This window comes from Belliella pelovolcani, assembly GCF_900156785.1.
GTDB classification, from domain to species: domain Bacteria; phylum Bacteroidota; class Bacteroidia; order Cytophagales; family Cyclobacteriaceae; genus Belliella; species Belliella pelovolcani.
In genome coordinates this window covers 115,344-217,157 of the sequence record NZ_FTOP01000008.1, presented here as the reverse complement: position 1 = coordinate 217,157, position 101,814 = coordinate 115,344, and the positions used below count along the sequence as shown (strand labels likewise).

88 protein-coding genes (1 of these 88 cut by a window edge) are annotated in these 101,814 nt (G+C 38.4%); 37 read left to right on the top strand and 51 right to left on the bottom strand.

Going from position 1 to position 101,814, the window contains the following annotated elements:
* Nucleotides 1–335: 335 nt before the first annotated feature.
* The gene (locus BW935_RS11005; RefSeq protein WP_076501425.1) at nt 336–1,610 is read right to left on the bottom strand and encodes a peptidoglycan DD-metalloendopeptidase family protein; all 1,275 of its coding nucleotides are present in this window, start codon (nt 1,608–1,610) and stop codon (nt 336–338) included.
* Between the two features lie 411 nt (nt 1,611–2,021).
* Here BW935_RS11005 and aspS point away from each other — a divergent pair, with 411 nt between their 5' ends.
* Nucleotides 2,022–3,779 carry an aspartate--tRNA ligase gene (aspS, locus tag BW935_RS11000; protein ID WP_076501424.1) on the top strand — a complete coding sequence of 586 codons (1,758 nt, stop codon included), beginning with the start codon at nt 2,022–2,024 and terminating at the stop codon, nt 3,777–3,779.
* 214 nt (nt 3,780–3,993) lie between these two features.
* On the opposite strand, the gene BW935_RS10995 is transcribed toward aspS, so the two are convergent.
* Nucleotides 3,994–4,680, bottom strand: coding sequence for a lysoplasmalogenase (locus tag BW935_RS10995; protein WP_076501422.1), 687 nt, complete (start codon nt 4,678–4,680; stop codon nt 3,994–3,996).
* A gap of 366 nt (nt 4,681–5,046) precedes the next feature.
* Here BW935_RS10995 and BW935_RS10990 point away from each other — a divergent pair, with 366 nt between their 5' ends.
* Nucleotides 5,047–8,295: a TonB-dependent receptor gene (locus BW935_RS10990; protein ID WP_076501421.1), complete on the top strand. Its 3,249-nt coding sequence runs from the start codon at nt 5,047–5,049 to the stop codon at nt 8,293–8,295.
* Nucleotides 8,296–8,375: 80 nt separating this feature from the next.
* The gene (locus BW935_RS10985) at nt 8,376–9,437 is read left to right on the top strand and encodes an aminotransferase class I/II-fold pyridoxal phosphate-dependent enzyme (protein WP_076501419.1); all 1,062 of its coding nucleotides are present in this window, start codon (nt 8,376–8,378) and stop codon (nt 9,435–9,437) included.
* A gap of 391 nt (nt 9,438–9,828) precedes the next feature.
* Here the strand turns inward: BW935_RS10985 and BW935_RS10980 are convergent, their stop codons facing one another.
* Both BW935_RS10980 and BW935_RS10975 read right to left on the bottom strand, forming a co-directional pair.
* Nucleotides 9,829–10,704 carry an NAD kinase gene (locus BW935_RS10980; protein ID WP_076501418.1) on the bottom strand — a complete coding sequence of 292 codons (876 nt, stop codon included), beginning with the start codon at nt 10,702–10,704 and terminating at the stop codon, nt 9,829–9,831.
* Nucleotides 10,705–10,716: 12 nt separating this feature from the next.
* Nucleotides 10,717–11,382 carry a CBS domain-containing protein gene (locus BW935_RS10975; protein WP_076501416.1) on the bottom strand — a complete coding sequence of 222 codons (666 nt, stop codon included), beginning with the start codon at nt 11,380–11,382 and terminating at the stop codon, nt 10,717–10,719.
* Nucleotides 11,383–11,523: 141 nt separating this feature from the next.
* Between BW935_RS10975 and BW935_RS10970 the strand changes: the two genes are divergently transcribed.
* The 3 genes from BW935_RS10970 (at nt 11,524) to BW935_RS10960 (ending at nt 14,227) form a co-directional block, all read left to right on the top strand.
* Nucleotides 11,524–12,357, top strand: coding sequence for a universal stress protein (locus BW935_RS10970; RefSeq protein ID WP_076501414.1), 834 nt, complete (start codon nt 11,524–11,526; stop codon nt 12,355–12,357).
* Between the two features lie 9 nt (nt 12,358–12,366).
* Nucleotides 12,367–13,602 (top strand): cation:proton antiporter, encoded by a 1,236-nt coding sequence (locus tag BW935_RS10965; protein WP_076501413.1) that lies wholly within the window; start codon nt 12,367–12,369, stop codon nt 13,600–13,602.
* Between the two features lie 133 nt (nt 13,603–13,735).
* Nucleotides 13,736–14,227, top strand: coding sequence for a DUF4168 domain-containing protein (locus tag BW935_RS10960; protein ID WP_076501411.1), 492 nt, complete (start codon nt 13,736–13,738; stop codon nt 14,225–14,227).
* Between the two features lie 120 nt (nt 14,228–14,347).
* Here BW935_RS10960 and BW935_RS10955 read toward each other — a convergent pair whose 3' ends face one another.
* Nucleotides 14,348–16,015: a hypothetical protein gene (locus BW935_RS10955; RefSeq protein WP_139325538.1), complete on the bottom strand. Its 1,668-nt coding sequence runs from the start codon at nt 16,013–16,015 to the stop codon at nt 14,348–14,350.
* Nucleotides 16,016–16,445: 430 nt separating this feature from the next.
* Between BW935_RS10955 and BW935_RS10950 the strand changes: the two genes are divergently transcribed.
* Nucleotides 16,446–17,567, top strand: a complete 1,122-nt coding sequence (locus tag BW935_RS10950) for a fibronectin type III domain-containing protein (RefSeq protein ID WP_139325537.1) — start codon at nt 16,446–16,448, stop codon at nt 17,565–17,567.
* A gap of 11 nt (nt 17,568–17,578) precedes the next feature.
* Here BW935_RS10950 and BW935_RS10945 read toward each other — a convergent pair whose 3' ends face one another.
* The 7 genes from BW935_RS10945 to BW935_RS10915 form a co-directional block, all read right to left on the bottom strand.
* Nucleotides 17,579–18,883, bottom strand: coding sequence for a T9SS type A sorting domain-containing protein (locus BW935_RS10945; RefSeq protein ID WP_076501406.1), 1,305 nt, complete (start codon nt 18,881–18,883; stop codon nt 17,579–17,581).
* 152 nt (nt 18,884–19,035) lie between these two features.
* On the bottom strand, nt 19,036–21,909 hold the full coding sequence (locus tag BW935_RS10940) for a T9SS type A sorting domain-containing protein (RefSeq protein ID WP_084565937.1): 2,874 nt from the start codon (nt 21,907–21,909) through the stop codon (nt 19,036–19,038).
* A 275-nt stretch (nt 21,910–22,184) separates the two neighbouring features.
* Complete coding sequence (gene rho / locus BW935_RS10935; RefSeq protein WP_076501402.1) at nt 22,185–23,975, bottom strand: transcription termination factor Rho; 1,791 nt, start codon at nt 23,973–23,975, stop codon at nt 22,185–22,187.
* 189 nt (nt 23,976–24,164) lie between these two features.
* Complete coding sequence (recO, locus tag BW935_RS10930) at nt 24,165–24,854, bottom strand: DNA repair protein RecO (RefSeq protein ID WP_076501400.1); 690 nt, start codon at nt 24,852–24,854, stop codon at nt 24,165–24,167.
* Nucleotides 24,854–27,079, bottom strand: coding sequence for a type IX secretion system anionic LPS delivery protein PorZ (gene porZ / locus BW935_RS10925; RefSeq protein WP_076501398.1), 2,226 nt, complete (start codon nt 27,077–27,079; stop codon nt 24,854–24,856). The genes recO and porZ overlap by 1 nt, the downstream gene beginning before the upstream one ends.
* A 171-nt stretch (nt 27,080–27,250) precedes the next feature.
* Nucleotides 27,251–27,835, bottom strand: a complete 585-nt coding sequence (locus tag BW935_RS10920; protein ID WP_076501397.1) for a thymidine kinase — start codon at nt 27,833–27,835, stop codon at nt 27,251–27,253.
* Between the two features lie 323 nt (nt 27,836–28,158).
* Nucleotides 28,159–28,485 (bottom strand): 2Fe-2S iron-sulfur cluster-binding protein, encoded by a 327-nt coding sequence (locus tag BW935_RS10915; protein ID WP_076501395.1) that lies wholly within the window; start codon nt 28,483–28,485, stop codon nt 28,159–28,161.
* A 34-nt stretch (nt 28,486–28,519) separates the two neighbouring features.
* Here BW935_RS10915 and BW935_RS10910 point away from each other — a divergent pair, with 34 nt between their 5' ends.
* Both BW935_RS10910 and BW935_RS10905 read left to right on the top strand, forming a co-directional pair.
* The gene (locus tag BW935_RS10910) at nt 28,520–29,680 is read left to right on the top strand and encodes a hypothetical protein (RefSeq protein WP_076501394.1); all 1,161 of its coding nucleotides are present in this window, start codon (nt 28,520–28,522) and stop codon (nt 29,678–29,680) included.
* 275 nt (nt 29,681–29,955) lie between these two features.
* On the top strand, nt 29,956–32,688 hold the full coding sequence (locus BW935_RS10905; RefSeq protein ID WP_076501456.1) for a M14 family metallopeptidase: 2,733 nt from the start codon (nt 29,956–29,958) through the stop codon (nt 32,686–32,688).
* Nucleotides 32,689–32,933: 245 nt separating this feature from the next.
* Here the strand turns inward: BW935_RS10905 and BW935_RS10900 are convergent, their stop codons facing one another.
* On the bottom strand, nt 32,934–33,650 hold the full coding sequence (locus tag BW935_RS10900) for an RDD family protein (protein ID WP_076501392.1): 717 nt from the start codon (nt 33,648–33,650) through the stop codon (nt 32,934–32,936).
* A gap of 33 nt (nt 33,651–33,683) precedes the next feature.
* On the opposite strand from BW935_RS10900, the gene BW935_RS10895 reads away from it, so the two are divergent.
* Genes BW935_RS10895 through BW935_RS10870 form a run of 6 tightly spaced genes read left to right on the top strand, consistent with a single transcriptional unit; the run spans nt 33,684 to nt 39,742 of the window.
* Complete coding sequence (locus tag BW935_RS10895) at nt 33,684–34,643, top strand: stage II sporulation protein M (protein ID WP_076501390.1); 960 nt, start codon at nt 33,684–33,686, stop codon at nt 34,641–34,643.
* The gene (locus tag BW935_RS10890; RefSeq protein ID WP_076501388.1) at nt 34,640–35,482 is read left to right on the top strand and encodes a hypothetical protein; all 843 of its coding nucleotides are present in this window, start codon (nt 34,640–34,642) and stop codon (nt 35,480–35,482) included. Before BW935_RS10895 ends, BW935_RS10890 begins: the two co-directional genes overlap by 4 nt.
* Nucleotide 35,483: 1 nt before the next feature.
* Entirely contained in the window at nt 35,484–36,209 is a 726-nt protein-coding gene (locus tag BW935_RS10885) for a DUF4129 domain-containing protein (RefSeq protein WP_076501386.1), read from the top strand.
* Nucleotides 36,206–37,417: a DUF4350 domain-containing protein gene (locus BW935_RS10880; protein ID WP_076501384.1), complete on the top strand. Its 1,212-nt coding sequence runs from the start codon at nt 36,206–36,208 to the stop codon at nt 37,415–37,417. Before BW935_RS10885 ends, BW935_RS10880 begins: the two co-directional genes overlap by 4 nt.
* Nucleotides 37,404–38,405 (top strand): AAA family ATPase, encoded by a 1,002-nt coding sequence (locus BW935_RS10875; RefSeq protein ID WP_076501382.1) that lies wholly within the window; start codon nt 37,404–37,406, stop codon nt 38,403–38,405. Before BW935_RS10880 ends, BW935_RS10875 begins: the two co-directional genes overlap by 14 nt.
* Nucleotides 38,406–38,407: 2 nt before the next feature.
* The gene (locus tag BW935_RS10870; RefSeq protein ID WP_076501455.1) at nt 38,408–39,742 is read left to right on the top strand and encodes a DUF58 domain-containing protein; all 1,335 of its coding nucleotides are present in this window, start codon (nt 38,408–38,410) and stop codon (nt 39,740–39,742) included.
* Between the two features lie 2 nt (nt 39,743–39,744).
* On the opposite strand, the gene rodA is transcribed toward BW935_RS10870, so the two are convergent.
* From rodA to BW935_RS10845, 5 genes are read right to left on the bottom strand one after another with little or no spacing between them, the layout of a single operon-like run.
* Nucleotides 39,745–41,019, bottom strand: a complete 1,275-nt coding sequence (gene rodA / locus BW935_RS10865; RefSeq protein ID WP_076501380.1) for a rod shape-determining protein RodA — start codon at nt 41,017–41,019, stop codon at nt 39,745–39,747.
* Between the two features lies 1 nt (nt 41,020).
* Nucleotides 41,021–42,820, bottom strand: coding sequence for a penicillin-binding protein 2 (gene mrdA / locus BW935_RS10860; RefSeq protein WP_076501378.1), 1,800 nt, complete (start codon nt 42,818–42,820; stop codon nt 41,021–41,023).
* Nucleotides 42,820–43,341, bottom strand: coding sequence for a rod shape-determining protein MreD (locus tag BW935_RS10855; RefSeq protein ID WP_076501376.1), 522 nt, complete (start codon nt 43,339–43,341; stop codon nt 42,820–42,822). Before BW935_RS10855 ends, mrdA begins: the two co-directional genes overlap by 1 nt.
* The gene (gene mreC / locus BW935_RS10850; RefSeq protein ID WP_076501374.1) at nt 43,334–44,167 is read right to left on the bottom strand and encodes a rod shape-determining protein MreC; all 834 of its coding nucleotides are present in this window, start codon (nt 44,165–44,167) and stop codon (nt 43,334–43,336) included. The genes BW935_RS10855 and mreC overlap by 8 nt, the downstream gene beginning before the upstream one ends.
* A 7-nt stretch (nt 44,168–44,174) precedes the next feature.
* Nucleotides 44,175–45,203: a rod shape-determining protein gene (locus tag BW935_RS10845; protein WP_076501372.1), complete on the bottom strand. Its 1,029-nt coding sequence runs from the start codon at nt 45,201–45,203 to the stop codon at nt 44,175–44,177.
* Nucleotides 45,204–45,619: 416 nt separating this feature from the next.
* Between BW935_RS10845 and BW935_RS10840 the strand changes: the two genes are divergently transcribed.
* The 5 genes from BW935_RS10840 to BW935_RS10815 all read left to right on the top strand — a co-directional run bounded on the left by BW935_RS10840 (nt 45,620) and on the right by BW935_RS10815 (nt 52,585).
* Nucleotides 45,620–46,090 carry a ribosome maturation factor RimP gene (locus tag BW935_RS10840; protein WP_076501370.1) on the top strand — a complete coding sequence of 157 codons (471 nt, stop codon included), beginning with the start codon at nt 45,620–45,622 and terminating at the stop codon, nt 46,088–46,090.
* A gap of 5 nt (nt 46,091–46,095) precedes the next feature.
* On the top strand, nt 46,096–47,343 hold the full coding sequence (nusA, locus tag BW935_RS10835) for a transcription termination factor NusA (RefSeq protein WP_076501368.1): 1,248 nt from the start codon (nt 46,096–46,098) through the stop codon (nt 47,341–47,343).
* A 68-nt stretch (nt 47,344–47,411) separates the two neighbouring features.
* Nucleotides 47,412–50,363 carry a translation initiation factor IF-2 gene (infB, locus tag BW935_RS10830; RefSeq protein WP_076501366.1) on the top strand — a complete coding sequence of 984 codons (2,952 nt, stop codon included), beginning with the start codon at nt 47,412–47,414 and terminating at the stop codon, nt 50,361–50,363.
* A 294-nt stretch (nt 50,364–50,657) separates the two neighbouring features.
* Nucleotides 50,658–51,197, top strand: a complete 540-nt coding sequence (locus BW935_RS10820; protein ID WP_076501453.1) for a hypothetical protein — start codon at nt 50,658–50,660, stop codon at nt 51,195–51,197.
* A gap of 278 nt (nt 51,198–51,475) precedes the next feature.
* Nucleotides 51,476–52,585 (top strand): protein involved in meta-pathway of phenol degradation, encoded by a 1,110-nt coding sequence (locus BW935_RS10815; protein WP_076501362.1) that lies wholly within the window; start codon nt 51,476–51,478, stop codon nt 52,583–52,585.
* A 101-nt stretch (nt 52,586–52,686) separates the two neighbouring features.
* Here BW935_RS10815 and BW935_RS10810 read toward each other — a convergent pair whose 3' ends face one another.
* Together BW935_RS10810 and BW935_RS10805 are read right to left on the bottom strand one after the other, a co-directional pair.
* Nucleotides 52,687–52,881 (bottom strand): hypothetical protein, encoded by a 195-nt coding sequence (locus BW935_RS10810; protein WP_076501360.1) that lies wholly within the window; start codon nt 52,879–52,881, stop codon nt 52,687–52,689.
* 11 nt (nt 52,882–52,892) lie between these two features.
* On the bottom strand, nt 52,893–54,509 hold the full coding sequence (locus tag BW935_RS10805; RefSeq protein WP_076501358.1) for a carbon starvation CstA family protein: 1,617 nt from the start codon (nt 54,507–54,509) through the stop codon (nt 52,893–52,895).
* 254 nt (nt 54,510–54,763) lie between these two features.
* On the opposite strand from BW935_RS10805, the gene accD reads away from it, so the two are divergent.
* From accD to BW935_RS10770, 7 genes are all read left to right on the top strand, one after another.
* Nucleotides 54,764–55,606, top strand: coding sequence for an acetyl-CoA carboxylase, carboxyltransferase subunit beta (gene accD, locus BW935_RS10800; RefSeq protein WP_076501452.1), 843 nt, complete (start codon nt 54,764–54,766; stop codon nt 55,604–55,606).
* Nucleotides 55,607–55,747: 141 nt separating this feature from the next.
* Nucleotides 55,748–57,052: an NADH:ubiquinone reductase (Na(+)-transporting) subunit F gene (gene nqrF / locus BW935_RS10795; protein WP_076501356.1), complete on the top strand. Its 1,305-nt coding sequence runs from the start codon at nt 55,748–55,750 to the stop codon at nt 57,050–57,052.
* Between the two features lie 84 nt (nt 57,053–57,136).
* Nucleotides 57,137–58,288 carry a formimidoylglutamase gene (locus BW935_RS10790; RefSeq protein WP_076501336.1) on the top strand — a complete coding sequence of 384 codons (1,152 nt, stop codon included), beginning with the start codon at nt 57,137–57,139 and terminating at the stop codon, nt 58,286–58,288.
* 2 nt (nt 58,289–58,290) lie between these two features.
* Complete coding sequence (locus BW935_RS10785) at nt 58,291–58,521, top strand: cytochrome b5 domain-containing protein (RefSeq protein ID WP_076501334.1); 231 nt, start codon at nt 58,291–58,293, stop codon at nt 58,519–58,521.
* Between the two features lies 1 nt (nt 58,522).
* Nucleotides 58,523–59,359 (top strand): N-acetylglucosamine kinase, encoded by an 837-nt coding sequence (locus BW935_RS10780; protein ID WP_076501333.1) that lies wholly within the window; start codon nt 58,523–58,525, stop codon nt 59,357–59,359.
* Nucleotide 59,360: 1 nt separating this feature from the next.
* Nucleotides 59,361–60,167, top strand: a complete 807-nt coding sequence (gene murQ, locus BW935_RS10775) for an N-acetylmuramic acid 6-phosphate etherase (protein WP_076501331.1) — start codon at nt 59,361–59,363, stop codon at nt 60,165–60,167.
* Nucleotides 60,168–60,257: 90 nt separating this feature from the next.
* Nucleotides 60,258–61,526: a pseudouridine synthase gene (locus BW935_RS10770; protein ID WP_076501450.1), complete on the top strand. Its 1,269-nt coding sequence runs from the start codon at nt 60,258–60,260 to the stop codon at nt 61,524–61,526.
* Between the two features lie 39 nt (nt 61,527–61,565).
* Here BW935_RS10770 and BW935_RS10765 read toward each other — a convergent pair whose 3' ends face one another.
* The 3 genes from BW935_RS10765 to BW935_RS10750 form a co-directional block, all read right to left on the bottom strand.
* Nucleotides 61,566–62,150: a hypothetical protein gene (locus BW935_RS10765; protein WP_076501329.1), complete on the bottom strand. Its 585-nt coding sequence runs from the start codon at nt 62,148–62,150 to the stop codon at nt 61,566–61,568.
* 462 nt (nt 62,151–62,612) lie between these two features.
* Nucleotides 62,613–63,884, bottom strand: coding sequence for a serine--tRNA ligase (gene serS, locus BW935_RS10755; RefSeq protein WP_076501326.1), 1,272 nt, complete (start codon nt 63,882–63,884; stop codon nt 62,613–62,615).
* A gap of 93 nt (nt 63,885–63,977) precedes the next feature.
* Nucleotides 63,978–64,745: a hypothetical protein gene (locus tag BW935_RS10750; RefSeq protein WP_076501325.1), complete on the bottom strand. Its 768-nt coding sequence runs from the start codon at nt 64,743–64,745 to the stop codon at nt 63,978–63,980.
* Nucleotides 64,746–64,820: 75 nt separating this feature from the next.
* On the opposite strand from BW935_RS10750, the gene BW935_RS10745 reads away from it, so the two are divergent.
* Nucleotides 64,821–65,801 (top strand): isopenicillin N synthase family dioxygenase, encoded by a 981-nt coding sequence (locus tag BW935_RS10745; RefSeq protein ID WP_076501323.1) that lies wholly within the window; start codon nt 64,821–64,823, stop codon nt 65,799–65,801.
* Nucleotide 65,802: 1 nt separating this feature from the next.
* On the top strand, nt 65,803–66,999 hold the full coding sequence (chrA, locus tag BW935_RS10740) for a chromate efflux transporter (RefSeq protein ID WP_076501321.1): 1,197 nt from the start codon (nt 65,803–65,805) through the stop codon (nt 66,997–66,999).
* A gap of 168 nt (nt 67,000–67,167) precedes the next feature.
* Here chrA and BW935_RS10735 read toward each other — a convergent pair whose 3' ends face one another.
* The 3 genes from BW935_RS10735 to BW935_RS10725 all read right to left on the bottom strand — a co-directional run bounded on the left by BW935_RS10735 (nt 67,168) and on the right by BW935_RS10725 (nt 70,282).
* The gene (locus BW935_RS10735) at nt 67,168–68,358 is read right to left on the bottom strand and encodes an ATP-binding protein (RefSeq protein WP_245802686.1); all 1,191 of its coding nucleotides are present in this window, start codon (nt 68,356–68,358) and stop codon (nt 67,168–67,170) included.
* Between the two features lie 105 nt (nt 68,359–68,463).
* Nucleotides 68,464–69,348 (bottom strand): lysylphosphatidylglycerol synthase transmembrane domain-containing protein, encoded by an 885-nt coding sequence (locus BW935_RS10730; RefSeq protein WP_076501448.1) that lies wholly within the window; start codon nt 69,346–69,348, stop codon nt 68,464–68,466.
* Nucleotides 69,341–70,282 carry a glycosyltransferase family 2 protein gene (locus BW935_RS10725; protein ID WP_076501313.1) on the bottom strand — a complete coding sequence of 314 codons (942 nt, stop codon included), beginning with the start codon at nt 70,280–70,282 and terminating at the stop codon, nt 69,341–69,343. Before BW935_RS10725 ends, BW935_RS10730 begins: the two co-directional genes overlap by 8 nt.
* A gap of 159 nt (nt 70,283–70,441) precedes the next feature.
* Between BW935_RS10725 and BW935_RS10720 the strand changes: the two genes are divergently transcribed.
* Nucleotides 70,442–72,091, top strand: a complete 1,650-nt coding sequence (locus BW935_RS10720; RefSeq protein WP_076501312.1) for an ArnT family glycosyltransferase — start codon at nt 70,442–70,444, stop codon at nt 72,089–72,091.
* Here the strand turns inward: BW935_RS10720 and BW935_RS10715 are convergent, their stop codons facing one another.
* The 8 genes from BW935_RS10715 to BW935_RS10680 form a co-directional block, all read right to left on the bottom strand.
* Nucleotides 72,092–73,603, bottom strand: coding sequence for an ArnT family glycosyltransferase (locus BW935_RS10715; protein ID WP_076501310.1), 1,512 nt, complete (start codon nt 73,601–73,603; stop codon nt 72,092–72,094). It lies immediately after the preceding gene.
* 79 nt (nt 73,604–73,682) lie between these two features.
* Entirely contained in the window at nt 73,683–73,988 is a 306-nt protein-coding gene (gene hpf, locus BW935_RS10710) for a ribosome hibernation-promoting factor, HPF/YfiA family (RefSeq protein WP_076501309.1), read from the bottom strand.
* Between the two features lie 29 nt (nt 73,989–74,017).
* Nucleotides 74,018–74,902 (bottom strand): tyrosine-type recombinase/integrase, encoded by an 885-nt coding sequence (locus BW935_RS10705; RefSeq protein WP_076501307.1) that lies wholly within the window; start codon nt 74,900–74,902, stop codon nt 74,018–74,020.
* A gap of 505 nt (nt 74,903–75,407) precedes the next feature.
* A complete protein-coding gene (gene rpsU / locus BW935_RS10700; RefSeq protein ID WP_076501306.1) occupies nt 75,408–75,602 on the bottom strand; it encodes a 30S ribosomal protein S21 in 195 nt (64 codons plus the stop codon).
* A 75-nt stretch (nt 75,603–75,677) separates the two neighbouring features.
* On the bottom strand, nt 75,678–76,520 hold the full coding sequence (locus tag BW935_RS10695) for a glycosyltransferase family 2 protein (RefSeq protein ID WP_076501447.1): 843 nt from the start codon (nt 76,518–76,520) through the stop codon (nt 75,678–75,680).
* 275 nt (nt 76,521–76,795) lie between these two features.
* Entirely contained in the window at nt 76,796–77,041 is a 246-nt protein-coding gene (gene atpC, locus BW935_RS10690) for an ATP synthase F1 subunit epsilon (protein ID WP_076501304.1), read from the bottom strand.
* Between the two features lie 81 nt (nt 77,042–77,122).
* Entirely contained in the window at nt 77,123–78,625 is a 1,503-nt protein-coding gene (gene atpD / locus BW935_RS10685; protein WP_076501303.1) for a F0F1 ATP synthase subunit beta, read from the bottom strand.
* 191 nt (nt 78,626–78,816) lie between these two features.
* The gene (locus BW935_RS10680; RefSeq protein ID WP_076501301.1) at nt 78,817–79,311 is read right to left on the bottom strand and encodes a C40 family peptidase; all 495 of its coding nucleotides are present in this window, start codon (nt 79,309–79,311) and stop codon (nt 78,817–78,819) included.
* 83 nt (nt 79,312–79,394) lie between these two features.
* On the opposite strand from BW935_RS10680, the gene BW935_RS10675 reads away from it, so the two are divergent.
* Together BW935_RS10675 and BW935_RS10670 are read left to right on the top strand one after the other, a co-directional pair.
* Complete coding sequence (locus tag BW935_RS10675) at nt 79,395–80,369, top strand: tetratricopeptide repeat protein (protein ID WP_076501299.1); 975 nt, start codon at nt 79,395–79,397, stop codon at nt 80,367–80,369.
* Nucleotides 80,362–80,604: a hypothetical protein gene (locus BW935_RS10670; RefSeq protein ID WP_076501298.1), complete on the top strand. Its 243-nt coding sequence runs from the start codon at nt 80,362–80,364 to the stop codon at nt 80,602–80,604. Before BW935_RS10675 ends, BW935_RS10670 begins: the two co-directional genes overlap by 8 nt.
* An 11-nt stretch (nt 80,605–80,615) precedes the next feature.
* On the opposite strand, the gene coaE is transcribed toward BW935_RS10670, so the two are convergent.
* From coaE to BW935_RS10635, 7 genes are all read right to left on the bottom strand, one after another.
* Nucleotides 80,616–81,227, bottom strand: a complete 612-nt coding sequence (coaE, locus tag BW935_RS10665; protein ID WP_076501296.1) for a dephospho-CoA kinase — start codon at nt 81,225–81,227, stop codon at nt 80,616–80,618.
* A complete protein-coding gene (locus BW935_RS10660; protein ID WP_076501294.1) occupies nt 81,220–82,185 on the bottom strand; it encodes a YbbR-like domain-containing protein in 966 nt (321 codons plus the stop codon). Before BW935_RS10660 ends, coaE begins: the two co-directional genes overlap by 8 nt.
* Before the next feature lie 8 nt (nt 82,186–82,193).
* Nucleotides 82,194–82,511, bottom strand: coding sequence for a preprotein translocase subunit YajC (gene yajC / locus BW935_RS10655; RefSeq protein WP_076501293.1), 318 nt, complete (start codon nt 82,509–82,511; stop codon nt 82,194–82,196).
* A gap of 2 nt (nt 82,512–82,513) precedes the next feature.
* Nucleotides 82,514–83,047 (bottom strand): DUF1573 domain-containing protein, encoded by a 534-nt coding sequence (locus tag BW935_RS10650; RefSeq protein ID WP_076501291.1) that lies wholly within the window; start codon nt 83,045–83,047, stop codon nt 82,514–82,516.
* Between the two features lie 12 nt (nt 83,048–83,059).
* Complete coding sequence (locus BW935_RS10645; RefSeq protein WP_076501289.1) at nt 83,060–83,362, bottom strand: YtxH domain-containing protein; 303 nt, start codon at nt 83,360–83,362, stop codon at nt 83,060–83,062.
* Nucleotides 83,363–83,373: 11 nt separating this feature from the next.
* On the bottom strand, nt 83,374–84,558 hold the full coding sequence (gene nusB, locus BW935_RS10640) for a transcription antitermination factor NusB (RefSeq protein ID WP_076501288.1): 1,185 nt from the start codon (nt 84,556–84,558) through the stop codon (nt 83,374–83,376).
* 141 nt (nt 84,559–84,699) lie between these two features.
* Complete coding sequence (locus BW935_RS10635) at nt 84,700–85,800, bottom strand: Glu/Leu/Phe/Val family dehydrogenase (protein ID WP_076501286.1); 1,101 nt, start codon at nt 85,798–85,800, stop codon at nt 84,700–84,702.
* Between the two features lie 147 nt (nt 85,801–85,947).
* Between BW935_RS10635 and BW935_RS10630 the strand changes: the two genes are divergently transcribed.
* Nucleotides 85,948–87,738: an ABC transporter ATP-binding protein gene (locus BW935_RS10630; protein ID WP_076501284.1), complete on the top strand. Its 1,791-nt coding sequence runs from the start codon at nt 85,948–85,950 to the stop codon at nt 87,736–87,738.
* On the opposite strand, the gene BW935_RS10625 is transcribed toward BW935_RS10630, so the two are convergent.
* Nucleotides 87,725–88,399 (bottom strand): hypothetical protein, encoded by a 675-nt coding sequence (locus BW935_RS10625; protein WP_076501282.1) that lies wholly within the window; start codon nt 88,397–88,399, stop codon nt 87,725–87,727. The two genes, BW935_RS10630 and BW935_RS10625, sit on opposite strands and share 14 nt — an antisense overlap.
* A 34-nt stretch (nt 88,400–88,433) precedes the next feature.
* Between BW935_RS10625 and BW935_RS10620 the strand changes: the two genes are divergently transcribed.
* Entirely contained in the window at nt 88,434–88,754 is a 321-nt protein-coding gene (locus BW935_RS10620; protein WP_076501280.1) for a sll1863 family stress response protein, read from the top strand.
* Between the two features lie 6 nt (nt 88,755–88,760).
* On the opposite strand, the gene BW935_RS18400 is transcribed toward BW935_RS10620, so the two are convergent.
* Nucleotides 88,761–88,913, bottom strand: coding sequence for a hypothetical protein (locus tag BW935_RS18400; protein WP_175606665.1), 153 nt, complete (start codon nt 88,911–88,913; stop codon nt 88,761–88,763).
* 104 nt (nt 88,914–89,017) lie between these two features.
* On the opposite strand from BW935_RS18400, the gene BW935_RS10615 reads away from it, so the two are divergent.
* Complete coding sequence (locus BW935_RS10615) at nt 89,018–90,910, top strand: ABC-F family ATP-binding cassette domain-containing protein (RefSeq protein WP_076501445.1); 1,893 nt, start codon at nt 89,018–89,020, stop codon at nt 90,908–90,910.
* A 71-nt stretch (nt 90,911–90,981) separates the two neighbouring features.
* Here BW935_RS10615 and nqrE read toward each other — a convergent pair whose 3' ends face one another.
* The 7 genes from nqrE to cmk all read right to left on the bottom strand — a co-directional run bounded on the left by nqrE (nt 90,982) and on the right by cmk (nt 97,409).
* Nucleotides 90,982–91,593 carry an NADH:ubiquinone reductase (Na(+)-transporting) subunit E gene (nqrE, locus tag BW935_RS10610; RefSeq protein ID WP_076501279.1) on the bottom strand — a complete coding sequence of 204 codons (612 nt, stop codon included), beginning with the start codon at nt 91,591–91,593 and terminating at the stop codon, nt 90,982–90,984.
* A gap of 14 nt (nt 91,594–91,607) precedes the next feature.
* Nucleotides 91,608–92,288, bottom strand: coding sequence for an NADH:ubiquinone reductase (Na(+)-transporting) subunit D (locus tag BW935_RS10605; RefSeq protein WP_076501277.1), 681 nt, complete (start codon nt 92,286–92,288; stop codon nt 91,608–91,610).
* A gap of 24 nt (nt 92,289–92,312) precedes the next feature.
* Nucleotides 92,313–93,089: an NADH:ubiquinone reductase (Na(+)-transporting) subunit C gene (gene nqrC, locus BW935_RS10600; protein ID WP_076501276.1), complete on the bottom strand. Its 777-nt coding sequence runs from the start codon at nt 93,087–93,089 to the stop codon at nt 92,313–92,315.
* On the bottom strand, nt 93,076–94,290 hold the full coding sequence (locus BW935_RS10595) for an NADH:ubiquinone reductase (Na(+)-transporting) subunit B (protein WP_076501274.1): 1,215 nt from the start codon (nt 94,288–94,290) through the stop codon (nt 93,076–93,078). The genes nqrC and BW935_RS10595 overlap by 14 nt, the downstream gene beginning before the upstream one ends.
* Nucleotides 94,291–94,295: 5 nt before the next feature.
* On the bottom strand, nt 94,296–95,681 hold the full coding sequence (locus BW935_RS10590) for a Na(+)-translocating NADH-quinone reductase subunit A (RefSeq protein WP_076501273.1): 1,386 nt from the start codon (nt 95,679–95,681) through the stop codon (nt 94,296–94,298).
* A 134-nt stretch (nt 95,682–95,815) separates the two neighbouring features.
* Nucleotides 95,816–96,718 carry a 4-hydroxy-3-methylbut-2-enyl diphosphate reductase gene (locus tag BW935_RS10585; RefSeq protein ID WP_076501271.1) on the bottom strand — a complete coding sequence of 301 codons (903 nt, stop codon included), beginning with the start codon at nt 96,716–96,718 and terminating at the stop codon, nt 95,816–95,818.
* Between the two features lie 4 nt (nt 96,719–96,722).
* Entirely contained in the window at nt 96,723–97,409 is a 687-nt protein-coding gene (gene cmk, locus BW935_RS10580; protein ID WP_076501270.1) for a (d)CMP kinase, read from the bottom strand.
* A 153-nt stretch (nt 97,410–97,562) separates the two neighbouring features.
* Between cmk and ade the strand changes: the two genes are divergently transcribed.
* Nucleotides 97,563–99,197 carry an adenine deaminase gene (gene ade, locus BW935_RS10575; RefSeq protein WP_076501268.1) on the top strand — a complete coding sequence of 545 codons (1,635 nt, stop codon included), beginning with the start codon at nt 97,563–97,565 and terminating at the stop codon, nt 99,195–99,197.
* Nucleotides 99,198–99,424: 227 nt separating this feature from the next.
* Nucleotides 99,425–100,564, top strand: coding sequence for an acyl-CoA dehydrogenase family protein (locus tag BW935_RS10570; RefSeq protein ID WP_076501267.1), 1,140 nt, complete (start codon nt 99,425–99,427; stop codon nt 100,562–100,564).
* Between the two features lie 154 nt (nt 100,565–100,718).
* Here BW935_RS10570 and BW935_RS10565 read toward each other — a convergent pair whose 3' ends face one another.
* On the bottom strand, nt 100,719–101,814 hold the 3' portion of the coding sequence (locus tag BW935_RS10565; RefSeq protein WP_175606664.1) for an ATP-binding protein. 56 nt of this gene lie beyond the right edge of the window; 1,096 of the gene's 1,152 nt are visible here — the last part of the coding sequence; its start codon lies off the right edge, out of view; its stop codon occupies nt 100,719–100,721.

The window sequence follows — 101,814 nt, the reverse complement described above, 5'->3', positions numbered from 1 at the left end:
CTCAGAGTGGTTTGGCAAGACAAGACCGATTCACGACTGCGGAGACTGCACAGAAGCACAACACCAAGAAAACAGAAGAACAGAATTGAAGTTGAGAAAGTAATTGAGAGATTAAAAACTAAATAAGATGTATAAAGTACCTAGTACCAAGCATGATGTATCAAGTACGATGTACAAAGAAATATAGAACCCAAAGTGCTCTGTAAGAAATACATGACGCGGAAGTTTGAAGAAATAGAAGTCTTATACAGGTGAATAATCACCCATAAGCTTAAGATCCCTAACCTGTAGAAAAATAAAGAGCCACCTGTTTCGGGTGGCTTTTTTTTATGATCTTAATTTTCAGCGACTAGTTTATCAGCCGGGTAGCTGATTGGGATATTGGCTAGCAGTTGAAGTTTATCGAATTTTACTTGATCGAAGGCCATTCTATTGGCTGGGAGAATTGGGTCGGAAGGTGGGATTTTTTCCTGAAGCCAATCTACTTGCTTCCCATTTTTCCAAAATCTAAAACAAAGGTGTGGTCCAGTAGCAAGTCCAGTAGCACCTACATAGCCGATGACTTGTCCTTGCTTGACTCTTGCGCCTGGCTTCATTCCCGAAGCGATTTTGGACATGTGCAAGTATTGCGTAGTATAAGTGCCGTTGTGTTTGATTTTAACATAATTGCCATTGGCACTGGTATATCTTGCCTCGACTACTGTTCCGTCACCTACAGTTCTGATTTCGGTTCCCGTCGGTGCGGCATAGTCTGTGCCTAAGTGTGGTTTGTAGCGCTTTTGTACAGGGTGGTATCTGTTGAGATTGTATCTAGAGCTGATTCTGGTGTATTTGAGTGGGTCTCTTAGGAAAGCTTTTTTGAAGCTATTGCCTTCTTGATCGAAGAAGCTCGTTTCTCCATTTTGCTCAAAAGGAATTGCATGATAGCTTTCTCCCTTGTGTTCAAAATATGCAGCTTCTATATCTGTGATGCCTACTACATTTCCTTCTACGACTTTTTCGTGATAGACCACTTTGAACTTGTCACCTTTCTGCAATTTTTGGAAATCTACATACCAGCCGTAAAGATCCGCAAATTGATCAACGAGGTCATTGGTGATTCCAAGCTGATTCATATTGACAGATAAGCTATGGTCTATTTCACCTCCCAGTTCAACTTTTCTAAGTTCTACTGGTTTTTCTTCCTTGTAGATTTCTACTTCATCGAGCTTGAATACTACATATTCAGATGGATTTGGCTCATAAATGAAAAATTGAGCTTGTGAGGAATCTCTTCCAGTTAAAACAGTGAATTTTTTGTTGAAGGCTATTTTTCTTACGTCAAAAATATCTTTGGACTTCCTAGCAATTTCGTCTATGATCTGATAGGGAACATTGAAAGGAGCTAGTAGCGTGGAAAGGGTTTGGTTTTTTCCAACGATTCCTTCTATTACGTCCAGTTCATTGATATTGATACCATAAAGCAGGAGGTCTTCCTGCATTTCTTCTTCAAAGTTTTCTACGATGACTTCTTCTTTTTGATGCCTGAAGTCTATTCGATCCCATGTAAAATAAAATCCTCCTCCCAGAGCCAGCGTCAATAGCGCGGCACCAATCCATTTTTTTCGCATGTTTATTTTGTATTTGTCGGGTTCTTGATCTCCAAAGGAATTTAAATTTCAGTCAATTTCCAAATCTTTTGATGGCTGTTTTGAGCAGGAAATGCACAAAGCAATAATGCTATCAAAACTTACATTAATCTAATGATGAAACGGAGCTGATTGTAATTCATTTTCTGATGTGTCGATTTTTATTGAAAATTTATTGGAAACGGCTGTTTGTTAGTGAATTTCTAATTTTAGAGCCTTATTTTTTTTAAATTATTCATATCATTGCAACAGCAATATTGAGTAGCGTATTTCTTGCCATTGGGTTTAGAATTGTATGATTTTAACCGAGTGGAGCTATCGAAAATCAACGTTTGATTTAGCTTGCTGTATATTTTACTTATCTTTGTCGCTTTAAAAAAAGATTCCAAAAACATGCTTAGAACTCATACTTGTGGGGAATTGCGCCTCGCAGATGTCAATAAAGAAGTAACCCTAGCTGGCTGGGTACAACGTGTCCGAAATAAGGGAGGTTTGATCTGGCTAGACCTGAGAGACCGATATGGTGTGACGCAGTTGATTTTTGAAGAAGGATCTACAGACAAAGCTCTTCTAGAAAAAGCAGCGAGCTTGGGTCGTGAATTTGTGGTGCAAGCGACAGGAGTAGTCATAGAACGTACTTCTAAGAATGATAAGCTACCTACAGGAGACATTGAAATCAAAGCTAGTGCTTTGGAGGTATTGAATGCTGCTAAAGTTCCGCCATTTATCATAGAAGATGAGACGGACGGTGGCGATGAATTGAGAATGAAATATAGGTACTTGGATCTCAGAAGAAATGTAGTCCGCGAAAAACTACAATTGAGACATCGCATGATGCAGGAGACTAGGAAATACATGGATGCTCAGAGCTTCATAGAAGTAGAAACGCCAGTATTGATCAAGTCTACCCCTGAAGGAGCTAGAGATTTTGTAGTGCCTTCGAGGGTAAATCCGGGTGAGTTCTATGCTCTTCCACAATCTCCACAGACCTTCAAGCAGCTATTAATGGTCAGTGGTTTTGATCGTTATTTTCAGATTGTGAAGTGTTTCAGAGATGAAGACTTGAGAGCCGACAGGCAGCCTGAGTTTACACAGATAGATTGTGAGATGTCTTTTGTAGATCAAGAAGATATCTTAAATACTTTCGAAGGCTTGGTTCGTCACCTTTTCACCCATGTAAAAGGAATTGAATTGGGTGGTGTGGAGCGAATGACATTTGCCGATGCCATGAAGTATTATGGTAATGACAAGCCTGACTTGAGGTTTGATATGAAGTTTGTAGAACTTAATGAACTCGCACAAGGTAAAGGTTTTACCATATTTGATCAGGCAGAATTGATCGTTGGGATATGTGCTACAGGGGCGGGTGAGTATACTAGAAAGCAAATAGATGCCTTGACGGATTGGGTGAAAAGACCTCAGATTGGTGCAAAAGGCCTAGTATATGTGAAGTGTAATGAAGACGGAACGTTCAAGTCTTCTGTAGATAAGTTTTACACACAAGAAGATTTGAAAGCATGGGCAGAAAAAGCCAATGCAAAAGCTGGAGATTTGATTTTAGTGCTTTCTGGAGATGCTAAAACTACTCGCAAGCAAATGTCTGAGCTTCGTCTGAAGATGGGAGAAGAATTGGGATTGAGAGATAGAAATGTATTCAAGCCGCTTTGGGTTGTTGATTTCCCGCTTTTGGAATGGGACGAAGAAACACAGCGCTACCATGCGATGCACCATCCATTTACTTCACCGAAGAAAGAAGATATTCCTTTGCTTGAAACCGATCCAGGAGCTGTAAGGGCCAATGCCTATGATCTGGTGATTAATGGCGTAGAGATCGGTGGCGGTTCTATTAGGATTCATGATCGACCTACTCAGCAGTTGATGTTCAAGCATCTCGGTTTTTCTGATGAAGAAGCACAGAAGCAGTTTGGCTTCTTGATGGAAGCCTTTGAATACGGTGCGCCGCCACATGGAGGTATCGCCTTTGGTTTTGATAGATTCTGTGCGATTTTTGGTGGCTCAGATTCGATCAGAGATTACATCGCTTTCCCGAAAAATAATTCAGGTAGAGATGTGATGATCGATTCTCCGAGTACCATTGCTGAGGAGCAATTGAAGGAATTGTCAATTGCTTTGGCTTTGAAGAAGGAGTAGCATTAGTTTGCAAGAAATTGACAGAAGCCTTCTAGATTTTTGAAATCTGGCAGGCTTCTGTGTATACGCTTATTCGATTTTCACATAATGGAGTACATATTCTTTTCCTTCAACTTCTTCGGTGAATATCAAGATGGTATCTTGATTAAATCCTACCACTTCATAATAGTCACCTGAGCTTAGTTTTCCAGATTTAAAGTCTTTTGACCTAATTTCAACCTTTTAGGTAATGCGCCCTGATACCCATTATAATCAATAGTTGAGCGAGTATATAAGTGCCCATCACGAGCACGGGAGCCTCAGGGAAGGGCTTGTAAAACATATTGATTGCTAGTATACCATCTGAAATCATGAAGGTAAATGCACCAATAAAAACTTGCCAGAAGCTGGAGGCATTTGTTTTCCCAAATCGCTCTCTGGCTGTCGTGACCATGGTGACGATAATTAAGATATAGATCACTACTGGGATTTTGAATTCTCCCAATCCTGGATTGATCAGGAAGTAGGCTATCCCAGCGGGGATATAAATAGGAAGGTTGTATAGAAATAGTTTGATGAAATTGACCTGACCAATTTCAAAAGGTTTTTCTTGGCTTATCTTGAAACTGATGATAAAACATACATGCGCCATCAAGAATGCTCCCAAGCCGTAGAGAAAAAGATATGGAAAAAGTAAGAGTACATCACCCAACCAAGAAAATATCAATGCACCTAACATGGCTTTCCGGATCAGGGTGCCTGCGACATTTTTACTGATTTGCCAAAAGTAAAATCCTAATGACAAGATAATCAATGGTTTGCTGTATATTCTAAATTCTGAATTCCCTTCTGCTGTAAAAAAGAGATCAATCACGGCAACGAGAAGAAATATATACAACCAAAGGATATTTTTATTTCGCATGAATTGGCTCGTTTTAATTGAGGTTTAAAGTGGAAATATAGCCAAATATTTTTGGGTTTTTTGAGTCCAATTTTGTGTTAACATTGAGTTAAAGAAAACTTAACACTGAAATAGATCAAAGAAGTTAATTTCAGTATAAGTGGGTAATTCGTGGGTTTAAACCGTTTGAAATGTAAAATTTCAGGCAAAAAGAAAATTTCCTTCTTTTTTCAATGTTAAGAAATTGTTAAGTATTATTGTGAATAAATGTTAAAACTTAACAATTACAAAAAAGAAAACTTGTCTAAGTGGTATACATTTGTACTTGGAAAAACTAAGTAAATCCTAAAACTGTAATTCTAAAATTTTCCACAAAAAACAAAAATTATGAGGCAATCATTACTTAAGAGTTTATTTGCGATAGCAATGCTCGTATTCAGTACGGGTCTTGTGTTTTCGCAAGGTGTTACAACCGCCACTATCTCGGGTATAGTGACGGATAACACAGGTGAGACATTACCTGGAGCGAATGTCGTTGCGATTCACACCCCATCTGGTACAAGATATGGGGCAGTTTCTAATTTAGAGGGCAGATTTGTGCTTCCTAACTTGAGAGTTGGTGGGCCATACACTGTTTCTGTATCTTTCGTTGGATTTGATACAAGAAGTTATGAAGGTATTACCCTTGGTCTTGGGCAAAATTATTCATTAAATGCTGTTTTGGCTGATGGTGTTGAATTGGAAGCCATAGAAGTTAGTGCTAGTAAGGATGGCATCATGAACGCCGATAGAACAGGTGCTGGAATCAACCTAACAGCAGAGAGAATAAATAGCTTACCAACAATCAGTAGAGGTATTAATGACTTTACTAGAATGACCCCTCAATCTAACGGTACTTCTTTTGCTGGTAGAGACAATAGGTTTAATAACTACACAATTGATGGTAACATTTACAATAATAACTTTGGATTAGGGAGTGATCAATTTGCTGGTGGTAACCCTTTATCATTGGATGCTATTGAAGAAGTTCAAGTAAACCTTGCTCCTTATGATGTTAGACAAGGAGGTTTTACTGGAGCTAATGTAAATGCAATTACTAGGTCGGGTACTAACGAGTTCAAAGGATCTGCGTATTTTTTAACTAGAAACCAAGATTATCAAGGTAGTAGAATTGGAGATAATGAATTGAGTGGTCAAGAATTTGATTCTAGAATTTTTGGTTTTAGAGTGGGAGGTCCAATCATTAAGAATAAATTATTCTTCTTTGCAAATGTTGAAAGTGACGTTTCTACAAGACCAGGACAACAGAATTTAGCTGCTCGTCCAGGATTAACTGGTGATAGAATTACAAGAGTCCCTGCGACGGAATTGGATTTTGTTAGACAAAGTTTGATTGATAATTATGGCTATGATCCAGGGGAGTATGAGAATTACGGTTTTGGACAAGAAATACTTAGATTAAACTTTAGATTAGATTATAATCTAAGTGAAAAAACGAAAATTGCACTTAGATTCAATCAATATACATCCTCAGACGATTCTTTCTTGAATGGTTCAAGCACTTCCAACGCTTTACCTGGAGGATTTGGAAACAGGAATTCTCTTCAAGCTATGGGTTTTAGAAATTCTAATTATACAACGGATGATAAGACTCAATCAATTGTTGCAGAAATATCAACTAGAATTAGTAATAATGCAACAAATAGTTTGAATATCGGTTATACGAATTTTGTAAGTGAAAGAGGGATTCCTGGAGGGCAAACATTTCCAATGATTGAGGTAATAGAAGGTAGTCAATATTATATGACTATGGGTAATGAGCTTTTTTCAATCGCAAATCAGGTTAAAAACAGAACATTAAATATTACTAATAATTTCACTTTCTTTAAAGGAAACCATACGTACACTGCGGGTTTGAATTTAGAGTACATGCAATTCGAGAATGCCTTTAATAGATTCTTTAATGGAGTTTATAGATATGGTAGTTATAACGATTTTGTGTCTGCTGTAATTGATAGAGACCCTACTGTTCAGCCTATTGGTTTTATTCAAGGGTTTGCTTTTGGCGACGATCCTACAAGGCCTGCAGTTGACGAAACAGCTTTTGGTCAGTTTGGTTTATATATACAAGATGAATGGCAAGCTACTAGACAATTAAAATTGACATTTGGTATCAGAGGAGATATCCAATTTTATCCAATACAATTGGCTGCTAACCCTGCAATTGAGAATTTTACATTCAGAGATCCAAGAGATTTTTCTCCTGTATCTATTGATGTATCAAAGCTTCCTTCAGCTAGACCTTTGTGGTCTCCAAGAATAGGATTTAACTGGGATGTTAATGGTGACAGAACTTTACAAGTACGTGGTGGAACAGGTGTCTTTACAGGTAGAATACCTTTTGTTTGGATTTCTAATCAAGTAAATAACAATGGAATATTAAGAGGTTTTGAAGTTATACAAGGAAATGGTTTTGACTCAAACCCTAGACCTTTTAATCCTGATGTTAATGTTTATAAGCCTGAAAACCCAACTCCAAGTGCACCATCAGGAGACGTGGCAGGAACCGATCCAAATTTTAGATTTCCTCAAGTCTGGAGAACTAACATTGCTGCTGATAAAGTGTTGGGAAATGGCTGGGTTGCAACATTGGAAGGTATTTATACTAAAGATATTAATAATGTTTTGCCTGTAAATGTGAATTTACCTCAACCAACTGGGTTTTTCAATGGTCCTGACCAAAGGCCTTACTGGACAAACCAAAGAATCAATGCACCGTTTACTCAAGCAATTTATTTGACCAATACAAATCAAGGTTATTATGCTTCTTTGATGGGTCAGATACAAAAAACTTGGGAGAATGGTATGTATTTCATGGCAGCTTACACGAGATCTGTTGCTAAAGACCCTGGATTGACAGGTGGTTCTACAGCTGGTTCTTTGTGGACATCTAATGTTCAGTTTAATAGAAATGCTCCTGAAATGAGCTGGACAAGATTTGATCAGCCTAACAGAATTATTTCGACTATCTCCAAGTCATTTGAATATGGTGGGATTTTTAAGACGCATCTTTCTTTATTCTATGAAGGTGGAGAGCAAGGAAGATTCAACTATGTCACAGGTGGTAACATGGCTGGTGATAATGATGCAAGATTGATTTATGTTCCAGCAGACCCATCAGAAATAAATTTCTTAGATATTGTTTCTCAAGGACAAGTCAGGTTTACTGCTCAACAGCAGTCTGATGCCTTCTTTGCTTTCATTGATCAAGATAAATATTTAAGCTCAAGAAGAGGTATGTATGCTGAAAGAAATGGTGTTAAACAACCTTGGTTACATAGATTTGATTTCAGAGTACTTCAAGATTTCAAATTAGATGTTAATGGTAAATCAAATATTCTTCAGGTAAGTTTGGATATTTTGAATGCTGGTAACATGATCAACTCTGAGTGGGGCGTTGGTAAACTTACTAATGCTGCTACATTGCTTCAGTATGCTGGTAGAAATGCAAATGGTGAGCCTCAATACAGAATGAATCTTGATAGAAACGAATTGCCTACTGAAACATATAGACAAAACTTGAATCTTTCTCAAGTTTGGAGAATGCAATTTGGTGTAAGGTATATCTTCAATTAATCTTGATAAAACTCTTTCAAAAAAACCCTCAAGCAATTGAGGGTTTTTTTATGCCTATTATTTTTTAACTTCATCCCGATATGGATCCATTATACCTCAATCAACCCATTGGCCGTGTTATTCGAAATGAAGGTACAAAATACCTTTATTTTAGTGGTACATCCTATTTAGGGATGCAGGCTGTAGATGAGTTTCGAAGTCTGCTTAAGGAAGAAATGGATCATCTTGGTTTGAATCATGGACTGAGTAGGGTCAACAATGTCAGATTGGGTATTTATGATGCGTTTGAAAGCTACTTTGCTCATAAAGCAGGGGCAGAGCGAGCATTGGTATTTAGCAGTGGTTTTTTGGCAGGTTATGCAGTGATTTCTTATTTGGAAAAGGATGCTGACGCTGTCTTTATTGCACCTGATACCCATCCAGCTGTTTTGCCGAATGGCCTGACAGGAAAAATTTATGGCAAAGCAAAAGACTGGATAAACGCTATTCAAGAATATGCTAATCAGTATCAGAACAAAAGCATTTTAATCCTTGCGAATGCTGTGGATGCATTGAAACCAGAAATCCATGATTTTTCTTGGATGAGTCAATTACCAAAAGGGAATCAATATACGCTTTTGATTGATGATAGCCATGCTTTTGGGTTGGTTGGAGACGGAATTTTTGGGACTTACGCTCTTTGGAAAGATTTGCCTGTTCGGCTATTTGTGTCAGGCTCTCTTGGTAAGGGTTTGGGTTTGCCAGCTGGAATTGTATTGGGCAATCAGGAGTCCATGCAGGAATTGTCATCACAAGTGATTTTCAGAGGTGCTTCTCCTCCACCTCCAGCTTATTTATCGGTATTTCGAAGGGCTCTAGCTTTGTATTCAGCACAATTCTATAAGCTTCGATCCCATGTTAAATTATTCAAGGATTTGACTCGTGACATGTCTCTTTTTACATCAGCAAAGGATTTTCCTGTTTTTAGTTTTAAAGAGGCTGATTTGGTGAGTTATTTGTTCGCCCATCAATTTATAGTTTCATCCTTTCCATACCCTAGACCTTCCGATCAGCCTATTCATAGGATTGTTTTATCAGCTTGGCATGAAGAGGCTGATTTGATTCTTTTGGCAGAGGCAATTGAGAAATTTAGGGTTAAATAATTATTTGCTTTTGAGAATCCTGTGGACCACCTACCGAAAAGTGAAGTCACTCTTATAAATTTTCTAAATATCCCATTGTCATCTGAATGATTGAATCGATTGAATCAATTCCGAAAAATCGGAACAAGTCATCTATTAGGATCAAGTATCAACCAATAGCTGATTTTATCAATATGGATATACGGAACTTTGCCAGTAACATTACAAAATTCCGATTTACCTAATTTCCGATATTAATTGATATTGGATATTTATGGATATTGACCATTAGCAACCTATAGAGCCAATGGATTGAAGTTACTGGCAAAGAAGCGTATAATCAGATTTATCCATAAGCACATTTAAATTATTGCGTGGATTAGATTATAATTCTTCTATTTTCATAAGATCCCTAATTCCTCATATCAAAGCCCCAGTTTAGCTTTTGCCTGAGTGTATCGAAAAAGTGATAGCCTGGGAATTTAACCAAGCAAGCTGAAAATATAGCTTTTTTTACTTTGAGTTCGTCGCTAGCGTCTATGGTTGTCGATCTTGAGTCCAAAGAAACTAAGAATTTTTCTCCTCTACCTTCTACTTTGAAGCTGATTTCACACTCATCTGAGATGATCATCGGTCTTACGTTCAAGTTGTGTGGGCTCACGGGCGTTAGCACGAAGTTTCTTGCTCCTGGGCTGATCAATGGACCACCGCAGCTCAGGGAGTATCCTGTGGAGCCAGTAGGCGTGGCTACAATCAAGCCATCTGCCCAATAGGAGTTGAGGTATTGTCCATCGATGTAAGTGTGTATGGTGATCATGGAAGATGTGTCTCTCTTATGTATGGTAAATTCATTGAGACCAAAATTGACTCCATTGAAAAGTTGTTTTTCGGTATGTACGGAAACTAGGGTTCTTTTTTCGATGGCATACTCGCGGTTTATCAAGCTTTTCACAGCTTTTTGGATTGCCTCTTTTGCTACCGTAGCTAAGAAGCCTAATCTTCCAGAGTTGATTCCTACTATGGGTACCTCGTGACTTCCTACTAGACAGACAGTGTCCAATAATGTGCCATCCCCACCGACAGAAAGGATAAAATCCATCTCTGAAACAATTGATTTAGGAAGGAGTGGTTCGTAGGAATCGATTTTGACTTGATGTTTTTTTAGCGATTTTGAGAAAGCTTCTGTAAAAAATATCTTTACATCATGCTCTTGTAGGCTTGCAATAAGCTCTTTGACATGGGGTACAAATTCCTTTGGGAAGCCTATCCCATGGATAGCAATATTCATGTAGGTGCTGGTTTAAAGGTCCAAAAATCTCAGTAGATTACCGATTCTATCTTGCTCGTTGCTTTGTTCTTGTTCTTCTTGATAATGATCTAAAATTCTGTAGCCAAATCTTTCTAGTGTCGCTTTGATATGTCTTAGCTCAGTTTTATCTAATTTAAGGGTGACTTTGATCTTGCTATCGTCAAGTGGGTCTACAGATATGAAACTGGATAGGATTTTGGCATTTTCAGATTCTATCACTCTGGCGATTTCATACATGCTGTAGTCAGTCATAAACATTGACAATACGACCACAGCTCCCTGAGATTGGATGGATAGACTCTCAGCAAAAGCAGAAATGGCATCTTCCATGGTGATGACACCTTGATAATGCTGCTCTCTGTCCAATACCGCAACCATGTTGGACTGATGTTCCGCTGCAACCCGAAGGACATCATAAATATGCTTGTCTTGGTACACAAAACAAGTCACTGATTCAGGACTGATATCAGCGATCTTTAGCTCTGGGTTGTTGAGAGTATAAATCAAGTCATCAGTTACTAAGCCTTTGAAAATCCCTTCGTCTACCACAGGCAATACATCCTGTCTAATTTCCTCCATCCAAGCCAATGCCTTCTGTGCATTGTCTGTCATTTTTAATGGGGGGATTAGATTGTTGATAAATTCGTAAGCCTGCATGAGTTAAAGATATTAAATTGAAATCAATTATTAAAACTAAAAAAATGGAATAGAGGTTCGTTTAATTATTTGCTTGGATAATTGGGACTTTAGGAGAGTGAGAGATTTTTTAGTATTTTCCCCAATCTATAAGCGCAAGTTATGTTTAAGAAAATAGCACTAGCATTGGCATTTTCTCCACGAATGGAGGCATTGATCTGTGAATCAAAGCGATTGAAGGATTTATTTGGAGCGGAATTGATATTGATCCATGTGGGGGAGAAAACCGCGACCTTAGAGCAAAATCTGAATTTTATGCTGGACAAGCATCAGGTTGACATTAAAAAAGTAAAGGTGGTTTGGGAATCAGGAAATCCAGCCAAAAAGATTATTCAAACCTGTAACCAAGAAGGTGTTGACCTATTAGTTGCTGGTGCTTTGAAGACAGAAGGCTTTTTTAAATATTATATAGGATCTATCGCGAGGAAAATCATTCGTAAATCTAAATGCTCAGTTTTGACATTAGTAGACCCTCTGATGGAGCCTACTCCTTTTGAAAAAGTCGTGATCAACGGTACGCAACAAGAACAAACGCCTTATGTCATCCAAAAGGGTATAGAGTGGTGTCAGCAAGATCAAGCCAAGCAGGTCTATGTCGTCAATGAAATCAAAATGTATGGTCTTCAAATGGCAACTGCGGGTGAGGGAGGAGAGTCTGAAGTGGCAAATACCAGAAGAAAGTTGGTGGGAGAGGAAGTAGCATATGTAGAGAATATCCTAAAAAATATTGATAAAGGGGATTTGCGTGTGAATGTCAAGATCACCTGTGGCAAATGGGCAGTGGAGCTAGCTAGATTTGCTACAGATTTTGGTGCAGATCTGTTGATCGTAGGAGATGAGGGAAATCTAGGGTTTTTTGATCGGATTTTTCCACATGACCTGGAGGATATCCTCAGTGACCTACCCTGCAACCTATTGATCATCAAAAAAAAATAGAGACTACATATGGAAAGTTTATCACATCAAGATGTAGTCAATCTATTTCTGCAGCTAGCAGCTATGCTATTGCTGGCAAGAGTATTTGCTGAGATTGCCCAAAAATTCAATCAACCCGCAGTCGTGGGGGAGTTGCTAGCTGGAATTATTTTAGGTCCTACAATACTGGGAACGTTTTTTCCAGGAGCATTTGATTTTCTATTTGCGAGTAATCCAAGTGCAAACTTGGCCTTAGATGGCTTTGTGCAGATTGCTGTTGTATTGTTGTTGTTTATTGCTGGCTTGGAAGTAGAGTTGCATTTGGTTTGGTCTCAAGGAAAGTCAGCCTTGAGTATCAGTTTGCTGGGCTTGGTAGTGCCATTTGTGCTGGGTTTTATATTTCCTTATTACTTTTCTAGCTTCTTTGGTTTAGCAGATGGGGACAGGTTGCTATTCTCCTTGTTTATGGGGACAGCCATGTCTATTACAGCCTTACCAGTAGTCGTCAGAATCTTAATGGATATGAATCTCTTCAAGACCAAGATGGGGATGCTGATTGTAGCTTCTGCCATGGTCAATGATATCATCGGTTGGTTGATCTTCTCTGTGATTTTATCCTTTATGGGAAAGGGGAGTTCTCTTTCTTTGATGCAAACGATAGGCGTTACCCTGCTCTTTACATTCTTTATGTTGACGCTTGGCAAGATCATCATCAATAGGGTGCTTCCTTGGGTCAATAAGAAATTGGCTTGGCCTGGAGGAGTGCTGTCTCTGTCTATGGCATTTTGTTTCTTAGCTGCTGCTTTTACAGAGTGGCTGGGTATTCATTCTATTTTTGGAGCGTTTTTGTTGGGTGTGGCATTAGGAGATTCAGAGCACATGTCAGAGCGTGCTAAGGAAATTGTCCATCAGTTTATCAATAATATATTTGCGCCTTTATTCTTTGTATCGATAGGTTTGAAGATTAATTTCTTCACCAATTTTGAACTGATGTTGACCTTGGCGGTGTTGGCGATCTCCTTTGCTGGTAAGATTGTCGGGAGTGGTTTCGGGGCGTATAAGGGAGGTTTCAATGTCAAGGAGTCATTGGCTGTTGGATTTGGGATGAATGCAAGAGGGGCAATGGAAATCATACTAGGATTGATTGCTTTGGAGAATGGCCTGATTGATGAAAAATTGTTTGTTGCTTTGGTCATCATGGCTATTGTGACAAGCATGAGTAGTGGGCCATTGATGAAATGGGCTTTGAAAGAAAAGTCCAAGTGATTTGTTATATTTGAATATAAATTGAATTTATAAAAGAAAATACTGTTAATAAACTTTAAAAAACTTCCTAAAAATGTGAATTCGGTAAGGATTTTGTAATTTTATCATTATCGATAAACAAAAACTTACCAAGATGAAGTATTTAACAAACCAATTTTCTAAAATTCTCACCCTTTCTATTGTTTTTGCCCTATTAGGATTTGCAGCTTTAGCGCAGCAAATGCCTACTCAAATGGAAATCAAAGAAGACTTCAAGGATTCTGAATTAAAGGAATTTGTAAAAGTTAATCTAGAGCTGATGCCCATCCAAGAGAAGTCCCAAGAAGGCATGCTAGCAGCCATTGAAGCTTCGGGATTGACTGTAGAGCGTTTTCAAGAATTGGCTCAAGCACAGCAGGGAGGTAATTTGACAGATGTAGCGGAAAGTGCAGAAGAGATGGCAATGTTCAATGAAGCGGGTCAAAAAGTAATGGGGATGCAGCAGGATATGCAAACGGAGATCCAACAAGTGATAGAAGATAGTAAATTATCTCAGCAAGAATTTCAGCAATTATACATGGCTTATACTCAAAGTGCTAAAGTAAAAGCCAAGGTCGATGAAATGATGGCTAAGGAGTTGAATTAAGCGATTATTTTATAAATAAAGACCTAACAGGATTTAAAACCTGACAGGTCTTTATTTAAAATGTAAAAAAAGGCTGTCTCGATATCGAGGCAGCCTTTTTGTTTATTTATGAACGAGTATTTATTTTTTGAGTACTTTGATATGTTCTACTTTTTGTCCCCATTGGATTTCGACTACAAGGACGCCTTTTGGTGCTCTTGGAATTATAGTTGCCAATTGATCATTCATTTCATTTTCAGAATTCACCGTGATCGCTTGAGTGACCAAAGTAGGGTGAACGATCCTGAAAGTAATTGGCTCTTCACCGTATTGGGTTCTGTCCAAAAGAGAAATCCTCAACTGATCTCCAAGTGTGGGATTAGGGAAAGCCCTCCAGGCACCAGTAGTTGCTTGTACGCCCTCAGCTCTTACTGAAAGCACCTTGCTGTAAGTGTATTTTCCATCGAAGTCTACTTGCTTGATTCTGTAGAATAAGTTGCCACCACTGAGTGGGAGTTTTTCATCTATGAATTGGTATTCTGTGACGGTGTCCTTCCAGCCCATTCCATCTACCTCACCAATTTTTCTGAAATCATTGATGCCTATGTCAGAGCGTTCGATTTCGAAATGGGAGTTGGCGTTTTCTTTGGCGGTAGCCCAAGAGAGGAAGGAGGTTTTGTTAGAAGATTCGAATCTGGCATTTGGATTTAGAAGTTCTACTGGGAGAATTCTTGAATTTATGGGAAATTGATACTCTCTACATAAACCCGTTTCATTATCAATGATCGTAAGCCTATATATCCCATCATCTAGTTTATCAAGATAAGTAGGGTCCTCAGGATCAAAGAAATTACCAAAATCATCTCTCCAAATAAAAGTATAATTTTCTGGATTATCTATTTCAACAGTAGCAAAACCATTAGGTTGAACCTCTTGACTTGTATCATTGTCCTTAGAGTTCGGTGTTGCAATAAAAATATATGGTACAGTAATATCTTCGTCACTTAATCCTGTGTCAGAAGGCCTTCCATTTATTACTAAATTAGGGTTTATTGTTTCTCCACCATCTAGTCCTCTGACAGTAAAAGAAAACTCACCATTTGGGTATTCTGTATAATTTGTACCGTCTATTTGGATATTCCAATTAATTGTAAGTGGTCTAGTCCCTCCAGCTAATGCTGAAATAAAGAAAGTAACATCAACAGTTTCAGACGAACTATTTAAACATTCAATAACAAAATCAAAATCATAAACAAAACCATCTACTCCAACATCTATGACTGGCTGATTTGAAAAATTGCATAGTCCTGGAGGGTAGTCACAAATATCTGTAATTGGACGACTATTAGCTGACCAAAAGCCTCTTGAATTGAGAAGTTCAAGTCTTTGAGCTTTGCAATCAAATGTAAAATTATTAGGAAAAGTGATCGGAATAGTGATTTTGCCAGGATTAGAACCGTTAGCAGAAGGTGCCAATGCTACATAATAATCAAAATCAAATTCAAGAAGTTCCTCATTTCCTACATTGGTAAGAACAAGAAGACTTGATAATATTTTTAGATTATCTAAAGCTTGTCTTGATGTATAATTAATAGTAATGAAAATTGTTTCTCCAGAGATACAATTATTTACATCGAGTCTATCTCCATTGATATTACTTAAAAAAGCTTCAAGAATCACAAAATTCTGTCTATTATTACCTGTTGGTTTACATTCTTCGCAATCTCTGGGAGTCGATTGCCCAAATAAATTCACACCACTAAGTATAGTGCTGATGGTAAAAGTGGTGATTAGTAAAAGTTTTTTCATAGCAAAAGCGTTGTTACTATTAATTTGCATTTCAAAGGTAGTATTTTGCATTTCATAAAACAAGCAAATATTTACATTTCTTTGTAAATAAACTGTTTAGCTTTTTTGAATAAGCAAATACGATTCGAACTGACCTTTTGGATTTCTAGCAATAAATAATAATCGAAACCTCCCCTAACACCCAAAAGCTCAATGGAAAAGGACTTTAATATTATGACTAATTACATTCGTATCAAAATTTAGTTCAAACTTTGTCACCAAATGCATTTTTGGATATTTGTCAGACATTTTTATAAGCATAAAACAGAATAAAAATAAAGTATATATTTGATAAACAAAATATAATTCTTTTCACTATCTTTGAATCAATAAATACTTAGGAATGCTTCTCTTTCTTATGTGATTCCATTTCACTAAATCTCAGAGAGCTATGAAGAAGGTGATAAAATATATATTGGTTTTATTGGTGATGTTTTCATCAGCAATGCTTTCTCGTGGTCAGGACGTTGATTTAAGGAATTGTTCGTTTAGTTGCACATCTAATGATATTACAATAATAGGATTTACACTCGTAGATGCCACAACGGGTTTGCCAATATCAAATTCTGTATCACAGTGTCAAGACGGTGAAACTTTTCAAGTGAAACTAGAAATGACATATAAATTCAATGCTGCTGCTACGAGATATAATTCTAGATTCCAAGGCTTGCTGAAAATAGGAAATACAGAGGTGTTTATAAATCAATATGTTGGGACATTTAATAGTACCTCTACTGAAACCAAACTGATAGTATATGATACTTTTACATGGGAATGTGGGACTAATCTTTCTATAATAAATCCTCAATTTTTTTGGAGACCAAATGAAGGTGGAGCGGCTCTAGAGTCTACATATGTATGTAATGATTATTCAAATTCAAAATGTAGCGGGTCTGCTGGAACAGTTTTAGTAAATGTCCCTATTGAATTACCAGTTGTTTGGCATGATTTCTCAATTTCAACTTCTCCAGATCAAAAAAACACTTCCTTAATTTGGTCTACTCTGAAAGAATGGCAGTCAAGTCACTTTGAAATCGAGAGATCCGTAAATCAAGCCGACAGGTTTGAAATCATTGATTCCATTCCAGCCGCTGGATATAGTTTTGAAGTTAAAAATTATAGATTTATTGATAATCAAATACCAAATAACTCTACTAGAGTTTATTATAGGGTAAAGCAGGTTGATTTGGATGGATCTTTCGATTTTAGTAAAGTTGTAATGGCTAATGTTAATACAATTGTTGAAGGTACAAGTTCTTGGAGGCTTTTTCCTAATCCTTTGTTAGATGATAATTTAAAGGTTTCTTTACAAAATCCATCAGCATATCAAGGAGAGGAGATTTACGTGAGGTTAATTACAAGTCAGACCTCTTACCTGCATTCCATACCTATATGTCCTGATCCTTACAATATTGATCTTAGTCCGATTACTAAAAATATCCCCACTGGACTGTTTTTGGTAGAGATCTCTTGGGGAGATAGAGTCGAGACATTTAAAATCATCAAGCGATAAGCTTGATGATTTTATTTTTTTATCAGTTTGATATGTTCCACTTGATCGCCCCAGATTATTTCTAGAATGGCTACTCCTTTATTCAGTGATTGTGAAATTCCTCTCAGTGCCTCTGTAAGATTAGAAATATCATCTACAGTCACTTGTTGCTGACTGACCTGCGGATTAGCTGATAGCAGTCTCAAAGCAATAGATTCCCCTTTATATTTCTCTTGATTGGTTAGTTCCAAATGGATATCAATCCCCGTACTGGGGTTTGGATAGACTCTCCAGGTGGCTGATGAATTGATTCCAGTTACTCTTGTTGCGATCACTTCTCCGTAAATATATTTACCTTCAAGATCTACTTGTTTGAGTCTGTAATAGATCATTCCTCCCGCCAATGGGAGTTGCTCATCTGTATAGCTGTATGCCTGAGGTGTTTCGGAATTGATGGCACCAGCAACTTCTCCAATAGCGACCCATGATTTGATGTCATTGACAGACCTTTCTAATACAAAATGGGAGTTATTTTTCTCAGATGCAGTTACCCATTTGATCTCGTTGCTGCGGGTATTTGCTATGTGGTTGACTATGAAGGAGAGGTATTCAACTGGAAGGACTCCAAAATTTAGAATTGCACAGATATTTACTGTATCTGAATTCCACGAAATATTGCCTGATTGCCCAGTTGAAGAAGGGTTTGGTGAATTACCTGAAGGGCATACCAAGTCACCTGTCCAGCCTACAATATCTAAACCACTCACAATATTGATATTTGCATCTCCAAATTCTAACTTAGCATCAGGTCCTTGAAGATTGATTGTGACACCATCAAAGGTATAAGTATTTCGAGCATTGTTATCTCTGTCGTCATCAGAGTCAAAAATAATTTTACCTCCATCTTCGACACATACATCAACATATTTTAATGTTGAGATCCACGCTAAATCTAATGTTGCTCCACTTTTGACAATAATACAGCCCCTATCTGTTGCACTTACACCGATAATGCTAAAGGCTTCTGTATTTCCTTGATTCCTACTCCCAAGAGTCATATAAACTCCAGGTTCTAATATTATTCCTCTTAAGGATATAGTGTTATTTGTAGTCCATGAATAGAATCCTGTACCACTAAATTTAAAGATATTTCCTGATGCATTATTAAATGTTACATTAGTCGGACTTGCTAAAGTTCCTGTATTTGGTAGGGTTTCACTTCTATTTGGAGTACAGGTAGGACATGTTTGTCCAAAGCTATTGTTCACAAATAAAACACATAACATAACCACGGTTAGGGATAAACCAAGGCTTAATTTCCTGAAAATTTTGATCATACAGTGATGGAATAACTATTGAAACTAGGGTGATTGTTTTTCAATAATTACTAAGGCTCACGAAGATATATCAAGTATTTGAAAAGAGAAATTTTTTATGCTTTTTATTTACTAAAAAATGTACTTTATATGCATTAAAAAGTATATTGATTTTAGTTTTTCTTCAACTTGTAAATGTATGATTGTGAGTTGTTTTCAAGTTTGATAAAGTAAAGTCCAGACTGTAGCTTTGCAGTCTCAATTTTTATTTCGTTCCTTGATTGGTTAATTGATCCTTCGTGGAGTATTCTACCAGTATAATCTCTTAACGACCAATTGAATTTACCCAAGTCTTTTCCCCGCATGTATAAATGCTCTACAAAAGGATTTGGGTACACTTTGATTTCCCAATTAGGGTTGAAGTCAGCTCTGATAACTTTGGAATAGCTATTGCTACCATCCATGTCAAATTGGATCAGCCGGTAGAAATTAGACCCAATCAAAGGGTTTTCATCAGTCCAAGCATAGTCTGTGATTTGTTCTGTAAAACCTTGCGCTAAAACTGTCCCAAGATTCTCCCAATTTTTCACATCACGCGATCGTTGTATCATAAAATGATCACTATACCTCTCTTTGGCTGTAGCCCAAGAGAGTTGAATAGTTTCATGAATGAGCTTTCCTTGAAATCTCAGCCATTCTACTGGGAGTTCAGAAATTGGTTCAGTTGTAGCACTGGCATAGTTGTTATCATCTCTGGTTTCAGGGATGCCGTTGTTGCTAAATGTTTCCACAAAATTGAAATAATCAACGGCATCCAAAACTTCCACAACAATAGTAAGTGTTGCCATTTCCCAACTTCCAAGTGTTCCTATATCCCAGATTGCAGGACTAGCAAGTGGGTCATAAGTTCCTTGAGAGGCTGTATGACTAATATATGAATATCCTACAGGCATATTTTCTTCTAAGAATACTTCAGTAGCAATGCTATAACCACTGTTTTCCACAGTGATTGTAAAAGTAATCTGATCCCCAACCTCAGGTTTGAGTGCTGATACTGACTTTCCTGCGATCAAGTCATATTCAATAGGACGAATTCCGAAATTGGCATTCGACAAAGAAGCATTGTCTACCAATATATTGGGTAAAATGCTATTTGGAGTGCCATCATGTCCTTCTCCTGACCCTAGAAATTCCCCGGTACTTTCATAGTAAAGTGGGAGAATAATGGAAGGAGCAATCTCATTGAGTGTAGGTAACTCAGTCGTAATAATAATACTGAACGTTCCATTAGGAACATCATTGATCACGTATGTACCGTCTGATTGAACTGTTGCAAAACTGACCACATTATTTAAATCATTGATCAAGACAGCATATAGGTTAGCAATATTTACTCCAGCACCATTGACTGTATTGTCTTGCAAAGCATTCAAGTCTTCAAAAACATTTCCAGAGATTGATAAGAAGGTAAACCCACTTGTGCGCTGCACCACTCTATAAAAAGAGGCAGTCCAAGTATTAATAGTTTTATTGTTACTAAAGCCATTATCTCCAGTAGCCCACCAAATATGTTCTGGACTTTCCAAGCCTGTGACATTCACTTCTATGGACTGAGGGCTATCAGCAGGCGTCAGTCCAGTTCGGGGAATCAAGGAATCATCCCAAAAGATAAAATCCTTCCCCGGGTCACCTGGGCGAACATTGTCCACATGAATTCCCAAACATTGCTCCAAGTCGTAAATGGGAAAATGTACCGGAAAAAAAGCCACGGAAGCAACAAAATTGACCTCTCCGCCACTAGGTAACTCTACACCATGGGCATCTTCTCCATTCCAGTAAATGGTGTAATTACCTGGGCTTTCATAAATTTCTGAAAGTATCACATCCGAATCTGCATCATATTCCCCATTTCCATTGATATCGATAAGGATATCTACAATGGCTGGGAGACTGATATTGATGTTGACATTAGCTTCACCGCCAGTGGCAGGAGGTGCTTTTTCACTGTACACGATATCTAGGGTAGCTGAAGGGGGCGTTGTGGTCTTCCAGATACTAGGGTCAGGGTCATTGATGAAAAGGGGATACTGATAGTTATTCGTGGAAGTTGTGGTGATGGATTTTCTGTTTTCTTCGTAGCTTAATGTATTTCTAGGTCCATCTTGGTTGGCAAAGAAGTTTGTCCAGCCTCCAGAGGATCCAGGAAACCGAATGTGTTTGACAAAGTAATCGTCTGAAGCTGTAGTGTAGGTATTGTCAATGGGAACAAAGAACCCAAAATCTTCATGAAAGGAATAAGCATCTGCTTGGCCTTTGTTGAGAATGGTAAGTGCCGTAGATGTAGAACTACTTCTAGAATTGGCAATACTCCAAAACCTTGAATATACTCTTCCCTTATGCTCTGTGTAAGATCCCGATGTACCTGAAGCTACGGTGATATCCCAAAAATCAATATTGAATCCAAAAGTAGAAAGTTCTACCCAAAATGCTCGGTCACTTCCTGTGTTATTAACAAAAGAGAATGCAGTATATCCGCTACCTGTTACTTGGCTTGGACCTATATGCGCGCTACTTGCTGTAGCTGGTTTCCCCGTTGCTTCTGCGCCACTAAAGTTGTATGTATTTGAATTAATTTGTACTCTGTTTGACCCTGTTGCCATTGGGAAAAAGCTGGTGTCAGAGGAGTCATAAAACCAAGAAACAGTAGTTGTTCCAGAAGTAGAGCTATTCCTATGAAAGCCATAAAACACAGTTTCTCCATTTTTTACATAAACATAAAGTCTATGACCTGGGTTATAGTCTGCGACTGTTGAAGGGGTTAACATGCAACCTCTAACTCTATAGCTTGAAACTTCTGAGCCAGATGCTGGCACCCACAGCATACTTTGACGATTGGAGGCTGTACCCCAATCTCCTGAACCTTCGGCGGTTAATTTTTGAATTGTAGCAAGAGATATTAGGAAAAATATTGCTAAAATGAGTTTAGCTAAAGAATAAAATCCCTTAGTGCAATTATTTGAAAAGATATAAACGTTGTAAGTCTTCATTTTACCCTGGGTTTGGGCTTACGGGACTAACTCTTTTTCCTTTTTAGTAAGGTTAAAGACCTGTCCGTAACTTTCTGAAAACAAATATCCTACGCGGTATAATATAAAACAATAGATTAGTTTACAAAGCGAAATACAGTATTCAAAATCCATTTTATTAGCTGAATTCAAATAACTAAATATGTAGAAAATTAAATTGACTTTTTATAAGAAAAAATTAACCCCTACCAAGCTAATGATAGGGGCTTTGAATTCAGTTTTATAGATTGGTTGGCTTAGCCATTCATGCTGATCAAAAATTCAACATTATCTCTGGTTCCGCGCATTCTTTGTAGCAAGAATTCCATGGCTTCTTGAGAATTCATGTCTGACATTAGCTTACGTAAGATCCACACACGTTGCATTTCCTCTTTGTCCATCAATAGATCCTCTCTTCTTGTACCAGAGCTAGGCACATCGATCGCAGGATATATTCTTCTATTGGAAAGCTTTCTGTCAAGAGCTAGTTCCATGTTACCAGTTCCTTTGAATTCCTCAAAGATTACTTCGTCCATTTTGGAGCCTGTTTCTACCAAAGCTGTAGCGATGATGGTCAATGAACCACCATTCTCTACATTTCTTGCAGCACCGAAGAATCTTTTTGGCTTGTGTAGGGCATTTGCATCCACACCACCAGAAAGGATTTTACCAGAGGAAGGTACTACTGTATTATATGCTCTAGCCAATCGGGTGATAGAATCTAGGAGGATCACGACATCATGACCACATTCGACCATTCTTTTCGCTTTTTCCAAGACAATGGAAGCCACTTTCACATGACGCTCAGCTTGCTCATCAAAAGTAGATGAAATCACCTCCGCCTTCACAGATCTAGCCATGTCTGTCACCTCCTCAGGTCTCTCGTCGATCAAAAGGATCATCAAGTGAACCTCTGGATGGTTTTCGGAAATGGCATTTGCGATTTGCTGTAAGAGTACTGTTTTACCCGTCTTAGGCTGTGCCACGATCATCCCTCTTTGGCCTTTACCGATTGGAGCAAATAAGTCCAAAATTCTGGTAGAGTAGTTGTCAGATCTTGTGGTCAAGTTTAATCTTTCTTCAGGGAAAAGTGGTGTGAGATACTCAAATGGAATTCTATCACGAATTTCCTCTGAAGTTTTGCCGTTTACGGTGATTACTTTCAATAATGCAAAGTATTTCTCACCTTCTTTTGGAGGCCTGATGGTGCCTTTGATGTGGTCACCTGTTTTGAGACCAAAAAGTTTGATTTGTGAAGGGGAAACATAAATATCATCTGGAGAAGCCAGGTAGTTGTAATCCAAAGATCTCAAAAAGCCATAGCCTTCTGTCATGATCTCAAGCACACCTTCATTTTCGATGATGCCTTCAAATTCCTTTGGACTTACATAAGTTTTTCTTTTGGATGGTACGACTTCAGCGGTAGGGATGTGGACTTCATCAATATCTTTGATGTTTTTCCTCCTAGGAAGTTCGATTTCCTGCTCAGGAGTTGAAGCAGCTTTTGGTTTTTCTGTTTCGATTTCGTCTATTACCTTTCTTCTAGGACGGATAAATTTTGGTTTTTCATCCTCAGCAGCTGGGCTTGGAATAGAAGATTTTGATGGTCTATTGGATTCTTCAGCTGGCTTTTCTTGAGGTTTCGACTCTTTTGCAGGAACTTCTCTTATTGGCTTTTCTTCCCTAGCGATTGGTTCTCGCCTAGGTTTCTCTTTGGCCTCAGATTTAGGTTCCTCTTTTTGCTTTTCCTGTTCCTCTTTTGCTATTTCAGTGACATTCTGCCTTCTGAACTTAGGCTTGGTGTCTTCAATTTTTGGAGTTTCAGCAGCAGGGGAGGGTGATTTTTTTTCTGGCTGCTCTTGTTCTGCTTCTGCGACAGAAGGTTTCTTTTTCGGGAGGGCTTTTTCTGGGGTGATGGCTTGTTGATCTAAGATCGCATAGATTAGATCGTCTTTTTTCAGAGTTTTGAAATTCTTCACTCCCAACTCCTCTGCGATTTCTTTCAATTCAGAAAGAAGCCTGATTCTTAATTCTTCTATGTTATACATAAAAAGCTTATGAAATGGATAATTTTACTAAGATGTGTAATTGATTAAATGTATTGAGTATTACTGAACTGAATTAAAAATATATTCAGGATAGTATAAAATCCACGGGGAGAGGATTTTGAAATACTGTGACAGCACAATATTACACCTTCCAATTTTAATTCGCAAGTTTTTAACCAATTGACTTTATTATAATAGCAATTGTCTGAGGACTTTCACTGATTTCCAAGCTCCATGATCCTCTAAATGTTGGGAATAGAATATCAATAGATGGTCTAAGAGCGCCTTTCTAGTCTTACTTGGTATGGTCTCTTGACAGCCAAAGGATGCTACAATCAGGAGATCTAATGCTTGTATTTCTTGTTGGATCAATTCTGGTACTTTCATTTCCTGAAGGATTTCTTCAAAGAATGATTTGGCATCACTCGGCGCAAAGCCAAGGTAATTAGACATTTCTAAAAGAAAAATGATGGGGAACAAAGCTAACTTGACCGAATCTCCATCTAAATGCTTCAAAGCTTGCTCCAAAAAGTCATAAAGCTGTTCGTTCTGATATCCTTCATGGATGGATTTACTGATGGCTTCAGCTACAAACATAGCTATGCCTGACCTGATAAAATCAAAAGGAATCTTCTGAAAGGGATGTTGGAGTTTTGCTTCCGATATTCTATTGAGGCTCAAGGATTCTTTGTCATAGACCACCAAGTCAAGGATAGTTAATGGTTGGTAGAGGGCCATCTTTGGCTTTCCTTTGGCAGACCTGACTCCATTGACTATATAGGACTTGAGCCCCAACTCCCTCGTGAATATCCGAACGATGATTGATGTTTCCTGATATCGGATGTATGACAGGACTATACCTTGTGACTTTTTCAGCATCAGAGGATCACAAATTTACCAGCAATTCTTTCTCTACCTATTTCATCTATTACAAAGACCAAATATACACCTGGGATAGGTCTTTTTCCTGATAGATCTCTCACATTCCATGTAAAACTACCGCCTCGTACTTGATTCGAAAAGACCACTCTGCCTGCAGTATTGCTGATTTTGATTTCGGTGAAATCTGTTAATCCTTCTATGGTCATTAGCCCATTGAAATCAGGTCTAATAGGATTTGGGAATATTTTGATGTCGCCCAATTGTTCACTGGGTGCTATACTTCCTGACCTGTAGCTTTGCCCTCCAGCAGGAGTGGTGATCAATAACTCTCCAGTAAAGTTGTTGAATTGAAGGTTACTGATCTGATTGGTGAATAGGGGGCTATTGGCATTTGTGAAGTGAGTGATCAATGCTAAACCCTCTGAGGTAAACTGAAACAAGCCATTGGAATTTGTGCCTAGCCAAAGATTCTGATCAGGAGAAATAGCGATAGCAGTCACCATCTCTCCAGCTAGCAAGGGTTGATTTTGAAAAAGTGGCTGAACCACATTGATGGCAGTGGAATTCTGAATCGAAGCTACATTTGGTAAAAAAACGATTCCATTACTCAAGCCTATCCAAAGTCTATTTTCTCCATCTAGCTTGATATCTCTGACGCTTGAGTTGGGTAAGCCTCCTTGATTAGGGCTTGTGCTGAGTGATCTGTTGAGTTGTGAATCTTCATTGAACACCCTAATGGAGGTATTGCCAAGGTTGTTGGATTGCAAGATCCAAAGGTTACCTCGGTTGTCAACCTCTATTTTTTGTGGAAAGGAAAGCCCGGTTACTTGAATGCTAGATTGAGAATCATCACGGATCTTGATCAAGCGACCTTGATTGTCTTCTAAACCAACCCAAAGTTGCCCCATAGCATCAGCTTGGATGGTTCTAATTGGCGTGTTTGGATTAACACCATTTAGGATTATTTGACTTAATTCGTTGTCTTCTGAAATCCATAATCCCTGATTTCTGCTCGCGAAGAATGTTTTTGATCCGATGGATTGAATGGCTAAGATATTCTCAACTTGGTCTATTTCGGACCAATTTCCTGAAAATAGTTTGCTGCTTTGATTTCCAGAAGAAGCATTTATTTGCCCATTACTTTGTCTGAAAAATGGAAGAGCATAGCTTCCACTTCTGTCAAAAGCAAATGCTTGTACCTTCGTCTGTGGCCCATTAGGTGAAAAAGTGCTTCCATCAGCGCTATCTAATAATCCCTTTCCAGTAATACTCAAATATGTATGTTGAGAAGTAATGTGGAAGTCATCAAAAGATTCCTCCCAAGTCAAATAAGTGCTATATGAACCATTGGCTTGCACCTGATATACCGTTTGACTTGATTGGAAAAATAGGCCTTGTGGAAATCTCTTCAAGTTTTTTGCATTGCTTATTCCCAGAAGTGCGATTGCATTTCCATTCTCAAAAACGAAAACTTCCCCTTCCTTGCTCAATGCAAAAAGGGTGTTTTCATAATATTCGATCTGTTGGTACCTATTCTGACTACCTAGGTCTAAAAGGTTCCAGTTTCGAAAATCTCGCAGGTTCGAAGACTTGTTGCCGATCAAAACTCCCATAGCTGTAGCCAAGTAATAGTTCTCTGAGTCTTCGGTGATATCGAATACAGCAAGTGTGGAGGCGTTCGGTCCGATATTGATGAATGCATCTACAAACTGATTGTTTCTACTATTGATAATGGCTACACCAAAGTCTGCTGCTAGAAATGTGTTGACGCTTAGTTTTTTGACACGATTGATTCCTTTTTCACTGATCTGTGTGTTATTTCTCAAGGTGGCGATGTTGCGGATGTTGTTCTCTCCCAGTAAGTCTATACTACCGTCCGCATAGGTGATGATCAGTTTTTTTTCAATTTCATCAAAATTGGCATTGGTGAATTGCTGCGCATAGAGCCCATCTAATTTAGAGACTTGGAAAGTTTCTTTGGATGTGGTACTAAAGTAGAATAGACTTTCTTTTCCAATGTGAAAAACCGTTTGATCACTGCCAGTGAGTCTTGCAGGGTCTAGGTAACTTGCCTGTGTGCGCCAAGCACCCACAGGGATTTTGGATTGGGCGAAGGTAAAGGAATTAGAAAAGCTAAAAACGAAGTACAGACTTAGCCCCAAGATGAATTTCCATTTCGAATACACACATGTCCAAAAAGAGGTCTTAGTCTGATTTTTCATTTCCAAAATCACTTTCGTTGTATATAAGCTTCCTTACGAGGATTTTCAACTTATCGGTTTAATGGATTGCAAATGGTCAATATCAATTAGCATCCAATATCTATCAATATCAGAGATGATCATCAAACTTGGCCATTTATATTATTGTTGGCAAAGTTCCGTATGTTCAATTTACTTTTTATCCTCGTAGAAACATTTCCTACATCGGGCTTCATAGCTTTCTTTTTCTCCTAAGACTACTTTTTCTTTGGCATCAGAAAGTCGGAAAGAATAAGAGGCTAAGTCTCCGCATTTCATACAAATCGCATGAACTTTGGTGACATACTCTGCAATGGACAGCAGCTGTGGCATGGGGTCAAAGGCTTTTCCTTCAAAATCCATATCTAGTCCAGCCAAAATCACTCTTTTACCTGAGTTGGCTAGGATGTTTGCTACTTCGACGATCCGATTGTCAAAAAATTGAACCTCGTCAATCCCCACTACATCACAATCTCCAGCCAGCAAGATGATATCTTCTGCAAACTGTACAGGTGTAGAACGAATAGCATTTTCATTGTGAGAGACTACATCAAATTCATGATACCTTTTGTCAATGGCAGGCTTGAAAATCTCAACTTTCTGCTTTGCAATCAAAGCCCGATTCAGCCTTCTGATCAGCTCTTCCGTTTTCCCGGAAAACATAGATCCGCAGACCACTTCGATGTGTCCTTTTCTATCTTTTTTATTGTTGGATCCTATAAAAGGCTCTATAAACATATTTGAATTCTTTTTTGAGCAAAGGTGGCTGGTATAAGATGTGATTTATGAATCATGAGATAAGAAACAAGAGACAAGAGACAAGAATCAAGAAGTGAATTTCTTATTATCCATCGAGAAAGGATGAGGGGTGAAGGATGAAAGTAGAAGTACCATCCTACTCGTCCTAATTTCTTATAACTAATCCACTTAATCAACCAATCCCCTAATCTCCAATCCCCTCTTTAACCCATGAATAAATGAGTAGGGATAAAGATAGAATCACCATTCAGCTTGCCAGTCCCTGATAACTAATCCACTTAATCAACTAAACCCCTAATCCCCTAATCACTATACTTTACATGTGGAAATTTATTGATGTCTGCTACTCGGATTTTGAGTGTTCCAGATTTCAATTCAGCTTGGCAAGATAACCTTTCATTCAATTTTAATCTGTCTTTTTCTCTAAAAAATTCTTCTCTTTCCGTCAATGGACTCAGATTTTCAGCGCCTTCTGTGATGATCATTTTGCAAGAGGTACAGCGACCTTTTTTGCCACAAGCATGCATCCAGTCGATGTAGTTTTCATGAATTATTTCTATAACTTTACGCTTACTTTCAAGAGTATTTATTTCCTTGTGATGTAAGTTCTCGATGATAATTTTCAGCATGATTTGTGCTCTGAATATTTTAAAATCCCTACTTATGAGTGTTAAAATTAACAGCAAATATCTAGAAAACTATTCCTTAGAATTCGCTAAAAAAGTTTGCGACCAATATTTTTCTTCCAAAAAGTACATGACAGGTGCAGAGCTTGTCAAGCTCACGCCAAGCAAACAAGTCAATTTCTTTGTGATCAAGTCACTTTTTGAGGCTTGGCAAGAAGAACTGGAAAAGCTAAAATCTAATCCATATTTTGACTATAGAGATAATAATGTCCATCTAGCTTTACAGGAATTTATGAATGTGCTCTCTAGGTCTATCAAAATAGATAGGGAGAACTTTGAACCCTTGCTGGTAGAGGCTGTAGGTTTTTCTATCGTATTGGCGCTCGACCCTTTGAATTTTTTTAGAGGAGAGTTTGACAAAGCAGGTGATTCAGGAATCAATACCTTTTTGAAAGAGAACAAAAAGTATTACCGCTGGCACGAGAGTTTGGTGACAAGCTTAATTGATAGAGCTGGAATTTCTCAAAATGTAGATGCTTATAAAAATGCCTTGCAGCAGAATTTTGAACAGCAAAAAAATACCTTGAGCACTGCTGAAGCCTTATTAGAGGAGCTCAAACAAGTGCTTTATCTGGATTCTGAGATTCTTTTTGAAAGAGTTGAAAAAAAGTCAGAAGAAGCTTATCTAAGCCCTAGTTTAGCGGATAGTGCAATTGAAAAGGAAGCTGAAGAAGTAGCTAGTCAAAGTGAAGAAGTATCTGAGATAGCAGAGGGTTCTGATGTAGAGATGAAATCTGAAGAAGAAGTATCTGAGGAACTTAGCCAAAGTCAGGAAGAAGCCACACCAAGTACTGCTGCGACAAGCTTCAAGTCTGTAGATCCTAAAAAAGCCATAGACCCATTGCAAGCTTGGGCAAAATTTGAATCTGAGCAATACTCCATCATGAAGGGTACCATCTCTGAGCTTTCGGAGAGTGTGGGGATCAATCAACGGTTTATGTTTACCAAAGAATTATTTGATGGTAATCCAGATTTGATGAAGCATGCATTGAAGTCAATAGATCAATGTGATAGCTTTATGGAGGCGATACAGCTGGTGAATGAACGTTACGTTGGGGAGTTGAACTGGGACAAGAACTCTGAGCCTGTGGAGGAGTTTTTACAATTGATTTTCAGGAAATTTGATCAAAAGGTTTGATAGCAAAATGGTCAATGGAAAATTCAAATGTGTTTTGGACATTTGTAGATACCTTCCCAGAGCTGTGGAATTTGATCCGCTAAGCCTTGGTTCCTTAGACTTGGCGGAAAAAGTTTCTTATTAATATTTTTTTCTAATAATAAGCACTCCTTTGCATCTTTATCCCTCAATTTGACCACTTCTAATACATGGATTTGTTCGAACTCAGGCAAATGCCTACTTTTTGAATGATATTCAGCAATGAAATCATTTTAAAGATTCAAAACAGCTCAGATATGATTAGACAAAAACTCAACTTGAGACCATGGGGATTACTCCTATTTGGTCTGCTGATCTCCTCCATGCAGGTCATGGGGCAAAAAATTCCTACTCCAGAAGAACATTTCGGTTTTGGCATGGGGCAGGATTATCATATTTCCAATTACACCCAAACTGAAGCTTATTTCAAAAAAGTCGCAGGGATCTCTGATCGTGCAGAGTTAGTGTCTATCGGCAAAACCGAAGAAGGTAGAGAGCAGTGGATGATGATCGTCACTTCTCCTGAAAACCATAAAAATCTTCAGAGATTCAAAGATATCTCAGTCAAAATGGCCAGAGCCGAAGAACTTACCGAACAAGAAGCCAGAGAGCTCGCAGAAGAAGGTAAAGCGGTAGTTTGGATCGATGGGGGCTTGCATTCTACTGAGACTGTTGGTATTCATCAGTTGACAGAGACGATCTATCAGATTCTGAGCAGAGACGACAAAGAGAATCAGCGCATTTTAGATAATGTGATTACCCTTTTTGTACATGCCAATCCTGATGGTCATGAAAAGATCGGAAACTGGTATATGAGAAATCCTGAGCCAGAGAAAAGAAGTTTGTCTGGTCTCCCTGTCCTGTACCAGAAATATATTGGACATGATAATAATAGAGACTTCTATATTCAGAATATGAAGGAATCTACAAATCTAGGCTATCAGCTTTTTGTAGAATGGATCCCTCAGGTAATGTATAATCACCATCAAAGGGGGCCTGCAGGTTCAGTTTTGGCAGGACCTCCGTATAGAGACCCTTTCAACTATGTTTTTGATCCAATGATGGTGACTGGAATCGATGCGGTGGGTGCAGCGATGTACAATCGTCTCAATGCTGAAAATAAGCCAGGTTTTACCAGAATGAATGGTTCTACCTTTTCTACTTGGTACAATGGTGGTCTGAGAACTACCACCCATTATCACAATATCATCGGGATTCTAACTGAAATCGTTGGTGGACCTAATCCAGAATCTATTCCGTTAGTGCCAGATAGATTGGTTCCAAATGCCAATACACCTTTCCCAGTGACCCCACAGGAAACATGGAAGTTCCAACAATCCATAGATTACTCAGTATCCCTGAACTATGCCGTATTGGATTATGCTGCTAGGAATAAGGATCATTTACTTTATAATATCTACTCTATGGGTAAAGGCTCAATTCAGAGAGGAAGTGAAGATTATTGGACACCTTTCCCTAAAAAAGTGGAAGCAATCAAGACTGCCTATGCAGATTCTCAAAAGGACAATGCAAGGGGTGGCAACTCAAGATGGGGTATTCCTTCTGTATTTTATGATAGCGTCTATCGTGCTCCAGAGAAGAGAGATCCTAGAGGTTTTATCATTCCATCAGATCAAGAGGACTTTGCTACCGCAATCAAGTTTGTCAATGCATTGATAAAAACTGGAATCAGAATAGAAAAGGCTTCAGCAGACTTTACTGTCAATGGCAAGCGCTACCCTAAGGGCTCTTACGTGGTCAAAACAGATCAGGCTTTCAGGCCTCATATCATCGATATGTTTGAGCCGCAAGACTATCCTAACGACTTCCAGTACCCAGGAGGACCTCCAATCAGACCTTATGATGCTGCAGGTTGGACATTGGCTTACCAAATGAATGTAACATTTGATAGAGTTCTTGAAGGTTTCGATGGGCCATTTGAAACTTTGGCCTATGGAGAACTCGAAAGCCCTGCCCCAGCAAGCTTGAAAGAATCCAAATCAGGCTATTTGATCAGTAGTGTGCACAATGATGCTTTTGCTATCGCCAATGAGTTACTTAAGAAAAATATAAAAGTCGGTAGAACTACCGAAGCTACAGCTGGAATGCCAGCGGGCTCTTTCTATGTGCATGCTAATGGTTACAAAGTCTTGGTTGATTATGGTAAGCAATTCGGAATCAATATCTCAGAAGCCAAATCAGAACCTAAAGGGGTTCAATATATCAAGCCTTCTAGGGTTGCCTTATATGATAATTATGGTGGTTCTATGCCAAGTGGTTGGGTGAGATGGATACTGGAGCAATACAATTTTGACTTTCAATTGATCTTCCCTAAGGAAATCGATAATGGAAATTTGAATGCAAAATATGATGCCATTCTATTTATTAGCGGTGGAATTCCTAGTGTAGGTTCCTCTGGAGGCTCAAGAGGTCCAGACGAATCCAACATTCCTGCGGAGTACAGGCATATGGTTGGTAGCTTGTCTACAGATAAGTCTATTCCTCAATTGAGAAGATTTATGGAAAATGGTGGCAAAGTAGTAGCAGTAGGATCGGCTTCTATACTGGCCTATCATATGGAATTGCCAGTGAAAAATGCCTTGGTAGAGATTCAAAGAGATGGTTCTGAGAGACCGCTAGCCGGAGAAAAATACTATGTGCCTGGTAGTGTATTGCAAACAAGAATGAATACCAACTTAGGTGCTACCTATGGTATGAATGATTATGCATATGTTTTGTTCAACAACAACCCAGTCTTCAAATTTAAGCCAGAAGCAAAACTTCAAGGGTTGGAAGTATTGAGCTGGTTTGACACACAGACGCCATTGAGAAGCGGCTGGGCATGGGGTGAAGCTTATCTGGAAGATGGAATCACAGGATTCTCCGCTCCAATAGGTAAAGGCTCACTGATCGTCTACACGCCAGAGATCACATATAGAGCACAATCGCATGGTACATTCAAGTTGCTCTTCAATCAATTGTATAAATAAATTATAATTATTGAGTTGCTAATTGAATTGAAGAATTGATTTTCAGTAGATAATCGTCGACAGTCAATAGTTGGTAGTCAACTGAGACTATAAGAATATCGATTTACAGAGGAATCATTATTCTTGTAATCAAGGAATAATCGTAAAAGTACATTAATCAAAAGCCCACGGTTTCGGATCGTGGGTTTTTGCTTTGTAATAACATTCAATCAATCAAAGGTTAGTGTTATTTGGAGTAAAGTTTTTCATCCCTTCTGCGCATAATAATTGTAGTCTTTGATGATATTATCTATAAATTCTAGGTTTTTTTCTTCTGGACTTACTTGAATCAGAGAGGCTGTTTTCTCTGCTAGTTTTCTGATCAATCCAAAGTCTCCTGCTTTCAGTGCTTCATTTTTGATCTGTTTGATATTTTGGATTTGTTTGTCTGTGAGAGAAATCACCTGGGGATATCTGGGTACATAGTCCTCCGGAATCTCCTGAAGTAATGTCTGATGCAATCCTATAGTGAAATTTTCAGAGACTACCGTAGTTCCTGCTGCAACATCACCTACCCTTTGTCCTCTACCACTTACCAAAATGCTAATCACAGCTATACCGCCTGTGGTGATAGAGATATCGACAAACCTCAATAGCCATCTGATCAGGTAATTGCTTAGTGTGGGTTTGGAGCCATCTAACTTTACAACTCGGATATTCATGGCCATCTTGCCTGGAGACTGTCCATCAAAGAAGCTCTCGAAGAGTAAGTGATAAAGTAATACAGGTAAAAAAAATAGAGAATAGACCGACCAAGCCAATGAAGTGTCTGATTTGATTTTAGATCCTACAAAAATGATGAAAATAATATAAAAGAAAATGATGGCCCCATCAATCAGATAGGCTGCTATTCGAGTCCCAACATTAGCTGTATTTTGATTTATACTAATATTTTGGGCAGTCTTGATTTGAAATTCTTTCATTTATTATTTTCTTTGATAAAATTGAACAAATAGATGAGGGAAGCCACCTTTATTAAGCGAAATAAGGATAAATGGACGAGGTTTGAAAATGTCCTCGTTTCAGACTTGGCTATATCACCTATGGAGCTTGGGGATCTGTATATAGAAATCACAGATCATCTGAGCTATGCACAGACATTCTACCCAAATAGCAATACGCATCAGTACCTCAATCAGCTTGCTTCAAAAGCGCACCAAAAAATCTACAAAACAAAGAAGGAATCCAAAGGAAGGTTTATAAATTTTTATAAATATGAATTTCCAGCCATGTTTTACCAATACCTTCCGCAGCTGGGTGTTTCATTTTTGATATTCTTGATCTTTTCTATGATCGGTGCCTATTCGGCTGCGACAGATGGTGCCTTTGTTAGGAGCATCATGGGCGATGCGTATGTTAATATGACCTTGGAGAATATTGAAAAGGGCGATCCCATGGCTGTCTACAAGGAAATGAACAAAGTGGATATGTTTTTGGGAATCACCATCAATAACATCAGAGTTGCATTGCTCGCTTTCTCAGCAGGGATACTGCTAGGTGTGGGAACTTTCTTTATCATGATGCGCAATGCGATTATGCTTGGTTCTTTCCAATATTTTTTCTTTGATCAAGGATTGCTGTGGGAATCTGCAAGAACAATCTGGATACATGGCACCATTGAAATCGCTGTAATCATTGTGGCTGGCTGTGCTGGTATCGTGTTGGGGAATAGCATATTGTTTCCCGGCACTTATACACGATTGGCCTCGTTCCAAAGAGGAGCCAAGGCCGGTCTCAAAATCCTGATCAGTACAATTCCATTTTTCATCATTGCAGGCTTTCTAGAAGGTTTTATTACAAGAATTACTCATTTTCCTGATATTTTCAATGTCACGATTATTTTAGCTTCCTTGGCTATAATTATTTTCTATTATATCATTTATCCAATTCGTATCCATCAACAAAAAAATCTATGACAAACAATTACATCCAATTCAAAAAACGTAGGGAACTAGGGGAAATTCTTTCTGATACTTTTGCTTTTGTAAGAGGCAATTTCAAGGACCTGTTTACGGTACTGATTCGTACATCATTGATTCCATTTATTTTGGTGATTTTAGCCTCTGTATATTATCAGTATGTAATTGGTAATATTAGCGAAATCACACCTTATTCTGCTGTATTTTCATTAGGTGGTTTGGGACTTGCAGGCTTGTTGTTTTATGCCACATCTTCAGCTACAGTTTATAGCTTTATCAAAGAATATGATACGACAAAGGGGAAGGAGCTCAACTTGGAGTATGTAGTATCAGAAGCCAAAAGCAATATAGGGAACATGATTGGACTTACTTTATTAGCCTATTTAATGTTGATTTTTGGATTGATCTTTTTTGTTATTCCCGGGATTTATTTTTTAGTGCCCTTAGCAGTGGTTTTTCCTATTTTATTATTTAAAGAAACAACGATTTTTGGAGCTCTTGGAGAAAGTTTCAAGTTGATAAAGGGCTTTTGGTGGGTGACTTTTGGCACCGTGATCGTCATTGCGATCATTATCGGTGTGATGTCTTTCGCTTTTTCAGTTCCTGCATTGATTTATAATGTCACCAAAATGGTCATCACTTCTTCCAATGAAGGGACATTGACAAGTGGCAATCCAGGTGATTTTATTTATTTGACCTTAAGCGCTTTGGGCTCAGCGGGTAGCAATCTACTCTCTATTGTATTTTTGGTGGCTCTAGGGTTTGTGTATTATGACCTAGATGAGGAGCAAAATAGAACAGGCCTCAAGCAAAAAATAGAAGAGTTAGACATTTGATATGCGAAGAGTTACGCTTGGGCTGATTTTCTTTTTTTGCTTTTTCCAGCTCTCAGGATTGATGGCAGAAACCACCTCGGAAATACAATCCGAAGGAATAAAGCCATTGAGTTTTGGGGAAGCTTACATTGAGGAGTACCTTTCTGATGAATCCTATCAATATGTGGAGTTAGATGATGGAGAAAACTGGTACGAGAAATTGAAAAGGAAAATCAACCAAGCAGTCAATAAATTCATAAGTTGGTTAATTGGAGTTGGTAAGTTGGGTAAGTTTGGAAATTTTATAGTTCAGGCGCTGCCTTACATTGCCGTTTTGTTGCTTTCTGTTCTCCTGCTATGGGTGATTACCAAATATGAAGTCTATCCCACATCGGATAAGAAAATCAACAACGCCAAAGTTGGATTTACAGACGATGAGGCCGTCATGCAGCGTCAGGATATTCAAGACCTGATTGAAGCAGCAATTGCTCAAGGAGATTTCCGACTGGCAGTTAGATATTCTTATCTGTCTATTTTGAAAAAAATGATGGAGCAATCACTCATCGATTGGAAAATTCAAAAGACCAACCATGATTACATCAAGGAGTTACCTGAAGGGATGCTGAAAACTGGATTTACTAGTATTACTAGAATATATGACTATATCTGGTATGGAGGATTTGAGTTGGACCAATCATCTTTTGATGCAGTCAAGAGAAGCTTTCATCAAGTTGAAGAAGCGCTATGAGACAAGGTAAGCAAAAGTTTCTCATAGGCTTTTTGGTATTCACAATCTTGGTGATTTTGATACTTCAAGCCACCTCTAAGCCACCTTTGAACTGGGAGGAGAGCTATGACAAGATGGATAAAGCGCCTTATGGTGGTAAGATTTTTTATGAGCAGTTTGCGAAGGTAATCTCTCCCGAATCTCTTGCTGAGATCAACTCGTCTACTTACGAATGGCTAAGGTCTGATGCAGAAAATGGCACATTGTTGATTTTCAATAGTGGGTTTTTCCCTGACAAAGAGACTTCTAAAAGGCTATTGACTTGGGTAAATGAAGGTAACGCAGCTTTTATATCAGCAAGGTTCATTGGGAAGGAATTGCTTGATTCCTTGGGGATTGATATCAAGTCAACGATAGAATTGAGTAATTTCCAGGAGCATATCAGTTTGTATTTGAATGATACTAGCCTTTCGAAAGGGCAAGAATTTATGTTTGATAGGTCTACTCGCTTGACATATTTCACTTTTCCCGATTCGTTGGACTTGCGAGTCCTAGGCATGTCAAAATTCACTAACTCTGAAAAAGCTGCTCAGCCCATGTTTTTGGAAGTAGGCTATGGTGAGGGCAAGTTTTTCTTACATCTTTTTCCCCTCGCATTTAGCAATTATTTCTTGCTAGATGCTGAAAATAAAATTTATACTGAGTCGATTCTTGGCTATTTGCCTATTAAGCAGCTTGTATTTTATGACAACTATGTCAAAAATGGGAAGTCTATCTTTTCATCACCACTCTACCTCTTTCTTTCTAACCCCAATCTCAAGATGGCTTACTATGCTATCATTGCCATGTTGTTGCTATGGATAGTATTTGAAGGAAGAAGAAAGCAGCGGAGTATTCCCATCGTGAAGCCTTTGGAGAATCAAACAGTGGCTTTTGCCGAGACTATCTCTGCCATGTATTTGGAAAAGAATGCCTACCGGGAGAATATTGAACAACAAATTGCGCTATTTATGGATTATTGCAGAACTTCTTTCAGGCTTGGACTTGAATCTGTGGAGGATGATCTGAGAAAATTAGCGGCAAGATCAAGCTATCCTTTAGAAAAGACCAAGGACTTATTTGCCTACATAGAGATTTTGAGGCATAAGCAAGAATGTACTTCGGCAGATGTCATTGCATTAAACAAAAAAATCAACGAATTCAAAAAATATCAACATGGAGGAAAATAAACCACAAGAGTCAGGGGAAATGGATTTTCAGAGTAGACTTCCGCTGGAGGAACTCCGGGCAGCTGTAGCAGCAATCAAGACCGAAATCAGAAAGGTGATCATTGGTCAAGATGATTTGGTGGACTTGTTGTTAGTCGGGATGTTGTCCAAAGGCCATATTTTGATTGAAGGTGTGCCTGGGATTGCCAAGACCATTACATCCAAACTTTTTGCTAAGACGCTGGAAGTAGGTTTTAGCAGGATACAATTTACCCCTGACCTTATGCCTAGTGATGTTCTAGGTACTTCTATTCTCAATATGAAGCAGGGTGCATTTGAGTTTAAGAGAGGGCCGATATTCTCTAATCTCATCTTGATCGATGAAATCAATCGGGCACCAGCCAAGACCCAGTCGGCCTTATTTGAAGTGATGGAGGAACGTCAAGTAACCATGGATGGTACACAGTACAATATGGAAGCACCTTTTATGGTATTGGCGACTCAGAACCCAATCGAGCAGGAGGGAACCTACAATTTGCCTGAAGCACAGCTTGATAGATTTTTGTTCAAGATTAAGCTTGATTACCCAGACTTAGATCAAGAGTTTGAGATTCTCAAAAGTCACCATGCAAGAAAATCAGATAGTGCCTTAGATCAAGTGCAAGCAGTTCTCAAGCCAGAGGCTTTGATTGCATTCCAAGACTTGACCATGGAAGTCAGTGTGGAGGAGAAAATTCTCAGATATATCTCAGAGATTGTAGTCAGGACTAGGAATCACCCTAGCCTTTATTTAGGTGGTTCACCTCGTGCAAGTCTTGCTATCATGAATGCTTCCAAAGCGATTGCCGCCATTGATGGCAGGGATTTCGTAATCCCAGAAGATATCAAGAAAGTGGTGACTCCAGCATTGCGACACAGGATATTGTTGAGTCCTGAGCGAGAAATGGAAGGTATGAGTACTGATACAGTCATAGATGGAATAATACAATCTGTAGAAATTCCCCGTTGATCGTGAAAAAGTTTATCCAACAACTCTTTCTTGGTTTTAGACTTTACCTCACATTGATTGGGTTGAGCCTGATTTTCTTGCTTTCCTATTGGATTACGGCATTATTTCCTATTGCTGTGATTTTACTTTGGAGTTTGGGAGTAGTATTTTTATTGGATTTGGTTTTACTATTTAGAAATCCTCATCCCTTACAAGCGAGTAGGGTACTACCAGAAAAGTTCTCTAACTCTGATAGCAATGAAGTGGAGCTAGGATTGGAGAATAAGCTCAATATTCCAATTGATTATGTAATCATTGACGAAATTCCTATGCAGTTTCAGAAGCGTGATTTTGAATTAAGTGGCTATCTGTCAGGTAAAGGAGAAGGTACTTTGTCTTATCATTTGGTTCCACTCGAAAGAGGGGAGTATTTCTTTGGAGATCTCCATGTGTTTATCCAGAGTAGGTTAGGCTTAGTGAGGCGTAGGCTGAGTTTTCAAAAAGGGCAAATGGTCAAGGTTTATCCATCATTTGTACAGATGCAACAGTATGATTTTTTGGCCAGTAATACTTATAGAGTGGAGCAAGGACTCAAAAAGATCAGGAGAATCGGGCATACACTAGAATTTGAGCAGATCAAAGAATATAACCTTGGCGATGATGTACGCTCTATCAACTGGAAGGCTACTGCTAAAGCCGCAGACCTGATGGTCAATCAGTTTCAGGATGAAAAATCACAACCGATCTATTCCATCATAGATATGGGAAGGGTGATGCAAATGCCATTCGATGGGCTCAGTTTGCTAGATTATGCCATCAATAGCTGCTTGGCTTTTTCAAACATTGCAATCAAAAAAGGCGATAAGGCTGGTGTGATCACTTTTTCACATATCATGCACCGCTCACTAGCTGCAAGCAATAGGAAGACCCATCTGCTTGCTATCCTAGAGCTCCTTTATGGTCTGAAGACAGATTATTTGGACACGGATTTTGGACTGCTATACACTTGGCTGAAGCGTAAAGTGAGTCAAAGAAGTATGGTGCTTCTCTTTACCAATTTTGAACATCATTCGGCACTGGAAAGACAGTTACCATATTTGAAGGCTATTGCTAGACAACATCTATTGGTTGTTGTGATGTTTGAAAATACGCTACTGGAAGAAGTTGCAGGACAGGACTCAGCGCGGATTTCGGAAGTCTTTTTGCAAACCGTAGCGGGTAAGTTTATGTATGACAAAAGGTTGATGGCCAAGGAGCTCAACCGTCACGGTATCCAAACCATCCTAACCAAGCCCAAAGAGCTAAGTATCAATACTATCAATAAGTATTTGGAGTTGAAGGCAAGGGGGATGATTTAAATTTACTTCATCCTTCCAAGCATCTGTACTCTATGCGAATCTAATTTGATAAAAATGAAGAGTAAGATTGTAAAAGCCCAAAGTGATGAACCTCCATAGCTAAAGAATGGAAGTGGAATCCCGACTACAGGGAATAGTCCTATGGTCATGGCAATGTTGATAGCAAAGTGAAATAATAATATAGATACGACACAATATCCATACACTCTAGAGAATCTTGTTTTTTGCCTTTCAGCCATTATTACCAAACGAATCAATAGTGTACAAAAAAGCAAAATCACTACAAAACTTCCAACCCAGCCAAACTCTTCTCCCAATGTACAAAAGATGAAATCTGTATGTTGTTCTGGGACGAAATCAAACTTGGTTTGAGTGCCTTCTAAGTAGCCTTTCCCAAGAAATCCACCTGAGCCAATTGCAATCTTTGATTGCGTTACATTCCACCCCACACCCAAAGGATCCAAGTCAGGATTAAAGAGCACCATGATTCTGTTTTGCTGATGCTGTGGTAATTTAGATACTGCATAATCTAAGCTGTAGGTATACCCTATCATCAAGATGCCTATGACTATAAAACTAATGATTCTTGTAAAACTCTTTTTGCCTAATAAAATTAAAATTGTGATTACCGCAAGTATGGCAAATGCCAAATAGAGGTTGTTCTCAATACCAAGCGCAAGAAGCGACACCGCGATGAGTGTCAAGGCCAATACATAGTACCTTTGCGGCATTCCTTCTCTATAAAGCATGATGAAGAATGCAAAGTAGACCATGGCTGTTCCGGTATCGGGCTGTAACATGATCAATATCACAGGAACCATGATGATGGCTAATGCCTGAAGTTGATATTTAACTTGACTTAGGTCGAAACTCGGTCTTTCCATGAATTTAGCCAATGCCAAAGCAGTTGCGAACTTGGCAAACTCAGCCGGCTGAATCCTAATCGAGCCAAATCCTACTGTAAGAATTTGACCGTTTACCTCTTTTCCTATAAAGGGTGTAACTGCTAATAACAGAATAAAAATACCATACAAAATGAGTGATAGATTATCAAACAAGCGATAATCCGCAACCATGATTAAAAGAATCATAATCAAAGCAGCACCGATCCTGACGAGTTGCTGACCAGAATTAATTGATAAATCAAAAATACTCTTGGCATTCTGCTCGTCAAAAACTGCTGCATAGATATTGAACCAGCCTATTGTGACCAAGGCCACATAGATAAGGATACTAATCCAATCAATTTTATTGATATATAAATCGTCCTGTCTCAAATTACATGAATTTTCCTGCTAAGACATATTCTTCTAGCGCAGGTCTTGTGATTTCTCCCCTGATGTATTTTTCGATCATGAGTGATGCTGTACTTGCCGCTGCTCTTCCACCCCATCCAGCATTTTCTACATAGACTGCGATCGCAATCTTCGGATCATCTTTTGGAGCAAAAGCTATGAATACAGAATGATCTTCTCCATGAGGATTTTGCGCGGTTCCTGTTTTGCCAGCGATCTGAATATCAGATATGGCAGCTCTCGCCGCTGTACCATATATGGCCTCAGCCATGGCATCTTGAATCAAATCAAAGTGATGGGCATCTACACCTACTTCTTTTTTTGTTCGGTACTCAGGGTTGATTCTAGTAGCGTCACCATCGATGGCTTTGATCAGGTGAGGGGTATAATAGTAACCCTTGTTGGCAAATATCGCCGCCAAGTTTGCCATCTGAAGTGGTGTCACCATCATTTCTCCTTGTCCAATTGATAAGGAATAAATGGTCGAGTACCTCCATCTTCCTTGCCCGTATACTCGGTCGTAATAGTTAGAGGTAGGAATACTTCCGCCCTTTTCATTATTCATATCTAGTCCAAGTGGCCCCCCTAGACCAAATGCCAATACCTTGTCCCTCCATTGATCTAATCCGATCTGGGTGTCCTTGAAAGTATTGGAAGACACTTCTCTATTGATCATAGCGCGATAGGCCTGATGATAGTAGGGGTTGCAAGAGTTTCTGATCGCTCCAAAAAGATTGACTGGGCTTGGATGATTGTGGCAAGCAACAAGTGATCGGTTGCAGGCATAAGTGGTATTAGGAGTCAATACACCCATTTGAAGGCCTATTAGGGATTGTACGATTTTGAATATAGACCCAGGAGGATAAGTCGCCATGATCGGTCGGTTGAAGAGTGGTTTGCTTTCATCCCGGTTTAGATTCATGTAGTTGGCGCCAAACTGAGATCCGGTAAGGATGTTTGGGTCATAAGTAGGAGCGGAAATCATAGCTAAGATTTCACCCGTCTTTGGTTCGATGGCCACCACTGAGCCAACTTTTCCTCCCATTAATTTTTCACCATACTGCTGCAGGTCAAGGTCAATGGTAGAGGTTAGGTTATGACCGGCTACCGAAGCAGTATCATATTCTCCATTCTTGAAAGAACCTTTGTCCACCCCCCTTACATTGACCATTTTATACTTGACCCCTTTGACCCCTCGAAGTTCTTTTTCGTAGAATCCTTCGAGCCCTGCAAGACCTACAAAATCACCTTGTCGGTAGTATTTCACAGTATCTCTTTCTAATTGCCTTGCACTGATTTCCCCGATGTAGCCCAAAGCACTTGCTGCTACTGGTTGCGGATAGGAGCGTACAGATCTAGTTGTAACAAAAAGCCCAGGGTAGTCAATCAGGAAGTCTTGAATTTTGGCAAATTCTGTTGTTGAGATTTGTTTGATTAGAGGTGAAGGCTTTACTGAGGAATATTTCCTTGCGGCAGTATAACCCTCTATGAGATGCTCTTTAGAAATATTGAAAATCTCACAAAATCTAGCGGTATCCTGAACAGAAAATTCCTTAGGAATGATCATCAGATCAAAAAGTGGATTGTTGTAAACAAGGATTTTTCCTGTTCGATCATAAACTAACCCCCTGTAAGGATGATCTACTAATCTTTGCACGGCATTTCTTTCAGCTTTTTTGAGAAAACTGTCATCAGCCACCTGAATCAAGAATAATTTGGTTAATAAAATGATGCCGATCAAGGCAATCGCAATGATTAAGACGATGGGTCTTTTGTCGTTCATTATATTCCTCTCCTTCTCCTGTAAAACAACAGTTGAACAATAATACTCATTACAAATACAAAAATAGTACTCGCTATAATTTTTTGAACGACAGGGATGAATAAATCCGTGCCCAAACTCTCAATAAAAAAGAAAGCGATATTGTAAATCAAAAATAATGGTACACTGAAGGTTGCAAACCAACCAAAGCCCATGTTGAGCATAGATGGTTGTAGGTTATCATCATATCCTCCAGTAGGTGTTAGGATTTTGATCCAAGGCTTCTTGATGAAAGCTACAATCAATAATGAAGCTGTATGTATCCCGATAGTATCATAAAATAAATCTACCATTAATCCTAAGCCAAAAGCGATCAATAGACTTGGGATAGTTTTGGTTTCGATTGGTAAAAGCAATATAAATAAAACATGCAAAAAGCAGAAAGCTACACCAAAAAGCACCAAGTTTTTAAGTATTAGCACTTGCACCAAAGTAAATATGATGAAGCTTCCGATCAATATAAAAATCCTACTACTATTCATTACTTATTCCAGAGCTATTGTATAAAGAGTCTAATTCCTGCTCGACTGTATTTTCTACCAAGTACACGTAAGATATCCTCGTGAAATCCGTAGACAGCTCTACTGTGATATCCAAATAATTGGTATCCGCGCCTTGTTTTACTTCCGAGATGGTGCCTATGGCGATGCCTTCAGGGAAAATGGCGTTGTAGCCTGAAGTTACAACCTTGTCACCTTTTTGGACTTTCACGTGCCTTGGAACATAGAGCATTTTGGCAAATTTCGGATTGTTACCATCCCATTTGATCGAACCAAAAACTTCTGAGCTTTCAATTTTGGAAGAGACTAAGAGATCTGTATGAAGTAATGAGATCACCGTAGCGAAGTTATTGGAAACACCTTTAACTCTCCCCACTACGCCTTGTCCATTAAAAACACCCATACCTGGCTTAATGCCTTGATTTGCACCTTTGTTGATCGTGAGGTGATTTTGACTCAGCCTGATTGAGTTGTTGATGACTTTGGCTCCTTTAAACTCAAAACTACTCTCAAAAGCACTATCCAGTTGTATATAAACACTGTCGGCAGGTTTTCTCAAGACTTCCAATGCTGCTAAAAGTTCGGCATTGGTATCTAGAAGTCTTTTGTTGACTTCTGCTAAAGAAAAATAATCAGAGATATTGTTTTGTGCTCCTAATATTTTTCCGCTGAATTGATTGGAACTGTTGAAAAAGGCAGAGCCTTGTTGTGAATTGAAGGAGACAATCAGCCAGATGGCGATTGCCTCCAAAAAAACAAATAATAGAAATGCTCTTAAACTGTAGAGAAATAATAAAATCCGCTGCATTCAGTCATCAAGTCATCAAAACGGTTCTAAAATTGGAAATATTTTTCAAGGCGGTTCCTGTTCCTCTTACTACTGCTCTTAATGGATCTTCAGCGATGTGAATAGGCAGTTTTGTTTTTTGATGTAGACGCTTATCCAGTCCCTTGAGTAATGCCCCACCACCTGTGAGGTGAATACCATTGTCATAGATGTCGGCAGAAAGTTCTGGTGGCGCTATTTCAAGTGCTTTCAATACAGCTTCTTCTATTTTAGAAACAGACTTATCCAGTGCAAATGCGATTTCAGAATAAGATACTTTGATAACTTTAGGAATACCTGTCATTAAGTCTCTACCTCTGATTTCATAATCCTCTGGAGCGTCATCAAGTTCCGTCAAAGCTGAGCCGATAGCGATTTTTACTTTTTCCGCAGATCTTTCTCCAATCAATAGGTTGTGCTGTCTACGCATGTAATCAAGGATGTCTTTGGTGAAAGTGTCACCAGCTACCCTGATAGATTGATCAGCGACGATTCCAGACAATGCGATCAATGCGATTTCAGTGGTGCCACCTCCGATATCCACGATCATGGACCCCATAGGCTTCTCAATATCAATACCAATACCAATGGCTGCTGCGATTGGTTCATAGATCATGTAGACCTCCTTAGCACCAGCATGCTCAGCAGAATCTCTAACGGCTCTCTTTTCCACTTCTGTGATGCCAGAAGGAATACAGATTACCATTCTATGTGATTGTGGGAACATGCCTTTTTTGTGACCTGGGATCATTTTGATCAGACCTCTGATCATCTGTTCAGCTGCATAGAAATCAGCAATCACTCCATCTTTTAATGGACGGATTGTTTTGATGTTTTCATGCGTTTTTTCGTGCATGTTCATCGCATCTTTTCCTACAGCCAAAACCCTATTGGTAGTCCTGTCTATGGCAATGATGGATGGCTCGTCCACGACGATTTTATCTTTATGGATGATTAGTGTATTTGCAGTACCTAAATCTATAGCAATGTCGCTCGAAAAAAAATCGAATAAACCCATTATTTGTTTGGTTGAATTTTGATTGAGAATTTGTTAAAGTTAGCATTATGAATGCATAACACGAAACGTGGGACAGCAAAATTATTATCTTAATTGCAATTTCTTATCAATATGCCTTTTTTTTTTGAAACAATGTTTCATGCTACAAAAAAAGGCTTGTCATACTCGTTTTTCCATTGTTGTAATACAAAAGCTTTCAATGACTTGCTGCCAGATTAGCAAGCAACGTACCAAAACTCCTGAATTTTCAAATATTGATGGTTTATCAAAGCTATAATATTTGATTTCAGGGACTTTAAATAGATATGATATTTTAGATGCTTTTTTTTCTGGAAATAATTTTGTTAAATTTGTGGCGTATTAGCCGAATATAGGAGGGGACGACAGTCCCCTCTTTCATTATGGTAAAGAGTAATATGAGTATAAAACAAACCATAGAAGAAATCGTCGAAAAGCACCTTCCTGATCAGGAGCATTTCATAGTAGAGGTTCAGGTGATCGAAGGAAAGGGCAAGCCACAAGTTAAGATCTTGATAGATGCGGATAATGGTATCAGTATTGATACTTGTGCATTTGTCAGTAGGCAAGTAGGTGAGGAGATAGAGGCCAAGGAGCTTTTGGATGCTGCCTATGTGCTTGAAGTTTCTTCACCTGGAGTGGATTATCCTCTAAGCTCAAGAAGACAATATCAAAAAAATGTGGGCAGAAGTCTTAAAGTGACCTTGACAGATGGCAAGGAAATGGAAGGAGAGCTTCTTGCAGTGGAATCTTCAACTGTCAAGCTGAAGGTAAAGAAAAAAGAAAAAGGGAAGAAAGCGACAGAAGAAGAAGTAGAACTCCCTTTGGAAGAAATAAAGAAATCAATTGTACTAGTCTCTTTTAAGTAAAAAAAATGGATGCTAAAGTTCTTATAGAATCATTTGCAGAATTTGCAAGATCAAAAAATGTGGATCGTCCAACGATGATCCGTATTCTGGAAGATGTTTTTAGAGCGATGATTCGCAAGAAGTATGAGACCGATGAAAACTTTGATGTGACCATCAATGCTGACAAAGGTGATCTTGAGATTTTGAGAATCAGAGAGATCGTAGATGATAACTCTGAAGATATCTGGGATTTTGACAAGATCAGCTTGACTGATGCTCGCAAAATTGAGCCTGACTTTGAAGTAGGCGAAGAAGTCTATGAAAAGATAGAATTGGAAGAGTTTGGGAGAAGAGCTGTTATGATGGCGCGTCAGACTTTGATCCAAAGAATCAAGGATTTGGAGAAAGATTTGCTATTTAATCAGTACGAAGAATTAGTTGGAGAGATCATTTCCGCGGAAGTCTACCAAATTCTAGGCAGAGAAGTATTGTTGATGGATGGAGAAGGTAATGAACTTATCCTGCCAAAAAGTGAGCAAATTCAGAAAGACAGATTCAGAAAAGGAGATACAGTAAGAGCCATCGTCCACAAAGTGGAAATGGTCAATGGGAATCCTAGAATCATTTTGTCTAGAACTTCGCCGATCTTTTTAGAAAGATTGTTCGAAAACGAAGTACCTGAAGTATATGATGGTTTGATTACTATCAAAAAGATTGTCAGAGAACCAGGAGAGCGTGCAAAAGTTGCGGTGGAATCTTACGATGATAGGATTGACCCAGTAGGTGCTTGTGTAGGGATGAAAGGTAGCAGGATCCATGCAGTAGTGAGGGAGCTTCAAAATGAGAATATTGATGTAATCAATTATACGGATAACCTTGATCTATATGTGTCTAGAGCTCTGAGTCCTGCTAAGGTGACCTCTATCACGGTAGATCAAGACAAAAAGCGAATCTCAGTATTCCTGAAGCCAGATCAAGTTTCTATGGCTATTGGAAAAGGAGGTTTTAATATCCGACTTGCAAGTAGATTGGTGGGATACGAGATTGATGTATTCAGAGAATTGAATGATATCGAAGACGAAGAAGATGTAGTGCTTGATGAGTTTGTGGACGAGATCGATGGCTGGATCATTGACGAACTCAAAAAGACAGGTTTGGATACAGCAAAAAGTGTACTTTCATTGAGTAAAGAAGACTTGCTGAGAAGGACAGAATTAGAAGAAGAGACCATTGAGGAGATCTTCAGAATTTTGAAACAAGAATTTGAACAATAAAATAAAGGCCTAAATACCCAAATATAGGTCTTATATTTGCCAAAGATTAAGAAATAGGTTTTTAGCGTATGTCAGAAGAAAAAATGATGAGACTGGGCCAAGTAGCCAGAAAACTCAATGTAGGGATTTCTACATTGGTGGATTCTATGGCTAAAAAAGGCTTTGAAGTCGAAAACAACCCCAATTCCAAAATCAGCATAGATCAATATAATTTGCTGGCCAAGGAATTTAAGTCCTCTGCCCAAGAGAAGGAAGAGGCATCTCATCTGTCGATAGGTAAGCGTCACAACGAGACATTTACGATCGAAGCTGAGTCGGAGGCCCGTGAGGAGCCAAAGCCCGAGCCAGCTAAAGAGGAGAAGAAAGAGGCAGCTCCTGCCCCAAAGCCAGCTCCTCCAAAAGAGGAAGCTGATCCTAAAGTTGCAGCAGAAGCTCCAAAGCTTCCTGGAATCAAAGTATTGGGTAAGATTGATCTAAACCCCAAGAAAGAGACGGCACCTACTCCTGAGCCTATAAAAGCTGAAAAGCCTGCTCCTAAGGTAGAGGATAAGGTAGAAGAACCAGTTAAGCCTAAAGAAGAGGCTCCAAAAGTAGAAAATAAACCTCAGGCTGTGAAGCCTCAGCAACAAGACAACGCTAAATCACAAAAACCTGTTTCTGCTTCCGAAAAAACTGATAAACCTACTCCTCCTCCTGCTAAATCTGCTCCAAAAACTGAGCCTGTGAAGCCAGTTCAAGAAGTCAAAAAAGAAGAGCCTAAAGAAGAGCCTAAAGAAGTTCCTAGCCAAGTGATCTCTGCCAAAGCAGATTCATTGAAGGGGCTTACAGTTTTGGGTAAAATTGAACTTCCTGCTGACAAGTCTAAGAAAAAAGGCAAGCCAGTAGCCTCTTCCGATGAAAGGAATAAGGACAAGAAGAAGCGAGTAAGAAAGAGAATCGATAAAAATCCTACCGGTGGCCCTGCTGGTTCAAGACCAGCACAACCTGGAGCAGGAGGGAATAGACCTGCTGGAGGCCCTGGAGCAGGAGGCCAAGGTGGTGCGAATACTCGTGATAGAAGAGGAGGTGGAAACCAGGGAAGAGGAGGAAAACCTGCCCCTGGAGGTGCTAGAGTACAAAAAGCTGAGCCTACGCAGAAAGAAATTCAGGATCAAATCAAACAGACCCTCGCTAGACTTCAAGGCGGTGGTAAGTCTGGAGGTAAGGGTAAGAATAGGAGAGATAAGAAAGCAGAAAGAAATAGAGAAGTTGAAGACGGCCTAGAGGAAAGCAGGGTATTGAAAGTAACTGAGTTTATCTCAGCTAATGATCTTGCCTCGCTCATGGATGTATCTGTAAATGAAGTGATTTCTACTTGCATGTCACTCGGTATGTTTGTGTCTATCAATCAGAGACTTGATGCAGAAGCGATCACCATCATCGCCGATGAATTCGACTATGAAGTAGAATTTACTAAGCCTGATGAAGAAGAGAATGCTGTAGTCGAAGTAGATAATCCTGATGACCTTGTAGATAGAGCACCTATCGTAACCATCATGGGTCACGTCGATCACGGTAAGACTTCTTTGCTTGATTATATCAGAAAATCTAAAGTAACTGGTGATGAAGCTGGTGGTATAACGCAGCACATCGGGGCATATGATGTAAGAACAACCAATGGAGATAAGATTGCTTTCTTGGATACACCAGGTCACGAAGCCTTTACGGCAATGAGAGCTAGGGGTGCAAAAATCACTGACGTAGCGATCATTGTAGTGGCTGCTGATGATGACATCATGCCACAGACCAAAGAAGCGATCAATCACGCTCAAGTAGCGGGTGTACCAATGATCTTTGCGATCAATAAAATTGATAAGCCAAATGCTAACCCTAATAAGATTAAGGAGCAGCTAGCTAATATGAATCTCTTGGTAGAAGAGTGGGGTGGCAAGTACCAGTCTCAGGATATTTCTGCCAAAGTAGGTACTGGTATTGACGAACTACTAGAAAAAGTATTGCTCGAAGCCGAAGTTTTAGAACTTAAAGCAAATCCTAATAAAAATGCCATAGGTACAGTAGTTGAGGCGTCTTTGGATAAGGGTAGAGGATATGTAGCTACCGTTATGGTACAAGCAGGTACTTTGAAAGTCGGTGATGTCATGCTTGCAGGCCAGCATTATGGCAAAGTGAAAGCCATGACTGATCATAAAGGTAAAAAACTCAAAGAGGCGGGCCCTTCTACTCCAGTACAGGTATTGGGTCTAGCTGGAGCACCTCAAGCAGGCGATACCTTCAAAGTGTATGACTCTGAGAGAGAGGCAAGAGAAATTGCAAACTCCAGAGAGCAAATACTCAGAGAGCAAAGCATGCGAACCAAGAAGCATATTACTTTGGATGAAATCGGTCGTCGTTTGGCTATCGGAAGCTTCAAGGAGCTTAATATCATCATCAAAGGTGATGTGGATGGTTCAGTAGAAGCACTATCTGATTCCTTGTTAAAGCTATCTAAGGATGAAGTTTCTGTTAATATCATTCACAAAGGTGTAGGCCAGATTTCTGAATCTGATGTATTGCTAGCGTCAGCTTCTGATGCGATTATCTTAGGCTTCCAAGTAAGACCTTCTTCCAATGCGAAGAAACTTGCCGAGCAAGAAGAAATCGAGATCAGACATTATTCCATCATCTACGACGCGATCAATCAGATCAAAGATGCGATCGAGGGTATGCTTGAGCCAGAATTTGAAGAGGTCATCACAGGTAATATTCAGGTGAGAGAAGTATTCAAAATCTCAAAAGTAGGTACTGTAGCGGGCTCTTATGTGACGGATGGTTACATCACTCGTAAGAATAAGATCAGAGTCATCAGAGATGGTATCGTTATTCATGATGGAGAGATCGATCAGTTGAAGCGATTCAAAGATGATGTAGCTGAAGTAAAAGCTGGATACGAGTGTGGTATTTCTATCAAGAAGTTCAACGATATCTTGGTAGACGATACAATCGAAGGCTACATGATGCAAGAAATCAAGAGAAAGAAATAATTACAATCATAAACATATCAAAAAGGAACTTTCATTTGGAGGTTCCTTTTTTACTTTAGTATGCTGGCATCATTGACCATTTTACTCCAAGCCATGATTGCACTATGTGTAGTCCTTCTAATTTTAGGACTATACAGGCCTGTGATTGTGCTTTGGTTTTTAGATCGATTCAATAGGTTGAAAGTTTTGAAAATATATGGAACTGCAATGATTTGTTTGGTCTTATTTTATTTTTTTATATCAAAATAGGTAAGAATGAGATTTTTTGTTAGATTTCGAATTCAGCTTGACCAAGTGAAAAAAATTATAGCCATATCGCTTTTATGTGTTTTTGCCTTATATCACTTTGGCTATCATGTTTTTTATTATTCCTTCAATCTCCAAATAGAATCTCTATGGACAGAACGGGTTTTTGAAGAGAATAATGAGGTAGAGTATATGATGGAAATACCACTTGCCGTGCCTTACATGTCGGATCAGCAAGAATTTCAAGTAATCAATACGTCTTTTGAGAAAAATGGTCAAAATTACCGTGCTATCAAACAGCGATATGCTAATGATACTTTGCAGGTTATCTATGTGGCTGATACATCTAAGACTAGACTGAATGAGGCCGTGAAGAAATGGGTTGCTTCATTGGTTTCAGACGAAATACCAGGAGAAAGTAATAATTCACAAAACATTAAGATATTTATCAAGGATTATTTTAAGCCAGATATTCATCGTCTTGTGCTATTTGGTTTTTATGAATTACAACATTATCAAGGGTTTATTTTTTCGAATTATTCAGACCAATTTTTGGATCATACCAGTCCACCTCCAGAGCAGGTTTAATCTATTTTATATTTAAAGTCAGTTGCCAGCAGCACTTACGTGCTTCTTTTTGGGTTTTCCATGTTTTACAGAGGGGTTTGTTGTTCATGGATATGGCAAGGAGAAGCCTATTTGCTGATGGTTAATCTTTATCATCATACTTAGCAATATATTCTAAGAAGTACTTGCTAGTTGTGGTAAACACATAGCCCTGCCTATACATCAAGTTAGGCAGGGGCTATGGCTGACTTTTGATGTTTTTATAAATATTTTCAATACTTATCCTTTCAAAAAATCAAATGAAAAAATTATTACTATCAATAGTTATTACTATTTCTATCCTTTTTAGCCATGAGACTAATGCTCAAGGCTGTGTAGCAATCAGACAATTTTCTGGAATTGGCAATGCTGTTGGTCAAGGTAACCTACTAGAGCAAGGAGAATGGAATATCAGTGCAAATTACCGTTATTTCAAATCTTTCAGACATTTCAGTGGTACAGAAGAACATCCACATAGGGTAGAAAACAACACCGAAGTGATCAACTGGTCGCATGGTTTGGATTTGAATTTGAGTTATGCTATTACAGATAGAGCTTACCTGATTGCTTCAATTCCTTACGCATACAATGAAAGGAGTTCGCTCTACGAGCATGGGAGAAACTCAAGGCACATGACTTATTCAAAAGGAATTGCTGATATGCGCGTAGGTGCTGGCTATTGGTTGCTGTCTGGAGAAAAAGCAAAAAATGGGAACACAGCAGTAGGCCTGGGGCTAAAACTACCAACAGGGGATTATAATGCCCAAGGTACATTTTATAATGTAGGTCCAGGTGGATCGCCAGAAATCAGACCAGTGGATCAATCGATCCAATTAGGAGATGGGGGCTGGGGATTTATAGTTGATGCTCAAGGGATTTGGAATCTTCCTAAGAGTTTTTTCTTGTATTATGATGGTTTCTATATGTTCAATCCAAGAAATACGAATGGAACCCAGACAAATAGGGCGAGAGCTTCAGAAGCTATCATGAGCGTACCAGATCAGTTTGCATTTAGGACAGGTTTATTCAAGCCAATATCTTTTGTGCATGGCATGGGACTTTCGCTAGGAGGAAGAGTAGAAGGGGTTCCAGTGAGAGACTTGATTGGCGAAAGTGATGGCTTTAGGAGACCTGGTTATATTGTTTCTGTGGAGCCTGGGGTGAGTTATATGCTTGGAAATTTCACAACGACATTGACTGTACCAGTAGCGTTAATTAGGAATAGAACTAGGAGCTTGACAGATATAGCTGATTCTACGCCTGATAATCGACGTCATGGTGATGCTGCCTTCGCAGATTACCTGGTCAATGTGAATTTGGCTTGGAGGATCCCGAAGAAAGTGAAAGGGGTGTTTAATAATTTGGATTAAAATTGATCTAAGGTCGAGGTTAGAAAATAATCCTAACCTCGACTTCTTTTTAGCTTTTTGGGATATGTATGCTCGAAATATGGTATGAAGGTATTGAAATACTAAAAATTGAATTCTACCATAAAAAGTACTGGATTACCTTCCTTTTCCATATTTGCCCCAAGTTTTTTTAGTTTTTCAAAATGATTGCTCGTACCTCGATAGCTTTCAATTCCTGCCAAAACATTTTGTGGATTTGCCTTGAAAACAAACTTATTCCCAATCACTCCAACTGGGAAAGCTTTGGGGTCAAACATGATGTCATTTATTATTTTGTTTCTCTTTTCAAACTTCTACTAGCTAATAGAATTAGAGCCAATGAAAGAAGAAACAAAATCACTGCTATGGCACTCAGAATATATCCTCCATTTTGAAAATTTTTCCAAGCAAACAACCCTAAAGAAGAAAGGGTGACGGTAAACATGAAGAACATTGGAATCAATACAAAAGAAGCGCTTATCTTCTGTTTCAGTAGCCAAACTGCAATGGTTAGTAATGCCAGTGCAGCGAGAAGTTGATTGGCTGATCCAAATATTGGCCAAAGTGTTGTAAACCCGCCTGATGCCAATAGCATGATGGATAATAGCATAACTATTCCTGTAGCTAGAAACCTATTCTGACCAGCTTTTCTGATGACAGGACTCTTGATGTCTTCAAAATACTCTTGAAGTGTAAATCGTGCCAATCTCGTACAAGTATCTAAAGTAGTCAAAGCAAAAGCTGATACAGTCAATGCTACAAAACCAACAGCAAAGGTTTCTGATAACCCCAAGCTTGAAATCATACCACCTAATCCATTGGCAAAAAGTGGGACAGGTCCAAGCAGGTTGATTTGATCTAAGTATTCAGCTCTGCTGAGGATAATCACCGCTCCAACTGAAATGATCGCTAGGAATGACTCAATCAACATACCTCCAAACCCCACCAATTTGGCATCACTTTCTTTGTCAAGTTGCTTGGAAGTAGTTCCTGAAGCAACCAATGAATGAAAACCACTGATTGCACCACAGGCGATGGTGACGAAAAGTACAGGGAATATATAACCTAAGTTTTCTGAATTAAAATGGACTTCATTGTCCATGACTATTTCGGGATTGGCAACAAATACCCCGACCACAGCAGCTATGATTAATCCATATAAAAGGAAGCTATTCAGGTAATCTCTAGGCTGCAGTAGCATAGAAATAGGTGCAACAGAAGCTACAAATGCGTAGGCTAACAAAATATAAACCCAAGCTTGATAGCTCAGTTCAAATGGGAGCTTCATCCCTAAATAGACAAAATAGTACATTAGAATCACGCCGATAATTGATAACAGCGTGAAAGCTATTCCGCGATGTCCAATCATTTTATTGATAGCTCCAAAAGCAATTGCGAGACCGATAAATAAGATGGATGCCGATGCTACTCCTGGATTGCTGACAAAGGTCTTGGCTATGATATCCGCAAATACCCCAATGATAAGGATCAAAGTTGAAAAGCTGAATAGGATAAAAAGCTGTTTGCCCTTGTAGCCAATGTTGTTTTGAATGATCACGCCGATGGATTTGCCTTGATTCCTCAAGGAGGCAGCCATGCTTCCCAGATCGTGCACCGCCCCAAAGAATATTCCCCCAACCAATATCCAAATCACAGCAGGTATCCAGCCAAAAGTCAAAGCAATGATAGGTCCTACGATAGGTCCAGCGCCCGCTATGGAAGCAAAGTGATGGCCCAGCACGACGATAGGTTTGCTGGGGATATAATCGATGCCATCTTTGAATTGATGTGCAGGAGACCGTCTATCTTTATTCAACTTAAACTTATTGTAGACATACCTACCATAGATGAAATACGCCAACAGCAGAATCAATCCAGAGATAACAAGCAAGGTTAATATCGTCATAGCACTGAGCTTTTTACTAATCTAGCTTTGAATATCCTGCTATTTGTCCAAAAGACAAAGATCTCAGGTCGATTCCTTAATTTCTTAGAATATTATCAGTGGATCACACGATTCACTAATCTGACAATCAATTGGTTTGTAATGCATTAAGTTATTTGAATCACAGTTACTTAGTGATGTAATTTTATTTAATGGATATAACCTATAAATTTGTAGTCCCTGATTTTAACTCAGGAAACAAACAAGAATATAATATGGCTTGGTTTAAAAGAACAGATAAAGGAATAAAAACCTCAACTGAGGATAAGAAAGATGCTCCTGATGGCCTATGGTTCAAAACCCCAAAAGGTAACATCATTCATACTAGAGAGCTGAAGCATAATTCTTATGTATGTCCAGATGACGATTATCATGTAAAGATAGGCTCTAAGGAATATTTTGAGATTTTGTTTGATGGCAATAAATTCAAGGAACTAGACCAAGACATGAAGTCGGGTGATCCATTGAAATTTGTGGACACGAAGCCTTACAGTTCTAGAATAGAAGCCACAATCAGTAAGACGGAATTGAATGATGCAGTAAGATCGGCAGTAGGGAAGATGAACGGCATTGATATCGTGGTATCATGTATGGACTTTAATTTTATTGGAGGTTCTATGGGTTCTGTAGTAGGGGAAAAGATTGCTAGAGCGATAGATTATGCATTGAAAGAAAAAATTCCATTTTTGATGATTTCAAAGTCTGGAGGCGCACGTATGATGGAAGCAGGTTTTAGTTTGATGCAGATGGCCAAGACCTCAGCAAAGCTTGCGCTCTTAGACAAGGCAGGGATTCCATATATTTCACTTTTGACAGATCCAACAACGGGTGGAGTTACAGCATCTTATGCCATGCTAGGAGATTTTAATATCGCTGAACCAGGAGCTTTGATTGGATTCGCAGGTCCAAGAGTAATCAGAGAGACTATAGGAAAAGACCTGCCAAAGGGCTTTCAAAGTTCAGAGTTTGTTTTGGAACATGGATTTTTGGACTTTATCATCGATAGGAGACAGTTGAAAAACAGATTGACAACTTTGCTAAACCTATTGAACAATTAATCAGTTAAAACTATAAGTAAATACCAGATAAAAGGTCAAAATTCAATCAGATCTTGGCTGTTTTTATCTATTTATAAATATATTTGTGTTCCCTAAGCAGGGTCAAATACTGAAAAATAAAAAGTAAAAATCAATCAATAAATGGGTTCAGTAATTATTACCTCGATTGTAGCATTTACTCTGATTATTCTGCTACTCGTTTTTATCCTTTTGTTTGCCCAATCAAAGTTGGTAGCATCTGGAGATGTCAAAATCATCATCAATGGTGATGAAAGTAATCCTATCGTGACTCCAGCTGGTTCAACTTTGTTGAACACCTTGGGTAATAAGAAAATCTTCTTGCCATCTGCCTGTGGTGGAGGTGGTACTTGTGCTATGTGTAAGTGTGTGATCGAAGATGGAGGTGGTGAAGTGCTTCCTACAGAAGAAGGTCACCTTAGCCGAGCAGAAAAACAAGGCAATGTAAGACTTTCTTGTCAGGTGAAAGTAAAACAAGACATGAAAATCAGAGTTCCAGAAGAGATCTTCGGAATCAAGAAGTGGGAGTGTGAAGTTATATCTAACTACAATGTTTCTACTTTTATCAAAGAATTTAAAGTAAAACTTCCTGAAGGAGAAAACTTAGATTTCGAATCAGGTGGTTATATCCAGATAGATGTTCCAGCTACTACAGTAAACTTCAAGGATATGGATATCACTCCACATCCAGAGTTAGGACACCCTGACGATGTTTACAAGAGTGATTGGGATAAATTCGGTCTTTGGGATTTAGTCATGAAAAATGATGAGGAGCTATTCAGAGCTTACTCCATGGCCAACCACCCTGCAGAAGGAAATATTGTAATGTTGACTATTCGTATCGCTACTCCACCATGGGATAGAGCGAATAACAAATGGATGGATGTAAATCCTGGAGTTTGTTCATCTTATGTATTTGCCCAGAAACCAGGTGATAAAGTGACGATTTCTGGTCCTTATGGCGAATTCCATATCAATCCAACTGACAGAGAGATGATCTACATCGGTGGTGGTGCAGGTATGGCGCCTTTGAGATCGCATATTTTCCACCTTTTCCATACTGAGAAGACAGATAGAAAAGTTTCTTACTGGTATGGTGGTAGATCGAAGAAAGAGTTGTTCTACACGCCTCATTTCAGAGATATTGAAAAAGATTTCCCTAATTTCAATTTCCATATAGGTCTTTCCGAACCACTTCCGGAAGATAATTGGAAGATCAAAAAGTCATTAGACGATAAAGAAGGCGATGGATACGTTGGATTTATTCACCAAGTGCTTTATGATAACTACTTGAAAGATCACCCAGAGCCAGATGAGGTAGAGTTCTATCTATGTGGACCTCCGTTGATGAATGCAGCGGTATTGAAACTTCTAGATGATATGGGAGTTCCTCAGGAAAACATCAGATTTGATGACTTTGGAGGTTAAAAAATTAGAGTCCCGCATTTGCGGGACTTTTTTATTTCCCTCTGATTTTTTTAACTATTTTTGACTAGCTATAGCATTTAACTTATGAATCTCAAATCCTTCTTTGATCCAGTTGCTGAAGAAATCACTTCTCAGAAATATGCCCACAATTCATTTTTTAATTACATCCATTATTATGGTGAAACATTCCCAGATATCAAAGGAGTACAGTTAGCTATCATCGGATTGAAGGAAAAACGGGGTATGCCTCAAGCTGACACCATAGAAAGAGCAGCTACAGAAATCAGAGAGAAACTTTATCATCTCAAGAAGGGAGAGGGCTTATACAAAATTGTCGATTTAGGTGATTTAAGAATTGGAGAAAGCCTTCAAGAATCATTAGAAATTATCAGAGCAATTGGCGAGTTTTTGATCAAGAAGCAAATTCTCCCCATTTTCATTGGGGGATCTCATGACCTTGATTATGGCCAATACCTTTCATATCAAGGAATGAAGAAGTTGGTCAGTATGGTGACTATAGATGCTAAGATTGACATGGAAGAGGATGGATTACCATATCAAAGCCATACCCAGAATATTATACTTCACCAGCCTAATTTCCTCTTTAATTACACTCATCTTGCGTATCAGAGTTTCTTGGTAGATAAAGATCTAATCAATGTGATGGAGAAGTTATACTTCGATCATATCAGGCTTGGAAATCTAAGGAGTAATTTCAAAGAAATAGAACCTTTGGTGAGAAATGCAGATTTGCTAAGCTTCGATGTTGCTGCTATTCAATCTGCGGATGCGCCAGGTGCTGCCGATGCACAGCCTTTTGGACTTACAGGAGAGGAAGCTTGTCAGATTTGCAGATTTGCTGGAATGAATGAAAAATTGAGCTCCTTTGGTGTCTACGGTTACCAGCCATATTATGATGATACACGTAATAAGACTGCTTCTGTCATAGCTACGATGATTTGGTATTTTATCGAAGGATTTTATGATAGAAAAGATAGTTTGAGCTTTAAGTCCAATGATTACACCAAATACACAGTATCACTTGATTCCAACCCATCAGTGATTGTTTTTTATAAAAGTAAGAGAAGCGAAAAGTGGTGGATGGAGATCCCTCAAAATGACAAAGATAGGTTTGATCGAACCACCATAATCCCTTGTAGCTATAAAGATTACCAAATGGCTCAATCCGGAGAAATCCCTGAACGCTGGATTAATGCACAATTGAAATTATTCTAAGTATGAAAGCGTATACCAAGCAGCAGCTTGCGCTTAGGAATGGGCAAGATAAACCAGAAATTTGGGTAGCTTATAAAGGTACTATATATGATGTTTCTACTTCTCGTCTTTGGAAAAATGGGAAGCATTACGAGCATTGGGCTGGTCAGGATCTAACAGAGGAGTTGAAAGACGCCCCACACACAGAAAAAGTATTTCAAAAATTCGAGTCAATTGGACTCCTTATTGGTTAGTATGCAATTAATCGCAGATAGTGGATCAAGTAAGACAGATTGGAGAATCGTTCTTCCAGATGGTAGCATTCAGCAGCATAGAGGTGTAGGCTTTAATCCCACCTATCAGAGTTCCGAAGAGATGTCAAAACTTTTGCGTGATGATTTTTTACTGGGTATTAGTTCTGATGTGCAAACAATCCATTACTATGGTGCAGGTTGCTCTAGTGAGGGGATGAAATTACAAGTAGAAAATTCTTTAAGAACCGTTTTTGCTCATGCCAAAATTTTTATCGAACATGACTTACTTGCAGCGGCACGTGCTACTTGTGGAAGAGAGCCTGGAATAGCGTGCATCCTAGGCACAGGTTCCAATAGCTGTGATTATGATGGGATTGAAATTGTTCATTCCACACCAGCTCCAGGCTATGTGTTAGGCGACGAGGGAGGAGGCGCTTACATTGGTAGGAGATTTCTTCAAGACTTTATTCATCAGGAGATGTCATCGGATATTTACAAAAGAGCAAAGGAGGAATTAAACCTAGATTACAACGAAATTATCGATCGAGTTTATAAACAGCCTTTTGCAGGACGTTATATGGCGAGTTTTTGTAGGTTTATTTCCAAATATAAATCAGATCCGTATTGTTATTTGCTTTATTATAATGCGTTTCAGGAATTTTTTAAAAAATATATATTTAAATATCCTGACTGGCAAATTAGGCAAGTGAACTTTGTTGGCTCTATAGCATTTTATAATAGTGACATCCTTCGAAATGCAGCTGCAGAGGCAGGGATAAATGTTAATTTAATCCTTGAGAGTCCCATAGCGGGCTTGACGCTTTATCATAAACAATAATATGAGCACGACTGAAAGCAATTCCCTATATGACAATTTAGAGCTATTGGACCTAGCTTCTATTCTCAAAAATATCAATCAAGAAGATCAAAAGGTGCCTCAAGCTATTGGTAAGAGCTTACCGCAAATTGAAGCTTTGATTGAGCAGATCATTCCAAGGATGCAAAAGGGCGGTCGCTTGTTCTATATAGGAGCTGGCACGAGTGGAAGGCTTGGGATTTTGGACGCTTCAGAATGTCCTCCTACTTATGGAGTGCCTCATGATTGGGTAGTCGGTATCATTGCAGGAGGGGATAAGGCTATCAGAAAAGCGGTTGAAAATGCAGAAGATGATCCTGTTCAAGCTTGGCATGATATTGTTGCATTTGGATTTAATGCGGAAGACACAGTGATTGGCATTGCCGCATCTGGTACCACTCCTTATGTAATAGGAGGTGTAAAACAAGCCAGAGAAAAGGGTCTTCTCACAGGCTGTATCACCTGTAATCTCAATTCACCGCTAGCTGAAGCAGTAGCATTCCCAATAGAGGTAGTGGTCGGGCCAGAGTTTGTGACTGGTAGTACAAGAATGAAAGCAGGAACAGCTCAAAAGCTTGTACTGAATATGATCTCCACAGCTGTAATGATCAAATTGGGAAGAGTCAAGGGTAATAAAATGGTCGACATGCAACTCTCCAATGAGAAGTTGGTGAAGCGTGGGACAAAAATGATTGTCGAATCCACTGGTCTTGAGGAGGAAAAAGCTAAAGAATACCTAATCAAGTTTGGTTCGGTAAGAACGGCTGTAGAAGCATTTTATAAGAAATAATACTTACCTTTGCATCCCATTTGCTTTCAGTGACTTAGTGTCATTGAGTAATATGGAATAATATTTAATACAGCAGAGATGCTGAATGCTATGAAAAAAGATAATAATCGAAACCAAGATTCTAGAAAAGGATCAAAATCAGGAAGTTCTAAAGAAGGGAAAAGAGACTTTTCGTCTACTAGGAATGATAAAAAAACTTCTTTTGAAGGAAGAGGGAAATCAGAGTCCAGCTACAAAGGGCGGAATTCAAAAGACGAATCCAAAGGGAAAAGATGGTCAACAGAAAAACCAGCTTATTCTGGAAAATCTAAGCCAACAGAGAAGAAGGAGTTTAGCCTAGAAGGCCATCCTAAAAAGAAATACACGCCTAAAACTTCTGAACAAAGGCCTGCAGGTTCTTACGGAAAATCTTCATATAAAAAGAATGATGATAGTAAATCAGCTGAGAAATCAGGTGATTTTAAAACTGTATACAAAGGAAGAGGGAAAGATGAGAGGCCAGTTTTTGAAACGGTAAAAAGGTCAGACGCAGATGCAAAAGCTTCAAAGAAAAAGTTCAATAAAGTGATGCCAGCAGAGGCACCAGCCGAACCTAGACCTAATTACAATTTTGAGGTCATTGAAAAAAAACTCAATAAGACCAATAAGAATGAAGCGATTAGGCTCAATAAATATATTTCCAATTCAGGGATTTGTTCTAGACGTGAAGCTGATAACTTAATTCAAAGCGGAGAAATCAAGGTCAATGGGCAAGTAATCATGGAAATGGGTTACAAAGTGCAGCTCTCTGATGTGGTAACTTACAAAGGGAAAAATATCAATCCTGAGAAGCCAGTTTATGTGTTGTTAAATAAGCCTAAAGATTTCATTACAACAACGGATGATCCAATGGAGCGTAAGACTGTCATGCAGCTGGTTTCAAATGCTTGTAAGGAAAGAATCTTCCCAGTTGGAAGGTTGGATAGGAACACCACAGGCTTGTTGTTATTTACCAATGATGGTGAATTAGCAGCCAAGCTATCACACCCATCAAATCAAATCAAGAAAATCTACCAAGTTACTTTAGACAAGCCATTGACTAGGGTTGACGAGGAAGTAATCTTGGAGGGTTTCGAATTAGAAGATGGACCAGTCAAAGTAAATGATATGCAGGTGCTTTCTAAAGATAGGACAATCTTAGGGCTTGAAATCCATATAGGAAGAAATAGGATAGTCAGGAGGATTTTTGCTCATTTTGGATACGAGGTAGAAGCACTTGATAGGGTGATGTATGCAGGATTAGATAAAAAAGATTTAACCAGGGGGAATTATAGATTCCTGACAGAAAAGGAAGTCATCAACTTAAAATATTTCAAATAATAAAAAAAGGCCTCTCAAAACTTGAGAGGCCTTTTTCTTTTATTTTGCTGCAAGAAGGGTAGAGAACCCATCTTCTGATCTTAGATAAAACTCTATGTTTGCATTTGAACGACCTACTCCATTTGCGAAAATATAAGTTTTCTTGAAGCCCTTAGTGTCATTCAATTGTTCCGAATAGATCAAGACATTGTTTTCATAAATATCTACGGTCATGTCAGTAGGGAGCAAAGCGTTGACAAGTAGTCTGTATTTGTTACCTTCTTGCTTTTCCAATTTTGAATAGACGATTGGCTCTACTTTTTCATTTTCTAGGTTTAGTTCCAAGTGATCGATTTCGCCATTTTTGCTAAATACACCTACTTGGTACTTGCCAGGGATCAAATTAGAGAAGTCATAAGCCTTTGAAAAAGCTTTTTTAGATTTAATTTGATCGGCATGTATCAGCGAATTGTTACTGTCAAAAATCTTAACAGTGACCATACTTTCTGGTTCCACACCGTAGATTAATTGTACTTTACTGTCGTCTACCTTTCTTAGCTTGACAGTACCTTCTGTTCCTTTTTTTTCCGCCAAAGCAGCAAATGAAATGCTGAAGGCTAATGTGAGCGCTGTTAATAATCTCATAGTAGTATAAGTTTGATAGGTTTAAGAAATACTATTTGGATTAACCTCAAGTCTCAACTGATGCTGAGTCATAAAATTTGAGGCCAGCTATTTTGGGATGACAGTACAAACATACTGTTTACAGATTTTAATTACAAATTTGGTAATGAAAATGTTTAAAAATTAATGAAAATGTTAGCAAAAGCTTTAATAATTATTGATTTGGTAAAAATATTAAATTTGTTCGGAAACGTTTTCATGAAACACCCATGAGAGATAGATTTTATTTTCACCAAATAAAGGTTGGAATTTACCCAAATTACATTATATAAATAGGTGAAAATAATAGCGTGGAAAATTTTTTGAATTTTATACTCCTCAGTTGTATTACTAGACTCAGGTTGAACCCAAAGCCTAGTTGTAAAAAAAATACCTTGATGAAAACTGTTCATCAAGGCATTTATGATTGAAACGATAATATGTCTAAATCATGTCAAAACCTAAGTATGGAACAAGTACTTTTGGCATTTTGATACCATCTTCAGTCTGATTGTTTTCTAATATGGAGGCCACTATTCTAGGTAATGCCAATGCCGAGCCATTCAAAGTGTGGGCAAGTTGTGTCTTCTTATCTTCTCCTTTGAACCTGAGCTTAAGCCTGTTTGCTTGGTAAGTTTCGAAGTTGCTAACAGAGCTTACTTCTAGCCATCTTTCTTGCGCTGCTGAATAGACCTCCATGTCATAAGTTAGTGCAGAGGTGAACCCCATGTCGCCACCGCAGAGTCTTAATACTCTATATGGAAGCTCAAGTTTTTGTAATAAGCCTTGAACATAGCTGCTCATATCTTCTAATGCATCGTAAGAACGATCTGGGTGTACAATTTGTACGATTTCTACTTTGTCAAATTGATGTAGTCTATTGAGTCCTCTTACATGCGCTCCCCAGCTACCAGCTTCTCGTCTGAAGCAAGGTGTATAGCCTACATTTTTGATTGGGAATTCTGCTTCATTGAGGATAACATCTCTGTACATATTAGTGATAGGCACTTCTGCTGTAGGAATCAGGTAAAGTTTGTCAGCAGTAGCCTCGTACATTTGACCTTCCTTATCGGGTAGTTGTCCTGTACCATATCCAGAATCTTCATTGACCAGGATAGGAGGTTGCACTTCTATGTAGCCAGCTTTCATGGCCTCGTCTAAGAAGAAATTGATCAAAGCTCTCTGAAGTCTAGCTCCTCTGCCTTTGTACACTGGAAAACCTGCCCCAGCTATCTTTACGCCTAGATCAAAATCAATAATGTCATATTTTTTAATCAATTCCCAATGAGGTAATTTGTCTGCATGCAATTCTGGAATACTCCCATGTTCCAAGACGATCTCATTGTCATCAGCGGATTTACCTTTGGGTACTGAATAGTGAGGTACGTTAGGCAGCGTATATAAAATTTGTTTAAGATCTTCTTCGATATTGTTATAAGCATCCTCCAGCAACTTTACTTGAGATTTGATCTCACTGGTTCTTGATTTGATCTTTTCTGCTTCCTCTTTTTTTCCAGATTTCATCAGCATGCCAATTTCCTTTGCTATGCTGTTAGATTCTGCTTGAAGATTATCTCTTTCGGTTTGTGTTTCTTTTCGCTTTTTGTCTAGCTCCAATACCTGGTGTAAAGCTGCTTCGGCATGTGGGAAATTTCTTTTTTGAAGGCCTTCTAGCACTTGCTCAAAATTTTCCCGAATTGTATTGACCAGTAACATAAAATGTATCTTATTTTCTGTTTAATTATTGCGTGCAAAGATAAGGATGTTATTCAAAAACAGTCCTAATTATCCATTTAGATACTTATTACTTTAATTGACGAAAATTCTTTTATTCACAGAGGAAAAAGGGCCGTCCAATTCTTTGCCATTATTCTGCACAAGTTTCACGCTGATCAGATGCTCACCCTTTGGTAGATTGGAAATCCGTACTGGAGTCACCTCATTGACCTCGTACTTGGCATCGTCAATTGCTATGATAACCTTCAATTGATCTAATTTAAGGTCTCCTCCTAGTAATAGGAAGTCAATAGTCACCTCGTCTTCGGCATTGAACTCCTGTTTGTCATAAGGTAAATTTACAGCCAAGTAGGGTTCAGAGGAAAACGGGAATGGCCTAGTGTCTCCAACCCTAAAATCTCGATCCACATAGTTACCAAACTCCTTCAAAGCCAAACCCTCTTCATCGACTAGAAATGCTACAGCTCTGTAGGTGCCTTCTTTGAGCTCTCTCTGGAAAATAGGCATATTATAGCCAACCGGGTCACTTGCATTCAAGATTAATTTTAACTGAAAACCACTCAATCCATCAGCAAATGGATAGTTCTTGATGTTGAACTCAAATGGTACTTTGCCTGGCTTGAAGACTTGATTGCCTAAAGGGCTGAACATTTCTAAAATAGCATCTGGGTAATCGTTTTTTTCTTCATAAAAGTAGAAACTCACCTCTGCTGTTTCTGTAGATACAGAATCAGACATGCTAATAGGGGTCTTCATTTCTGCCTTTTTCTCTCTTTTTGATTCACAAGCAATCAGTGAAAGTGAGAAAAAAACGAGTGCGCAAAAATAAGTGTGCTTCATAGAATTAGACTTGTTGACTAAAGATATTTAAAATTAGCTTAAAAAACCGTACCTTTCGGGGTAAATTATACCCGTATGACTGAGATTTTATATGACGAGATTCCATCTCTAGATTTAGCAGATTTTACATCTGGAGATGCAGCAAAGAAAGCAGCGTTTGTTGAAAAGTTGGGACAAGCCTATAATAACATTGGCTTTGCTGCGATCAAAAATCATGGATTGAGCCAAGAGTTACAGGAAAAATTGTATGATATCATAAAGAGATATTTCCAACTTCCTGATGAAGTAAAAGTAAAGCATGAAAAACCGGAAATTGGCTATCAAAGAGGATATACAGGAAAAGGTAAAGAGCATGCAAAAGGTAGAAATACAGGTGACTTGAAGGAATTCTACCATGTGGGGCAGGAGTTGTCTGATATTCCAGATAATGACCCAATCAAAGCCGAATATCCAGAAAACGTATGGCCAAATGAATTGCCAGAGTTCAAAGAAATCGCTTTGGAAACATACAAGACTTTGGAGGCAGCTGGCAAAAATATGCTAAGAGCCATTGCACTTTATTTGGAGCTTCCTGAGGATTATTTTGAAGATAAGGTGGCTTATGGCAACTCAATTTTGAGACAAATCCATTATTTCCCAATTACCAATCCTGACGAGGTACCAGCTGATGCAGTACGTGCAGCTGAGCATGGTGATATCAACTTGATTACGCTATTGATGGGCGCAAGCGCTGATGGTTTGCAAGTATTGAGAAGGGATGGAAAATGGATACCAATCACAGCACTTCCAGATCAATTGGTAGTGAATGTAGGCGATATGCTAGAAAGATTGACTAACAAGAAACTTAAATCTACCATTCATAGAGTGGTCAATCCTCCGAGAGAACTGATGAATACGAGCAGATTCTCAATTCCATTCTTTATGCACCCTAGATCTGAGATGGATCTCACTTGTTTGGAAAGTTGTATTGACGAAAACAATCCTAAACAATTCGAAGACGCAACAGCTGGAGAGTTCCTTGATGAGCGTTTGAGAGAACTAGGTTTGAAAAAATAAGGTGACAGTCAAGAAAGTAAGATATTACCTTTATCTCAAGGATGTACTTTTACTTTCCGTGACAGCATTTGGAGGCCCTCAAGCATTCCTCGCCATGGTGCTAGAGCTCATGGTGAGGAAGAGGGGCTACATCAGTGAGCAAGAATTATGGGAGCTCAATGCTCTTTGTCAAGTCTTGCCTGGGCCGACTTCTACACAGACTATTTCTGCCATAGGATATAGAATTGGGGGGGCAAATCTAGCTTATCTTTCACTTTTTGTCTGGATATTGCCTGCGACTATTTTGATGATTGGAGCGGCTTTCTTGATCGATTTTTTACAGGAAAATACACCAGGGGCATTAAACTTCGCCAAGTTTATCCAGCCGATGGCCATTGGTTTTATCATCTATGCTGCACAGAAGACCATTTTCAAAATGGTCAAAACTGCAGAAGCCACTGTTTTGATGATGTTGGCTGCTTTTATTTCGTTTTTCTATAACTCACCCTATGTTTTTCCTATTTTACTATTGGTAGGTGGACTGGTGACTTCTATGAATTATAGAAATCATCCCCGTGAAAAAGGTGATAAAAGATTAAAGGTCTCGTGGTCAAACTTTTATTTGTGGGCTGGGATTTTGATACTTGCTGCGGTATTGGGTGCATTGACAAAAAATCAATCTGTCTTATTATTTGAGAATTTTTATAGAAATGGTAGTCTGATTTTTGGAGGAGGGCAAGTCTTGGTGCCTTATTTATTCACTGAATTTGTAGAGTTCAAAGCGTTTCTCACTTCTCAGGAATTCCTTACTGGTTATGCGATTTCTCAAGGTATGCCAGGGCCGACATTTAGTATTAGTTCTTATGTAGGAGCACTATCAATGCGAGAGTATGGTATTGCGGGCTTGTTGACAGGTGGTCTGGTAGCTGCGGCAGGGATATTTCTGCCGGGTACATTTCTGATTTTCTTTGTGATTCGATTTTGGGATCAATTGAAAAAATATAGGCCAGTACGTGCAGCATTGGAAGGCGTGAATGCCGTAAGCTGTGGCATGCTAATCGCAGCGGCCTACTTACTGTTTGAGCCTTTGGATGCGAACTTGTTCAATGTATTGGCTATTTTAGGTACTTACCTTTTGTTGAATTTCACCAAGCTTTCCTCACCTTTGATTATTGTTATTGGGATTTTGGCAGGAATTGGCTATAATTTGATTTTTTGAAATCATGGATTTTGTGAATGTTTTGCAGTAACCTAGGTATCGATTTTTCTAAGTTAAGGGATTTGTTTTTTTGATTTGTGAATCATTATATGCCAGTGATAATTGTTCTGTATGTATAAAACTTGTTCTTTAGGAACACAGAACAAGGATGAAAATTCCAGATGGATTTTATAAACCATCTAGAATTTTCAGGAAATTTAAAAGTGGAATCGCCATGGTGTCATTGCTGATAGGATAGCTTTCGCTTCCACTATATACGATGTATCTGTCAGTTGCTTTGATATCCTCACAAGAAATTATAAAGCCCTTGGAAACCTTTGGACTTAAGGTTCTTTTGATTTCAATAGCGATCACCTTGGTTTTGTAAGTGATGACCAGATCGATTTCTGCTCCTGAAAACGTCCTGTAGTGCCAATACTCAGCTCCCTTTGGTAAAACAGATAGGATGTTTTCAATGATAAACCCTTCCCAGCTTAACCCCAAGATAGGATGGCTAAGAAGTTCGTCCATTTCGCCTATATTCAATAAAGCATGTACCAAGCCTGAATCCCTGATATATACTTTGGGACTTTTTACCAAGCGTTTGCCGACATTACTATACCAAGGCCTGATACTTCTCAAGAGAAGCAGGTCTTCCAGCAGTTCAATGTAGCTTTTGATAGTAGGAGAGCTGAGATCCATGCTACCACCTAGTTGACTCATGTTGAGTTGCGTTCCTTGTAGATGAGCTAGCATTGTCCAAAGTCTCCGAAGTCTATTTGCTGGGATAAATTGTGCTATTTGTGGAATATCTCTTTCTAGGTAGGTGGTGATGAAATTATTCCTCCATCTCAAGCTTGCTGCATTTGATCTTGCCAAGAAGCTATCTGGAAACCCACCTCTTAGCCACAATCTTTCCAATGAATTGTCTTCTTTCTGGACTTCCAAAAGATTTAGGGCGAATAGCTCTTCATAAGCGATCCTTCCCGCCAATGATTCAGATGATTGCTTGATCAATTCAAGAGAAGCTGATCCCAATATCAGAAATTGACCGTACCGGTATCCTTCTTTTCGCCTTTTGTCAATGACTCCTCGAAGTATTGGATAGAGCTCAGGTACTCTTTGGATTTCATCCAAAATGATCAATTTACCTTTGTGAAGGTCGAAATATTGCTCTGGTTCAGCCAGTTTACTTCTGTCACTTGGGCTTTCTAAGTCCAAATAAATAGCTTCTTTGTCTAATTTTGTGGCGATTTCCTGAGCGAGCGTGGTTTTCCCTACCTGCCGCGGCCCAAGGATGGACACGGCTGGGAAGTCTTGAAGTAATTCTTCTAGTTCCAACGCTATTTTTCTGTAGATCATCCTTGTAAATTTAAACATTAAATTTAAAATTTCAATGTATAGTATTGTAATTAACATTGAAAATTTAAAATACTATTTTAAATTTTCAATGTTATAAATCTGTGTAATCTATTCATTTAGCTTCTAAAGGCTATTTTTGTCTTTTTTAGATTTCCCTAGGTCAATTTTCAAAAAAGAACCAAAAAGAGAGGTGATCGCTGAAATTATAAAGAAGATTAGGCTGAAGGCAACAGCTGCATTTTTATCAATTCCGATGTATTCGTGACTATAGATGAAAACCAACTCTCTTGCACCAACTCCACCAATAGTGAGTGGCAAGACTGCTACGATAGATGAACATAAAAATACAAATTGATACTCGAGGATTTTTTGATCTATTCCTAAAGCGATTAGGATAAAATAAGCTGCTACCATTTGGGCTATTTGTCCGCCGATGGAATAGAGGTTTGCGGCTAAGAAAGAGGGTGTGAATTTTGGAAAAATAAATTTATGGATCAAAAAGAAGACTGGGTAGGTAATTAGAAGTAGAATAATGGAAATAGCCGAAATTGGTAATGCTGGAATCAAATTGATATTTATTTCTACAATGAGTATAAGGCCAAGTAAAATGAAAATTATCGCGACCAATCCTCCTAATCTATCTAAAAGAGAGGCCTGAACAAGCTGTTTGACTGGCGTTTTGAAATGCTTGTTCAGTAAATAGACTTTATATCCATCTCCACCAATTCCTCCAGGAAGAAATAAATTATAGAACATCCCGATTCCATAGAGGATGATGTTTTTCTTTTCACTTAATTGAATACCAATATTTTTGAAATAAAGATTGAGTCGGAAAGCAGTTAATATTTTGCTCAGCAAAAAAAGGAGAAATGCAAAAAACAGCCAAATTGGACTTGCTGATTTGAGTATAAGCCCAAGTTCATTGGTATCTACCTTTCTGAAGACCAAAAAAACAGCTAACCCGGTGAGGGTTAGCTTAAGTAATAATTTGAGCGTCTTTTTATTCACCTTGATAGACAGCTTTGATTTTATATGTTTTTTTATCCTGAGACTCAAAATAAGTTCTGATGATGATCTCGGCAATAATTCCTGTGGTGATCAGTTGGATCCCACCTAGGAGGAAAATAAATCCGAGCAGGAGTATAGGCCTCCCCCAAATATCAGCTCCCATGAGCTTTTCCACTAAAAGATAAAAATTAATCAATACTCCAATCAGAAAAGAGAATAATCCAAGTGTGCCGAAAATATGAATTGGCCTTTGGAAGTACTTCTGAAAAAAGAGCATCAAGATCAAGTCAGCCATGACTTTGAAAGTTCTGCTCAATCCATACTTGGAAGTGCCATGGATTCTTGGGTGATGTTTCACATCTACTTCTGTCATGCTTGCTCCTTCTTGCTTGGCAAGCACAGGAATGAATCGATGTAGTTCACCATATAAGCCCATATTCTGAGCAATCTCTGCCTTGTAGACTCTCAAGCTACAGCCGTAGTCATTCAAATAAACCTTGGTGCTGTGTCTGATGATGTAATTGGCAATTTTGCTAGGGAATTTTCTCAGGACAAATCCATCTTTTCTATTGGCTCGTCTTCCAGCTACGACACCCCAATCTTCATCTATGGCTTTCTGGAGCATTGCAGGGATGTCTGTTGGGTCATTTTGCAAATCTCCGTCCATTGTAGCGATATATTGACCTTGAGCCATGTCTATACCAGCAGCCAGCGCAGTGGTTTGTCCATAGTTTTTATTAAAGATGATAAGTTTGGTTCTGCTGTCAGCATATTTTTTTACTTCAGCAACAGTCCCGTCAGTAGAACCATCTTCAATCAAGATTACCTCGTAGTCTATGTCCTTGAGTGCTTCATAAGTAGCATCTAAGAGTGGTTTGATATTTTCTTCTTCATTGTAGACGGTGATGACTACAGAAATCAATGGCTTGGTCATGAAAATAAAATTTCGTCAAAATTACTCTTTTATCTCTAAGTCCACAAATAACCCAAGTTTTCTCTGCCTAATTCATTTTTTCATTTCGAAGTTCTTTAGTGAAAGGTTGATACTGTCCTTGACTAAAATAGTATCTTTGCAAGCAGACAAATCAAAAACATGTTGACTGAAAAGCGTTTTTCTATTTGGGGGCTGATGTTGGCCTTTGTAGTCTTGGTAGGGCCTTTTGCATTGAGTTTTCACATGCATTATCCAGATGAGATGTATTATTCGGATGCTGCTGTCAGGATGCTTCAGACTGGAGATATTCAAACTCCCTACCTTGGTAGTGAAGAGCTGAGATTCAAAAAGCCAATTTTGACCTATTGGTTTGTTTTGGCAGGTTTCAAGCTTTTTGGTGTTACTCCTTTTGCTTCAAGGATTTTCTTTTTATTGGCTGGAGCTGCTACAGTCGGTTTTGTATATTGGGGAGCTCGAGTACTGTTTGATGATAGGAGGGTCGCCAGACTTTCGGCAATTATTATGGCTTCCCAGCCAGTATTGATTTTGAGCGCTACACGTTCTATACCTGATGTACTACTCGGGATGTGTATGGCGATTTCGACTGTTGGATTTTTAGGATTCATCAAGTATGGCGATCAAGCACCAAAACGGTTCCACTGGCTGTTGTTTGTAGGACTAGCATTGGCCTTTGAGGTCAAAGGACTCCCTGCAGCTGCTTTGGGAGGATTGGGCATGGGTTATTTGTTATTGAACCCTTGGCAGAGGATCAGTACTTCAAAGCTGTTTTATTTACCAGCTGTTTTGACTGGTTTGATCATTGCTTGCTATTGGTTTGTTGCTATGTATTGGGTTCATGGCCCCATGTATTTGGAGTCTTTTATAGAAGACCAAGTGGGTATTCGAGTGGGTAATAGGTTTTTGCTATTAGTCAAGAACTTCGTATTAGCAGCAGTACTTTTGATTGTGCTTTTTATACCTTGGTTTATTTTTGGGTTGAAAAAGATCAAAACCCAATCTAAAAATCTATTTCTTCAAAATTCTGCATTTGTAGGCTTGGTTGTACTTTGGGTATTGGCTATTGTCTTGATGTCTGCAGGCGTGACTAAGTTTTACGAAAGATACCTGTTGCCTGTATTGCCCTTAGCTAGTATTTGGCTAGGTTGGTTACTGATTGAAAACGGTGCTTTAAATTGGACTAAATCCCTTAAGTTTGGTTTGTTATTTTTTCTTACACTAAATTTATTTGTGCTACTAATAGGTATATATTTTAATACCTTTTTGGAAAGTAACTTTTGGGTTTGGGCTCAGTGTTTATTTGTTTTTTTATTTCTCTTTTACCTTTACCTAAAAAGAAATCATTCAGAAGGTCTGCTTCTGCTAATTGCGTGGAGTGTTTTATTACTCTTTTTTGGAGCGAGTATTTCTACTTATCAGATTTCTTTGCCAGATGCTGGTCAATTAGTCAAAGAGTATGTTGCCGACAAGCAAATTCCAGAAGGGAGTAAAATAGCATTTATCGGGCACCTTCATACTGGAAGTAAGATTAGGATTGGTTTAGGCACACAATTTTACATGATTGATTTGAACCCTGATGATTTTATGGATCAGCTAGGACAGTATGATTTTATCCTTGTCGAAGACAAATATCTAGAGTTGATACCACAGGATAAGTTTAGCTTCGATACTGCTGCTATCAATTGGGATGCAAAGTTTATCAAAGAGATGGCGCAAAGTCTTTGGGTGAACAATTCTCAAGAAGTAAAAGAGGCTACCGGCAAAAAATACTATTGGGGGACACCACTTTAATTAATATTCTCCAGTATCTAATTCTTCGATATGATTCAAATTTGCAAGTATTGCAATTGTGTAGGTTTTGACTGTGTCTCCTCTATGAATGGTGTAAAACTTCTCTGTTGATATCAAAGAATCAAAACCTAGTCTAACCGCTTCCTGAATTTGATCTTCTTTGGTTATATATATGCCTGTATAGTTTTTTTCTTCGAACTGTTGAATGCCAGGCCATAAGTCAAATTGATTTTTTCTTCTACCTAGGTTGATAGTATAAGTTTGAGGATTTCCTTGCATATAGAAGGCCATTTCTGAGGCAACATGATAGTTGTCACTAAAGATGAATTGGCGATCCAGCTTTAAAGAATCAATCAGATGATCTAACCTTGTGCCCATTTCTCGGTACCCAGCCAATCGCATCATGGGGTCTTTGCTGGGCTTTAGGACTTTTTTGAATCCTATGGCATCAAATGGAGCAGGAAAGAATAGAACCAAAAGTAAAGCACCTGTAATTAATCCGCTGAACAAAGTGTATTTCTTCCAATGATATGAGGCTTGATATACTGCCTTAGCCATCAATGGGGCTAGTGTAAGCATTGCAAAAGCAGGCCAATTGACATTGACATTTTTGAAGATAGACATGCCCAGAAATAGTCCCCAAACAACAGTAGTTGGTAAAATCAGAAATAGGTTCTTAGGGGCTTTCAAAAAACTTAATTTTCTAAGGCTTAGAATCAAAACAGGAATGAAAAAAGGAGAAAGAAAGCCGAGTTGACCACCAATATATTCTCCCATAAATTTCAATGATTGGGAGGTGTCAAAACCACTTTTTTTTCCTTCAACACCACCAAGTGTCCCCACGTGTTTGAAAGTAACCCAGTCATTCTGAATATTCCATACAATAATCGGTATCAGCGAAAAGCAAGAGACTAGGACATAGATCCAAGGACCTTTGCTGAAGAATCTTTTTGGCTCAACAAGCAAAATATATATCCCTAATATTGGCAGGGTGAGTACCATGATATTTTTGGATAGTATTCCGAGTACTGTTGCTATACCAGCCCAAATCCACCATTGTGTATCATTAGATATCCAAGCTTTCCAGATTAAGTAGAACGCTAGAATCCAAAAAAAGTACAGAGAGGAGTCTGTCGTATGAAATATAGATCCTAAATGGAAAAAAGGCATTACCATCAACATCAAAACTGCATAAAGGGCAATCTTTCCTTTTTGAAATAATAGAAAGGTGAATTCAAATATGACCCATGCAGTGAGTGAGCTAAATAAGATTGCATTGAACTTGATAGCGAATTCTGTATCTCCAAAGACTCCAGTGCTCAAGTAATTATACACTGCAATCATCAATGGCTTGGAATAGTAGTTCCAGTCAAGATGCTTTGACCAAAGCCAATATTGTGTTTCTTCTGTAAATAAGCTTAAAGTGGAAAAGTGAAAATAGAGTAGCTTGAGCAGGCCAACTATTGATATAAGCCCCAAGCTAAGCTTCCTGTAAAAGTTAATGTCTTTCATATGCTAGATTCAGACTACAAATATGCAAAAAAAGAAGGCCTTCCGATTAAAGAAGGCCTTAAATTAGTTGATGGGTTTATCATTGATTGGCAAGTACTACCTTTTCTTTATACTTTTTGATCTGTCTTCTTAGCGCTTCTACGGCTTCATCTGCTGCAGCCTCGAAGGAATCGCTCTGATGTTTGGCGAAAAGTTGTTTGCCTGGGACATTCATTTTGATCTCTATAATTTTATTTTCATTCTTTTCGTTTTTATCTAATCTCATAAAAACCTCACCGTCAATAATTCGATCATAGAAAGTGTCAAGCTTGTCAGCTTTTCTTTGGATGAAGTCTGTCAGCTTACGATCAGCATCGAAATGGATGGAATGCATTTGAAGTTTCATAACGGTATTTGTTTATAGTTGAACTTATATTAAGCTTTAGGATGTGCTTGATCAAACACAGCCTTAAGTTTTTCCATAGAATTGTGAGTATACACTTGAGTGGCAGCAAGGCTAGCGTGTCCGAGTAAGTCTTTGACAGCATTGAGATCTGCACCTTTATTGAGTAGGTGTGTAGCAAAGGTATGCCTAAGAAGGTGCGGGCTTCTTTTTGAAGTTTGCGCAAAAAGATCTAAATAATGTCTGACAATGCGATAAATCTTCATGGGGTATGCCGGGCTCTTATCTTTTCTAACGATAAAATAGTCACTCTGGTCTACAAATGAAAATGTTTCTTCAAATACTTTTTTATACGAAATTATATTCTTTTTTAAGGTATTTGTTAGTGGTATTATTCTTTGTTTTTTTCTTTTTCCGAGTACTCTAACGCTGTCTTCGAGTAGGTTGATATCTTTCCATCGTAAGCTCAGAAGTTCACTTAACCTGACACCTGTCAGGTAGAGAAACTCCATAACCATTCGATCTCTTTGCCCTTCGAAGTCTGGTGCGTATACATCTGATTCTAGAATTTTTTCTATGGACTCTTCTTGGACAAACTCTGGCAATCTTTTAGGGGTTTTGAGGGCTTTAATCTTATAGGTAGGATCCTTGGAAATTTCTCCAGACCGCATCAAAAACTTATAAAAAGATCTTAAAGTTGCGATTTTACGGTTGACTGAGTTTGGGCTGAGTCCTTGTTCTACCAAGTCTATGATCCAAGCCTTGATTTCAGCATGGTCTGCTTGTGTAATATCTTCTTTTTCAAATGAAATATTACAAAACTCTTGAAATTGCTCGAGATCTTTCTGATAAGCGAGTACGGTGTGCTTGCTTGCCCTTTTTTCATGCTCAAGAAAATTGATAAAGGAGTCTATCATGTATGGTAGTTCTACTACATTAAGTTAATTGTTTTAAATGAGATATGATAGAAATGGATTGAAATAATGTGGGAGGGCTTCGTCTGGGTGTATTTTGCAACTACACCTAAATATCTTGACTAAGTGGTCTCTCGTTGTTGAATACGAAATTTTAAATTCCAAGAATAGGAATGCATAGATGAAATCTACGCCTAGGGATCATCCCATTTTTTGAGAAAACCTGGGAGTGCTTAGTCTGGGTGTAGTTTACAACTACACCAAAATATCTTTAGCAAGTGGGTTTATTTTTATTAAGAGAGGAATTATAAATTCCTAGGATATTGAAGCGTAGATGAAATCTACGCTTAGGGGAAGGCATTGTCTGGGTGTAGTTTGCAACTACACCTTAAATATTTTAATTGAGAGGATTTGATTTGCTTAAAAAAGGTTAATAAAAAAAGCGCATCCACTTTCGGTAGATGCGCCATTAGAATGTATCTCAAAAAGATAGCAAACAATAATTAAATTATTTTGCTTCTTCTGTTTGAAGTCTCTGCTTGTAGGCAGCTTTGATTCTTTGCTCTCTATTTTTTACAGAAGGCTTTACAAAGTGTTGTCTAGCTCTAAGTTCTCTTACAGCTCCAGTTTTATCAAACTTCTTTTTGAAACGCTTAAGCGCTTTTTCGATAGATTCGTTTTCTTTTACGTTGACTATGATCATATGTATACACCTCCTTTCAGGGAGGCAAAGGTAGTGAATATTATTTTGTTATCTAATTTATGATGAATAAAATCTTCATATGTTTGGTTTGAGAACCTTTGTCTTAGGGAATAAATTTGGAAATTGGAGCTTGCCATTAAGCTCTGTGTTTGAATAGGCGTCCGTTTTGGGTTGTTCTTTTTTTAGTTTCAGGTATTTGGCATACTTCATATAAGAGAAAAATGCCTGCATCAGTGAAAATGTGAGACCGTCTACACCATTGAAAATTCCACTTTTGAGGAAATAGCAACGAAAGAAGGAATATATGCCATGTATGACAGGACTAAGCGCAAAAATATTTTTGTTTTGCTCCAAGTACTCCTCTGCTTGCCAATTTGTATATTGATTGTATTTCGAAATGATTTGGTGAAAACTATCCCATCCATAGTGAATTAAATGGAGGTTTGTTCTTTTCATGTTTTGAGCCACCACAGACTGATGAACTTTAGCAGTGGCTGGTTGTGCTGTTTTTTGATTAAAAAATCTACAGGTATATGAAGGGTACCAGCCTGCAAAATCAATTCTTTGATCTTTTAGGTGATTTTTCCTTCTAAAATTATAAGCGTCATAAGGAAGACTAAGATATTGCTGAGATTTGATAAATTCATAGCTATCCAAATCTAGCCTCTCGTCAGCATCGAGATTCAAAATCCAATCATTTTTACAGTATTGTAGACCAAATATTCGCTGCTGCCCATCTCCTAGAAAAGTTTGCTCGACCACTTTGGCTCCTAATGAAAGAGCAATTTCTTTGGTTTTGTCTTTGCTATAGGAGTCAATGATGATAATTTCATCACAGACTAATGAAAGCGATTCTATACACTTTGCGATGTTTTTTTCCTCGTTATACGTGATGACGAGACCACTGATCTGAAACATTTCACCTATAATTGTAAGATTTGTGAGATATGCTATTATTGGATTTCTTTGGTCAAAAAATTTTGGCAAACACAAAAAATCTGGACCTGTTATATTTTTTGACTAAGGCAAAATTACAATAAGAAAAATTATAATAATGATATTCTGGTAGCTATTTTATCATCTAAATTGAAGTATACTTCTCTAGTTAAAAGTTTTTGATGATGATTTTTTAGAAAAAAGAAAAAGCCTGACTATTGCCAGGCTTTTATATTATTAAGGGTTTTCGTTTGCTATTAAGAAAGTACTTTTTCAGCTAACACTACAATGGTATTTTCTTTAACCTCTACGACTCCTCCATCTATGACCAAGCTTTCATGGCCTTCCTTAGTTGTATAAGAAACAACTCCCTTGGCCAAAGCTGATACTATAGGAGCGTGATTATTCAGTACTTGAAAAGCTCCGTTTGCTCCCGGGAAGCTAGCTTCAGAGACTTCTCCCTGAAATACTTTTTTATCCGGTGTTACAATTTCTAGTTGCATCTTTTTAGTTATTGAGTTATTAAGTTAGTAGTTATCTGTTTTCTTACCTAGTTAACTGATAACTACTGACTAGAAACTATTTTACTTTACCTCTGCAAGCATTTTTTCACCCTTAGCTATAGCATCATCAATGCTACCTACCAAGTTGAAAGCTGCTTCTGGGAGGTGATCTAATTCACCATCCATGATCATATTGAATCCTTTGATGGTGTCTTTGATATCAACTAGCACACCTTTCAAGCCCGTGAATTGCTCAGCTACGTGGAAAGGCTGAGATAAGAATCTCTGAACTCTTCTAGCTCTGTGTACAACCAATTTATCTTCTTCAGAAAGTTCTTCCATACCTAAGATGGCAATGATATCTTGAAGTTCTTTGTATCTCTGTAGGATTTCTTTCACTCTTTGAGCACATCCATAATGCTCTTCTCCCAATATCTCTGGAGAAAGAATTCTAGAGGTAGAATCCAATGGATCTACAGCAGGGTATATACCTAGTTCAGCAATTTTTCTAGAAAGTACTGTAGTAGCATCCAAGTGAGCAAAAGTAGTCGCAGGCGCAGGGTCAGTCAAGTCATCCGCAGGTACGTAAACGGCCTGCACAGATGTAATAGATCCATTTTTGGTAGACGTAATTCTTTCCTGCATTGCACCCATTTCGGTTGCCAAAGTTGGTTGGTAACCTACTGCAGATGGCATACGACCAAGAAGAGCTGATACTTCAGAACCAGCCTGAGTAAATCTAAAGATATTATCAATGAAGAAAAGGATATCTTTTCCAGCACCATCGCCTTCACCATCCCTGTAATATTCTGCAAGCGTCAAACCTGTAAGAGCCACTCGTGCACGTGCCCCTGGAGGCTCGTTCATCTGCCCAAATACGAAGGTTGCTTTTGACTCTTCTAATTTTTTCAAATCTACTTTGGAAAGATCCCATCCGCCTTCATTTTCTAAGGAATGGATAAAGTCATCACCGTAAGTTACGATGCCAGACTCGATCATTTCTCTCAAAAGGTCATTACCTTCACGGGTTCTCTCACCAACACCAGCAAATACAGAAAGACCTGAATAAGCTTTAGCGATGTTGTTGATCAACTCTTGGATCAATACAGTTTTACCTACACCAGCACCACCGAAAAGACCAATTTTACCACCTTTTGCATAAGGTTCAATCAAGTCGATTACTTTGATACCTGTGTAAAGTACTTCAGTTGAAGTAGAAAGATCTTCAAACTTAGGAGCTGATCTGTGAATAGGAAGTCTTTTGCCTTCAGGTAGCTGAGGAAGACCATCGATTGCTTCTCCAACTACGTTGAAAAGACGACCTTTGATACCTTCGCCAGTAGGAACAGAGATCGGAGCACCAAGATCGGTTGCTACCATGCCTCTAACCATACCTTCAGAAGAATCCATTGCAATAGTTCTTACTCTGTCTTCGCCCAAGTGCTGCTGAACTTCCAAGATCACTTTTTGACCGTTTTCTTTGGTGATTTCAAGTGCATCAAGGATGTTAGGTAATTTACCTCCTTCGAAAGAGATATCCACTACTGGACCAATTACCTGAGTTATCTTACCAAGATTTGCCATTTTTATGTGTTGATGTAAAAAGGGAATTACGCTTTATCAATTCGGATGCAAAATTAATTATAAAAGCTTAATACCAAAGGATGTTTGGAAATTAAATCTGGATTTGTTGCCTTTTTGTACAAAGTATTTGTAATCAATCAAATTTGGTAGGATAGGTATCGAAATTTCAGAGAATTTATGCTTTTATAATCTTAAAATACCCTTCTTCCAAATAGGTAAGCTTTAGACCAATATTTATTGTTAAGATTATCTTCTGTCACTCCCAGAGAGGTAGAAGAATGGATAAACCAAACCTGACCTTTTGTGGTCTCCGTGACAATACCTGCATGTGTTACCTGCCGTCGTCTTTTTCCTGTTGCGAAAAATACCACATCACCTTTTTCAAGATTTCTTTCCGCTATTTTTTTACCAATCTTACTTTGTTCTTCTGATGTCCTAGGCATCGTCACTCCTACACTTGCAAAGGAATGGTAAATCAATGCAGAGCAGTCTATTCCAGACCTTGTTGTCCCACCATAGCGATAAGGAGTACCTCTGTAAGACTTTGCTGTATTGACTACTTGATTGATATTTTGTTTCCTGATTTTCTTGGTGGAGGAGCAGGAAGATAACTGAATACTCAATGCCAATAAAATAAAAATATAAAATACGCTGGAATTGGAAAATTTTCTTGACTTGGTATTCATTAATTGGATAGAATAAATTAATTTCAATAATACGTACCTACAAAATAGATTCAAAGTTTTAACGGATAAGAAACCGAATCATTATGAAAAATTATTGGAGTTTTTTTATGACGCTTTTGGTTGTTTTCTCGGCTTGTGATAGCAAGATAGTAGATAAGAAGAGATCGACTAATAATATTATCATCCCTAATGAAGAAGTATTTCAAACAGTTAGCTTACTAGGAGATTCTCTTTTCACAAAAATTGATTCTACAAGTCAGTCTATGCAAATCAAAAATCTCCAAGAGGCCGAGAAGCAATACCTGGAAGACCCAACCTTGGAAAATCTAATATGGATAGGTAGGAGAGAGGCCTACTTAAGCAGATATGATCTTGCAATCAGAACTTTTACCAAAGCTATTAATGAATTTCCAGAGGCTTTTGAGCCTCTGAGACATAGAGGGCATAGGTATGTTTCGATCAGGAAGTTTGATGAAGCTATAAGAGATTTTCAAAATGCAGCTGACTTAATGGCTGGAACTCCTATCCAAATTGAGCAAGATGGTATGCCTAATAAGTTAAATATACCACTTTCTAATGTACAATTTAATGTGTGGTATCACCTAGGATTGGCTCACTATCTGAAGGGAGAATGGGATGAAGCACGTGAAGCTTATAAAAATTGCATGGAGGTATCTGTCAATGATGATTTGAAAATTGCCACCTTAGACTGGTATTATATGACGCTCGTAAAGTTAGGTAGGACTGATGACGCTCAAGAATTACTCGTTAAAGTGAATTCAAAGATGGATATCATAGAAAATGATGCCTATTTCAAAAGACTCTTGATGTACAAAGGAGAGTTTCAGCCTGAGAAGTTACTCAATGTGGACAGTGAAGCAAGTGACCAAAAATTGCAATATGTGACTCAAGGTTATGGCTTGGGGAATTATTATTTGTCGAAAGGTGATACTTCTATGGCTCAATCAATATTTCAAAATGTGATCAATACTGGATATTGGTCTGCATTTGGGTATATTGCATCGGAAATGGAATTAGCAAAGTTGAAGGATGAGTAGAGAAGATTTTAAAAATTTGCCCTTGCATAAGAAGATTCAAAAGTTATATATTGATGGTACTTTTGTAGTGGCTATACGGTACTACTCTTACAAAGTCAATTTATACCTCCTTGGAACAGATTATGTGGAAGTATTTTACAATCATAAGTTGGATAAAATTGATAAAATTGACTTCCTCAATAGAGAGCATACACGTATGAAATTCTATCTAGATCAGATCAATATATCCATCTGACTTTTTGTCTATCACTTTTTGAGCGTGGCTAATATTTTTTGATGAATGCCTAAGACTTGGGGGATCAAAAGTTTATTGTCAACATTCTTTACTACAAAATCACTCCTTTTGATTTTCTCTTCATCTGGAAGTTGCTGATCGATGATTGCATTGATCTGTTCTTCATTGCGGTGAGGATCTCTTAGCAAAATCCTGTTGATTCTTACTCTAAGTGGGCTGCTTACAGTGATGACAAAATCTAGTTCTTCAGCAGACCCGGTTTCAAATAGTAATGCGGCTTCTTTAAGGACATAGGCAGATTTTTGATCTAGTGCCCATGCTTCAAAGTCAGCTTTGACCACAGGGTGAACGAGGCTATTGATTAATTGGGTTTTTTCAATATTTCCGAAAACCTCAGAGGCCAAAAATGTCCTATTTAGCTCACCCTTATCAGAGTAAGATTTTTCTCCAAACACTTCCAGTATTTTTGTTTTTAACCCAGTATCATTAGTCATTAGCCATTTTGCCCGGTCATCTGCATGGTATACAGGAATACCTAATATGGAAAAAATCTGTGCTACAGTCGATTTACCGGAGCCTATTCCTCCTGTAATGCCCACAAGAAGTATTTCGGTTTTATTCATATTTCAATCTAAAAATAGCCGGTTCAATTCTTACATCTTCCAACATGGAAGGCCTAGGGCTAATGACCACAAAGATAGTGCTGTCTTGTCTATTCCTGTTGTTATAATTGAGGATAGCTTCAAATTCAATCTGCTTGAGTTCATCTAGTTTTCTTTCGTCTACGAGATAGTACATCATGATATGATTCGGTTCTTGAACCAAGCTTACATTTTCCGGGAAATTTGTTTTATTAATTTTCAGCCTCTTGTTTCCTTCTAGTAGCTGATATAAGTCAAACTTCACTTGAACGCTTTCATCTTCGAGTTTGAGAAAGTCTTCGTAAGGCGCAGGTACAGAAAGAGGGATGATCTTATTGAAACTTTTATTGATTTTTTCCTCTCCTAGTTTGATCTTGAAAACGCCATCTAGTTTTTGTAAAACTGAAGTTGGACCTTTGATATTAATCGTGCTTGGATCTACTTCAATTTGATTGATTACTTTGTGATTTTTAGCAATTGTGCTTCCAGAAGTATCTACTTCAACCTTCACTTTTCTAGTGACTACTTTGTCAATATTGAATTTTATGGTGTCAGAAACCATGGACACCAATGAAGTGGGTGAGATGTTCTCCGCTAGATTTCTTCTTATCTCTGAGGTAAGGATATAGTTTTTAGTAGCTGGATTATTAATCTCTATTAAGAAAGGACTTTCATTGATATTGAAGTATTTTCTGAGCAGGTCCCAACCGTTACCGTTTATTTCAATTTTGATTTTTGTGGGGAGATCTTCCACTGCCATGAATTCCTCTTGGTCAAAAATAATTTCAATCGGAAAATCAACGACTGTGTTGTAATTGTCCTTATTAAGGGCATTTAAAAACCAGAAAGTGGCAGCCGCTAAAAAGCACAAGGCTACCACTTTCATGTTTGCAACCTTTCTTGGGTTGCTTGGTTTAAAGAATTTTTTGAGACTAGTCAAGGGACAAATTATTTTGTACCGTTTGCTCTTTTGGTAAAGTCCAGAGAAACGGCGGACTTTTCTATTTTGATTTTGAATCCTTTATCAAGTTCTAATGTAATGGTGTCACTTTCCACAGCATTTACTTTCCCATGGATACCACCGATCGTAACTACATTATCACCTTTTTTTACTTCTTCAAGGAAGTTTTTGGTTTCTTTTTGTTTTTTCTGTTGTGGTCTGATCATGAAGAAATACATAATCAAAATGATAGAACCAAACAAAAAAACCTGACCTAGGATACCACCTCCGGCACCTTCTGCTTGTAATAAGATAAAGTTAATCATATTTATTGTTTAACAGGGCCTAATTGTCCTTGTGTATTGGTTGTTGATCTAGGTGTTACGTTTCCTTTAAGTCTAAGTCTGTTGACATTTGGGCTTGTATTAGCTTGAATGCTCACAGTAGGCGCTTGGGTGCCTGGCTTTCCAGCGGAATTAAAAGCAACTTTTACAAAGCCTGATTCTCCAGGTTTTACAGGTGTTTTAGTATAATCAGGTGTGGTACAACCACAAGAGGCAGTCACATTTGAAATTACCAATGGGGCTTGTCCGTCATTGACAAAGTTGAAAACATGCTCAACAACTTTCCCTTCGGCAATTGTTCCAAAGTCAAATTCAACTTCTTCAAAACTGAATTTTCCAAGGGAGCTTGGATCCACAGCAGTAGTCGTTTGTACGTTTGTAGGAGTAGCAGTTGCTGCCTCCATTTGCGCTATTTTTTGTTCGAGTTGCGCTATTTTGTCAGATTGGTCATTACCACTGCAGCTCGAGAATCCAAGGATTCCTGCAAGTGCCAATGCTGATAAACTTAAGTATTTCATAAATATATTAGGTTAATTAGCTTCTTGGTTGATTTGATCGATGAGTTTGTTGACATCACTCAAAAGATTTTCCGCCTTATTTTTGGCATCTGATATCACTTTATTTCCTTCAGACTTTGCTTCGTTGAAAGGCATATTTTTTCCTTCTCTCAAGTCTTTGATAAGCTCTTCTAGCTCTTCCTTGTATTTTGAAAGCTGATATGAAAGCTTATCTCTTGTGTTTTTTCCTGAATCTGGGGCAAACAGTATCCCCAAAGCTGCGCCAATGCCGGCACCAGCTAAAAATGCGATCCATCCTGTGCTGCTTTTACTCATTGTTTTCTAATTTATTTGTTATCTAAAAGACCTCTTCCACTCTTTTTGATTTCCCCACTCTCCAACATTTCCTTAGAAAGAACATCTAGTAAACCATTTACAAACTGCTTACTCTTTGGAGTACTGTATGTTTTGGATACATCAATGTATTCGTTGATAGTTACTTTTACTGGAATGCTAGGGAAGAACTTCATTTCCGTCAAAGCCATCGAAATGATGATTTTGTCAGTAAAGGCAATCCTTTCAATATCCCAGTTTTGGGTTTTTTTGGCGATCAATTCTCTATTGACTTCTTCATTTTCGATCGTCAAGTTAAATATATTTTGGAAGAATTCCTTATCATCTTCCCAGTTCATAGCAATCTCAGGAAGCAAATCACTACTGCTTTCTTCCTGTTCATACACGTTTTTGATCAGTTTGGTGGCCAAGCTTCTGACCACTGATTTATTTTCAATCCAACTCATGTCTTTTTCTAAGAAAAAGTTGAGCATGGCTTCATTCTTGAAAATGATTTTTTTGAGAATAGATTCCAAAATATTGTAATCCTCCTCCCTACTTGGCTGACTAATTTTGATATAAGCTTGGTAGGCTTCAGATGGTTTGATGTAGTCTCTAAACCATTCTTTGATTTCAAGTTCAAGGTCTTCGAGTGTAGCATCATGTCTGATTACTGCAGTTTCAAAATCAGAGTTTGTACTGAGTTGTTGTAAAATAACGTTTTTGCTAAGGTTAAGTTCGCCGGCGTTGTCCGTAATACGGTCTGTAGCTATCTTTCTTTTCTTTTCACTTTCTCTTTTGACATGATTGCCAAATTCTAAGAGTAACTGAACAGCATTCAAGTACAATTGTGGGATCCGTTCCGCGGCAGTGATCATATTTTTCAACAAAAAGTCATAATCCTTTTCGTTGGCTTTATGAAAAGTGTTGATCGCTTTTATGGCTTCGGATTTAATTTTAGCGCTGACTTCTTGTGCAGAGATCAGAGATTTATTATTCAGGTTATTTTCAAAAAGCTTGATGGTGGTTTCCGCATCTTTTTTTAATTGAGCCTTATCTTGAACCTCCATACTGTTGAGGTCAGGGAGGAAAGCCTCTCTTATTTGGTCTTTTGCAAGATTGAAATTAGATGCTTTGCACTGCTCGTAAGCATAGAGACTTTGAAATGCCTTGACTCTGAGGATTCTTCTGTTTAACATACCTGAATTTAAAGAACGTAAATATAATATTTTAGACGTAGTAATTGAAGACAGTTCGTCTAATCTGACTTTAAGCATATTAAAAACCACCTGAAATTGCAGCATAACTGAATTTCAGGTGGTTTCAATTTTTATTTAATTTTAGTAAGGAAGTTTTACTCTTCCGATTGCTTCAATTCTACTCCAAGCCATTTCAATTGCCGCTTGTTGAGAAGGGATGTTTTCAATAGCAGACTTTTCCAAAATGGAAGTTGTGATGTCATAGATTTTTTCTGCGTGTCTGTAGGTAGACTCTCTATTGTAACCACCCATAAACTCTGCACAAACATTGATCAAGCCACCTGAGTTGATTAAGAAATCTGGAGCGTAGATAATGCCTTTTTCAAGAAGTATTTTACCGTGGTACTCTTCATCTTTCAGTTGATTGTTGGCTCCACCAGCGATTACTTTACATTTCAGTCTATCAATCGTATCATCATTGATGGTTGCACCTAATGCACATGGAGAATAGATGTCCATATCAAAGTCATAAACCATATCAGGTGAAATTGCAGTTGCTCCAGTATTTTTGGCTACTTCAGCAAGCTTATCTTCGAAAATGTCCGTTACGAATACTTCGGCATTTTCTTTCATTAGTCTTTCTACCAAATATTTGCCTACTTGGCCTACTCCTTGAACAAGGATTCTTTTACCTTCCAATGAATCGGTTCCGAAAGCTTTTTTTGAAGCAGCCTTCATTCCAAGATAAGTACCATAAGCTGTCACAGGAGATGGATCACCACCTCCACCTCTCACTTCAGGAAGGCCTGTTACATATTTAGTTTCCATAGCGATATATTCCATATCGCTTGTTTTCATATTGACATCTTCTGCAGTGATGTATCTACCTCCTAGGCTATCAACAAATCTTCCGAATCTTCTTAAAAAAGCTTCATTCTTCAATTTTGGATCTCCTATGATAACAGCCTTGCCACCACCCAAGTTGAGGCCGGAAATAGCAGCTTTGAATGTCATCCCGCGGGACAATCTCAAAACATCAGTGATGGCCTCTGCCTCTGATGCATAGTTCCACATCCTCGTGCCGCCTAGTGCAGGTCCAAGGACTGTATTGTGGATACCTATAATGGCCTTCAGCCCTGTAGGTTCATCATAACAGATGACCAATTGCTCATGACCTAAAGAAGTGATCTGTCCATAGATGGATCCTTCTCTTACTTTTTCCACAGGATTAATCTCTACCATTTGAACTTGGAATTTTTTATTGTGTTATATTTGGGGTTGTTGTCTTGTAAAATCACCGATGCAAAATTATATATTTTTCTCGGGCTTTACCAACGCAATTAAGGTAGTTAAAAAAAACTAATCAAGTGATTTAAAAGTTTTTATTTCGTGAAACCACTCTGGCGATTAAATAAGTATTTGTATAAATATAAGGGTTACCTATTGTTAGGAATCATATTTACTGTGATTTCTAATATTTTTGTAATTATTCCAGCTCAACTTGTAAGGATAGCCATAGATTATGTGGTGGAGAGTTTTGCTTATTACCAGGTTTTTAGCGAAGGTGAACTGAGTGTTATAGCGAGATCTTCATTTTTGAAATTCATCTTTATTTTTGGTGTTTTGATATTAGTCATGGCCTTGCTTCGAGGTTTCTTTTTGTTTTTGATCCGTCAGACTATAATTATCATGTCTCGATTGATAGAGTATGATATGAAAAATGAGATTTTCAATCATTATCAGAGTCTACCTTTGAGTTTCTACAGAAGAAATAGTACAGGAGATTTGATGGCTAGGATCACTGAGGACGTGAGTAGAGTTAGGATGTATTTGGGCCCAGCGATCATGTATGGACTCAATCTTCTGATTTTATTTCCTTTGGTAATAGGATATATGCTCAGCGTAAATGTAGAATTGACGATCTATTCTTTATTACCACTTCCTGTGCTGTCTATTAGTATCTATTTTGTCAATAATCTGATCAATGAAAGATCAGAAAAAATTCAAAGAAGCCTTTCAGGCCTAAGTACTTTTGTCCAAGAAGCTTTTTCTGGAATCAGAGTATTGAAGGCTTTTGTCCGAGAAGATGACAGCGCTCATGATTTCAAGACCGCTAGTGAAGATTATAAAGACAAATCTATTCGACTGACGCTTGTACAGGCACTTTTTTACCCACTTATATTGGCATTGATAGGTATCAGTACCATCATTACAGTGTATATAGGAGGAATGCAAGTGATTGATGGAACTATAGGTTATGGTGTAATTGCCGAGTTTATTCTATATGTCAATATGCTTACTTGGCCCGTGACATCACTTGGATGGGTGACTAGTATTGTGCAGCGTGCGGCAGCTTCTCAAACCAGAATTAATGAGTTTTTAGACGAGAAGAATGACATAATCAGTTCAGAAGGATTGGATATTCCTATAAAAGGTAAAATTGAAGTCAAAAATGTTTCATTCACCTATCCAGAGTCAGGCATCAAGGCACTTGATAGTGTGAGTTTCGATATAGATTCTGGAGAATCACTTGCAATCATTGGAACAACAGGCTCAGGAAAGTCTACAATAGCCAACCTTCTGATGCGTATGTATGATGTGTCAGAGGGAGAGATTTACATAGATGGTCATGAAATTGAGAAATTTGATACAGCAGCATTGAGGCGTCAGATTGGATTTGTACCTCAAGATGTTTTCCTATTTAGTGATAGTATTTCCAATAATATTGGTTTTGGACTGGATCAAATCCCAGGAGAACTGGTAGAAAAAGCTGCAAAAGATGCCGATGTCTATGATAATATTATTGCTTTTCCAAAAGGATTCCAGACCAGATTAGGCGAGAGAGGAATTACACTTTCTGGAGGTCAAAAACAACGAGTTTCGATTGCTAGAGCTATCGCCAAAGAGCCAAGTATTTTACTATTGGACGACTGTCTTTCCGCAGTAGATACCAAAACTGAAAATGCTATTCTTAATGCTTTGAGTAAAATCATGGTAAATAGAACCTCAGTAATTATATCTCACAGAGTGTCTTCTGCTAAGCTTGCTGATAAAATCATTGTCTTAGATGACGGTAAGCTTGTCGAGCAAGGAAGTCATGAAGAATTGATGGCTAAAAAAGGCGTCTATGCAGAATTGTATGAAAAGCAAACCCAGATCAATGAACCTATTGAGGATTAGGAGTTTCTCGGTTTTTTGCAAACATATCAAAGCCAATTTTTTGTGGGTTGCCCATACTTGAAGTGTGTTCTAACTTTTGATGGTAATTGATCATCATGATGTCGTGGAAATTGGGAGCAATCAGGTCATTGTTGAGTGCAGAGAGGATTAAGCCTTCAATAAGTTGTCTGTTTTTCTCCTTTGAGACTATATTCTCTTTTAGTTCTGGGAAACCAAATACAATCTTTCTGTCCCCTTCAAGGAAAAATTTATTTTCCCTATTCAGTAGGACGCGGCTTATCAAATAGCCCGGATCTTCCAACCTGCCATAAGTAATGGTGTCAGCAAGAAAATTATAAATCAAGACTTGACCAAAGTAGCGAAGAGAGACATCATTTTTTAGGTATTTGGTTTTACTGATATAGGCTTCGTCTGGAATTCTTACGATATTGCTTTGCATCATAAAAATCAAAACATCCCCTCCTATTCTGAAAAGAAATTCATAGTCATTTACTTTTTCGACTCTGATTGGCATGTTCTTAATATTTCCTGCATTTTCTAATTCCGAGGCTACTTCTCGACAAGTTTTTTCTAAATTATCAAAATACATCACTAATTGATTGAATAAATCATGTTTCAATTTAGTGGTGGTTTCTAGTTTTTCGATTATTTCTGCTAACATTTCGTAAATTAGTTTTACAATCAAATTAAAGATTATGGCAGGTCATAAAAAGTCCGGATTTGAGGAAGTAGAGTCTCTTCTTCAGGACATTGGTACTAAAATAGAACAATTAATTGAAAAAGCAGCTGATGCTGGTGGAGATGCAAAGGTTGAACTAGAAAAGAAAATCAGGGATCTAAGAGAGAAAAAGACTACCATAGAAGAAGAATTTAAGAAGGGGAAATCAAAAGTTGAAACCCTTTACAATTCGAAAAAGACAGAAATAGAACCCAATTTGAAAAAATCCCAAAAGCATTTTAAAAATGCTTTTAAGCAACTTGGTGAAGCATTTAAAGTTTTAATTAAAAAGACTTAGGGTATATCAAGTCTTGGAGTTTTGACGAATAGTAGCTGCTTCATGTAGTCCTGATTGTAGTTTGCTCAAAGCAGCTAATGCCCCCTCTGATTTTTCGCGATCTACTTCCAATTCCAAATTGCAGCTCGGGCAGGTGATCGCATTGCTGTGTAGGAGCATTTTTGCAAAAACTTGTTTTCTGTCGTTTTAATTAAGTTATTGAAATGTATAAGGAATTTTTCAAAAGCGCAGATTTAGCACTTTGCAAACACTATCTTTGCACCATGAATTACTTATCAGTAGAAAATCTAAGCAAGTCTTTTGGCGAGCGTAAACTTTTTCAAAACATTTCTTTTGGTCTAGATCAGGGTCAAAAAGTAGCCTTAGTTGGAATAAATGGGGCAGGGAAATCTACATTGATGAAAATCATAATGGGGATAGAAGTCCCCGACTCAGGCCATATTGCAATCAATCAGCAAGTAAAGGTCGCTTACGTTCATCAAAATCCTGTTTTCACAGGAAACCTATCCATTTATCAAACCATTTTTGATGGGAGTGATAATGAAACCTTGAAAGTCATCGAAGATTATCACAAAGCAATGATTGATTCAGAAAATGGTAAAGACAACTCTGATCAACTTCAGAAAATTTTCGAAAAAATGGATAGACTTGAGGCTTGGGATTTCGAATATCAAGTCAAAGAAGTCTTGGGGAAGTTAGGGCTTCATGATACAGATATAGCAGTGGGTAATCTAAGTGGAGGTCAGAGGAAAAGAGTGGCATTGGCAAAAGCCATTTTAGAAAAGCCTGATTTGCTATTGTTAGATGAACCAACCAACCATTTGGATTTGGAAACTATAGAATGGCTTGAAGAATATCTTTCTAAGGCTAATTTAGCTTTATTTATGGTAACCCATGATAGGTATTTCTTAGAGAAAGTGACCAATCAAATCCTTGAACTTGACAATGGAAGTATTCATCGTTACATGGGCAATTATGGTTACTTTTTGGAGAAAAAAGCTGAGCGGAGAGAGATAGAAGCTACAGAAATAGATAAAGCAAAAAGCCTTTATAAAAAGGAGTTGGATTGGATTAGAAGACAACCTAAAGCCAGAGGAACTAAAGCAAAATATAGGGTAGATGCTTTCGAAGAAACAAAAGAAAAGGCTTTTAGCAAAAGAGAAGAGCGCGAGATCGAATTGTCGGTAACCTCTCAACGACTGGGAAATAAAATTATAGAGATTGAGCATATTAAAAAGTCCTTTGATGATAAAAAGATCATCAAAAACTTTTCATATATCTTCAAAAAGGGTGATAAAATTGGAATCGTAGGCCCAAATGGTGCTGGCAAGACAACTTTCCTGAATATGATCACAGGAGCTCTAGCACCTGATGCGGGTAATGTAAGTATTGGTCAAACTACTGCTATCGGGTATTATAGGCAAGAGGAGGATGCATTTGATGAGGAGAAAAGACTGATCGATATTGTAAAGGAGGTTGCTGAGGTGGTCACTGTTGCTGGCGGTGCGACGATTACAGTTTCTCAGTTTCTAACAAAGTTTGGCTTTCCTCCAAAGCAACAACATACACCAATAGCTAAGCTGAGTGGAGGAGAAAGAAGAAGGCTACAACTGTTAATGATCTTAATTAAGAGTCCAAATTTCTTGATTCTCGATGAGCCTACCAATGATTTGGATATTGTGACGCTCAATACACTTGAGGAATTTTTAGATAATTTCCCAGGCTGTCTGATTATAGTATCTCATGATAGGTATTTTATGGATAGACTGGTAGATCATCTGTTTGTCTTTGAAGGCGAAGGAGAGATCAAGGATTTCCCAGGGAATTATACAGATTTCAGAGAATGGGAAAAAGAAAATCAGTTTCAAAAGACGCAAGAAAAGGATACACCACAGAAAATCACTCAGGAAGCTAATGATCTGGCACCTTCTAAGAATAAGGCTAGTTTCAAAGATAAAAAGGAATTTGAAGAGCTAAATCAAGTGATTGAAATGCTTCAGCATGAAAAAGATGACCTTGTATCAAAAATCACTCATGGTTCAGAGGATCATGAAGAGTTGATGAGATGGTCTGCCAGAATTCAAGAGATCGATGATTTGCTTGAAGAAAAAGAAATGCGATGGTTGGAGTTGAGTGAGCTAGATGGAATCATATAAAAATTCTATAGCAACAAAAAAGGCCTCAGATTAATCTGAGGCCTTTTTTGTTTGAATATGTTTTGATCTTATTATAAATCTATACCCATAAAGGACATAAACGCTATACCCATAAGACCGGTCAGAAGCATGGTGATTCCCAAACCTTTCAGACCATTTGGTACGTTCGAGTATTTCAATTTCTCTCTGATAGCAGCAAGTGCTACGATCGCTAAGAAGAAACCAGTACCAGAACCGAATCCGTATACCGCAGATTCAGCTAAAGTGTAGTCTCTCTGTGCCATGAAAAGGGATCCACCCAAGATAGCACAGTTTACAGCGATCAAAGGAAGGAAAATACCCAAGGCGCCATAAAGGGCAGGAGCAAATTTTTCTACAACCATCTCTACTAGCTGTACCATCGCTGCAATAATTGCGATAAACATGATGAACCTTAGGAAAGATAGATCCACTCCCGCAAGGGAAGCACTAGCCCAAGTCAAGGCTCCTTCTTTTAGGATGAATTCGTTCAATAGCCAGTTAACTGGAACAGTTACAGTCAATACAAAAATTACTGCTGCACCAAGACCAAGAGCTGTGCTTACTTTTTTGGAAACAGCCAAGAATGAACACATTCCCAAGAAGTATGCAAAAACCATGTTGTCAATAAATATTGACTTAATTGCTAAGCTAAATAATTCCATTTCTCTCTTCTTTATTAATGTTCAACATAACCTGTCTTGGTACGCTGTACCCAAATGATCAATCCTAGGATGATGAAAGCACCTACCGGCGATACCATTAGACCATTGGTCGCTAAGCTGAATTCTCCACCGAAAACACTGCTGATTCCATCATAGATTTGAACTCCGAATACTGAACCTGAGCCTAGAAGTTCTCTAAAGAATGCTACTGCAAGGATAATCCAAGAGTATCCCAATGCACTACCAAAACCATCAAGAACTGAGTCATAAGGCTTATTTCCTAATGCGAATGCCTCAAGTCTACCCATTACTATACAGTTGGTAATAATCAAACCAACGAATACAGAAAGCTCTTTGTACATATCAAATGCAAATGCTTTCAAAACTTCATTTACCAAAGTCACCAAGGAAGCAACAACGGCCAACTGTACGATAATTCTAACCCTAGACGGAATGGTATTCCTCAATAAGGAAATGGTCAAATTGGCCATTACCATTACAAATATTACAGAGATAGCCATTACCAAAGTAGGCTGCATCTGGGTTGTCACCGCAAGTGCTGAACAAATTCCCAATACCTGTATGGTAATCGGATTATCGTCGACAAGTGGATCACTGATTAATTTCTTTCTTCTTTTGGAAAACAAGGCTTCTGACACCTTTTTTTCTTTTATTTCTGCAGTTTCTGTGCTCATTATATTTTCTTTATAATGTCGGGATTAGTTTAATGCGGCAATTTCGCTAGAGGAAGAACTTTTGATTTTCTCAAAGTATGCCTTATAAGCCTTCAGGTAATTGTCCAACATGGCATTGACACCATTTGCTGTGATTGTAGCACCGGAAAGTCCATCTACTTTATGGTCTTCACCGCTATAATCTTTGCCCTCGCCTTTTTGCATGGCCACAGACTGGAATTCACCTGATTCATTGAAGATTTTCTTGCCTTGATATCTGTTTTGAACACCACCTTCTGTGATTCTAGCACCAAGACCTGGTGTCTCACCTTTGTGACCAAAAGTAACCCCTTCGATTGTATTCAAATCTGTGTCTAATGCAAGAAAGCCCCAGATTTCATCCCAAAGACCAGCACCATATACTTGAACGATGATAGCTTCTGCGTCTTCTTCATTACCCTCTGCATGAAAAATGAAAACTGGGTATTTTCTTTTCTCTGGTGCCATTTTATAATTTTTGGCTACATCTACATTTTCAGCTACGATATCATTGCCATCAGCATCTTTTTCGATTTCATTACCATCAATGTCGACTACTTTAGATGTGATTCTTTTGTCATAAAATTCAAGGATTTGATCTGGCTTCATCGCTCTTATTTCAGAAGCATCCAAGACAGCACCTAATATCTGCTTTTTGGTATCTAGTTCTACAGCTTTTTTCTGAATCGGACCCAGCAACTGAGAAGTACCTGATAAGAGTAATCCTAAAACAACTGTCAGAATTACTGAGAAAGTGATGATATATGCGTTAGACTGTTGCACGTTGTAACCTCCTTTTCTTGTTTGCTTTTACTACATAATAATCGATCAAAGGTGCAAATACGTTCATGAAAAGAACGGCAAGCATGATTCCTTCTGGATAAGCAGGATTGGTCACTCGGATGATTACTGTCAAGACACCAATCAAAAGTCCGTAGATCCACTTACCTATTTCTGTTTGTGCAGCAGATACAGGATCTGTTGCCATAAATACTACACCGAATGCTAATCCACCCATCACAATGTGATATTCTGGTCCCATTTCCATGTATTTATTTACTGCAAATGCATTCATGACAAGTCCCATCAAGTATGCGCCAGCAAAACCTGATACGATAATTTTCCAGCTAGCTACTCCAGTAGCTACTAAGATAACGGCACCAATCAAAGCCATCAATGTGGATGTCTCTCCAATTGAACCTGGAATCCAACCTATAAATAAGTTTGCAAAGTCAAATAACCCAGCACCTATAGCACTGTTGTGGGATGCGAGTGCTGTGTTGACAGTCTCACCTTCTACTCCTGCATTGTATGCTACTGCTAGTGCAGTTGCTCCTGAGAAGCCATCTACTGGTGCTTTGTCACCAAGGTATGTCCATACTTGATCACCTGATATTTGAGCAGGATAGGCGAAATACAAGAATGCTCTTGCAGTCATCGCTACGTTCAAAATATTCATTCCAGTTCCACCAAATACCTCTTTCGCAATTACGACTGCAAATATTGTGGCCAAAGCTACTTGCCAAAGTGGAAGTGTCGCTGGTACAACTAAAGGAATTAACATACCCGTAACTAGGAAGCCTTCGTTGATTGGGTGTTTTCTGATCACTGCAAATGCAGCCTCAACAGCTCCACCAGCAGCGTAAGCTACAATTACAATTGGAAGTACCAATTGTAAACCAAGCAATGCTTTTGGTCCAAAATCTTCCCACAAACCAGCTGTTTGTCCTGTGGCTAGAAAGTGTTGATGACCTGTATTATATATACCAAATAGTAAACAAGGGATCATAGCGATTACCACTGTAATCATCATCCTTTTTAGGTCAATTGCATCTTTGACCTGAGCTCCTTTAATTGCATTGGTATGTTTAGGTGTAAACAAAAATGTTTCACCAGCTTCAAATGCATAATAAAGATTCTCTAATTTTCCTCCCTTTTGAAAAAGGGGCTTCTGCTTATCCAACAGATCTCTTAGAAACTTCATATTGATTAACTGTATTGAATTAAGTCTATTCCTTTTCTAACTATTTCCTGTACTGGGTGTTTGGAAACGTCCACAAACTCACATAGCGCTAAGTCTTCTTCTACGATTTCGTAGATACCCAACTCTTCCATTTCGTCAAAATCTTCTGCCATGATGGCTTTTAGTAGATATACTGGAAGAATGTCCATTGGTGTTACACTCTCAAATACACCTGTCTGGACAAAAGCTCGCTCTTCACCTCTAACGTTAGAGTCAAGAACGTACTCCTTGTTTGGTTTCAAGAAAGAAAGTAGTCCTAGGGCTCTGTGGAAACTTAGTTTGTCTGTTGTTGGCTTCATCCAGCCTAAGAATTCATGATACTCTCCTTCTGGAATCAAAGTCAATTGGTTATGATAGAAGCCCAAGTAACCATCATGATTTATTTTTTCTCCAGTCAATACATTGCCAGAGATGACTCTTGTTTCTGGAGCAACATTAGACTTTTCGTCTTCTTTCAAGTTTCCATTTACAAGCGTATCTACACACGCACCAACAAATGTTTTTGTGTATACAGCCTTCTTAGCTCTTGATCCAGTGATGGAAATAACTTTAGAAGCGTCATATTTACCTTCAAGGAAAAGTTTTCCAATTTGCACTACACCGTAAGGGTTAATTGTCCAAGCAATTTCACCTTTATTGATAGGATTAATATGGTGGATTTGAACACCTACGTTGCCAGCTGGATGTGGACCTGAGAATCTATTGATTTGTACATTTTGTACATTAGCAAAGACGGCTGGAACTTCTGCATCGGCATTAAGATTCAAATGGATTGTTCCCTCTGTGAGTTTTTTGAGGATATCAATTCCAGCTTGAAAATACTTTTCTTCACCCTTTAAGGTAATCGCATAATCTGGAGCTAGCGGGTGAGAGTCAAAACCTGAAATAAATATGGCTTTAGGGCTATCTTCAGGATTAGCCACTATACCAAAGGGTCTTTGGATCAATTGAGGCCATACGCCGCCTTTGGTCATTTGGGCGATTGCTTCTTCTTTACTGAGTGATTTGATAGATGATTCAGCATATTTTTCGAAGCTTTCATAGCTGATTTCCTTATCAGCTAAGATTTTAATCTCCAATAGCTTTCTTTTTTCACCTCTTTTGATCTCAACGATTTCACCAGATACTGGTGCGACATATTGGACTTGATCCAAAGCCTTGTCGAATAAAATCGGAGTACCTGCCTTTACTGTATCGCCTTCGTTTACAGTGACTTTGGGTCTTTGAAGACCAATGAAGTCCGTAGGTTTGATAGCAAAGGTCTTTGCTGGCTGGAAGTCTTCTAGCTGCTTTTCAGCCTTTCCAGCGAGCTTAATGTCGAATCCCTTCTTAAGCTTAATTAGTTTTGACATATTATTTTGAACTGTATGGTCTTTTGAAAAACGCCTCAAATCTAAGAAAATACATCAGTTATTAGAATATAATTCTGTGTTTATTTGACAGTATCCTGCTAAGTTGACATATTTAATGAACGTATTTCTTTGAATTAATTACTCTCTAAAGCAAAGCCTTGTTCGAGGGACATGATGTAATGCATCACCTGCTCCATTAGCCACATAGGTGTAGAAGTCGCTCCACAAATACCAACTTCATCCTCTGGACTAAACCAGTTTGGATCGATCTCTGATTCATTTTCTACGAAGTAGCTTCTTTCATTTTCGTTTTTGCAGACTTGATATAGCGCTTTTCCATTTGAGCTTTTTTTGCCAGACACAAAGATGATTACGTCCTTTTCGCTGGCAAAATGTTTCAGCTGTGGTTCTCTATTTGATACTTGTCTACAAATGGAATCATTGGCATTGAAGTCGACCTCGTTCAACACTCCCTTTGTTGCTTTGATTTTTTCTTCAATTTTTTCTTTCAGCTCGTAAAAGCCTTTAGTACTTTTCGTAGTTTGGCTGAATAAGGTTACAGGTTTTGTGAAATCTATTTTTTCTAAATCCTTGTCTTCCATTACAACAATGGCTTTTTCCAAGGTTTGGCCAGTAAGTCCAATCACCTCAGCGTGCCCTTTTTTGCCATAGATTACGATTTGACCCTTCTCTTTCTCCATCTTATCAAATGCCGTCTTCACCCTATGTTGGAGTTTCAGAACGACAGGACAAGAAGCATCAATTAATTCTATGTTGTTCTCAATGGCAGTACGGTAAGTCTCTGGAGGTTCACCATGAGCCCTTATGAGAACCTTACAATCGCTTAACTCTCGAAGCTCCTCTCGGTCGATGACCACCAAGCCTTTATCGCTAAGTCGCTTGACTTCCATGTCATTGTGGACTATATCGCCAAGGCAATAAAGTCTATCAGTTCCCTCCATTTCATCTTCGGCCATTTTTATAGCGAATTCCACTCCAAAACAATAGCCAGAATTTTTATCTATGGTCACATTCATAAGTCTATACTTTCTCGGCCAATCGCTCCTTGGCCAGTGATACAATCTGTTCGACTTGATTTTCGAAATCAAGGTAGCTAGTGTCTATTTCTATGGCGTCTTCCGCTTTGATTAATGGACTTTCAGCTCTGCTTGAATCGATTCTATCTCTTTCTTGAAGATTATTGATGATTTTGTCTAATTCGATCAGTTCTCCTTTTTCCAAGATTTCTTTTTGTCGTCGCTCAGCTCTAATCTGTATAGCAGCAGTCATGAAAATCTTTAACTCTGCATCAGGGAAAACAACCGTGCCAATGTCCCTACCGTCCATTACAACCCCTTTTTTAGAGCCTAATTTCTGTTGTTGAGCGACTAATTCTTGTCGAACTTCTTTAATTTTGCTTACTTCACTAACGTAATCAGATACCCTCATGGTTCTGATTTCTTCTTCGACGTTGAGTCCGTTGAGGTATGTTTCTTGTTTTTGATTATTGGGATTGACTTGAAAGCTAATATCTAGTGTGTCAAGGCCTTTTTTGACATCTTTGGGATTGGTCAATACAGTGTGGTTATTCAAAAAGTGTAAAGTGGCGGCCCTGTACATGGCTCCAGAATCAATGTATGTGTAACCAAGTGCTTTCGCTACAGATTTAGCTGTGGAGCTTTTGCCACATCCAGAGTGCCCATCAATTGCAATAACAATTTTATTCATCTAGTAAAAGTTGTCCCTCCTTTTTATTTCAGGGGCAAATATAGTAGTTTTATATCTATTTCCTTTAGAGAACAAGATGTATTCAAAGTTCCTGTAAAGTATCTGCTCTATTCTGGATTATCTGTCAAAAAGCCTAACTAAAATCATTGAATTATGAATTGTTTTTTCATTGAAGGTCAATATATAGACATTATAAATAAGACCATTTTTGCTGTTGAGCTGAAGGTAGGAGATGGGAAAATAGTATCAATTCGAAAGATCAAAGATAATCCCGAGCTACCCTATATTTCTCCCGGGTTTATTGATGCACATGTGCATGTAGAGTCATCTATGTTAGTCCCGTCCGAGTTTGCTAGATTAGCTGTAGTGCATGGTACAGTTGCTACGATATCTGATCCACACGAAATAGCAAATGTCTGTGGTATGGTAGGTGTGGATTATATGATAACAAATGGGACTCAAGTTCCTTTTAAGTTCTACTTTGGAGCTCCATCATGTGTTCCAGCGACTCCCTTTGAGACAGCTGGTGGAGAGATTACTACAGAAGATATTCATGATCTTCTAGAAAGGAAAGAGATTGTCTACCTTGCAGAGATGATGAATTGGCCTGGTACGGTCAATAGAGATCCATTGGTGATGGAGAAAATCGCTTTGGCAAAAAAATATGGTAAACCAGTAGATGGTCACGCACCTGGGCTCAAAGGAGAACTCGCTGCAAAGTATGCTTCGGCAGGTATCACTACAGATCACGAATGCTTTACAAAAGAAGAAGCATTGGGTAAAATCCAGTACGGAATGAAGATCGCTATTAGAGAAGGGAGTGCAGCAAAAAATTTCGAAGCGCTTATTGATTTGATAGATGAATATCCTGCAATGATCATGTTCTGCTCAGATGACAAGCATCCTGATAATTTGGCTGAATCACATATCAATGAATTGGTCGCAAAAGCTGTGGCAAAAGGTAAGAATTTATTTGATGTCTTGCGTGCAGCTTGTATCACTCCAGTGAATCATTATAGACTTGATGTGGGTTTGTTGAAGGTGGGCGATCCTGCTGATTTCATTTTGCTGAATGACATCGTGGAGTTCAAAGTCAAGGCTACCTATATCAATGGTCGCGTCGTAGCGCAAGATGGTCAAACTCTTATTCCAAAAGTCAAGAACGATGTGATTAATAATTTCAATACCTCACTGAAATCAATTGGAGATTTCGCTTTAAAGGCAAATCAAAGTCGAGTGAGAGTAATTCAAGCCTTGGATGGCCAATTAATCACGCCAGAACTGAAAGGGGAAATTTTACTTAAAGATGGTTCGGCTCTGTCAAATCCTTCTTCTGATATACTTAAAATAGCTGTTGTCAATAGGTACGAGGATGCCCCGCCAGCTGTCGCTTTTATCAAAAACTTCGGCCTAAAGTCAGGTGCAATCGCCTCTTCGGTAGGTCATGATTCTCATAATATCATTGTGGTGGGAGTTGATGACGAATCCATTTGTAGAGCCGTCAATTTGCTTATCAATGTCAAGGGAGGAGTTTCAGCTGTGAATGGAGATCAAGAGGAAGTATTACCGCTGCCTGTAGGAGGAATCATGTCGACCGAAGATGGATATGAAGTTGCTAAGGCTTATACAAAAATTGATCGAATGGCTAAAGAAATGGGTTCCACTCTACAGTCACCTTATATGACATTGAGTTTCATGGCCTTGTTGGTCATTCCAGATTTGAAATTAAGTGACAAAGGACTTTTTGATGGTCGAAAATTTGAGTTCACAGACGTCTTTCTTCAATAGAATCAGCCAATTATGTAAAAATCATCATTTTTCAAAGCAATAAATATTTGGTAATTACTTGAAATGTAAAAATACCTTGTTGATCAAAGTTGATTTAGATTGGGGATTATATTGTTGATACTTTTATTGACTACATGGTAGGGTTATTTACAGGGATTTTTTCAAACTTCCAGTTTGAAAGGAAGTTGTTATATTAGTGAAAAATAAACCCAATAATAACGAATATGATGAATTTTGAGCTCAATGAAAATCAGGCAATGATTGCCCAAATGATCAGGGATTTTGGAGCGAAAGAGATTACCCCTTTTAGAAAAGAATGGGACGATGCTCAGCATTTCCCAATAGAAGTATTCAAAAAGCTTGGCGAACTTGGTTTGATGGGCGTTTTAGTGCCCACGGAATATGGTGGCTCTGGTTTTGGATACTTTGAATATGTGACAGCGATAGTGGAGTTGTCTAAACTAGACCCATCTGTAGGTTTGTCCATGGCTGCACACAATTCCCTCTGTACTGGACATATCATGATGTTTGGGAATGAAGAGCAGAAAAAGAAATATTTGCCAAAATTAGCTACTTGTGAATTTTTAGGCGCTTGGGGCTTGACAGAACCAAATACAGGATCCGATGCAGGAAATATGCGCACAGTAGCCGTTCAAGATGGAGACTACTACGTGATTAATGGTGCTAAAAATTTCATCACTCACGGTGCTTCTGGTGATGTGGCTGTAGTGATTGCTAGGACTGGAGAAGTGGGGGATTCTCATGGAATGACTGCATTTGTGGTTGAAAGAGGGACTCCGGGATTTTCAGCAGGAAGGAAAGAAGATAAGCTTGGGATGCGAGCATCTGAAACAGCCGAGATGATTTTTGAGGATTGTAGAGTTCACAAAGATCAAATTTTAGGTGAAGTCGGAGAGGGGTTTATTCAGTCCATGAAGATTCTCGACGGAGGTAGGATTTCTATTGCAGCTTTGTCATTGGGGATTGCTGAAGGAGCCTTGGAAGCTTCTATTCAGTACTCCAAAGAAAGGCAGCAGTTCAATCAACCGATCAGCAGGTTCCAAGGGATATCATTCAAACTTGCTGATATGGCAACCCAAGTAGAGGCAGCCAAACTATTGACTTTCAAAGCTGCTGATTTAAAAAACAAAGGTCAGAAGGTGACATTGGCCGGGGCAAAAGCAAAACTTTATGCTTCTGAGGTCTGTGTTTCTGTTTCCAATGAAGCCGTGCAGATTTTTGGTGGATATGGCTTTACCAAAGATTACCCAGTAGAGAAATATTACAGAGACTCCAAACTTTGCACTATCGGAGAAGGGACATCTGAGATTCAAAAATTGGTGATTTCAAGAGAGATATTGAAGTAGTCAACAAACGACGGTCAACAGTCATCAGAGTTCAATTGCACTCTCCTAACTTATGAAGATTGTTTGTAGCTTTCATTTAGTTGATTTGATAGATAATCACGTAGTTATATTAAAAGTCTAACCCTTCCAAAGTTTCGAACTTTGGAAGGGTTTTTTATTCCAAGCTTTTCCAGTTTCTGATTTGAACACCTTCTCTTTCTTGGTGGAGATCGCCCGCATAGACCAGTTTTAATTCAGATTCTGGAGCTAATTTTTTGAAATATTTCAGACCTTTCAGAAAATCTGAGTGATAAGTTTCGGAAGATTTGATCTCATATGCGATCAGTTTTGCATTTTTTTCTTGTATGAGGTCAAGTTCATTTTGGTTACTGTCTCTCCAGTAATATAGATTTGGGACATGTCCTTTGTTAAGTTCTTTTTTGATTAAGTCAAGGATGATAAGGTTTTCAAAAACAGCACCTCTTGCAAAATGCAATTTAAGGTCTTCTTCCTTGCGAATGCTTAAAAGGCTACTTAATACTCCAGTATCATAGAAGTATACTTTTGGTGTTTTCAATATTCTTTTGTTGAAATTTCTGTAATAAGAAGGTAGTCGAAATGCAATAAATGATGCTTCGAGTACAGAGAGCCAAGAGTTTATTGTTTTTTGATCTATCCCAAGTTCATTGGAGAAGTTGCTTTGATTGAATATCTGACCGGCTCTTCCAGCCAATAATTGTAGGAATTTTTGAAAACTATTCAAATCCTTAATGTTTAATAATTGCCTAACATCTCTTTCTATATAAGTTTGTATGTAGTTGGGATAGAAATCTTCTGGAGCTATTTCATATTTGTATTTTCTTGGGTATCCTCCACTGACAGCCATTTCCTCCCATGATTTTAGACTATAGTTTTGACGAATTTCATCCAAAGAAAATGGCATTAGATGTAGAATAGCCACCCTTCCAGCCAGAGATTGAGAGATTTGGTTTGATAAGAGGAAATTTTGAGAACCAGTCAGAATATACTCCCCAACTTTCCCCCTTTGATCAGTGACGACTTGTAGATAGGAAAAAAGCTCAGGAACCCACTGTACTTCATCTAATATTGCCCCATCCTTATAGGTATTCAAAAAGCCTATAGGGTCATTTTTTGCATAATTTCTTTCTTCAGGTAGTTCCAAGTTTACGTAAGAGTATTCTGGCTGAATCATTTTTGCAAAAGTGGTTTTCCCCGATTGCCTTGGTCCACTTATAACTAAAAATGGAAAT

Excerpts from the sequence above, each read along its gene's own strand:
- BW935_RS11005 (WP_076501425.1), bottom strand. The coding sequence starts at position 1,610 with ATGCGAAAAAAATGGATTGGTGCCGCGCTATTGACGCTGGCTCTGGGA.
- aspS (WP_076501424.1), top strand. The coding sequence starts at position 2,022 with ATGCTTAGAACTCATACTTGTGGGGAATTGCGCCTCGCAGATGTCAAT.
- BW935_RS10995 (WP_076501422.1), bottom strand. The coding sequence starts at position 4,680 with ATGCGAAATAAAAATATCCTTTGGTTGTATATATTTCTTCTCGTTGCC.
- BW935_RS10990 (WP_076501421.1), top strand. The coding sequence starts at position 5,047 with ATGAGGCAATCATTACTTAAGAGTTTATTTGCGATAGCAATGCTCGTA.
- BW935_RS10985 (WP_076501419.1), top strand. The coding sequence starts at position 8,376 with ATGGATCCATTATACCTCAATCAACCCATTGGCCGTGTTATTCGAAAT.
- BW935_RS10980 (WP_076501418.1), bottom strand. The coding sequence starts at position 10,704 with ATGAATATTGCTATCCATGGGATAGGCTTCCCAAAGGAATTTGTACCC.
- BW935_RS10975 (WP_076501416.1), bottom strand. The coding sequence starts at position 11,382 with ATGCAGGCTTACGAATTTATCAACAATCTAATCCCCCCATTAAAAATG.
- BW935_RS10970 (WP_076501414.1), top strand. The coding sequence starts at position 11,524 with ATGTTTAAGAAAATAGCACTAGCATTGGCATTTTCTCCACGAATGGAG.
- BW935_RS10965 (WP_076501413.1), top strand. The coding sequence starts at position 12,367 with ATGGAAAGTTTATCACATCAAGATGTAGTCAATCTATTTCTGCAGCTA.
- BW935_RS10960 (WP_076501411.1), top strand. The coding sequence starts at position 13,736 with ATGAAGTATTTAACAAACCAATTTTCTAAAATTCTCACCCTTTCTATT.
- BW935_RS10955 (WP_139325538.1), bottom strand. The coding sequence starts at position 16,015 with ATGAAAAAACTTTTACTAATCACCACTTTTACCATCAGCACTATACTT.
- BW935_RS10950 (WP_139325537.1), top strand. The coding sequence starts at position 16,446 with ATGAAGAAGGTGATAAAATATATATTGGTTTTATTGGTGATGTTTTCA.
- BW935_RS10945 (WP_076501406.1), bottom strand. The coding sequence starts at position 18,883 with ATGATCAAAATTTTCAGGAAATTAAGCCTTGGTTTATCCCTAACCGTG.
- BW935_RS10940 (WP_084565937.1), bottom strand. The coding sequence starts at position 21,909 with ATGAAGACTTACAACGTTTATATCTTTTCAAATAATTGCACTAAGGGA.
- rho (WP_076501402.1), bottom strand. The coding sequence starts at position 23,975 with ATGTATAACATAGAAGAATTAAGAATCAGGCTTCTTTCTGAATTGAAA.
- recO (WP_076501400.1), bottom strand. The coding sequence starts at position 24,854 with ATGCTGAAAAAGTCACAAGGTATAGTCCTGTCATACATCCGATATCAG.
- porZ (WP_076501398.1), bottom strand. The coding sequence starts at position 27,079 with ATGAAAAATCAGACTAAGACCTCTTTTTGGACATGTGTGTATTCGAAA.
- BW935_RS10920 (WP_076501397.1), bottom strand. The coding sequence starts at position 27,835 with ATGTTTATAGAGCCTTTTATAGGATCCAACAATAAAAAAGATAGAAAA.
- BW935_RS10915 (WP_076501395.1), bottom strand. The coding sequence starts at position 28,485 with ATGCTGAAAATTATCATCGAGAACTTACATCACAAGGAAATAAATACT.
- BW935_RS10910 (WP_076501394.1), top strand. The coding sequence starts at position 28,520 with ATGAGTGTTAAAATTAACAGCAAATATCTAGAAAACTATTCCTTAGAA.
- BW935_RS10905 (WP_076501456.1), top strand. The coding sequence starts at position 29,956 with ATGATTAGACAAAAACTCAACTTGAGACCATGGGGATTACTCCTATTT.
- BW935_RS10900 (WP_076501392.1), bottom strand. The coding sequence starts at position 33,650 with ATGAAAGAATTTCAAATCAAGACTGCCCAAAATATTAGTATAAATCAA.
- BW935_RS10895 (WP_076501390.1), top strand. The coding sequence starts at position 33,684 with ATGAGGGAAGCCACCTTTATTAAGCGAAATAAGGATAAATGGACGAGG.
- BW935_RS10890 (WP_076501388.1), top strand. The coding sequence starts at position 34,640 with ATGACAAACAATTACATCCAATTCAAAAAACGTAGGGAACTAGGGGAA.
- BW935_RS10885 (WP_076501386.1), top strand. The coding sequence starts at position 35,484 with ATGCGAAGAGTTACGCTTGGGCTGATTTTCTTTTTTTGCTTTTTCCAG.
- BW935_RS10880 (WP_076501384.1), top strand. The coding sequence starts at position 36,206 with ATGAGACAAGGTAAGCAAAAGTTTCTCATAGGCTTTTTGGTATTCACA.
- BW935_RS10875 (WP_076501382.1), top strand. The coding sequence starts at position 37,404 with ATGGAGGAAAATAAACCACAAGAGTCAGGGGAAATGGATTTTCAGAGT.
- mrdA (WP_076501378.1), bottom strand. The coding sequence starts at position 42,820 with ATGAACGACAAAAGACCCATCGTCTTAATCATTGCGATTGCCTTGATC.
- BW935_RS10855 (WP_076501376.1), bottom strand. The coding sequence starts at position 43,341 with ATGAATAGTAGTAGGATTTTTATATTGATCGGAAGCTTCATCATATTT.
- mreC (WP_076501374.1), bottom strand. The coding sequence starts at position 44,167 with ATGCAGCGGATTTTATTATTTCTCTACAGTTTAAGAGCATTTCTATTA.
- BW935_RS10845 (WP_076501372.1), bottom strand. The coding sequence starts at position 45,203 with ATGGGTTTATTCGATTTTTTTTCGAGCGACATTGCTATAGATTTAGGT.
- BW935_RS10840 (WP_076501370.1), top strand. The coding sequence starts at position 45,620 with ATGAGTATAAAACAAACCATAGAAGAAATCGTCGAAAAGCACCTTCCT.
- nusA (WP_076501368.1), top strand. The coding sequence starts at position 46,096 with ATGGATGCTAAAGTTCTTATAGAATCATTTGCAGAATTTGCAAGATCA.
- infB (WP_076501366.1), top strand. The coding sequence starts at position 47,412 with ATGTCAGAAGAAAAAATGATGAGACTGGGCCAAGTAGCCAGAAAACTC.
- BW935_RS10815 (WP_076501362.1), top strand. The coding sequence starts at position 51,476 with ATGAAAAAATTATTACTATCAATAGTTATTACTATTTCTATCCTTTTT.
- BW935_RS10810 (WP_076501360.1), bottom strand. The coding sequence starts at position 52,881 with ATGTTTGACCCCAAAGCTTTCCCAGTTGGAGTGATTGGGAATAAGTTT.
- BW935_RS10805 (WP_076501358.1), bottom strand. The coding sequence starts at position 54,509 with ATGACGATATTAACCTTGCTTGTTATCTCTGGATTGATTCTGCTGTTG.
- accD (WP_076501452.1), top strand. The coding sequence starts at position 54,764 with ATGGCTTGGTTTAAAAGAACAGATAAAGGAATAAAAACCTCAACTGAG.
- nqrF (WP_076501356.1), top strand. The coding sequence starts at position 55,748 with ATGGGTTCAGTAATTATTACCTCGATTGTAGCATTTACTCTGATTATT.
- BW935_RS10790 (WP_076501336.1), top strand. The coding sequence starts at position 57,137 with ATGAATCTCAAATCCTTCTTTGATCCAGTTGCTGAAGAAATCACTTCT.
- BW935_RS10785 (WP_076501334.1), top strand. The coding sequence starts at position 58,291 with ATGAAAGCGTATACCAAGCAGCAGCTTGCGCTTAGGAATGGGCAAGAT.
- BW935_RS10780 (WP_076501333.1), top strand. The coding sequence starts at position 58,523 with ATGCAATTAATCGCAGATAGTGGATCAAGTAAGACAGATTGGAGAATC.
- murQ (WP_076501331.1), top strand. The coding sequence starts at position 59,361 with ATGAGCACGACTGAAAGCAATTCCCTATATGACAATTTAGAGCTATTG.
- BW935_RS10770 (WP_076501450.1), top strand. The coding sequence starts at position 60,258 with ATGAAAAAAGATAATAATCGAAACCAAGATTCTAGAAAAGGATCAAAA.
- BW935_RS10765 (WP_076501329.1), bottom strand. The coding sequence starts at position 62,150 with ATGAGATTATTAACAGCGCTCACATTAGCCTTCAGCATTTCATTTGCT.
- serS (WP_076501326.1), bottom strand. The coding sequence starts at position 63,884 with ATGTTACTGGTCAATACAATTCGGGAAAATTTTGAGCAAGTGCTAGAA.
- BW935_RS10750 (WP_076501325.1), bottom strand. The coding sequence starts at position 64,745 with ATGAAGCACACTTATTTTTGCGCACTCGTTTTTTTCTCACTTTCACTG.
- BW935_RS10745 (WP_076501323.1), top strand. The coding sequence starts at position 64,821 with ATGACTGAGATTTTATATGACGAGATTCCATCTCTAGATTTAGCAGAT.
- BW935_RS10735 (WP_245802686.1), bottom strand. The coding sequence starts at position 68,358 with ATGTTTAAATTTACAAGGATGATCTACAGAAAAATAGCGTTGGAACTA.
- BW935_RS10725 (WP_076501313.1), bottom strand. The coding sequence starts at position 70,282 with ATGACCAAGCCATTGATTTCTGTAGTCATCACCGTCTACAATGAAGAA.
- BW935_RS10720 (WP_076501312.1), top strand. The coding sequence starts at position 70,442 with ATGTTGACTGAAAAGCGTTTTTCTATTTGGGGGCTGATGTTGGCCTTT.
- BW935_RS10715 (WP_076501310.1), bottom strand. The coding sequence starts at position 73,603 with ATGAAAGACATTAACTTTTACAGGAAGCTTAGCTTGGGGCTTATATCA.
- hpf (WP_076501309.1), bottom strand. The coding sequence starts at position 73,988 with ATGAAACTTCAAATGCATTCCATCCATTTCGATGCTGATCGTAAGCTG.
- BW935_RS10705 (WP_076501307.1), bottom strand. The coding sequence starts at position 74,902 with ATGATAGACTCCTTTATCAATTTTCTTGAGCATGAAAAAAGGGCAAGC.
- rpsU (WP_076501306.1), bottom strand. The coding sequence starts at position 75,602 with ATGATCATAGTCAACGTAAAAGAAAACGAATCTATCGAAAAAGCGCTT.
- BW935_RS10695 (WP_076501447.1), bottom strand. The coding sequence starts at position 76,520 with ATGTTTCAGATCAGTGGTCTCGTCATCACGTATAACGAGGAAAAAAAC.
- atpC (WP_076501304.1), bottom strand. The coding sequence starts at position 77,041 with ATGCAACTAGAAATTGTAACACCGGATAAAAAAGTATTTCAGGGAGAA.
- atpD (WP_076501303.1), bottom strand. The coding sequence starts at position 78,625 with ATGGCAAATCTTGGTAAGATAACTCAGGTAATTGGTCCAGTAGTGGAT.
- BW935_RS10680 (WP_076501301.1), bottom strand. The coding sequence starts at position 79,311 with ATGAATACCAAGTCAAGAAAATTTTCCAATTCCAGCGTATTTTATATT.
- BW935_RS10675 (WP_076501299.1), top strand. The coding sequence starts at position 79,395 with ATGAAAAATTATTGGAGTTTTTTTATGACGCTTTTGGTTGTTTTCTCG.
- BW935_RS10670 (WP_076501298.1), top strand. The coding sequence starts at position 80,362 with ATGAGTAGAGAAGATTTTAAAAATTTGCCCTTGCATAAGAAGATTCAA.
- coaE (WP_076501296.1), bottom strand. The coding sequence starts at position 81,227 with ATGAATAAAACCGAAATACTTCTTGTGGGCATTACAGGAGGAATAGGC.
- yajC (WP_076501293.1), bottom strand. The coding sequence starts at position 82,511 with ATGATTAACTTTATCTTATTACAAGCAGAAGGTGCCGGAGGTGGTATC.
- BW935_RS10650 (WP_076501291.1), bottom strand. The coding sequence starts at position 83,047 with ATGAAATACTTAAGTTTATCAGCATTGGCACTTGCAGGAATCCTTGGA.
- BW935_RS10645 (WP_076501289.1), bottom strand. The coding sequence starts at position 83,362 with ATGAGTAAAAGCAGCACAGGATGGATCGCATTTTTAGCTGGTGCCGGC.
- nusB (WP_076501288.1), bottom strand. The coding sequence starts at position 84,558 with ATGTTAAACAGAAGAATCCTCAGAGTCAAGGCATTTCAAAGTCTCTAT.
- BW935_RS10635 (WP_076501286.1), bottom strand. The coding sequence starts at position 85,800 with ATGGTAGAGATTAATCCTGTGGAAAAAGTAAGAGAAGGATCCATCTAT.
- BW935_RS10625 (WP_076501282.1), bottom strand. The coding sequence starts at position 88,399 with ATGTTAGCAGAAATAATCGAAAAACTAGAAACCACCACTAAATTGAAA.
- BW935_RS10620 (WP_076501280.1), top strand. The coding sequence starts at position 88,434 with ATGGCAGGTCATAAAAAGTCCGGATTTGAGGAAGTAGAGTCTCTTCTT.
- BW935_RS18400 (WP_175606665.1), bottom strand. The coding sequence starts at position 88,913 with ATGCTCCTACACAGCAATGCGATCACCTGCCCGAGCTGCAATTTGGAA.
- BW935_RS10615 (WP_076501445.1), top strand. The coding sequence starts at position 89,018 with ATGAATTACTTATCAGTAGAAAATCTAAGCAAGTCTTTTGGCGAGCGT.
- nqrE (WP_076501279.1), bottom strand. The coding sequence starts at position 91,593 with ATGGAATTATTTAGCTTAGCAATTAAGTCAATATTTATTGACAACATG.
- BW935_RS10605 (WP_076501277.1), bottom strand. The coding sequence starts at position 92,288 with ATGAGCACAGAAACTGCAGAAATAAAAGAAAAAAAGGTGTCAGAAGCC.
- BW935_RS10595 (WP_076501274.1), bottom strand. The coding sequence starts at position 94,290 with ATGAAGTTTCTAAGAGATCTGTTGGATAAGCAGAAGCCCCTTTTTCAA.
- BW935_RS10590 (WP_076501273.1), bottom strand. The coding sequence starts at position 95,681 with ATGTCAAAACTAATTAAGCTTAAGAAGGGATTCGACATTAAGCTCGCT.
- BW935_RS10585 (WP_076501271.1), bottom strand. The coding sequence starts at position 96,718 with ATGAATGTGACCATAGATAAAAATTCTGGCTATTGTTTTGGAGTGGAA.
- cmk (WP_076501270.1), bottom strand. The coding sequence starts at position 97,409 with ATGAATAAAATTGTTATTGCAATTGATGGGCACTCTGGATGTGGCAAA.
- ade (WP_076501268.1), top strand. The coding sequence starts at position 97,563 with ATGAATTGTTTTTTCATTGAAGGTCAATATATAGACATTATAAATAAG.
- BW935_RS10570 (WP_076501267.1), top strand. The coding sequence starts at position 99,425 with ATGAATTTTGAGCTCAATGAAAATCAGGCAATGATTGCCCAAATGATC.